Here is a 115,343-nt window from a genome sequence, read left to right on the forward strand (position 1 = left end):
TATTATGCGTAGTCATCATCAGTCCTTCAGGCTTTCACCAGTCAGACGTTCCAGTGCTTCGCGGTATTTGGCTGCAGTTTTTTGCACGACTTCATCTGGCAGGGCTGGTGCTGGTGCTGTCTTTTTCCAGCTGGTGATGGTTTCCAGATAATCACGCACGAACTGTTTGTCAAAAGACGGTGGTGAAATGCCGGTAGCATACGAATCAGCAGGCCAGAAGCGGGAAGAATCAGCCGTCAGCACTTCATCCATCAGGTGCAGGACGCCATTGTCATCAAGGCCAAATTCAAACTTGGTGTCGGCGATGATGATGCCGCGGGTGGCGGCGTATTCTGCGGCTTCGGTATAAAGCTGTATGCTGATGTCGCGGATCTTGGCGGCCAGTTCTGCACCTATGCGTTGTTCAGTTTCTGCATAGCTGATGTTTTCATCATGCTCGCCCATTTCTGCCTTGGCTGCCGGGGTAAAGATAGGTGCTGGCAACTTGGCTGCCTGTGGCAGGCCTGCTGGCAATTGTATGCCGCAGATTGCGCCTGTCTCTTGATAATCTTTCCAGCCCGAGCCGATGATGTAACCACGTACCACGGCTTCTACCATGATGGGTTTCAGGCGCTTGGCGACGACTGCACGGCCTTTGACTTGTGCGACTTCATCTGCGGACACTACGGATTCTGGTGCGACGCCTGTCAGGTGGTTAGGCACGATGTGGCCGAGCTTTTCAAACCAGAAATTTGCCATCTGGTTCAGCACACGGCCTTTGTCTGGAATGGGTTCATTCATGATGACATCGAATGCAGACAGGCGGTCACTGGTGACGATGAGCAGCTTGTCGTCGCCGACAGCGTAATTGTCACGTACCTTGCCACGGCCCAGCAAAGGCAGGGAATGAAGAGTGGAGTTGATTTGCGTAGTCATGAGGGATTTCTTTATTTCGATCTGGATAGGGTTTACACAAAATTGTTGGTGGAAATTTTCATCGTGTAGGTTGGGCCGGGCCTCGCTAGGCTACGGTTTACCAGCCCAACACTGGGCCTCAACAAACGTATACCTTATTTAAACGCCGAGTGTTGGGCCGGGCCTCGCTAGGCTGATGAAGCGTAGCCCAACCTACGAGATTACTACCACCAATTTTGTCTAAACCCTGAACTTCCTCACTCCGGCTCACACCGGAATGAGGAAACAAACTTACTTATCTCTTAATTTACAATCTGCGCCAAAGCGCCCTTCTTGTACTGCTCTGCCACTTTTTCCAATGCCATAGGCTTGATTTTGCCTGCCTGGCCTTCGCAGCCGAAGGACAGATAACGCGCCTTGCAGACCAGTTTCGCTGCTTCACGCGCTGGCTTCAGGTAATCACGTGGATCAAACTTGGATGGGTTTTCAAACATATAGCGGCGGATCGCACCTGTCATTGCCAGGCGGATGTCGGTGTCAATGTTGATCTTGCGCACACCGTTCTGGATGCCGATGACGATTTCTTCCACCGGCACGCCATAGGTTTCTTTCATGTCGCCACCGAACTGGCGGATTTCATCCAGCAGTTCTTGCGGTACGGAAGACGAACCGTGCATCACCAGATGGGTATTTGGAATGCGCTGGTGAATCTCTTTGATACGGTCGATTGCCAGGATATCGCCAGTAGGCTTACGGGAGAATTTGTACGCACCGTGGGAAGTGCCGATGGCAATTGCCAGGGCATCACACTGTGTCTGCTTGACGAAGTCAGCGGCTTGTTGCACGTCGGTCAGCAATTGTTCGCGTGTCATTTTGCCGTCGGCACCGTGACCGTCTTCTTTGTCGCCCATCATGGTTTCGAGAGAACCGAGCACGCCCAGTTCTGCTTCTACCGTGACGCCGATGGAGTGGGCAAACTTGACCACTTCACGTGATACTTCGACATTGTATTCATAGCTGGCAACGCTCTTGCCGTCTTCTTCCAGCGAACCATCCATCATCACGGAGGTGAAGCCGGATTTAATCGCGGCCATGCAGACTGCTGGCGACTGGCCGTGATCCTGGTGCATGACGACGGGGATATGTGGGTAAGCTTCTACCGCGGCTTCGATCAGGTGACGCAAGAATGCTTCGCCAGCATATTTGCGGGCACCGGCAGAGGCTTGCATGATGACAGGTGCGCCAACTTCATCGGCAGCCTGCATGATGGCGGTGACTTGCTCCAGGTTGTTGACGTTGAAAGCTGGCAGACCGTAACCGTTTTCGGCGGCGTGGTCCAGCAATTGACGCATGGATACGAGTGGCATAATTAACTCCAGATTACTTATTAAAAATCAGTTCTCGCCGACCTTGACAATTTTCATTGCATTGGTCCCGCCAACCTGCCCCATGGGTTCACCCCAGGTGACGACGATCATGTCACCATGATGGACGACACCGTTTTTCAGCAGGACGGTTTCTGCCGATTTCAAGACCACATCGCGGTCGGCGGCATACGGCAGGTTAAAGGTTTGCACATTGCGATACAAGGCGGCTTTACGTTGGGTGGCGACACTCGGTGTCAGTGCAAACAAAGGCACATCGACACTGTGGCGGCTCATCCATAAAACAGTGGAACCGGACTCGGTCAGCGCGACGATGGCCTTGACACCCAGGTGGTGGGCGGTAAACAAGGCACCATAGGCGATAGACTGGTCGATGCGGGTAAAGGTCAGGTTGAGGAAATCAGCATCCAGTTTGTTTTCCTGGAATTTTTCTGCTTCCAGGCAAATGGCGGACATCGCTTCCACGGTTTCTATCGGGTATTTGCCAGAGGCCGTTTCGGCCGATGTCATGACGGCGTCTGTGCCATCCAGCACGGCATTGGCGACGTCAGACACTTCCGCACGGGTAGGCACGGCGTTGACGATCATCGATTCCATCATCTGCGTGGCGGTGATGGCCAGCTTGTTCGAAGCGCGCGCCATCTTGATCATGCGTTTTTGCAGGGCTGGCACAGCCGCATTGCCAACTTCTACAGCCAGGTCGCCACGGGCAACCATGATGCCGTCAGAGGCATCAAGAATTTCTTGCAGCAGAGGTATGGCTTCAGCACGTTCGATCTTGGCGATCATCATCGGCTTGTGGTTGTACGGCTCACCAGCGATGTTGGACAACTGTCTTGCCATTTCCATGTCAGTCGCATTTTTGGGGAAAGACACGGCGATGTAATCCGCCTGGAAAGACATCGCAGTCTTGATGTCTTCCATGTCCTTGCCAGTCAGCGCTGGTGCTGTCAGGCCACCGCCCTGGCGGTTGATGCCCTTGTTGTTCGACAGTTCGCCACCGATTTTAGTAATGGTGTGGATTTCATTGCCGATGATTTTTTCAACGACGAGCACGATCAAGCCGTCATTGAGCAGCAATACATCGCCGGGTCTGACATCACGTGGCAGCGCTTTGTAATCGAGGCCAACGCGCTCCTGGTTACCCATGTCGCAGTCTGCATCGAGGATGAACTTGTCGCCGTTTTCTATCTGTATGCGTGAAGTCTCGAATTTGCCGATACGGATTTTGGGGCCCTGCAAATCAGCCATGATGGCGATTTCGCGGCCACATTCTGCTGCTGCCTGACGCACCATGCTGGCGCGGTCAATATGGTCCTGCGCCTTGCCATGCGAAAAATTCAGCCTGACCACATTGACGCCAGCTTCTATCATGCGCTTGAGTGTAGACAAATCGTTGGAAGCGGGGCCTATGGTGGCAACTATCTTGGTGGCACGTGACATCTGGTCTCCTGATGTAAATATTATTTTGCAAGCGCTGCCTAAGCTACTGCGCGACACTAGTTTGAGCCTGCGATGCTCGTCGTACTCAAGTACGACTGCGCTTCCGCAGTTTAAATTCGTCAAACTAGTGCCGCTCGCTACGCTTATGCAGAGCCTGCACATTTGGTTTTATTTAATATCGTCAAAATCTCTACAAGAAACTCAAAAAATTTGCTTTTACAATTCAAATTTTCTCAAAGTCTCTGCGTTGAGATGAATGCATTTATTTCACAGCGCGTTGCAACAAAATTTCTACTGCTGGCAGAGTTTTGCCTTCCAAAAATTCGAGGAAGGCGCCGCCGCCTGTGGAGATATAACCGACCTTGTCAGCGATGTTGTACTTGGCAATCGCTGCCAGAGTGTCGCCACCGCCAGCAATCGAGAAACCTGCTGAATCGGCAATCGCCTGCGCCAGCACCTTGGTACCGTTGCCGAACTGGTCGAATTCAAATACGCCGACCGGGCCGTTCCAGACTATCGTACCGGCTTTTTTGATCTGCTCTGCCAGCAATGCGGATGTTGTCGGGCCGATGTCGAGGATCATGTCATCGTCTTCAACATCTGCCACTGCCTTGACCGTTGCTACGGCGGTTGGCGAGAATTCTTTGGCGCACACCACGTCAGTCGGGATAGGCACAGATGCACCGCGCTTGGCCATCATATCAATGATCGCCCTGGCTTCTTCCACCAGATCAGCTTCGGCCAGCGACTTGCCGATTTTGAGGCCGGATGCCAGCATGAAGGTGTTGGCGATACCGCCGCCGACGATGAGCTTATCGACCTTGTCGGCCAGCGATTTCAAAATGGTGAGTTTGCTTGATACTTTGGAGCCGGCAACAATCGCCACCAATGGGCGCGCAGGTTGACCCAGCGCCTTGCCCAAGGCATCCAACTCGGCGGACAGCAGCGGGCCAGCGCAGGCAACCGGGGCAAATTTGGCGATGCCGTGGGTCGTTGCTTCTGCACGGTGGGCAGTGCCAAAGGCGTCATTGACATAGATATCACACAGGGCAGCCATTTTTTGGGCCAGTGCGTCATCGTTTTTCTTTTCCCCCTTGTTGACACGGCAGTTTTCCAGCAAGACAACCTGGCCTGGTGCAACATCCACACCATCAAGCCAGTTTTGCTTCAGTTCTACCCTCACACCCAGCAATTCAGACAAACGTGCAGCCACTGGTGCCAGGCTGTCTTCAGGCTTGAATTCACCTTCGGTCGGACGCCCCAGATGCGAAGTCACCATGACTGCGGCGCCAGCCTGCAAAGCCTGCTGTATTGCCGGCACCGAGGCACGGATACGGGTATCTTCGGTAATATGGCCGTTGTCGTCTTGCGGCACGTTCAAATCGGCGCGGATGAAAACACGTTTGCCCTGAAGCTGGTTTGCTGCGATCAGGTCACTGAGTCGGTTGAATTGCATCGTGATATGGAATTGGCAAGGTTGAAGGGGGCGATTCTGCCTGCAAGAGTCATAACGCCAGGAATTATTGCAAAAGTCCTCAGCCCGCTATTTTACCAAAGCCCTGTACTGACTAACTGTTTTTGCGAAGGTTTTATACGTTAAATGCAAAAAACGATACCAAATCAACATCAATATTGACCATGATGAACTTTATAAGTTGAGTAAAATCTAATCAGCCTCTTTCCAGCTGGCTTTTGGCTGGAATCCGGCGGCATTCGTGGCATGTACGTAACAGGGGATACTTTTGCGCTCCCCACCTTTAAAGCCAGATTTTGTAGCCATTACGTAAATCAGACAAAATCAGTTAAGCCCCGCCTGCATTCAAAGAACTCAAAGACACCGGCAATATGGAAATACAAATTGATGTACCTACGTTTCATTCGCTTAAGGACGAATTGCGGTTCTTCACCGGGATAAAGGAAATAAGGGCAGTCAGGTCAATTCGCGGGTCAAACCGCTCGATTTTTATTGACCTCGATCTCCGGTGCCTGAGTCGCGACGCAATCCTTGAACTGATTGCCTTATTAACGCGCTATCAAATTAACACGCAACCATTGGCTATCATCGCAGAGCGTGCCAGGTTTACGTGGTTAAAGCATAAAAACTGGTATTGGCACAAGCCTATGTTTGGCAAACCAGGCCGCTAGCATTGTTTCAGTCTGGCGTGCCGGTCATATCGCCTCGCTCACAAACCCAGCCGGATATAAGTAAACACTGCCATACCAAAAAAGATGGTTTGCAGCATATTCTTGCGCACCAGAAAGAACGCGGTTGCCAGCAAACCCGCCAGCAAGCGTGGGTTTTGCAGGCCGACTTCCACCTGGCCATTGGTCAGCAACAAGTCGGGCACGATAATGGCGGCCAGTGCGCAGGCGGGTGCATAGCGCAAGGCTTCCTGCACGCGTTTGGGCAGACTGATGTGATGACCCACCAGCCAGAAACCACTGCGTGCAATAAAGGTGGCTACTGCGAGCAGGACGATGACGAGCCATACTTCAAGATCGCTCATGCGGCCTCCTGATCAGTGCTGGCAGGATTGGTGGTCTTTTTATCAAAAAATTCTTCCAGCAACATGGCCGTGCCCATGCCCAATAATACGGCCAGCAGCAAACCCAGCTTGTAAGGGAAATTAATCGTCAGCAGGGCACAAATGCCGGATACCACGACGCCAACGAATGCGGCACGGTTAATTACCAGTGGCAACATGATGCAAAGTATCGCCAGCGTCCCGGCAAAACCCAGGCCCCAGCTGGCGGGGATCTGGCTACCCAGCAAAATGCCGATGATGGAACCAATCTGCCAGGCCGCCCAGTTAGGGAAAACCAGCGCTTTCAGGTACGACAACTTACCTTTTTCCTCGCCAAATTCAGGGTAACGCTGCATGAACAGGCCAACCGAAATATCACCCGTCAGATAACCCAGCCATGCACGTGTACGCCAGGGCAGATGCGAAAAATGGGGCGCCAGAATGGCAGAAAAGATAACAAATCGTAAATTGACGACCAGTGCGGTGGCAAATATGACCCAGGCCGGGGCATGCGCAGCGATTAAGGGAAGGGATGCCAGTTGCGCAGAACCGGCAAATACCAGCAGTGTCATGCCAAACGCCTGGGGCAAAGTCAAGCCAGCCTTGATCATGGCCACGCCGACTACCAATCCCCATGCGCCTACGCCAAACCAGGTTGGCGCGCCGACTTTCAAGCCTTCCTTGAACGCGGCCTTGTCTGTTTCTGATTGCATGGGAGCGTTGTGATAGCGGAAAAGTCCACCATTTTAACGTTGAATGCAAAAACCTGCCGGTAACAGCGCAGCGCCGACTGTGCGTAAATCACAATAGTGTCACTCGCCAGACGCAGAATCCGTTAAAATCGCGGCTAGGTTTTAGCAATATTCACTTCAGCAAGGTCGCCGCATTTTGCGACTTGTCTCTTTTTTATTGGAGTCACCATGTCAGCACCCGTTACCGCCAGCAACGTCGTCGAATTACAAGCCAAGGATTTGCCTGCCCATTGCCCCAACCCGGCCATGCCGCTGTGGTCATCACACCCGCGCGTGTACCTGGATTTATCGCATGGTGGTTCGGCCACCTGCTCTTATTGCGGCACCCAGTACAAACTGGCGCCAGGCACCGTGCTCAAAGCGCATTAATTACCTGGCCAGCTATCATGCCCTCCAAAAAGCAATTGAATGGCAGTGCTGATGAGGTTGAAGCGGCTTTTTATGACGCCTTAAGCCGCGCTGATCTCGACGGCATGATGGCCTTATGGGCCGAAGATGAAGAAATTGTCTGCATACACCCCGGCGCACCCCGGCTGATTGGTCATGCGGCCATACGCAGTTCATGGGAAACCATCTTTGAACGCGGCAATGTCAACATCCACCCGCTGCAACTGCATGCGACACACAATATGCTGACAGCAGTACACAGCATTATTGAAGAATTCCAGCGTACCGGTGATGGCAAGCAGGATGTACATATACTGGCCACTAATGTGTATGTCAAAACACCGCATGGGTGGCGCATCACCATGCATCACGCGTCGGTTGCCAACGGCAAGGCGCCGATGGATATGTTCAAAGCCAGCGTACTTCACTAGCCAGGCCCGGCAAGCCCCGCCGGGATAGAATCGAGCAAAATGAAATATCAATCCCCACGCTGGTTGCCCGGCGGCCATCTGCAAACCATTTACCCGGCCCTGTGCATCAGCAAACCCGTCTCAGCTTTGCGACGGGAACGCTGGGATACACCGGATGCTGATTTCATCGATGTCGATTTTGTCGATGGCGAAGCTGGCAAACCCTTTGTGGTCTTGTTTCATGGCCTGGAAGGTTCCAGCCACAGCCATTATGCACGGGCGATGACAGCGGCCTTGCGTGAGCGGGGCTGGTCTGGTGCGATACCACATTTTCGTGGTTGCTCAGGCGAATTGAACAAGGCGCCACGCTTTTATCATTCTGGCGATGCACAAGAAATTGGCTGGATCGTCAACCGCCTGCAACAGCATTATCTGGCGCAGAATCCGCAAGGCAAATTCTATGCTGCAGGCGTTTCACTGGGCGGCAATGCCCTGCTGCGCTGGCTGGGAGAATCGCAGCATCAGGCCGAAATTGTGACTGCTGCCTGTGCAGTTTCTGCCCCGCTTGACCTGGCACAGGGCGGTGCTTCTTTATCAAGCGGCTTCAATATGGTCTACACGCGCATGTTTTTAAAAACGCTGAAACCCAAATGTCTGAAAAAACTGGAACAGTTCCCTGGCCTGTTTGACCGCGATGCCATGCTCAATGCCAGGGATCTCTACGAATTCGATAATATCGTCACCGCCCCCCTGCACGGTTACCGCGACACCGATGATTACTGGTACCGCGCCAGCGCCAAACTGATATTGAACGATATCACCTTGCCGACACTGGTATTGAACGCCAGAAATGACCCTTTCCTGCCGGGCATACATTTACCAAGGCAGGCAGCAAACTGTGTCACACTGGAATACCCTGAACATGGTGGCCATGTCGGCTTTGCCGCCGGCAACATGCCTGGCAACCTGGATTGGCTACCGAAAAAGATATTGCATTTTTTTGAGGCAAACAGCTGATGGATGACATCGTCAAGGCAGCCATGGCCAAGTGGCCAAATGTTCCGCATTGCTATGGCTGGCTGGCACTGGATGCGCGCGGCAACTGGCGCATGCGTGATGAACGCTGCCAGGCGTTGAACCTGCCAGGCGACGCGATCCGCAATACGGCCCTGCTGGCCTTCATCGAGCGCAATTATCTATGCACTGAAGACGGCTGCTGGTATTTCCAGAATGGCCCGCAACGCGTCTACGTGGATCTGGAAGCCACACCATATATTGCCTGCACCACCCCTGATGCAAACTTTAGCCTGAAAAACAGTGAACAGCCATTCAAACCTGAACTGGCTTTTCTTGACCCACAAGGCAGGTTGATTCTCAGCAGCGGCAACATCCTGGCCCAGCTTGATGACCGCGACCTGGCAACATGCCTGCCCTGGCTGATGCTGGAAAAACAGCCTGTCAGTGACGAAGTATTATTGCAGTGGCTGGAAACTGCAAACGCGCCAGGCCAGCAAAACTTGCAATTACAATTATGCCCGCCCGGTGCCAATGAATTAAGTCTTGATGTGCAGCGCTGTGAAGAACATCAGTTGATGCGGGAGTTTGGCTATGTGTCAAAGCCGCGGCAGGAACAAGCCACCTGACTTATCCGACGACTGACACAAAACATTCGCGCCTGCTGCGTCAGTTTCGCTGACGCTCCCATCTCACTGGCTCAATGCAGCTTTTTCCATATCTCTTGAATAATGACCATGGAAATTTCATCAGGGTGGCGACTAATGTCCTTGCGCATCGCCATGCACGAATCCGTCAGCGCCACGTTGCCACGCCATAAACCTGTGTCATTGCGTATGCCCATGCCCCAGTACATATGAAACTGGGTCAAGCCTTCATAGCTTGAATCTTTGACACGCTGTTTGCTGGCATCATCGAGCTTGGCCAAAATATCTGTCGCAGCCTGATCACAGCTCGTCGGCCAGGTATCTGCATCTGGATAGCGCTTGCAAGTCTTGTCGTAGCCGTTTTTTCCCGGCGTGGCACAGGTAGCAGTTGCCTGACTGGGGCTGCTTGCATTTGCAGCATTGGCAGCATTGGCTGCCTGTGTCGCCGTATCTTGCGCATAGGCTGGAATGGCATAGGCTGCCACGGCTGTAGTGAAGGCAAAGCAAATGCCGGATAAAGTAAATTTCATTGCCTGCCTGTTCTTTTCTTAATTATCAAACAGGCATCATACATGAAACGCTTGTAACCGCAGCTGATTCAGTAATTATTCCTCCAGCCAGGGGCCGTCATCCCACCAGCTTTGTGCCAGGATGGTGGTGACGTCATAGCTGGAATCAGCTTTTTCCTGATACATAGGCAAACTCAAATGAACGGCCAGCTCCAGATCATAGGATTTAAATGCAGCCTTTATTTCTTGCGGGGTATTTTCAGGATAGACCGCAAAGCAAACCAACTGATCCGCCTCGTCAATCGCCAACAACTGACGCGCTACCACCTTGCCGTAACTATTGCGGGCATACAAGACCTGTTTATTGGCATCCAGCAGACAGGCGACGGTAGAATAGTCACATATTCCACCGACTCCAAGACAACTATCGACATAGGTGCCCATCATGAGAATTTCAAATGGATCATACTCAAACGCCAGGCTCAGATCTCCCCAAGCACTATGCACAGTGCGCTTCAGGCCAGTATGCCAGAAATGACGTTGTACTCTTGGATGCTTCGCATACCATCTGAGATTGAGCGGATGATCAAGAAAATTTAGCGAATTACCCGCGGTGACATTTGATAAAAATCGTCGCAAACCCTTGCGATTCTGTGTAAAGCGCCCATTTAAACTCGCCAGTAAACGTAGTGCATGTCTGGCAGATGCAGAGTGATCATGCAATCGAAATGGTGCATCCACCTCTTTCCAGAACGCAGCTTCCAGCGCCTGCAATCGCAATGACGGCAAGCGCGACAATGCGACTTTACAATGCCTTAATATTTGCAACAACGACAAATCCAACTGCCCGTCAAAGTATTCACGCAAGCGACGTGGCAAAGGACTATCCAATCCGGCTGCGCTACTTAAGGCTAACAGTCTAAGACATGCCGCCTGAGGAGGCATCACATTCCAGTCCATGGAAAACCACTCAGTTTTTATTTGTGTCCTCATAAAAGACTGACGCCTCTCACCAGCCATACTACCAAGCAAGCGCATGGTTTTGAATAACCTGACTGGTGCATGCAGCATTGAATTTCGTAAAAAGAATGGGCTTACGGTATTAAATGCGTAGGTGCCAAAAACAATCAGATTTGCATTATCTTGTCGGCGGCAAGCACGTTCAAAATGCCGCCAAACAAGATTGTCCAGATTCAGAATTTCTTGTCTTTCGTTTTCTGGCCAGGTTTCAACAATATTTACAAAACTGTGTCCATAGTCGATGGTAGATGAAAACGGCGGCAGGCATAATTTGTATATCAGAGGCAAAAAATCTTGTGCCGCCTTTGATAAACTCAGGACATCGTCCCAGCCTTCAACAAAGCGACTCCACATTAAGGCCAGTTTATTTTGTCTTTCTAAAGGTAAAGCTATCAGAGCTTCATGACAAACACAAAATATTTTCAAATAGACTTGCCATTTTTCCTGCAATTGATTTTTATTTTCTTCCCCCATAAAGCTATAGATGATGCTGAGCCATGTGCGAGCAGCCTCTTGATTGAATTGTTCCCATCTGGTTTCATGCAGCAGTCTGGAGAAACCAGGCAAATCTGCGCAATAATTCCATAATGAAACCCAAGAACTGATACCTGCCACATCGCAAGCTTTCGCGATCGCTTCCACTGGCACGTCCTTACAATCCTTGTCGGCTATCAGCACATATCCACGCAATTCGGTTTCACCACTTACTTCAAATAGCAGGCAGCCAGCAAGACTATATTTCACACTCACGTTCTTGGAAAGATTACGCAAGACACTCCGCAAATAAAATTCAAAGCGCTGATCATCCTGTGTCAGCGCATCCAACTGCATGAGCTGTGCATCTGTCATTTTCGACAAGGATAAAGCGCCTTGCATTTCGTTTGCCAACAAGCGCAAGAAAATAGTCAGTCGGCATGCAGGCAACAACAAAGCCAGTTCTATCGCATGTATATGTGTGGCATCGAGCGCGCACAGGCGTGCCAGCAGTTGCAGGTTTTCTGACCGTAACTCCTCTCCTATATGCATGCTGTTGACCTGCCGCCAAAACTGCAACCAGGCCAATTGCAGAACAGCACTACAACCACGCAATCGCCACAAGAAATTGCGTCGAAATGCATCCGGAAAAGCTGGCAAGACTTGCAGGGGTGTTTGCCATGAACTGAAAAACAGACTAGTGCAGCTTGGCTTTGCTGTCACGGGTAAAGATATGGCTTTTCCATCCGCACCCAGCACAGGCAAATTGGTAAAATCATGCCGAGCAAAAAAAGCATCCAGCAAACGCTGGTCAGCCAGCAAGCTACATAAATCCAGTTCAGGTTTTGCCTGCTTTGGGGGTTGGTACCTGGTGCCACGAAAAGCACGAGGGTTAGCAGCAGTTGCAACAGGAGGTTTTATCATTGTGAGCTGGGGCACTGCGCATGTCAGCGTATTTGCAGTGTCCCGTACGGTCATCCAGAACACCCGCCAGAATGCTGGCCAGACGCAGGAAAGTTCACGGGCACCTTGCAGACTATCCCAGTCAGCCTTCAAGCTTCTTGCCTCGGGAAACAAGCCTGTGTCCAGGGTATCCAGACTGACCTCACGAAACCCGTTTTGCAAGACGCCATCAATCTCGTCGCTGAGCAGGGCAATAATTTGCCCAGGCTGGCGCAACAGGCTGATTAAAATCGATTTGACGGCAGCAGGCTGGCCTGCTGCCTTGGTGACAGAGTGGGATTCTTGCATGTGAATAAAATGAAAATCAGAGATGAAAATCAGAAGTGAACAAATATCGTGTAGCACCAACAAAGCATTGCCAAGCTTATATTGGTTAAACACGGTCTTCACTGAGGCTGAGTCTGTTTTAAATGACCAGGCTCGCATTTTCATCTGCGTATCACATGCGATAAATCTTTTGCTCTAATTGTTCGTCGCTTATTATAGCGGCATTCAAGCGTTCAGCGATACGGGTACATATGGCATCGTCAAGCCCAGCTCTCTTAAAAGTATTCTGCCATAACGAGTCGCTATGGCTTTCATACAGACTTTCAAAGTCATCACTTTGAAGAATTTATGTATCCACTCAATCTATTCAAAACGTATGGCGATTAGAGCGTTATTTTAAAAATCAACGCCGCTTTTTCTCATCCGCCAACTGCTCTTTGTGTTTTTCTTTCCATTCGCGTTCACGCGCATCGATGACGGATAATTCAAAATACTGCGCGTCTTTTTCACGGCGGGCTATATCCAGTTGTTGCAGGGCGGCTGCCAGATTGCCCTGTATGCCATAGGCTTCAGCCAGCGCCAGATGCTGGGCGGCCTGCTTGCCCTGCAATTCATACACCTTGGCAAGCAGATTATGCAGATTGGCTTCTTGCCTGTACAAAACGATCTGATCACGTAAAAACACGGCTGCCTGTTCTTCTTTTTTTGCTGCCAGCAGCGCTTCGGCATACTGGAAGGCGACTCCACGTGATAGTGGCAGGTCACGCATGGCTTTTTCTGCTTCTGCGATAGCCGCATCATTCTGTTTGCTAGCCATCAGAATATCGATAGACAGATCAGCAAACATGCTGCTTTGTGTGAGTATTTCACGGTAGGTGGCAGATTGCTCCACCAGTTTGTGTGCCTGGTCAAGCAAGGTTCTGGCTTTGACGAAATCAAGCTTTTTATAGGCGATAAAGGCATTGCCATATTTTGCGGTAATCAGGTCATCGGCCTTACCGGTTTTTGCCAGTGCATCAAAAAAAACAGTTGCATCCATCAAACCTTGTGGGCTACTGTCCTGCAATACCCTTACCCTGGCCTTAGTCAGTAAAAATTCCAGGCTGTCTGCATGCTGACGGTAACGCTCATCCAGCATGCGCGCCTGGATGTCGGCGATGCGCTCACTGGTCAGTGGATGGCTGCGCAAATACGGCGGAATATTATCGCTGTAGTTACGGGTTGAGCTTTGCAGGCGACCAAAAAAACTGACCATGCCAGACGGATCAAAACCGGAATCACGCAAGATCTGGAAACCTACGCGGTCAGCTTCACGTTCGGCATCACGACCAAAATTCAATTGCCTTTGTATGGCCAGACCCTGCCCCCCTGTCATCACGGCCATTGCGGCATCGGGGCTGGCGCGTGCGGCCAGCACTGCCAGTGCCAGCGCAGCCAAAGGGATCAGTGCATCATTTCTCTGACTGCTGAGCATGCGGGCGATGTGGCGCTGCGCCACATGGCCAATTTCATGACCCATGACAGATGCCAGTTCAGATTCGGATTGCGCTGCCAAAATCAGGCCAGAATGAAAACCGATGAAACCTCCGGGAAAAGCAAAGGCATTCAGTATCGGATCGCGGACAGCAAAGAACTCGAAGTTAAAGGACGTTTCACCACGCGCATCAGGACGGGTTTCCAGCATCTTGTTGCCCAGGCGGTTCAGGTACTCAGACACTGGTGCATCGTCCATGTAATCGGGGTCACGTCTGACCACGTTCATGATTTGCTCGCCCAGTTTGCGTTCAGCCAACGGGGACAGGTCTTCTCTCGAGGTATCGCCAAGAGTGGGCAGGTTTTGTGCAAAGGCCGTGTCCGGGGCGGTGCTGACGCTACCCAGCCCAGCCAGCAACAAAGCCGCCACACTGAGCGAAGTACGACGAAAAGGCAGACGCAGAAAATTCACTACAGAATTAAAAGTCGGGTTCACAATGCTATGATACTTGGACACTGAATAGCTTCCTTTTTTCAGATTTTGTCTTCTCTTACCAACTGACTTTTTACACAACAATGAGCACAAATTCAAGCAAGCCAGCACTCAGCCATTTTGACAGCAGTGGCCAGGCTCACATGGTTGACGTTGCCGGCAAGGACGACAGTCACCGCATTGCCATTGCTGCCGGCAAAATACGCATGAAGGCAGAAACCCTGGACATTATCCAGCAAGGCAACGCAAAAAAGGGGGATGTGCTGGGTATTGCCCGTATCGCTGCCATCATGGCGGCCAAACGCACCAGTGATCTCATCCCGCTATGTCACCCATTGGCCTTGACCCGGGTTGCGATTGATTTTAGCATTGATGCTGAGAATGCCACGATTAACTGCCAGGCCCAGGTGGAAACAGTTGGTAAAACCGGTGTCGAAATGGAAGCACTGACCGCAGTACAGGTTGGCTTGCTGACCATTTACGATATGTGCAAAGCTGCCGACCGGGGTATGGTGATGTCTGACATACGCGTGCTGGAAAAACACGGAGGCAAATCAGGCGACTGGGTCAGCCTGATTGATGGCTAAACATCAAAACCATACTCCAGAAATCACCTGTATCAGGGCGCATCCCTTGGCGGCATGCCTGCAAATACCGTGCGATAGCGTTCATCCAGCCCGGCCTTGACCTTCCAGTAATCATAATATTCAGGATAGGAAATCGGATGCAGGCGTTGCAGCGTCAGCATGGCACGGCTGGCTTTTTTGGGCTGACCGTTCAAGACATAGACTTCTGCCAGCTTGTTGATGACATGGACGAAACCGAAACGTGCCCCCCACTTTTCCAGGTAGGCGATTTCTTCTGCTGACATACCTTCGCGCGGCGTGGCCCGCGTCAGTTTGAAATACTCAAAAAATTGCGGATAGAAAGTCAGCGCTGGTTTTTGCATCGGGGCTTGCGGTGCGGCATAACCAGCCTGCTCGGTGCGCAGGGCCTGGAAACCGGCAACCACGCGTTGGTAATCCAGCGTCAACACGGCCATGAAAGCAATGGCAGCGACAATGACTGTCGTTGCCGTGCCCAATAAAAACCTGGAACTGCCTTTGATAGCGGAGTGGGTATCCGCCCCAGGCCAGCGCAGTTGATGCACCATGCCCATCAACACGCCGGTTGGCACGAGAACATAGGCATACCACAGTGGGAATTCAACCATGCTGTGTACCAGCACGGCGATAAAGCACAAACTGGCAAATTGTCGCGGCAAGGTTTTTTGTGGTTTGATGCAGGTTTGATAAAACCACCAGGCCAGCACGCCAAAAAACAGGATGCTGAATGGCCAGCCCAGTTCAGCAGCAAAATTCAGGATCAGGTTATGTGCATGCTCGGAATACGTACCGGAGGCAAAATCGGCAGCAATATGGACTTGTTCCGCACCAAAACCAAACCAGCCCACCCCAAACCACGGGTGGGTGGCTGCCATATGCCAGGCCTGGGTCCATAAAGACATGCGTTCAGAACGACCACTGATATGTTCAACCACAGAGCCGCCAGCAAAGCCCATCATATCGCCAAGATAGGGCAATGCCAGCACCATCAGTGCATAGAGCAGGCAAGCGCCCCAGCTCAATAGCGGACTGATGCGCTTTGCCATCAAGCTGTCAGCGTCGAATTTTTGGCCGCCCAGCAAGGCAAACGCCGGAATAATTACCCAGCCTATGCGTGAATGTGTCAGCGTTAGCCCAAACAACAGTATGACGGTAGCGACCATGCCTGACACTTTGTCGATCTTGTTGCTCTTATATAGATAGATGATAGCAGCCAGCGCCAGGCACAGCAGCAATGCCAGTTGATTAGGTTGCGCCACATTGGCATATGGGCGCATGAAAGGCTGGGCATCTTTGGCGATGTACATCACCAGTGGCCAGGCATTCATGCCCGACAATTGTATACACTGAAAAATCACTGACAGCAGGCCGGCGATCAGATGAGCAACAGCCAGGCCATAGCATAGCAACGCCGCCCCACCCGTTTGCTGACCCCAACTCGCCCCCAAGATGATCGCTGCAATCAGCACAACTATATATAGTATAGACATAAGCAGATCACTGGGGCTGTCGATGCGGTCGAAAAGAAATTGCGTGAATATGCATGTCAGCAAAGCCAGAAAAAGATAGCTGATTGCCGGCAAACGCAGACGCACGGTCTTACCACCGACAAAAACAATAATGGCAAAGCTCAGCCCCAGAACGCAAAGCAGGTCGTGGTAATAGGTGCGGTAAGGATGAATATGAAAAGGATGCAGGTAAGCACAACACATGAAAATGGCAAAAACCAGCACAGCCCAGGCTGTCGCACTAACTGGAAATACGCGTGAAAACATGAATGGGTAGCTTTCTCATATCAATGAAAGACAAATTATCGCATGCGCACTGTTGCATTGCGGCATTTTAGCTTTTCGGCAAAAGCGACAAATTTTGTCAGTAAAATCGCTATCCATGACAAATTTTGACAAATTTTGTGAACGAAAACAAAAATTGGACGAAAAAAACAAGGCAAATCCAAAAAAATATAGCTGGCAAGCAACTTGCTACCCTACAGTTAGCTTCTAAGCTTATTCAAATTCGACCAGTGGTTTTAATTTTCAAAAGCTGGCACGCATCATGCTTAGAAGTAAGTGCTACATTTGACTAGCCTTCTCTATTTCAATTTTAAGGATTTATCATGAAAACTATGCAAAAGGGCTTTACCCTTATCGAATTGATGATCGTTGTCGCGATTATCGGTATTTTGGCTGCTGTTGCAATCCCTGCTTATCAAGATTACACAGTTAAAGCCAAAGTATCTGAAGTTGGTAGCCTGGTAGGACCAGCTCTGCAAAAGATTGGTGTAATGTGCAGCGGTGGCAATTTGGCCTCAGCGACAAGTAACGCCAGTGCAGATATGCCACTTGCTACCTCAATTACTGGTAAATATGTTGCTACCGTTAGTGTTACTGGCGGCACAACTCCACTTGTTACAGCCACATTGAAAGCATCGACTGACCTTGGAACTGCTTCCGGTCAGACAGTAATCTATACTGGTAGCTGTGGTGTAGGTTCCTTGAGTTGGACAGTTGGCGGCACAGTACCACCAAAATACCTGCCTAAAGCATAACTATATTATGTAGCATCATTAGATCTTCGATCTAAAATAGAGCCGTTCAGTTTTAACTGAACGGCTCTTTTCATTATTGAGCGCAAGGCTGGGGTTTTATACGGATATTTGGAATGTTGAATAAACTTAAGCAGTTCTTAATCGGCACTAAGCCTGAAATAGCGATAGAAATCACGAAAGTTGAGTCTGACATTTTGTCACCGGAACAAGTTAATGAAGTGATGACACACAAAAACAAAGGTGATCAATATCTTGGAGAAGGTGATTTTTTAGCCGCAGAACAATGCTATCGGTCTGCGCTTGCAATCAATAACATGCACGCAAAAGCACATTGCAATCTTGGATTTGCGCTTAAAGAGCAAGGGCGTAATGATGAGGCGATTTCATTCTTAAATTCAGCGCTGGCAATTGATCAGTCCAACGCGGATGCTCATTATCTATTAGGTACAATATATTTGCTTCAAGGAAAAGCTCCCTTAGCTAAGGCGTCCCTTAAAAAAGCGATACTGTTAGCACCAGATCTAGAGTTTGCTTACCGTGACCTGGCTCTGCTATTAATTCAAATCGAAGGTATCGTAGCAGCCAAGCAAGTGATTATGTCAGGCATCAATGCCAACCCATCATCTGTTAATTTACATTTTTTCTACGGCGATCTGTTGTTACAGGAAAATGAATTAAACCTGGCGAGTCAAATATTTCAGAAAGTGTTGATGCTTGATGTTCAACACCTTGGTGCGCTACACCGACTTGGGGAAATTCATTTAAGACTAAATGAATTTGATAATGTGGTTGCTTTCATGAAGAAAGCCTTAGAGATTAACCCGAATTTGACAGAAGCTTTCCTATACATGGGAATTGCCTTTCAGCATAAAAACCAAATGCCGGATGCAATAAACAGCCTTCGTCGTGCCATAGAAATCGATATCCAAAATATTGAAGCGCACAAAAACTTGGCCAATATTGCGATAGCTCAGGGAAAGCTTGATAACGCCATCACAATCTGGCAGACAATCCTTGAGATCAATCCGCAATTAGCAGAAATACATAACAACTTGGGTGTCGCCTTTATAGAAAAAGGAGACCTTAATACTGCAATTGAAAATTGTCAGAGCGCAATCAATATCAACCCAACTTTTGCTGAAGCACATTACAACCTCGGGCTTGCTTTTCACAAACTGAAGCAATTTGAAGGGGCTATAAATAGCTACAAAAGAGCACTAGAAATTGATCTTTTTTCAGCAGATGCGCATAATAATTTAGCGATAGTACTTAATGAAATAGGACGATTTGATGAAGCCATGATTCACGCCAGACGGGCCTTGGACATAAACCCTCTGCTAGCAGAAGCTCACTATACTTTAGGCAGCATCATGCTTATTCAAGGCAACTTAAAACAGTCTATTTCAAGCTGCCGCAGAGCATTGGAAATCAAACCAGATTTTGTACAAGTACATAATAACTTGGCATTAGCGCTAAAAGATGAAGGGTATTTAGATGAAGCGTTAGTCTGGCAAAACGAAGCAATTAAATTAAATTCATATTCAGCGAATTATTTATTTAATAAAGGCCTGTTATTACTTACCCAAGGAAACTATACAGAAGCCTGGCCTTACTATGAAAGCCGTTACGATCCTCGTACTGGTTTAAACAGCAGTAAACTCCCAAAATTATCATTTCCACAATGGCAAGGAGAATCTTTGGTGGGTAAGTCCTTAGTCATTTGGACTGAACAAGGTTTTGGTGATTACATACAGTTTATTCGCTACGCTGCATTGCTTAAAGAGAGAGGCGCTATTAAATTGACAGTGTTCTGCCCAGCCCCACTGCAAGCGTTACTAGCAACAGCTAGTGGTGTTGATGTCGTAGTAACAGATCCATTATTGGTATCTAAACATGACTTCTGGGTTCTAGTATTAAGCCTTCCATTTCATCTAAAAACGACGACAGAAAATATCCCGGCCCGCTTCCCCTATCTGCATGCATCCGCAGAAAAGCTTAAGCAGTGGAAACCATTTATTCCAGCAACAGGCTTGAAAGTTGGATTAGTCTGGAAAGGTAGTGAGGCAAATACAAATGACAAGAATCGCTCTTTATCCGGTTTGAGTTCGCTTGCTCCACTTTGGGAGGTATGCGATGTGAGTTTTGTCAGTTTGCAGAAAGGCCAAGGGGAAGTTGAGGCATTGCAAACACCAATCAATCAGCCTATTCTTGCATTAGGCTCAAATATAGAAGATTTTGCCGATACTGCGGCTATTGTTGCACAACTGGATCTGGTCATTTGCGTGGACACTGCTGTCGCGCACGTGGCAGGTGCGCTTGGCAAAGCCTGCTGGATAATGCTTCCGAAAATTGGTGTAGATTGGCGCTGGATGCGCGACAGATCAGATTCACCTTGGTATCCAAATAGCGTGCGGTTATTTCGGCAAATAGAAGTCGGTGACTGGGATACTCCCATACAACAAATTGTGGCTGAATTGAAGACTGTGGCCGAAGCCGTCTGAGCAAAAGTGACGAATTTTGCTATCGTTGTTATATTGCAGTACAGAGTCGGCGGAGATTTCTTCCGCAGCTAGAATGTTAGCCAAGGCTCGATAATGTCCTAACCGATGAGTCTTACGCAACACGAAATTCTAGTGCCCAGGTTGATAGAAGGTCTTTGCTGCGACATTCCAGTGAATTTTGTCTATCTGCTTCCCTTAATTCAAACGCGTTCACAATGACTTAATAGAACTTGATCACGTGCCTCTCTTGAATCAATATAGCTAGCACTTTAGATAAGTATTATTTTTACAACCTCCGATGGGATCGGTGTCTCGAAGCCTTAACAATGATTGGGAGTATTTCCCAAGATCAATTAAACTACGGTAATTGACTACAGCGCTTCTTTCCATCGTTGAAAAAAATTGAATTTCTTAAATGAAAATTGTTCAAGAGTATCGAAACTATTATTTGAACATAAGAATTAATGAGGTTCAGAAATAAGTAATTGAGTCTGCATTTCCAATATGAAATTGGTAAATCAATCTCACAGTACTAGCAGACTTAGAAGCACGCACCAGGATGAATTTACAAACATAGTCCTTGAGCACCCGCGATAGTAGTAAAACTTAATTTTCTTTGCGCAATGATCAAAAATCGCCTACCACTTTTCGCACTACTCATATTTTTACTGATCACATTTCTTGTGTATCAACCTGGCTTGAGCGGTTATTTTTTCTTTGATGATTACGTCAATATTATCGACAATAAAAATTTACGCATTAACGACCTCAGTTGGGCATCGATCAAGATGGCTGCATTTTCTGGCAGCGCTGGCATGCTGGGTCGACCTATTAGCATGCTCAGTTTTGGCATTGATTATCTAGCCGCCGAGTATAGCCCGGGACAGTACAAGCTCAGTAACGTCTTAATTCACTTAATAAATGGTTTGTGTGTTTTTGGGCTTTCTCGCCTGCTTTTCAGGGCGCATCGTGAACGGCATTCTGTTTCGCTAGCTACTACTCAGGCTGATTGGGCCAGCGCCATCATCGCAGCTATCTGGTTACTGCATCCCTTGAACATTTCTTCTGTGCTGTACGTAGTACAAAGAATGAATAGCATTTGCGCCCTGTTCACAATACTGGGGATGATAAGCTATGTCAGCGGTCGGCTAAGTTTAGAGAAAAACCAGAGCCGTGGCTGGATCGGTGTCATTGCTTCATTTGTTATTTTTACTCCACTCGCGATGCTCAGCAAAGAAAATGGAGCTCTACTACCCCTGTATTTATTATTGATAGAGTGTATTTTTTGGCGCTTCGTCAGCGCAACACCTGTCACAACTACCTTGCTCAAAACAGTTTTCATTTTGACTGTAGCCCTCCCCATTTTTGTGATTTCTACTTACACGGCTTTGCACCCAGAATGGCTAGGCAACACCTATAAAATTCGTGAATTCAATTTATCAGAGCGCTTAATGACCGAAGCGCGGGTCGTGTGGCTGTATCTGCGTCTACTTTTTGTTCCTGATAATACTGTGCTAGGCCTGTTTCACGATGACATAGCAATATCAAGAAGCATGCTGAACCCAATCACTACATTACCTGCAACAATCGGTATTGCCGTTCTTAGCCTGATAGGACTTCTTAGCGTTAAACGCTATCCAATTGTCGGTTTCGGTGTTTTGTTCTTCTTGATTGGGCACAGCCTGGAATCAAGCTTCATACCTTTGGAACTTGCTCATGAGCACAGAAATTATTTACCTATTTTCGGTATTATTTTTGCTTTGATATTTTACCTTTTCGTCCCGGGCAAACAGAATGAAAGTGGAAAAATACGCAGTCAGCTTGCGGTTTTGATTATCGTCATGTTGGCTGGGGTGACTTGGTTGCGCGCTACTCAATGGGGCGACGCAGTCGAAATGAAACAAAAAGAAGTTGAGCACCACCCTGAATCAATCAGAGCGAATCTGGATATTGCCGCATATTATGCAGCGCTCCCTGCGACCAACCCTTTCGATGCAGAAGATTTCTACTCATCAGCCTACAAATATTATGTAAAAGCATCGTCGCTGGCACCCTCCGAAACTATAGGCTTGATCGGTCTTATTCGACTGCACTCGGCAAAAAATATCCCGATAGAAAAAGAATGGGTAATGGCACTCGAATCTAGGCTGAAAAAGTACCCTTTGTCAGCCAATGCTAGCAATGCTATAGTTGCCTTGTCAAAGTGCAACGTTTCGCAGAAATGCAAAGATCTCGACACTGACATGGAAAAAATTTTCTTGGCGGCACTCAGCGACCGCAAGGCAAATATTCCAGGAAAAGTGCAACTATTGTTCGCATGGGCAGATTTTTTGCACCAGACTAAACACGATGATGTGGCCGCATTAAATGCCGCCAATGAAGCAGTAAGCTACAACAAGAATGATTTAGATGCCCAAATGAATCTGGCCATCATGCTCATTAATTTCAAACAAATTGATAAGGCGAAAATGCAGATTCTTAAAATACGCGAACTGGATACACTAAAACGTTATACAGAACAGCTGGATCAGCTTGAAAAGCTGATGTCGCCACAATAATTCATCCCCTATTGATCTCATGCCCTTCACTACTTCAGTCATAATACCGTCAAAAAATGAGTCTGCTTCATTGATAAGCCTGCTTCCAAAATTGCGTGAAATTGTAGGTACAGAAGCAGAGATCATTGTAGTAGATGATGGCTCGACTGATAACACTGTTGAAATATGCAAGAACTGTGGTGTCAAAGTCATTTCCCACCCCTACAGTATCGGTAACGGCGGTGCCATCAAGACGGGTGCCAGGGCTGCGAAAGGTGAAATATTGCTATTCATGGACGCTGATGGCCAACACAAACCTGAAGATATTCCCCGTCTGCTGGCCAAGCTGGATGAAAAATACGACATGGTCGTTGGCGCACGTGACCGCGCTTCACAGGCAGGTGCGCACAGGGCGGTTGCCAATGGTTTTTATAACCGCCTGTCGAGCTGGATGGTCGGGCAGAAAATCCATGACCTTACATCCGGTTTCCGTGCCGTCAATGCCAAAAAGTTTCGCAAGTTTTTGTATCTGTTGCCAAATACATTTTCTTATCCGACTACGATCACGATGAGCTTTTTCAGGGCGGGCTATGCCATCGCCTATGTACCGATCGAAGCGCCAAAGCGCATAGGCAAAAGCCATGTACACGTGATCAAGGACGGTTTTCGCTTCATCCTGATCATTATCAAGATCGGCACTTTGTATTCACCGCAAAAACTGTTCTTGCCTATCAGCCTGTCCTTTTTCACCACAGGCCTGGCTTACTATCTGTATACGTATCTCACTACGCATCGTTTCACCAATATGAGTGCGCTGATGTTTATCTCGGCCATTCTGACTTTCCTGATCGGCATCGTGTCGGAACAAGTCTCTGCCTTGCACTACAAGGATAGTGATAATGAGCCTTCAGGTAAATAATAATGCGCTCAATGTCATGCTGGTCAGCACCTCTTACCCAAAGAACGCACAAGACTGGCAAGGGCGATTTATCGCCGACATGCTGCAATCCCTGTCAGAAAAACCAAACCTGAAGCTCAGCCTCTGGGCACCGCCCGGGGAAGTGCCTGCCAATGTCGCCACCTGCCTGGACACGGAGGATGCACGCCAGCTTAACGACATGCTGGCCGGAGGCGGTATCGCGCATATCGTACGCAGCAAGGGCCTGCGTGGTATTTTCCATGTGTTTAGCCTGCTGCGCATGCTGAGGCAAGCTTACCGCAGGCAGGTGAGGCTGGATGTTGCGCATGTTAACTGGCTGCAAAATGCGCTGCCGCTGTGGGGAAGCAAAACGCCCGCCCTGGTCACTGTGCTGGGTACCGATTTTGCCTTACTAAGTCTGCCCGGCATGCAAACCCTGTTGCGTATCGTGTTAAGGCAAAGGTCGTGCATCATCGCGCCCAATGCAGAATGGATGCAGGCAAAATTACAGCAAGCCTTTGGTGATCTCGCCGAAATCAGGGTCATCCCCTTCGGTGTAGAAAAAAAATGGTTTACGGTGCAAAGAAGGGTGCCAGCGAATGCCCCAAAAAAATGGCTCGTCGTCACGCGCATCACGCAAAAAAAACTCGGTCACTTGCTGGACTGGTGTCAGGGCTTGATGAATGAACACCGTGAACTGCACTTGTTTGGTCCCATGCAGGAGCAGATAACACTGCCCGACTGGATACATTATCATGGGCCGACCAATCCAACTGCCTTGTCGACTGAATGGTTTCCACAGGCTGCCGGCCTGCTTACCCTGAGTCAGCATGATGAAGGCCGGCCACAAGTCTTGCTGGAAGCGATGGCAGCCGGTTTGCCGGTGATAGTGTCTGATATCCCCGGGCATAGAAGCCTGGTCAGGGACCAGCAAACCGGCTGGATTTGCGATAGCCCCGACAAGCTCAGACAGGCACTGGACTTTCTGGATATGGCTGAAAACAATACTGCGCTGGGCAAGGCAGCCCAGGACTGGATCAAGACAGAAATCGGCACCTGGGATGACTGTGCCAGTCGCTATGAAACAGCGTATCGCGATTTGATGAGAAAATCATGAAAAACGACGGCATATTGATCATAGGCGGTACTGGTTTTCTTGGTGGCGCACTGGCGCAAAAACTGTACCGCGAACATGCACAGCATGGCCGCCCCATTCATATACTCGCACGTCATGCCGAACAGCAAAGCCAGGACATGCTGTCGGTCAACCGTGGCAGTCTGGATAATACCGAGCTGGTACGCGGCCTGCTGACACAGTGTTCCACCATCATCCATGCAGCCTCTACCACAACGCCTGGTGTCTCCGCCAGACAGCCGACTCTCGAAGCCAGCCAAAATATACTGCCAACCCTTCGTTTTCTTGAATTGTTGAATGATTGCGGGCCAAAACAGCTTATTTTCTTTTCTTCCGGCGGTACCTTCTACGGCACGCCTGAGATATCACCTGTTTCCGAAAACACCCCATTCGCGCCACACTCGTATTACGGTGCAGGCAAAGTCGCCATCGAAGCATTTCTGCATGCTTACCAGATACAGACAGGTAGTCAGGTCGTCATATTGAGACCGTCCAATGTGTATGGTAGCGGCCAGCCCTACCGGCCTGGCTTTGGCATCATCCGTACCATGCTGGAGCATGTGTTGCGCGGTAGCGCGCTGGAAATCTGGGGTGATGGAGAAATCATCCGCGACTTTTTATATATCGATGACCTCGTCGACGCCTGTATTGCGCTGATCAGTCACGATCAGGTCAGCGGCAGCTTCAACCTGGGGTATGGTGAAGGCCATAGCCTGAATACCGTCATCCGTACCATGGAAGCCGTTTGTGCTACCAGCGTCAAGGTCAATTACCTGCCAGCACGCCAGCTTGATGTGGCACGTATCGTCCTGAACACCGACAAGCTCAGACAACACATACCGTGGAATCCAAGAATATCGCTTAGTGAAGGCATAGACCTGACCTGGCGCAGCCTGCAAGGGCAGCCATCACAATGAAACAGGACGTGAATCAAGCGCAGACAGAAACCCGTCCTGCCTGCAGCATCTGCATCGCCAACTACAATGGGATGAAGCTGATTGATGCCTGTTTAAAGTCGGTGTATCAGCAGGATTTTTCAGATGCCATAGAAATCATCATTCATGACGATGCATCGACTGATGGTTCAGCCGATTACATACGCGAAAAATATCCCGATGTACGGCTGATCGCCAGCACCGGCAATGTCGGTTTTTGCATCTCGAACAACCGCATGGTCGACGTTGCCACGGGTGAATACATACTCTTGCTCAACAATGACGCAGAGCTGTTTGATGACGCTGTCGCCACGCTTTACAGTCACGCGCAGAGCTTGAAACAAGCCGCGATACTTGGCCTGCCGCAATATGACGCAGCCAGTGGCAGGCTTATCGACATAGGCAGCAGCTTCGATCTGTTTTTAAATCCTGTTCCCAATCTTGATGTACAGCGCCAGGACGTCGGCATGATTATCGGTGCCTGTCTGTGGTTGCCGCGCAGCCTGTGGAATGAGATAGGCGGCTTCCCAGACTGGTTTGGGTCATTGGCAGAAGACATGTATGTGTGCTGCCTGGCGCGGCTGTATGGCTACCCCGTGCAGGCATTGGCGACATCGGGCTTCCGCCACTGGGTAGGGCAAAGTCTCGGTGGTGGCAAGGTCACGGACAATAAGCTCAGCACCCGGCTGACACGGCGCGTGGCGTCTGAGCGCAACAAGACTTTTGTAATGGTGATGAGCAGCCCGGCGCCTTGGATTTATTTCCTGCTCCCCCTGCACCTGACATTATTATTGCTCGAGGGCCTGGCACTGGCTTTATTGAAAAGGCGCTGGGCCTTGTTCAGCGCTATCTATTGGGGCTGCCTGAAATCGCAGTGGCAGGAGAGGAAACGGCTATCGCTATGGCGCAGCCGCATCCAGCAAAAACGTCGTGTCAGCCAGGCAGACTATCTAGGCGTATTTTCTTTCGTGCCTTATAAATTGCGCATGTTGTTCAGGCACGGCTTGCCGGAGGTTAAATAGCCTCTACCCGAAATTCGACGCATCAAAACCGACCAGGCTGAGATTGTTGATGTTTTTCAGCGTACCCACCAGGATAATTTCATCTGGCGTGATATTGGCGACATCATTCTGGTTGATGACAAACCAGATACTTGCGTCACCGATAATATCTGCCGTAATCAAGACCATCTTGCTGGCAACAGTCGGTGCAGTAAACGCCTTGCCTGCACCAAACAGACTTGCCAGCTTGGTCGGGTCCAGCGCATTGCCCTGCACAGTCAGCACATCGCCATTGGTCCAGGCCTTGGGCACGACGGCGGCGGCATTGACTGCGGCAATCTTGGTGGTGCCGGTCTTGTTAAGGAAAGCGGAGAAATTCAAAACATCCCCACCCTTGCCTATGGCGAAGTTGGTGATGGTATCAGTGCCGTTGTCCTGCGGTGTAATGGCAAAAACAAAGGTATCAATGGCAGCGCCGCCCTTGAGTGTGTCATTGCCCTTGCCGCCTTCAATTATGTTCGGGTAGGCTGAGCCAGTAATAATATTACTGCTGTCATCCCCCCTGATAGTGGTGGTCACGACGGTTTTACCACTACCTGTTGTTGTTGTCGTGGTCGCGGGCGCGATATTGCTCAGGTCAACATTGCTCACCTGCTGAATGCTACCGCTGAGCAGGTCAAGATTTTTCCCGTCCAGCAGTAGCTTGTCGATCGACATATCAACCACCAGAGGGGTCGTCAGCGCGCCTTTGCCGCTGAGCAGATGATTGGTTTCATTGAGTGGTATGTCGATGTAATTGATTTGCAGATCCGACTTCACCGCATTGATGATATTGACGACCTTGCCGCCAGTGAAAGAGGTATTGTCCAGCGTCACAGTGAGGTTGCTGACATTGTTGATACTGGCATTGGCAGTGGCAAAACCGGTCAGCATCAGGGTTGCCGTATTATCCGTAGTCTTGGTCAGGCTGGCGGTCAAACCGGTCGGCACGTTGGTAATCTTGCCCAGACTCGCGCCTACGTTGCCCTTGAAGGTATCGCCGGTTACGGTCAGGGTGATCGTATTGACGATACCGCCGTCGTTTAATTGCTTTTCGTTGAAGGCCGTGGCTGAATAAGTGATACTGCCAAGTACCGGTGCCACTTCCGAGCCTTGTGCCACTTTCAGGACCAGTTGTTCGACATTGCTGGGCGCTATGGCCGCTTCGGCTGCTGTTGGCATGCGGCCGATCAGGGTGGTGTAGACCACGCTGGCATAGACTTTGGTTGCAGCAGTGCTTTGAAACTCGGGTGATTGGGCAAACTGGTTCAGAATTTCACCACGCGGCATGCCCGCTTCCATCTGCTGCACCCAATAATCTCGGCCAGCGGCATCGGCATTGCGCCCGAGTACGTTCTGGTAAATCAGGTCAAGGAATTGCGCATTTGACAGGTCTGCACCGTATTTGCTGACAAATTCCTGCGACTGCGCAAACACCTGCGCGATCTGGTTGGTCGCACCACCGTTTCTGTGCACGCCCATCCAGAACAGAAAACCGTCATAGTCAGGAATACGGTTGAACGCTGCCAGATAGAGCCGTGAAATTTGCTCGGCGACCGTGCTGTAGTCAGGTGCGGTCAGAAAGCTGTATTCCACGCCTGCGCGCGTCAACAGCCCAGAATCCAGGCGCGCAGCATACAAATCTACCGTCGCCTGGTCGGGTTGCCGGTCCCACAAGACCTGAAACAAGCCTGTGACAAATTCTTTATTGGTTTTGGCCATCATTGCACCTGAACGATTTACAGCAAAGGATGAGAAAACGACATAACATTAATGCCACCAGCGAAAACAACACCTTGAGGAACTCACGCACACATAGAACAGTAACGGCAGCATTTGCGATATTTTCAGTACAGCATATACTTGCCAGGCGGCAAAAACCCCATATTTATCAAGTATATGAGATAAATTGACTGCCCGATTCAAACAACAGCGCAGGAAAAACACGGTAATTCGTGCTTGTCAGCTATGTATGGATGATCATCATGGCAATCATGTCCACATGGCAAGGCGTGGCTGATGCCAACAATTCAATGCGATAATCTGTCATTTACATGCCGCACTATACTGAAATGAAGATTACCGTCCTCTTCCCTACCCAGACCGAAGCCAGCTTGTTTAGCCGCGATGATGTCAGCACCATCATTTCCGGCGTGGGCCTGACTGCCACCGCCCATGCTACCACCCGGCTGATTTACCAGCAGCGCCCTGATCTGCTGATCATGGCAGGCATAGCCGGTGCCTACGCACATTCAGGCTTCAAGGTAGGCGATGTATGCCTGGTCAGTACAGAGGTCGAAGGCGATCTGGGTTTCTTTACGCCAAAAGGTTTTGTCCATCTTGCGCATTTGCCCATCGATATGGAATTTGAACGCCGCCATACCCTGGCTTGCCCTCACCTGCCTGCCCAGCCGCTTTTTCCGTTGGCGCGCGGCATGTCGGTCAATGCGGCCATGGCAGCATTTGTTGACACCAGCCAAATCGATCTTGAAAACATGGAAGGTGCCGCCTTCTTCCACACCTGCCTGCAAGAAAAGCAGGCCTTCCTGGAATTGCGTGCCGTTTCGAATTTCGTCGACATTCATCATGACGAATGGGATATGCAAGGCTCAGTGAAAGCCATGACAGCCGGCCTGCACCAGTTGATCGACAGCCTGTTACTGACACCATAAATACCGTGCAAGCAGAGCAAAGCCAGGAACCCTACAACATGCCCCTATCCCGTGACGAGCAATTCAATGCCATCGCAGCTGAGCTCGGTTACAGCTTCGAAGGTGAAATTAAAATCGGCGGCAACTACACGTCCGTATTACGTCATGCCGAATATGTGTACATCAGCGGTCAGGTGCCACGTGTCGGTAGCGACATTGTGGTGCGTGGCAGGGTCGGCGACGAAACCAGTCTGGCACAGGCGCAACTGGCGGCAAAAATATGTGTCATGCGCTGCCTTGTCTTACTGCGTAATTCCCTTGGCTCACTCGACAAGGTGGCTGGCATATTGCGCATGACTGTTTTCACGCAATCAGCGGCTGATTTCACTCAGCAAAGCGAAGTTGGCGATGCCGCCTCTGACATCCTGTATCGCCTGTTTGGCGAAACCGGTGTACACACCAGGACATCCGTGGGTGTCTACCAATTACCAAAAAATGCCAGTGTGGAAATTGATATGATCGCCATCGCCCGTGAAGGTGCTTGTTCTGGTGGTACACGATAAATAAAACGTATCAGGAGATAATCGATGAATGGCCCGGATCCTTCCAGCAAACACCCCATGCAGGGTTTCCCGCAAGTCTGTTTTATCAAAAACACGGTCAATAATCCCAACATCCTCATTGGCGATTACACCTATTATGACGACCCCGAAGATTCTGAAAATTTCGAACGCAATGTGCTTTACCATTTTCCGTTCATCGGGGATAAACTCATCATCGGGAAATTCTGCGCACTGGCGCGTGGCGTCAAATTCATCATGAATGGCGCCAACCACAATATGGCAGGCATTTCGACTTATCCCTTCCAGATCTTTGGCAATGGCTGGGAAAAAACACCACTGGATTTAAACACCTTGCCCAATAAAGGCAATACCATCATCGGCAACGATGTCTGGATAGGTTACGACACCCTGATCATGCCCGGCGTCAACATCGGCAATGGGGCCATCATCTCTTCGCGCTCTGTTGTGGTGACAGATGTGCCTGCATACACCATCGTCGGCGGCAACCCGGCCAAACCCTTGCGTCAGCGGTTTCAAGCTGAGGTGATAGAAACCTTGCAAACCCTGGCCTGGTGGGACTGGCCAATAGAAAAAATCAGCCGCCACCTGGCAGTCATCATGGCTGGCGATATTGGTGCCTTGCAGGCTTGCTCCCTGGTTCCATGACAGTTTGGTTTTTTGTGAAGATGACAGACTGTTGTTAATTTAACGCTCAATTGTTACTTATCAGGTCTTGCTGCCTGTTCTAAAGTAACTCCGTTAACTTACAACAATGACGATAGCATAGACATGAAAATTTCAGCGATTCCCTTTGGCACCACAGACTGGAGCAAGATAGAAAAAACCATTCATCCCGGCATCACTGGCAACGCTTACTGGCGCACCCGCCAGTTCGGCGATATCCGTGTGCGCATGGTGGAATACACCCCCGGTTACCTTGCCGATCACTGGTGCAGCAAAGGACATATCCTGTTTTGCCTCGATGGCGAAATGCGCACAGAACTTGATGACGGCCGCGAATTTTTACTGAGCGCAGGAATGAGTTACCAGGTAGCCGATGGCGCAGAAGCACACCGTTCATCAACCAATATTGGCGCAAAATTGTTTATTGTCGATTGAGGTCAGGGTCAGCATAAAACCTGTAAAATGCGTATAGAAATTGATGTTCACGATGTTTACCGCACTTACTGGATACAGCCTGTTTTGAACCAGCCCAGCCACCTTCAATCCACTACCTGTCTTGACGCCAGTCCTGTCAGTCACCAGATTTTCCCTGCGCATGCCAAACTGAAACATTTACTCATGCATACGCTGGTGGTGAAACTGCATGACTGCGAGGCATCGATACCGGCCACACTGTGTCCGGCCATCATGTTGTTCATACGTGGTGGCGGCACCATCATCAATCCAGGTCAAGACGCCGTGGAGTCGCCGCGTTTTTTTCTGCGCGGGCCCGCCATGCAGCCAATGCAGGTACGTTATCCGGCAGATACCCTGACTATCTCGGTCTGCCTGCGACCTGGCATGCTGTTCCAGGCCACGGGTCTGGCGGTCAGCGACATTGTAGAAAGCTATATCACGATGGATCAGGTGGCCGACAAGACCTGTCTGGAAAAATTCTTGCGCTCACTCGATGACAATGATGACATTCAGCACATTGTCAGCCTGTTCCACAATTTTCTGCTTGATATACTCGATCACCGGCAACGCAGCAGCATCGGTGCGGCTTTCCTGGCGGCGCATAAAAAAATCTTTTTTCCCCTGCTCGACCTGTCCGAGTATTTTGGCATAGGGCAAAGGCAACTTGAACGCCGCGTACGTGATGCCTTTGGCGTGACATTGCGTGATGTCAGGCGCGTAGTGCGTTTTGGTCAATCACTACCCTACCTGATCAAGCCGGATATCGCCTGGGGCGACCTGACCCAGGTTGCACAAGACAGCGGCTATTACGACCAGGCGCATATGCACAGGGAATATACCGAACTGGCCGGTATCACCCCCACCCAGTTACGGCAAAAAATCAATAGCCAGGATCCGGCATACTGGATCTATCGTATCTCCAACGAAGATTTTTACCATCTCTTTTTATCAGTTGAATGACGGGTCAGTACAAATTTGACGGTTTGGTACAAGTAAGCATGAAGCATATTGTTTAGACTGATTTCCATGATTAAACATGGGAAAAATGATGAACAAGACTGAAGAAAAAAACACTGCTGGCAAGTCAGGGAGGTCTTTGCAGGTCAGGCATCTGACCATTGATTTTTCAAAAGGCTTTCCACGTCACTGGCTGGGCAACGATGCATTTCGTTCGCAGTTATTCAATGCCCAGTCTTTCAGTTTCCCTTTGGGTGAACAATACTTCATCGATAGCGTACGTGCCGCCCTGCCCTTGCTGACTGACGAGGCCTTGAAAGCCGATGTCAAAGGTTTCATTGGCCAGGAAGCCTCACACCGCCATATCCACGAGCAATACAACCAGCAGCTGAATGCCCAGGGTTTAAGTTATTTTATCGAACCCTTTGTCGCCTGGCGCATACGCACAGCCGCCGGGCTGGGTGTCAAAAATAATCTGGCCATTACCATGGCGTATGAACATTTCACCGCGATTTTTGCTGACGGGGTACTCAGCGAAGCAAAATGGGTAGACGATGCGACAGAACCCATGAAACAGCTATGGACCTGGCATTCTATTGAAGAAACCGAACACAAATCCGTGGCCTTTGATGTCTATCAGGCGCTAGGCGGTGGTTACTGGCGCCGCGTTGCCTGGCTGGTGTATGTGACGATGCTGTTCAGTCTTGATACGACGGTACAGACCATGCATTGCCTGTATCGTGATGGAGAATTGTTCAAGCTGAAAACCCTGTGGCAAGGCTTGAAGTTTTACTTTGGCCGCCGTGGGCTGTTATGGTTTTCATTGCCGCATTACCTGGCTTATTTCAAACCCGGTTTTCAACCATGGCAACACGATAACCTGGATCTGACCAGACAATGGCTGCAAGACGAAAAACACAGTTACCGGGAAATTGGCAAATCGGTTGAACTTGGTAGTTAAGAGTTGACCCGGGGTTCAAGCATAAAAAAAGCTCGCTGATTGATATCGCGAGCTTTTTCTTTGGTGCCAGATTCAGTCATCAATGCTGTAACAGCACATTCACTTCTGCCAGATCGTCTTCTTTCAGCGTACCGGCAGCAGACTTCAGGCGCAGGCCATTCATGATGGTGTCATAACGGGCTTTGGCCAGTGTCTGACGTGTCGTGTACAACTGCTGCTGCGCATTCAATACGTCGATATTGATACGTACACCAACCTGATAACCAAGCTTGTTGGAATCGAGCGCAGACTGGCTGGAGATTTCAGCTGCTTCATAAGCCTTGACCTGTGCCAGGCCTGAAGTCACACCCAGAAAAGCCTGGCGTGCACCTTGTGCCGCGGCGCGACGGTTGGTGTCAAAATCACTGCGTGCCTTGTCTTCCAGCGCGATGGCTTCTCTTACACGGCTGTCAACCAGGAAGCCCGAGAAAATCGGTATATTCCACTGCACACCAATTTGCGTCGTCTTGGCGACACCGGTCAGATTCGGGTTGGTGGCGCCGGCATTGGATGAGCGGCCAGTACTGGCAAGCAAATCGACAGTCGGATAATGGCCGGCACGGTTTCTCTCAATTTCACGCTTGGCGAATTCTATGCCCACCTGTGAAGCAACTACGCCGAAATTTTGCTTTTCAGCAGAGTCTACCCAGGCGTCAATCACAGCAGGCTGCGGCTCACTGAGTTTGATACCGGCTTTCAGTGTTGCCAGTTCACCGGCTTCCTTGGCGATAATCTGTTGCAGGGCAGCGCGCTTGATCTGCAAATCACTTTGCCCTGCAAATTCCTGCGCAGTCACGAGGTCATAACGTGCCTGGGCTTCATGCGTGTCGGTAATGGTCGAGGTGCCGACTTCAAAATTACGCTTGGCAGAAGCCAGTTGTTCAGAGATCGCGTCTTTTTGCGCACGCAGGGTTTCCAGTGTATCTTGCGCTGCCAGTACGTCAAAATAAGCCTGTGCCACACGAGTAATCAAATCCTGTTTTGCCTGTTCAAACTGTGCCTGGCTGATCAGCAGCGATAATTTGCCTTGTTCATACACCTGCCAGTTACCCCAGTTAAACAATGGCTGAGACAGGCCCAGCGTCCAGGTATTGGTCACGCCGGTAAATGAACGGCTACCGCTGACGATATCATTTTCGGCTTCTGTGCGCGCCTTGCCGTCCGTGCCTTTCAGGGCGATACCTGGCAACAGGCCAGAGCGGCCCTGCACGGGTTTTTCCTGAGCGGCAACCAGCGTGGCACGGGCACTTGCATACTGCGCATCATTGGCCAAAGCATCCTTATAAATTTGTAGCAAATCTGTGGCGTTTGCATTCATTGAAAGGAAGGCACTTGCAAGCAGTGTGGCAAGAATAGGATTACGCATGAAACGCTCCGAAAAAAAAGTAAATTAATAGGTAGGCATGTCTGGGTCAACCTGCTGCGCCCATGCATGTACACCACCGGTAAGATTAATCGTCTGGGTAAAACCCTGACGCTCTAAAAAATTTGCTACCTGCATACTGCGTCCGCCGTGATGGCAGATACAGACGATCACTGCATCAGGTTCCAGTTCCTGAAAACGGCCTGGCACTGCTTGCATAGGCATCAGTTGCACACCAGGGATATGACAAGTCTCGTGTTCCCAAGGTTCCCGCACATCCAGCAAAATCGGTGGATTTCTTGTGCTGTCGTTCAACCATTGCGCCAATTCTGTGGCAGTAATATTTTGCATGCTTACTCTTTCCCGTGCGTCTGACTTTTACAGACTGAAATGCGACAAAGACACAGCACCGGCAGCCGGTGCAACCACGGTTTCAAACAGATTATGCGTAGTGATTGTTGTGGCCGATGTGCGTGTCAGCAATTGTGCTGTCAGCGTCGGCAACTGGCCTACGAAAGCCAGCAGACGACCGCCAACATTCAACTGCTTTTGCAGATGTTCAGGTATTTGCTCAATGCCGCCAGCAATCACGATGGCATCATAAGAACCCGTGTGTTTCGGCGAGAATGCATCAGCCAGCACGACATCGACATTGTTAACATGATTCTTGCTGAGATTGCCCGCTGCCAGTTCGCGTAAAACTGTCAGGGATTCCAGCACCGTCACATGACGTGCCTTGTAGGCCAGCAAAGCGGCCAAATAGCCGGTACCTGCGCCGACCAGCAAGACGGTTTCCGGTTTTTTCAAATGCAGTTCTTGCAGGATGCGTGCTTCCAGCTTTGGCGTCATGGCCTTGCTGCCATCAGGCAAAGGCAATTCGGTATCAAAAAACGCCAGGCTTTTTTGTTCAGCGGGGAAAAAATCTTCGCGTTTGACCACGATCAGCATGTCCAGAACGTCCTGGTCCAATACATTCCAGGTGCGGATTTGTTGTTCTATCATGTTGAAACGGTTTTTTTCGGTGTTCATTTTTTACTCGATTGCAAAATTAATAGGGAAACGGCATTTTATCAAAGCACTTGCTCAATTTGACGATTACCACGCCATTTTTGCGTAATCCATAGCCCCAAGTCGTCCAGATAGGTATAAATCACCGGCACGACGACCAGGGTCAGCAGAGAAGAAGTGATAATCCCCCCGATAACCGCCTGCCCCATCGGTGCGCGCTGCTCGGAACCTTCGGTCAGGGCAAATGCCAGTGGCACCATGCCAAACACCATTGCCAGAGTCGTCATCAGGATGGGGCGCAGGCGTACATGGGCGGCTTCCAGCAGGGCTTCCATACGGTTCATGCCATCTTTTCTTGCCTGATTAGCAAAATCTACCAGCAAGATAGCATTTTTTGTCACTAAACCCATCAACATGATGAAACCAATGATGGAAAACATATTCAGCGTCGAGCGGAAAAACATCAAAGCCAGGAAAACCCCGATCAAAGTCATGGGCAAAGCCGACATGATGGCGATGGGTTGCAGGAAGCTCGCGAATTGCGATGCCAGTATCATGTAGATGAAAATCACTGCCAGCGCCAGTGCTGACAAGGCGTAACCAAAAGATTCAGCCATGTTCTTGCTGGCACCGCCCATCTTGTAGCGGTAACCGGGCTGCCATTGCATGCCTTCCAGCACTTTTTTGACATCGGCACTGGCTTCACCGGCAGAACGGCCTACCACGTTGGCTGATAGTTCCACTTCACGATTGAGGTCGCGGCGGTTGATCTGGTTGGCACCGGTCGATGGCTTGATATCTGCCACCTGGCGCAGGGGTACCATCTTCGGCGAACCATCGGCATTGTTCTGCGAGCTGGTCAGCATCAGGCGCGACAGGTCTTCCGCATTATTCCTGTCAGCCGGCGACAGACGCACGGTGACATCATAATTTTCATCATCCGGCGCGCGCCAAGTGGTCGCAATCTCACCTGCCAGCAAGGGGCGCAATGCGCCACCAATCTGGGCCACGCCAACGCCGAGGTCTGCACCGATATCACGCCTTGGCTGGACTGAAATCGTCGGTTTTTCTGCCTTCAGGCTGGAATCAATATCGACTACGCCAGGTATGTTGCGTAATCTGGCCTGTACCTGCTCAGACAATTTCGCCAGCTCGGTCAGGTCGCTGCCTTGCAGGCTGAAGCGCAGGTTCTTGTTATCCCCACCCACGCCATCCAGCGCACCGATATGCGTGACGGTAATGCCAGCGATTTGCGTCAGGCGGGCACGCATGGGCACTGACATCTGCACGGTGGTTCTGACCCTGTCCTTGCGTGGCACCAGGCGTACGAAAGTGGTCACATAATTCTTGCCCTGCGCCGCACCGGTGTTGACCGTGCTGTAGGTATCGAGCACTTCAGGAAATTCCTTGATCACGGCTTCGACCTGATGCACCTTGGTCTCGGTCAGTTCCAGTGAAGAACCGACTGGGGTGTAAAACGTGACGCCGGTTTCGGAATAATCTGCCTGCGGGACGAATTCAGAACCGATCAGGCCAGTGCCAGGTATTGCCAGCCCCAGAAAGAAAGTCAGGGCAGCAATCAGCAAGGTCTTGATGCGATGCTTGAGCGACCAGCGCAACATCACCTGGTAACCGCGCGAAAACCATTGCACACCACGTTCAAACTGTTCCAGCACACGGCCTATGCTGTTCGCATACCAGCCCTTGCGCACGGGCTTGCCATTGGCATCGACAGTGCCGTGACCATGCACGTCAGGATCAGGCCAGATCGATGACAGCATCGGGTCCAGCGTGAACGACACGAACATGGAAATCAATACGGCAGCCGTGACCGTAATACCAAACTGGTGAAAGAAGCGGCCGATGATGCCGCCCATGAAACCCACCGGCAGGAATACGGCAACGATGGAGAAAGTGGTTGCCAGCACGGCCAGGCCAATTTCTGCCGTGCCTTCCAGTGCCGCCGTATGGTGATCCTTGAACTTGCCATTGACCTTCATGCCCGCATGCCGGACGATGTTTTCACGCACGACAATGGCATCATCGATCAGCAAACCCACGCACAGGGACAAGGCCATCAAGGTGATCATGTTGATGGTAAAACCAAACATATCCATGAACAGGAAAGTACCGATCAGGGCCACCGGCAAGGTCAGACCGGTGATGACGGTAGAACGCCAGGAGTTCAAAAACAGGAAGACAATCAACACTGTCAGCGCCGCACCTTCTATCAGCGTGCGGCGTACGTTTTCAACACCAACACGTATCTGGCGTGAGCCATCCTTGATGACCTGTACTTTCACACCCGGGTATTGCGCCTTCAATTGCGGCTCCAGCGCTTTCAGGGCGTCTTTCAGGCCATCGGCCACCTCGATGGTGTTCTGCCCCTGCGCTTTCAGGATATCCAGCGCCACTGTGCGCTGGCCGTTATACAGGGCCAGGCTTTCCTGCTCTTCCTGGCCGTCGATGACGGTGGCCACCTGCGACAGCAGGACGGGCTGGCCGCCGCGACGCGCCACGATGATGCGGGCGAAATCCTGCGGGTTCTTGATGCGGCCCTGGATCTGCACGACTTTTTCATTGTCCAGCGCACGTATCGCACCGGTAGGCAATTCCTGGTTTTCATTGCGCAGGGCATTGATGACCTGGTCAACACCCAGACCCAGTGATTCCATTTCACCCGGCTTCAGGTAAATCTTGATTTCGCGTTTGACGCCACCAACCAGGGTGACCGAGCCGACACCGCGCACGTTTTCCAGGCGTTTCTTGACGAGCTGATCGCCTATCGTCGTCAGTTCGCGGAAATCCCGCTTCTTGACCTTTTCGTCATTGGTGACCGAGACAGAAAAAATCGGTTTGTCGGAAGGGTCATAACGGGTCACGCGTGGCTCTTTGACTTCCTTGCGAAAACCGGCCTTGATGAGCGCCACTTTTTCACGCACATCCTGCGCGGCCTGCGCCGGATCTATGGTCAGGTCAAATTCGAGGATGACAACAGAAGTACCCTCATATGAACGGGAAGTCAGTGCGCTGATACCATTGATGGTGTTGACGGTTTCTTCAACCTTGCGGGTGATGTCGGATTCTATGGTTTCCGGTGCTGCCCCTGGGTAATCGGTCTGGATGACCACAACCGGGAAAGTAATGTCAGGAAACTGGTCAACCCGCAGCCGCTGATAAGAGAACAGACCCAGCACCACAAAGGCCACCATCATCATGGTTGCCAGCACCGGATTGCCTATACTGATACGTGTGAACCACATGATTACACCTTGCCTGTGGCGGTAATCAGTTTCACATTCAGGCCAGCGCGCAACCTGCCCAGATTACTCTTGACGATGCGGGCACCTGTTGCCAGGCCAGAAGTGATTTCCACTACCGGCAAGCCTTTGCTCATGCCACGCAAACCCGTCTTGACCGGTTTTTGCTGCAAGACATTGTTTTCTATCGCGTACACAAAGGCTTGCTCGCCTTCATATTGCATCGCGGTTTCTGGTACGACCAGCACATCGTTTTTCTTTTCGACCACCAGTTGCGCTTCGCCAAACATGCCGGCGCGTAATACCGTATCAGGATTGGGCACCTGCACATAGGCCATGATGGAGCGTGAGCCGGCTGTGGTGGATGGGTTGATGCGCGCAACCTTGCCTTCGACCAGCGCACTCACGCCTTCTATTTTCAGTTGCACAACCTGGCCTATCCTGACACTGGTGATGTCTTGTGTAGGCACGGGTGCTTCCATTTCCAGTACGCGTAAATCGACCACGTCAAGCAGGCGGTTGTCGGCTGATATTTTTTCACCAGGCTGCACTGAACGGCTGCTGATCATGCCGGTGATAGGCGCACGGATGACGGTGTCTGCCACTGCCTTTTGCGCGACCGACAAGGCACCCTTGGCGCTGTCGACATTGGCGACAGCAATCGCATACTGGTTATTGGTATTGTCGTAGGCGTTTTTTGAAATAAAACTTTTGTCGAGCAAGGCGCGGTTATTGTCGCGCGCCAGCCGGGCGATTTCGAGTTGTCCCTGGGCGGCAGCCAGCGCACCGCGCGCCTGTTCCTGCCTGGCGATATAATCGCTGCTATCCATCTTCAGCAAGACTTGCCCGGCCTGCACGGCCTCGCCTTCACGCACCAGCACTTCACTGACGTCCCCGGCTACTTTGGCTTTGACAGCCGCCTGGTTAAAAGCGCGCAAGGCACCCGACAAGGCCAGCAATTGCTGTACTTCAGCAGCTTTGACTTCCGTGATGTCGTCCGGTAGAAATTCCAGCACTTGAGGTGCAGTTGCAACTGTGCTGCCGGTCGTTGATGACGCCGCAGCATTGGCTGAGGCATTGTTGCCGGCCGATTTTTTCTTTACCACCACAAAACCTGCGGCGAGTAACACCAGCACGGCGATAATCCAGAATGTCCTGCGCTTTAACATGATTGTTTTTCCAAAAAGTGTTTGCTTCAGGACCCAGGCAAATTTTTTGATGTAAATAGTTGATTAATATATATCACGAAGGTATCAAGCGACTTGCCCAAGCCACCAAACCCTCACACTAAAGCCTGACACAAGGTCAGGGTCAAGCCTTCTTCCGTTTTTAATCAGGGCTTAAGCAACACACTGCGCAAAGCAAGCTCTATATAGTGCTCAAGATAGGTATCCAGTTTTTCTGGTTCTACATTGCAGACACCCTGTGAATGCTTCCAGATCATCATCATGATCATGGGCGCAATCAGTATCCTGGCGTCGATTTCCAGATCGACCTGACAAATGTCTCCACGTGCCATACCGCGTCTCAGCATGGTTCTTACCAGGTTTTCACCCCGGTCTATGACTTCTTCCTGATAGAACTTGGCCAGCTCAGGGAAGTTACCTGCCTCTGCCATCATCAGCTTGGGTAAACCAGACAACTTGGTTTTGCCTATGTTTTGCCACCAGGTCTGCATGATCAGGCGGAACAGTTCTTCACTACTGCCTTCAAACAGGTCAATCACGCTCTCGGCTTCACCAATCAGGGGAACAATGCTTTCCCTGACGACCGCCTTGAATAATTCTTCCTTGCTGCTGAAATACAGATACAAGGTGCCTTTGGAGACGCCAGCCGCACGCGCCACATCGTCCAGACGTGTCGCAGCAAAACCGCGCTCTACAAATAAATCGAGGGCAGCAGCGAGCAGTTCTTGGGGGCGGGCATCCTTGCGGCGCTCCCATTTTGGCTTAAAAGGACATGACATTATAGCAATGACTCAAATTAACTTACTTTCGAGTCAGTAATATAGTCTTAGCCCAGATCAGCGTCAAGACAAACGCATTTTGTTTCAGCCCGCATTCTGACAAATATCAAGTAAAGCAGGGCTATAAATGCGACAAACTGCGGGATTGTGGGTGGCAAATGTTAAAAATGAGGCAGGAATGTCAAATATTGCACCTACGATGCCACACTGGCAATACCATTACCTGCGAGCAAATTTGTCGCAAAATGATCTTGATAAAATGAAAAGGACAGCGTTTATTGTGAGACGCTACCCCCTGGTAAGGCATCGGATACCAAATTGATACCAATTGATGGCAATTTATGCGATAGCAGCTTCCAGTGCGGCCGTATCTTCATAGAAATGATATAGCGAGAGTTGCCCCTGTTGCACACAGCAAATCAATGCCCAGTTACTGGGAAAGTCGCGACCGGTCTGGCGGCTGCGATGGCGCAGGTTGCCGTACATGGCGACATGCCCGCCTTCCGAAAAGCTGGCTGTCACGTTGAATTCCCCTGGTTCCAGCAGCTCACCGAATAGCCGGAAGAATTCCCGCGCACCTCCCGGCCCTGTAAAAATCCCGTGTACCGGTACGCGCGGATTGGCAACCGGCCTTGCCGAAATAAACTGTGCATCTGGCGTAACCAGCGTCAGTGCTTCATCCAGGTTGCCGGAGAAAACATGCTTCAGAAATGCTTGTACCGTATCGAGTGAACTCATGGGTATTTCCTTATGGTCATTTTGGTGGGATAAAAATGAAAATGTATTGAGACGTACTTTGTTGCACTTAAAAGCCGGTCAGTGTCAGCTTGCCTATGGTTCTTCCCGACTCAAGCAAGCTGTGTGCGATGCGCAGGTTTTCTGCATTGATCGTGCCAAGGTCGCGGCTTGCCGCAGACTTGATCTGACCAGCCTCAATCAGGCCAGTGATGATGTTAAGTATGTCGCGCTGCCTGCTCATGTCAGCGGTGGCGTACATGGGTCGGGTGGACATGAATTCCCAGACGAAGCTGGCACTCTTGCGCATGAGTAAATTGATATCCGGTGCTGCTTTGAAGGGCACGATGGAGCAGATCGTCCCTTGCGGCGCCAGGACATCGGCAAGCGCCGGGAAATGCCGGTCAGGGTCGTTGAGGAGCAGGATGGCGTCTACCTGCGGCAAGCCCAGGTTTTCCAACTGAGCGCGCATATCTGCAAAATGGTCGATGACAGCATCGGCACCCAATTCACGGCACCATGCCTGCGATTCCAGACGTGAGGCGGTAGCAATCACCCGCACGCCAGGCAAGAGCCGGGCAAGCTGTATGGCCATCGAACCGGCACCGCCAGCGCCACCGACGATAAGCAAAGATTGCTGGCGATTTGCCTGCGTGCGTGAAAACCCGATGCGGTCAAACAGTGCTTCCCATGCGGTCAGCGCGGTCAGGGGTATTGCCGCCGCTTCGGAAACAGAAAGCCTGCCAGGGCGGTGACCGACTATGCGTGAATCAACGACATGAAATTCACTATTGGCACCAGGTCGTGACACATCGCCGGCGTAATACACGGCATCGCCCAATGTGAACCCGCTCGTGACATTGCTGCCCAGCCCGACAACAGTCCCCGCCACATCCCAGCCCAATACGGCGAATTGCCCATCGTCGGTCTTGCGTCCGCGTGCCCGGTAATCTGCGGGGTTGACCGAGATGGCCTCAACGCGCACCAGCAGGTCAAGTGCACCGGTAACCGGCAAGGGAATAAGTCGATCGACCAGGGCTTCGACATGGTCAATTGGCAGTGTCTTATAAACACCAACGGCTTTCATTTGATGGGGATACATGGTGAGCCAAGTGGCGAATTGAAGATGGCAGCCACTTTAAGCCCTGCCATAAAAAGACGGAAGTCGAATAAAATAACAGGATATGTGCAAAAATAAGCGGATGAAAAACCATGCAGTGGGATGATTTACGTTATTTCCTCGCCCTCGCCCGCCATGGCAGCCTGTCAGCAACAGCCAGACAACTGGCGATTGAACATACGACAGTGGCACGCCGTGTATCCAGCCTGGAACAGGCACTGGGCCTGAAGCTATTTGACCGCCTGCCACGTGGCTGGGCACTGACCGCCGAAGGGGAGACCATCTATGAACGCGCCTGCCTGCTGGAAGACGACATGCAGGCCTTGCAGCGCACCGCGCTGGGACAATCTGCGCTTGCTGGCCGCGTACGCCTATCGGCACCGCCACAATTGCTGAATTATTTTGTCTTGCCGCACATGGATGAATTCCGTGTCTCCTGTCCGCAGATCGAACTGGAATTAAGTGCAGAGCGGCGTGGCGTGCATCTGGGGCGTGGCGAAGCAGATATCGCCCTGCGTATCAGTGAACCGCAAGAGCCGGATCTGGTTGCTCGCAAGCTCGGGCATATCAATTATGGTCTTTACGGCACAGCGGCTTGCTGCATCTTGCCCGAGGCTGAACGCAAATTCATCGGTTTCGATGACAGCATGCCTGGCCTGTTACAAAAACTGTGGATGGACACCCATGCAGGCACGCGCCCGTTTGTCTTGCGCGCCAAAGACATGACAACGATGTGCCAGGCCGCAGCCCAGGGCTGGGGGATTGCGCTGTTGCCCAGGTTTCTTGCCACGAAGGATGCGCGGCTTCAATTACTGGACGTGGCTGTGCAGGCACCGTCGCTACCGATTTACCTGGTCATGCATGCAGATGTTCGCCGCGCGCCGCGGGTGCGCAGCACAGCGGATTACCTGGTCGGCCTGTTCGCCACACATGCCGCAGAGCTTTAGGATTTGGAGCTGCCTAACGCAGGCGTCTGGTGGTTTCGCGGGCGATCAGTTCCAGCCCAGGCAAGGCCAGGTCCACTTCTTTGCCTGTGATCAGGCCCAGCAGGGTTCTGGTTGCCAGTAAACCCATGTCATACAGCGGCTGATGTATCGTCGTCAGAGGTGGTGTGGTGTAGGAAGAACTGGGCAGGTCATCGAAGCCTATCAGTGAAATATCTTCCGGTACGCGTATGCCTTTACGGTACAGGCCCAGCCTGACACCATAGGCAGACAAGTCATTGGCAGCAAACACGGCGCTGAATTGTTGCTGGGTTTCCAGCAGGCGGTTAATTGCCAGCAAGCCGCTGGCCTCATGGAAATTGCCTTCAGCAACGAGATTTTCTTCAAAGGCGATATTCGCTTCCTGCAAGGCGCGCTGATAGCCTTCCTGGCGTTCCATTGCATCGGTATTATTGGCAGGCCCGGTAATGAAGGCAATGCGTCGATGGCCCAGTTCTATCAGGTGGCGCGTAGCCAGATAAGCACCGTGCGCATTATCGAGTTTAAAGCCAACCGCAGTCTTGCCCTGCAAGGCGCGGCCAGTGGCGACAATGGGTTTATCCCTGGCAAAATCGAGTACGGTTTTATCAGCGATGCGGCCAGACAGCAGGATAATGCCATCGACCTTGCGCGCCAGTAAAAGCTTGATGCGCGCCGCTTCTTCTGCGGCATTCCAGTGGCCACTGACAATCACCGATGCATAGCCGGTATCTTTCAAGCCATCATCGACGCCATGCAGGGTTTCATCAAAGAAGGGGCTGGCAATATCCTGCACGACGATGCCTATGGTCATCGAACGGCCACTTTTCAAACCCTGCGCCAGTTGATTGGGTTCGAATTTCATTTCAGCGATGGCCGTTTCCACCGCCTTGCGCTTGTCTGGTGAGACCTTGGCTGTGCCGTTGAGGATACGTGAAACCGTGCTGGGCGATACACCCGCTTCACGCGCCACATCCAGCAGGGTTACCGGATCATTTTTTTTTCTGACTTTTTCGACCACGCAATGCCTTCCATCTGGCTGAAGTGATTAATTGTTTGCTGAACTGTTTGCTGAGTTGTTTGCAAAACAGTTCACTGAAAAGCTTTTCATGAATCTAGCATAGCATGCTTTATTGACGATGAGCAGATAGAGCAGCCCGATCTGCCTCCGATGAACCTGGCATATTTAAATTTGTTGTACTTCAGAAGAAGCGCAGCCCCCAAAAATCATCATGTCCAGCAATTTCAGAAGGAATCATGCGCATTCAGGCCCGCTTTGCCATCCCCCGCTCATCCGACTGTCTGCACAGATGCTCCACCAGTTGACGGTGATCGGGCAAGTCTGCCAGGGCGTGTTGCGACATTTGCGCGATCATCTGGAATTCTTTTGCGGCCTCGTCAAAGCGCGGCCAGGCAGCACGGTTGGCGGGTATCTCGGTTTTGAATTCCATACCGTACAAGACGTATTGCCAGCTTGAAGGCGGGTACATTTCCAGGTCTGTGATGAAATCCATACGGTGCGGTGGGCGGCATTGCCACATCGCCAGCCTTTGCTGCAGGCTGTCTGGTATCGAGCTTGCTGCCACATTGTCGCGCCAGAAACTGCTATCGCGGCGCTGCGTCAGGCAATAATGCATTTTGACAAAATCAACGATGCGTTCGTAGCGCTCTTTCATATGGTGATTGAATTGCTTCGCCACCGGTGCCAGTTCACCGTTGAAAGGGAACAGATAGGTCAGTAGGTAAGCCGCCGTTTCTATCAGGCCTATGCCGGATGATTCCAGCGGTTCCAGGAAACCACCTGACAGGCCAATGGCAACACAGTTCTTGACCCACTGGGTTTCGCGGTAGCCGACCTGGAGCTTTAACAGCCTGGCCGACATATCTTCAGATGCCTTGCCGATATACCTGCGCAGTACCTGCTCTGCCTGGTCGTCGCTACTGTGTCCGCTGGAATATACATAACCTATGCCCCGCCTTTGCTGCAAACCAATGTCCCAGGTCCAGCCTGCTTCATGGGCCGTAGAAATCGTATATGACGGGATGGGTGTATCTGCCCTGGCATACGGCACCTGCATGGCGACTGCGCGGTCAACGAACAGTACATCGTTCATGGAACGAAATGGCGAGCCCAAGGCGTCACCAATCAGGCTGGCACGAAAGCCGGTGCAATCGACATACAGGTCAGCGGCAAGCACCTGTCCTTCCCTGGTATGCACGGCGGCAATCGCGCCATCATCGTCCAGCCGCACATGCTCTACGGTTCCGACAAACTGCCGCACACCCAATGATTTGCCTTGCTCGCATAGCAGCGCCGCCAGACGCCCGGCATCAAAATGGTAGGCATAATTCATGGGCCCCAGAAAGTCTTTATCGTCAAATCGCTTCGGGCCGCGTGCAGCATCGGCAATGCGTTTTTGCATGCTGACGGCATCGGCAAATGCCCGTCCCTGACCAGCCGCGCCCTGCAACCAGTAAGGCAATAAATCTGGCCCACCGGGCCTTTGGCTGGGGTGGCTGAAGGGATGGAAGTAATGATTGCCATGATTATTCCCTGGCTTACCAGCGACACCGGCGAGATCAGCCACCCCAGGCGGTCTGACCCAGTCGGTAAATTGTATGCCCTGCTTGAAGGTCGCATTGCATTCACGGACAAAGCGCGCCTCGTCTATGCCTATGGCTGCCAGCGTGCCGCGTATCGACGGGAAGCTGCCCTCACCGACGCCGATGATGCCAATTTCTTTCGACTCGACCAGACTGATGCTGATGCCTTCGCCAGGCGTGCCAGAGGCCAGGTGCCGCGCCAGAAATGCCGCAGTCAGCCAGCCGGCAGTTCCACCACCTACGATCAATACACTTTTCACCGTTTTCATTGAGACACCTCTCGCTTGGAGAAACAAAAGCAAAACCAGAAAGATCAGGAAGATCAGAAACACCAGCCCGCACCTCAAAATCCAAGACAAATTCATGGTGAAGCAACGCAATAGATCTTGGGTCAAGCAGGGTTGGGGCGTCTCATATTACAACATTTTGAAAACGTTACCATTTTATATTTGACACAGAATTCAAATTCTATGTAATATGAAAACGGTTTCAAAGCTGCAAATAATTGAATCTTAAAAAGAAAACGTTTTCAAAGAAGAGCGTAGTGATCTAATAGACCCAACTAATAGATCAAAAAAATAACCTAAACCTGTAACAGGAGACATATGAAAATCCGCAATCTGGCGACCCGGAAGGTCGCAGGCACCCCCATACAACTGGCGATCTTTACCCTGATCACCAGTCTCGGCGCAGCCCAGGCACAAGGCCAGGAGCAAAGCCCAAAGCAGGCTGAATCACCAGCACAATCTGCCGCACAAGCCAAGACAGAAAAAGAAAGTACAACTATTTCCGAAGTCATCGTGACCGGTACCAAACGTGCCACGTCATTGCAACGTACGCCGGTGGCGATCACTGCCATCAATGCCGCGTCGCTCGATGATGCGCATGTGCAAAATGTTCAGGACGTTGTCAACCTGGTGCCAGGTTTCCAGGCCACCAATGAAGGTGATCACGGCGTCATCACCATGACCATGCGCGGCATCGGCAATGACAGCGCCAAAACCGAATATGCTGACCCGGAAGTTGCCCTGTTCATCGATGGCATTTACGCACCACGCCCTGAAGGTGCGACTTCCCTGCTGTTCGACCTGGAAGGCATAGAAGTGTTGCGTGGCCCACAGGGCACTTTATGGGGCCGCAATGCCACCGTTGGTGCCGTCAATATGCAGACTGCCAAGCCGAAGATAGGCGACAGTTCCGGCAGCCTTGAAGGTGGCCTGGGCAGCTATAACCGCTTTGGTGCACGTGGTGCATTCAATGTGCCTGTCAGCGATGCGCTGGCACTGCGTTTTGCTTTCGTTCATGAAAGACATGATGGCTATGTGGATTACCAGACACCGCCTACCCTGTCGCTCGACAGTCAGAAAGCAGCATTTGCCAACTACCTGAAAAACGGCGGCACAGTCGTGCCCTTCCAGCCCATCAACTATGCGCTGTTTGTCCAGGACGGCCCGAAATATGGCGCACAGGATCAAAGTGCAGCCCGTTTCAGCCTGCTGTGGAAACCCAATGCCTCTACTAAAATCGACCTGTCATATGAAAAATTCATAGACCGCGGCACCCCGTCGATGAATCTGCTACAAACACCGCGCCCAGGTCAAAGCCAATGGTCGGCCCTGATCGATACAGCGCCCTTCGTCAAGCGTGATACGGATTCCATACGCGGCCGGATAGAGTATGCCATCGACAAATCGATGCAACTGACTTACATCGGTGGTTATTCCAAGTTCAGCGGCTCCTCCCGTTTCGACCAGGATGGTGGCGCAACACTGCCAACCAGTTTCACTTCCGGTGGCAGCATGCAGGCCAATAATACGGTGTCGTCGAACTATAAAAACTTCAGTCATGAAGTGGAACTGCAATCGACAGGTACACGTGATATCGACTGGCAACTGGGTCTGTATTATGGCTCGGAAACCAATGATATCCGCTTTGACATCCCCATCCTCAACGGGACTTATCAAGGCACCGTCGGCTGGCAAGGTTCTTTCATCCAGCCAAAAGAAACGGTGGAAACTGCCGCAGCCTTTGGCCAGGCCACCTGGAACACCAGCAACGATACGCATATCACTGGCGGCCTGCGTTTCACATCTGACAAGCGCACGAATGTGGGCGGACGCGGCTATGGTTTCTCTGGCAAACCGGAGCTGAGCCAGTCGGCCATTACCCCGAATGTAGACCCTGCCTCACCAACATCAAACTTTGCCGCCTATTCATTCAATGACGGCAGTTACAGTGGCAGCAAGATGACAGGGTTGATACGCGTAGCGCATGACATCGACAAGGACAACATGATCTATGGCAGCATCTCTACCGGCTATAAATCAGGTGGCTTGCAGGATGGTGGCAAGACCTACGGCCCAGAGACGCTGACCAATTTTGAAATCGGCACCAAGAGTACGCTGCTAGGTGGCACCGTCAGGCTGAACAATGCGCTGTACTATGGCAAGTTCAAGGACTTCCAGTTCAGTGCGCCAGTTACGGCACCCGATGGTACGCGCGGCCTGCAAACATCGAATGCGGATGGTGCAACGGTATATGGCTTTGAATCCGAACTGGCGGCCAAACTCAGCAAAGATGACAAGCTGCAAATCACACTGGCATTTGCCAAGGCAACGCTGGGCAATCTGGTGGGTGGCTCAAACGATTATGCACTGCCAGCCTGTAAGATACCCGGCATCAGCAATTGTCTGGATGTGTCTGGCAACACCATGCCGCATACACCGAAGTTTTCAGCGCAGGTGATGTACCAGCACACTTTCCACCTCAGTGACGGCACCTTGACGCCACGCGTGAGCCTGCATTATGAAACGGATACCTGGTTAAGCGTCTTCAACTATGGTGATGGCGACAAGCAGGAAGCCTATGCCCGTGCCGACCTGGGCCTGCGTTATCAGTCATCAGGAAAAACTGCCTGGTACGCCGATTTCTTTGTGCGTAATGTCAGCGACAATAAAATCAAGACCAGTGCCCTGAATGCCAACGGTCCCTGGCAGGCGCAATACCTGCCACCACGCACTTTCGGCGTGAACGTAGGGATTGATTTCTAAGCAAGTCAGCAGAAACCGCTGTATTCAAGTTAGCCCTGCTGTCTGCCCCCATACTGCCGTTCGCGGCAATATGGGGGTTTGTTTTTTATACAAGGAAAGATTCTCTAGCAACACATTTTCACCAAGCAACAATAATTGACATTGCAATGCGCACATTTATCGTTAATATGAAATCGCGAAGCAAGGTGCCATCACATGGCTGAGCCGTTCTTTTGCAATAATTTCAACAACAGGAGACAACAATGCGCCGACTATTCCCCAAGATATTACTTGCCGCCCTGAGTTTTGTTCTGCTCGGTGCAGGGCCGCTTGCGCAGGCAGTAGAAAAAGGGACGCAAGATGAAGCCGTGGCCCTGGTCAAGAAAGCCGCAGCCTACCTGAAGGAGAATGGCAAGGAAAAGGCGTTTGCAGAATTCAGCAACCCCACTGGCCAATTCGTCGTCAAGGATTTGTATGTGTTTGTGTATAACACCAATGGCGACGGCATCAACCGCGCGCACGGTGCGAACCCGAAAATGATAGGCAAGAACCTGCTGGAACTGCGCGATGCTGACGGCATGTTCATCGTCAAGGGCTTCCTGGCAGCGGCCAACAGCAAGGCAGGCCACGGCTGGGTCGACTACAACTGGACCAACCCGACGACCAAGATGATGGAAGCCAAGACTACTTATATTGAAAAATTTGGCGACGTGCTGATAGGTTGCGGCGTATATAAATAAGCCCTATGCGCTCAATACGCCAGGGCCGGCACATGCCAGCCCTGGTTGCCTGATTGTCTGATTGCAGCAAAGACTTACGTTGCCAGATCAGCTTGCAGCTTGTCAGCCTGCCGGAGTGCCAGACAGAATTGACAAAGCCTGAGAAAGCAAAACGTGAAGTCGGCAGGCCTATGCAGCCTTCGCCTGCATTTGCGACCTGACAAAATCCCTGTACCAGTAAGCACTATCCTTCAAGGTGCGCTTCTGCGTTTCATAATCGACATGCACGAGGCCAAAGCGTTTTGCATAGCCGGAATTCCATTCAAAATTATCGAGCAGGCTCCAGTAGAAATACGCCTGCACATCCACGCCGCAGGCCATCGCTTCATGCAGGGCATACAGATGCAGTTGCAGGTAGTTGATACGCTGCAGGTCATTGATTTTTCCATCTTTCATTTCATCAGCGACAGCCATGCCGTTTTCGGTGATGTAGATAGGTGGCAGGTCTGGATATTCACTGCGCAGTTTCAGCAATAAATCTGTCAGGCCAACAGGATAAATTTCCCAGCCCATGTCGCTGAAACCCAGTTTGCCTTCGGGCTGTTTTGGCGGATTTTCTGTGCTGACAAAAGCGCGGAAATAATAGTTCACACCCAGGAAATCCAGTGGCTGATGAATGATTTCCATATCGCTTGCATGTACGTGGAACTGGCGCATGTCCATGCGGTCAAGCGCTTTTTGCGGATAGCGCCCTTTAAAGATCGGATCCATGAACCATTGTACTGAACGCGCATATTCCCATTCAGCCTGGTCGATATCTGCCACACTGTCGGTAGCCGGCATGGCTGGCCACTGGTTGAGTACGATACCCAGCCTGGGCGAGCTGCCATACGTAGCACAGATGGTACGCATGGCCTGCATCGCCAGACCATGCGATAGCAATAGATGATGGGAAACCTGTATCGCCAGCGCGGTATCCGCGACACCCGGCGCAAACTGGGCATTGCCATAACCCAGGTTGGCGGTGCACCAGGGTTCATTGTGCGTAGCGATGCTGGCCACGCGCTTGCCAAACCGGCGCGCCACTTCAGCCGCATAAAGCGCAAAATGCTGTGTCGTGTCGCGGTTGAGCCAGCCGCCATGGTCCTGCAAGCCTTGTGGCAAATCCCAGTGATACAGTGTCACATGGGCAGCAATGCCTTTTTCTGCAAGCCTGTCCAGCAGGCGTGAATAAAAATCAAACCCTGCCTCATTCCAGTCTCCATGGCCCAATGGTTGCACGCGTGACCATGAAATTGAAAACCGGTAAGCTTGCACGCCCAGCGCGGCAATGATATCGACATCTTCCGCATAGCGATGATAGTGATCACAAGCGACATCACCGGTGCTGCCATCGATGATGGTGCCTGGCTTGTGGGTGAAGGTATCCCAGATCGATGGCCCACGGCCATCCGTGGTCGCCGCACCTTCTATCTGGTAAGCGCTGGTGGCAACGCCCCAAATAAAGGAGGGTGAAAATTCTGTCATCGTTGGTGGATTTTTCATGGTCTTAAAGTGTAATTGGTTTTATGTGAGGACTTTGCTGCGCCAGTTCATGAGACTAGTCTTATGTTATTTGAAATCGTTTTCATCTATAGGCAAAAAAATCGCCGCTTAAATACGCTTGAACATTCTCAAATGCGCTTGAACACGACTTGATTTTTACGTATCTTTCCGTATCTATTACGTATCTATTACGTATCTATTACGTATCTGTTTCGCACCTGCTCTGCGTTTACTTGTATCTGCCATACCTATGCCACGCATTATTGCGCTATGCATTTGCAAAAAATAGCTGTCCAGATCATACGGAAAGCCAACAGAACGAAACCAGCTTGCAATTGTTTCATCGTATAACAGGCACATTTAACTGAAATCGTTTTCACAATATGGCGAATTTATCACCCACTTCAGACCCTGTCAATGATTGAGGGCTGACAATTTTGTTTCTTCATTTTGTCGATCCCGGCAAATTTTCCTGAATAAGCTAGCGATGATGTGGAAATTTGTCATTTTCCATTTATTGATGAAATCAATTTCATCAATAAATGTTTTAGCCATAAATTTTAATGCGGATATTGCCCAGGCATGATCCCTGATGAGAATAAACGCGACAATATCCGCAGAACATCCCTGACTCAAAAAAACCGTCTGAAAGCCTTTCCTGTATTGGCTTTGCGTGTTTTCCAAGATAACTCAGCAATGAGTTTGATCGGCTGTTTTCTTATTTTTTCTGTAAAAGCTGCTTTTTATTTTAAAATTCCATGCTATCCTGCGTTTGAAAAGGTTTTCATAAACAGGATATTTAATGGTTTCAGGCTCATCTGATCGGCCTTATTTCAGTATCCGTATATGAAAATTCTTAAAAAATAAAATACAACATTAACGAGACACGTTGTTATTTCTGACAACGCCAGTTTCATCGCCCGTTGCTGGCATGGATCATGGCAAGAAACAGAAGCGCAGCGTTGCCGCCACTTACAAAGCGCGCAAACCATGATGACGGATACTGAAGTGCAGATGCCAGCCCGCACAGGCAAGAAATCACCACTGCTATGGGTGCCCACCGCCTACTTCACGATGGCGCTGACCTATATGACGCTGACTAGCGTCACGGCCATCATGTTCAAGAACATGGGTATGGACAACGGCAAGGCGGCTGAATATGCGAGCTACCTGATACTGGCTTACACCATCAAACCGCTGTTCGCCTCTTTTGTCGAAATGGTGAAGACCAAGAAGTTTTTTGTGCTGTGCGCGCAAATGGCGATTGCCGTTGGTTTTGTCTGCGTTGCATTGGTGATGTCGCTGCCGGATTACATGCTGATACTGATGGCGCTGTTCTGGCTGATTTCATTTCTGGGCGCGGTGCAGGATATTGCTTCTGATGGCGTCTATGTGACTTCGCTCGACAGCAAGGCGCAGTCACTGTATTGCGGCGTGCAAAGCCTGAGCTGGAATATCGGCCCCATCGTTGCGGCTGGTGGCCTGGTCTATCTGAGTGGCAAGCTGCATACTGATTTCTTTCATCATGACCCCAGGGTTTTCGGTGTCGAATGGATGGATTCATGGCGCATCATCTTCCTGATCGTGGCGGCTATCACGATACTAATGGCGGCCTGGCATATGCGCACCATGCCAGACGGTGCGAAGGCTGAAAATACACCGACCAGCACTGCGGCGGCACTGCATATCCTGCGTGATTCTTTCATCACCTTTTTTCAAAAGCGCGATGTCTGGCTGATGATTGCTTTCGCCTTCCTGTTTCGCCTGAGCATAGGTTTTCTGGAAAAAATAGGCTCTTTCTTCATGGTAGATCCGGTTGCCAAAGGCGGCTTGGGCCTGTCGAATGAATTGCTGGGCATTATCTACGGCACCTATGGCCTGGTGGCGGTATTGCTGGGCTCTTTGCTGGGTGGCATCTTTGTCGCCCGCCGTGGTTTGCAGCCTACCCTGTTCATACTGTGCTGTGCCGTCAATATACCCAATGTCAGCTTCTTGCTGATGAGCCTGTTCCAGCCAGACAGCCTGTGGCTGATCACCGCAGGCGTGGCTGTCGAAAAATTCTTTTTCGGCTTCGGCTCTGTTGGTTTCATGATTTACCTGATGCAGCAACTGGCACCCGGCAAATACACCACTACGCACTACGCCTTTGGCACTGGCCTGATGGGGCTGTGCATGATGGTCACCGGTGTCATCAGTGGCCACCTGCAACAATTGCTGGGCTATACCAACTACTTTGTTTTCGTCATGCTAGCCACCATCCCCTCATTTGCGGTATGCTGGTTCGCCCCCTTTCATCAAAAGGAGGAATAGCAAAAAGCTTAAAAAAATTCGAAGAACCGATGAGTAAGCCTAGCGAGCGGTGCTAGTTTGAGTTAAGAAGCGTTTCGTACTTGAGTACGACGAGCATCGCAGACTCAAAATCGCCCCATGCAGTAGCTTCATCAGGGCTTAAAGAAGTTTACAATAAAAGAAGAGCGGCCTGTCCCAACCGGGCACGCTTTAACGTAGCACAGTCCCCTACTTTTTGATGCCGCCTCCGGGCGGCATTTATATTTCCTGCCAGCCTCCACGCCTTTTCCCGTCAACACAAAAATCACTCACGCTGCAAAATTTCCGGCAAAGACTATACTGCTGTGGGGGCAAGAAGCGTTTATTGCCCTCGTGTATTTTTATGGCAGTGATCGTTTATTTTTCGCATAAGCATAGTTGGAAAAATTCCTTAGCGTGGCCAGCCGACCTCGCTAGCATGGCTGCCTCTTAAACAAAAGCGCAACAAGATGCAGTCGGCGTGCTCACAAGGATTCAGGCAGGCAGCGTGTCGATATGCAGACTTGGAGTCAACAAAAAATGACAAATCAAACTAATCCCGCAGTACTTGCGTTGATTGGCAACACACCACTGGTGAAGGTTACCCGCCTTGATACCGGCCCGTGTGAACTGTTTCTGAAACTGGAATCGCAAAACCCTGGTGGTTCAATCAAGGACCGCATAGGCCTGGCCATGATCGCGGCAGCTGAGGCCGATGGCCGCCTGCAAAAGGGCGGCACGGTCATCGAAGCCACGGCTGGCAACACTGGTCTGGGCCTGGCGCTGGTTGCCCGTGCCAAGGGTTATCGCGTGGTGCTGGTGGTGCCTGACAAGATGTCTACAGAAAAAATATTACACCTGAAAGCCATGGGTGCAGAAGTACATATGACACGTTCTGACGTGGGCAAGGGCCACCCTGAGTATTACCAGGATTATGCAGCCCGCCTGGCCAGGGAAATACCAGGTTCATTCTTTGCCGACCAGTTCAATAACCCGGCCAACCCGCTCGCGCATGAAACCACCACCGGCCCTGAAATCTGGTCGCAGACCCATCATGATGTCGATGCCATCGTGGTCGGTGTCGGCTCTGCCGGTACCATCAGCGGGCTGACCCGTTTCTTCCGCCAGGCACAGCCTAAGCTGGAATTTGTACTGGCTGATCCAAAAGGTTCCATCCTGGCAGAGTACATAGAAACCGGTCATGTCAATGAAGTCAGCGGTTCCTGGGCGGTGGAAGGCATAGGCGAAGATTTCATCCCTGCCATTGCTGACCTCAGTGCAGTCAAACATGCCTATACCATTGATGACACTGAAAGCTTTGGCACGGCACGTGAATTATTGCGCGCTGAAGGCATACTGGCCGGTTCATCCACCGGCACCCTGCTGGCCGCGGCCTTGCGCTATTGCCGCGCACAGACGACACCCAAGCGTGTCGTGACCTTTGTCTGTGACACCGGCACACGTTACCTGTCCAAGATTTATAACGATAACTGGATGATAGACCAAGGCCTGCTGAAACGTCAGACCTATGGCGACCTGCGTGACATCATAGGCCGCCGCTTTGATGATGGTGGCGTCATCAGTGTTGATGCCGGTGACACGCTGATGGTGGCCTTCAATCGCATGCGCAGTGCCGAGATATCGCAACTGCCTGTCATTCACGATGGCGAAATTATCGGCATCATTGATGAATCTGATGTGTTGCTGAAGGTGGCGGGCGATGCCAGCCTGTTCCGCAGTGTCGTCAAGGACACCATGACCAGCCAGATTGAAACACTGAGCCCGCAAGCCAGCCTCGATGATTTGCGCGCCATACTGAACCGTGGCCTGGTCGCCATCATTGCGACCAAACAGCCAGAAAAGCACTTCCATGGCCTGATCACCCGCTTTGACCTCCTTAACCATTTACGCAGGACACTTTCATGAGCTATCCAGAGTACAAAAAACCAGCCCAGCCACAAGCCTTTGGCACGCGTGTCATCCATGCCGGGCAATTCCCTGACCCGACGACAGGCGCGATCATGCCGCCGATTTATGCCACGTCGACCTATGTACAGGACAGCCCTGGCGTGCACAAGGGGCTTGATTATGGCCGCTCGCACAATCCCACGCGCTGGGCGCTGGAGCGTGCGGTTGCCGACCTCGAAGGCGGCGCGCAGGCTTTTGCCTTTGCCTCTGGCCTGGCTGCCATTGCCACCGTGCTGGAGATTGCCGACAGCGGCGCCCACATCATCGCCGGTGACGATATGTATGGCGGCAGCTACCGCCTGTTTGAGCGCGTGCGCAGGCGCAGTGCCGGTCTGGAGTTCACCTATGTGGATATGACCAAACCGGAGCAATTGCTGGCCGCCATACGCCCTGATACCAAAATGGTATGGGTGGAAACGCCGACCAACCCCATGCTGAAGCTGGCCGATTTGCGCGCCATTGGCAAGATCTGCCGTGAACGCGGCATCATCGCGATTGCTGACAACACCTTCGCCAGCCCGCGCGTGCAACGCCCGCTGGAGTTGGGTTTTGATATCGTCGTGCATTCGATGACGAAATACCTGAACGGCCATTCTGACATCATCGGCGGCATTGCCATTGTGGGTGGTGAACCGCATCAGGCAGAATGGCGCGAACGCCTGGGCTTTTTACAAAATTCAGTAGGCGCGATTGCCGGACCGTTTGACAGCTTTCTGGCACTGCGTGGCATCAAGACCCTGAATATCCGCGTTGAGCGCCATAATTCAAATGGCCTGGACCTGGCGCACTGGCTGGAACAGCAACCCAAGGTAAAGAAGGTGTATTACCCCGGTCTTGCCAGCCACCCGCAGCATGCACTGGCCAAACAGCAGATGGATGGCTTTGGCGGCATCATTTCCATTGACCTCGATACCGATCTCGCCGGCGCACGCCGCTTCCTTGAACGCTGCGAAGTCTTTGCGCTGGCAGAAAGCCTGGGCGGTGTTGAGAGTCTCATCGAACACCCGGCCATCATGACGCATGCAACGATACCGGCAGAACAAAGAGCCCTGCTCGGCATCACCGATTCTTTCGTGCGCCTGTCAGTCGGCATAGAAGACGTGGAAGACTTGCGCCGCGATCTGCAAAATGCGCTGGATGCGATCTGATATCAGCAATGTGTGCATGAAAATCAGGAATGAAATCAGGAATGAGGCTGGCTGGTGTGCCAAAGAGCTTCGCCTCGTCCCTGAGCGTTTGCGTGCATCCCGCATCCTGCAAGCTCTTGCGTGAACGCATAGCACTGGACTATCAGTCACGCTTTACCTAAGCACAGGATGCAATTTTGAAGTGTGCATTGCAACAACAAAATAATTTGTAAATGATTAACGCGTGAACTATGCTCATTTCTACAATCCATACAAGGGATTGGAACAAATGGGCTAAGGCCGCGTGATATCGGGAGAGACTGCCGCTACACCGCAGGGCAGCGCCGAAGGAGCAACCACCCCGGAAACTCTCAGGCAAAAGGACCGGTATGACATTTGAACTCTGAAGAGCTGCCGGATGTCGTCGCCCGGCACACCGAAGGAGCAAGCATGACACCGCCAACAGCGGTCACATGCGAAATCTCTCAGGTCCAGCACAGAGGGGGTATCCGCTGCGCAATTGCGCACGGACTACCCTTTTGACGCCGGGAGTCTGCATATCATGAAACCCACTGCATTTATCGGTGACACCGTCACCGTGACAGCCCCTGCCTGCGCGCTGGCAGCGTGCAGCAGCTTCGTAGCTGCGCACTCGCGACTGCGGTCTGCGCCAGTTAACCAGTACATATCTCATTTCACTACCAGCCTGCGATGGCAGCGCTGACCTGATCAGATTTCTCTCATCTCCGCTTCACCGCGGGTTCTGAAGTCCGGCATGTAACCCATGCCAGGTGGACTGTGACGACCAGAAAAAGTGAATGACCCGGTTACGGCAGCTATGACGGCGCGTACCCGGAAGACTCTCTGTTTTTAATCGCTACAGCTTTCGCTCGCAATACCCCGATGCCCGCTAGGACTGGTGGGCTTTTATTGTCATTCAACGAAGGAGCAATCAAGCATGAAACCGAACTCCGCATCAAGATTCACAATGAAACTCAACAAGGTGGCTATCGGCGCTGTCATCGTCAGTGCTGGCTATCTCATGGCATGTCCGCCATTACTCGCACAGACCACCGACCTCGCTGCCACATCGGATCAGGCACGTCTTGTCGGCGCGGCAGCGCAGCGAGACTTTGCGCAATTTGTACAATTCAACGTACAGGCACGCGGTGGCACCCTGCCTTCAGAGTTCCCGCTCGAAGTCAGCGATGTACAAGACCTGAAAGACGCCAAAATCAGCTATGGCTTCCCGGTCTACTCCATCCCGCCACAAGACATTCTGGCCGGGCGTGGTGACCTGCGCAGCATGGCCAAGGCCACCGGGGAATGGCGTTTCGTCATCACCCTGCATGACGCGCCTATTGGCATGGCAACACTCAGCCAGACCAATGGCCGCTGGGGCATCACCTCTTATGGCGGGGCAGTGTTGTCCAAAGATGTGGATGCGACGATGGCCGTGCATGGCAATGCAACACGCTCGAACGTACGCTTCATCCGCGTGTACCAGGCCATGTCGGATTTTCTGGAAGTGACTTCAGCGAGCGATGCCCGTACGCGGTTTGCACCCTTGCATTCAGCGCGTCAGGCATTGTTGCTGCAACAGCGCAGTGAAAAAACCGGCACCGCACCGGCCAATAACGGCCTGCTTGAACAAGGCGATTTCATTGACGCATTGCGCCTGTCGGTCAAAAGCAATATGGATGCTTTCCGCTGATTGCGGCAAGACCACCACCTGCTCAAAAAATAAATCAAGGAGATATCATGAAAAAAATTATTACCCGACTCTGCCTCGCCGCCAGCATCCTGCTGGCCCCCAGTGCCTTCGCACAATGGCGTGCACTGAACGTGCCGCTGGTAACGCAGGAACACAGCCAATGGTGCTGGGCCGGCAGCAGCCAGGCCCTGCTGAACTACTATAACCAGACGCCCAGCCAGTGCCAGATCGTCAACTGGGCCTATGGCCTTAACTACGCTTGCGGCAATACCAATTTCAACTGGAACAGCAACGCCAACCAGCCCAACTCCATGTATGGCTCATCAGGCAGTGTGCAAAACATCCTGGCGCATTGGGGCGTATCAAACTATGCCTACAACTATGCGTCGTCATGGAACACCGTCGTCAGCGATATCAATGCAAACCGCCCCTTTGTCATTCGTTATGGCTGGACCAATGGTGGCGGACATATCATGGTCGGCTCCGGTTATGAAGTCTACAACGGTACCAACTACGTCTACATCATGAACCCATGGCCGGGCGAAGGTAAAACCTACCGTACCTACAGCTCTGCCGTCTCCGACTATGACCATCAGTGGACGCATACGCAGCGCATGAATATCAGCGGTACATAAGCGACACTAAAAATGCTGGCTGAAGGTAATGTACCTGCCACCTTCAGCCAGCTAAATCAATTCACTACAGGACTGAATTATTTGATTGCGACCGGATGATATCAGCGGAAAAAAATAAAGGATAAAGTTATTTTATTTGCAAACATATATACCAATGCGCTGATAAAATAAACCTGCCTTAAATTTAATCACCGATATGGATAAATCTGTATAATTGCGCGCTGGAAACAATTCCACAAGACAACATACAGCATGCATCAAGCCTTGAATGCATTTTTCTACTGCCCTTCCGCCCATAAAAAGAAAATCTATGATCGCTCTGTTCAAACACCTTTCAGTAGGTAAGCGCCTTGGTGCAGGTTTTGCATTGATACTCGTCCTGTTTTTCATCACGACCTTCATCGCCATTCTGAAGCTCAATGCCGTTGCCGCTGCAACTGAAAACCTGCTGAAAGACCCGCTGGCGACAGAGCGCATGGTCAGTGACTGGTATCGCAATATCCATACCGGCGTGCGGCGCACGACGGCCATTGCGAAAAGTAGTGACCCCTCGCTTGCCAGCTATTTTGCCGAAGAACAGGCAGAATCAACCAGGACATCCGGGCTTTTGCAAAAAGGCATTTCCGAGCATATGAACAGTGCCGAAGAAATTGCATTGTTCAAGGAAATTGGTATACAGCGCCAAGCCTATCTTGACGCCAGAAACAAAATTGTCGAGCTGAAAAAAGAAGGCAAAGTCGATGAAGCCAGCGCTGCGCTGGACAAAGAATTTATCCCCGCCTCTGGGAAGTACGTCAAAAAAATCGAAGAAATGCTGGCCATGCAACGCAAGCAGATTGATGATACTGCCGCAGACATACAACAAACCTACCAGACCAGCCGTTTGCTGCTGATCGCCCTGTCGGTCATTGCGGCCCTGTTATCGGCAGTCTGCGCATGGATGATGACGACATCGATTACCAGACCTCTGGCCAGAGCAACCGCTGTCGCACAAAACATGGCTCAGGGTGATCTGAGTGAAACCATACAGATACACCTGAACGATGAAATCGGCCAGATGATGCATGCGATCAATGGCATCAACACCGGCTTGAGCGGTGTTATCGGTGAAGTGCGTCATGGCACCGAAACCATCAATGTCGCCGCTTCTGAAATCGCCAATGGCAATGCTGATCTGTCGTCACGTACAGAATCGCAGGCAAGCTCGCTACAACAAACTGCATCGTCGATGGAAGAACTGACCTCTACCGTCAAACAGAATGCCGACAATGCACGGCAGGCTAACCAACTAGTGATCTCTGCTTCTGGCGTTGCCGTCAAGGGTGGCGAAGTGGTCGGCCAGGTGGTTGCCACCATGGGATCAATCAAGGAAAGTTCAGGCAAAATCGTCGACATCATTTCCGTCATCGATGGCATTGCATTTCAAACCAATATCCTGGCACTGAATGCGGCCGTCGAAGCAGCCCGCGCTGGCGAACAGGGCCGCGGTTTTGCCGTGGTCGCTTCTGAAGTACGTAACCTGGCACAGCGCAGTGCCTCTGCCGCCAAGGAAATCAAGCATCTGATCGACGATTCCGTCGGCAAGGTCGAACATGGCAGCAAGCTGGTGGATACTGCCGGCAAGACCATGCAGGAAATTGTCACCAGCGTCCAGCATGTGGCCGACATCATGAGTGAAATCACCGCTGCCAGTCAGGAGCAAAGCGCCGGTATCGAACAAGTGAACCTGGCCGTGACCCAGATGGATGAAATGACACAGCAAAACGCCGCCCTGGTCGAAGAAGCCGCTGCCGCTGCAGAAAGCATGCAGGAGCAATCAGCCAGGCTGACTGAACTGGTGGCCAGGTTCAGCATCATCCCGCAGCAATATGAAGCTCCGGCCCTCGCCATCAAAACACAGGCCAGCCGGCCAGCACCTGCGCTGGCAAGAGCCGCCCGCACCGTGGCGAAACCGGCAAAACTCGCACTAAGACAGGCACGAGCAAAAAAAGTGAGCTCCGCCAAAGCCGACAATGACTGGGAAGAGTTTTAAATTTTACGCCATCAGCAATTGACGAAAACACCCTGCCACCTGCACGGTGTTTTTATTTCTGGAAGTCTTTAAGCCTGCAACATCGCGACATCCGATAAAATACGGGTATGAGCACCAAACTGACCTGCCGCCCCTTATGTGCCGCCTGCTGCATTGCGCCATCCATCACCAGCCCCATACCCGGCATGCCGAATGGGAAACCCGCTGGTGTACCCTGCGTGCAATTGATGGATGATTTGCGCTGTGCAATTTTTGGCAAACCTGAACGGCCCGCCTGCTGCTCTGGCTTGCAGGCTTCAGATGAAATGTGCGGCACAGACAGATTGCAGGCAATACACTGGCTTGACGATCTCGAGCGTGCAACTGCACCTTAGCATCTTCGCGAACCTGAATCACCCCATCCTAAATCTTGATCCGCATCGAATCCCCGCTCAAAAAGAACAGGGAAATACCGTCATCATTCTGACTGATGCGGATGACCGACTGTTCCAGGCTGGCGGCGTATAGCTTGCTGCCGTCGGGGCGGAAGATGCCGAACCACATGCGGTGGGTACTGGTGCGCGAGTTGGCCGCCAGCAAAAGGTAATCGCGACCAGCTATCTGTATGCGCGTGGCTTGCAGGTCGCCCATATAAAAGGCGGCGGGTATGCGTTCGAGCAAGACGCGTATGCCATCATGGTGTACCTGTATCAGCAAACCATTGTCGGTACCGGAACGGACGAAATTGAATTCAAATGACGCCATCCTAGTGGGCGTATTGCGGGTGATGTGCACATGCTCGGCAAAGTCGGCAAAATAATTGTTGCGGTTGCTACGCTGCCTGGCTGGCACTACTTCCTTGATGATCTCGGTCTGCACGTGCTTCTCCTTAAATTCCTGGTAATTCCAGGCTTCTTCCCTGACTGCATCAGAATCGCGCGCTGCGCCTGCAATGCCGCCACCCACCATCGGCAAGGGCACAAAGCAGGCACTTAAGCCCGTGCACAAACCAATACTTAAACCTGCCCTGATGCCCCGCGCAATACGCTTTGCGAAGCATTTGACTGCACTCATCTTCTTTCCACAACCAGGGGATGCAAGACCAGGCGTTGACCCGCGCCACGCGTATCAACCATGGAAAACCCGTCTGCATGCTCGATAAATTGCCAGTTGCCATGTGGCAGACCAGCGCGATAAACGGTACTGCCGTCAGCACCAAACACGGCCAGCCACAAAGGCCGGTGCATGAAACTGTTAGCCAGGGCCAGCAGATAGATGTCTCTGCCGACGCTTAACCTGGCCACTTCAAGGCGGCGGTAACTTTGCCTGCCCGTAAAACCTTGCGGTATCGCCTCGCTCAGTACAAACTGGCCATTGCTGCTGATTTGCAGTTCATCGGATTGCTGTACGGTCATGGTTGACATGCCCGGGTTACCCAGATGGTTGGCCGTTTTATAGGTCACAACAAATTCCTGCAGGCGCGAAGGCACGCTGTCATCGACCAGAATATGTTGTGAAAACTGGGCGAAATGCTGGTTGGCATCTGGCATGCGCCAGATGAATTGCTGATTGATTGTTAATACCTCAACCTGGGGTGAACGGTATTCAGGCAGGTCGGCATTGCCTGCATCAGCCCTGTCAGCATGGCCAGGCATGCTGGAACAGGCGGTCAGTCCCAGCACCAGGCCCGCAGCCAAGCTGCACTTGATGATGTTGCTGAGGCTGTTAGTGGACATCTGCATGAGTGGGCTGAAGCGAAAACCTGAAAACATTGAAGTCAGAAGTATCGCCAGCCACTTGCATCATCACAACGCAATTTAAGAAAGTACCGTAATACGATACCTGACGTGCAGATTGCTGCTATTTTGCAATTGCCTGGGCAGGCTTGCTGCCGTCATGGCCAATGTCAGCTGAAAACGGCTTGCCTCTACCTAAAATTCTCGCAGGCCAGGGGTGCGGCATGCTAAGCTTCGTGCCGGTCAAAACTTAATTTTTTAGCGCGCTATGGACTTCTTGCTTGCCGTCAAAATCATCATCATGGGTATCGTCGAAGGTCTGACGGAATTTTTACCAATTTCTTCTACTGGTCACCTGATCCTGACCGGCAGCCTGTTGAATTTCACGACAGAAACAGCCAAGGTATTTGAAATTGTGATACAGGCAGGTGCGATATTTGCAGTGTGCTGGGAATATAGACAAAAAATTATCTCTGTGGTGAGGGGCCTGGCCAGTGACGCCAGGGCGCGCAAATTTGCCATCAACCTGGTGGTAGCGTTTTTGCCAGCGGCCATCCTGGGCGTGCTGTTCATCAAGAAAATCAAGGCCCTGCTGTTTGCCCCCGTGCCTGTGGCAATGGCCTTCATCATCGGCGGCATCATCATCCTGATCGTGGAACGCAAGCAAAAACAGCTTGATGCAGAAGATGTCAATCATGCCCGCATACAATCGGTGGATGACATGAGCATCATGGATGCACTCAAAATCGGTCTGGCGCAGTCACTGGGCCTGATACCCGGCACCAGCCGTTCGGGTGCCACCATCATCGGCGGCATGCTGTTTGGCCTGTCGCGCAAGGCGGCCACCGAGTTTTCTTTCTTCCTAGCGATCCCTACCTTGCTGGGTGCCACTGTGTATTCGCTGTACAAGGCACGTGAAGAATTATCGATGTCCGACCTGCCCATGTTCAGCCTGGGTACCGTGGCGGCATTTATTTCTGCCTTCTTTTGCGTACGCTGGCTGCTGCGTTATATCAGCTCACACAATTTCAATGTGTTTGCGTGGTATCGCATCGCCTTTGGTATCATGATCCTGATAACCGCCTATACCGGCGCGATTACCTGGGCTGACTAATCAGTGATATCGGTGATACCAGCAGTGACAGAAGTAAGTAATATCCATACAACGGGCAATACCGTCGATCAGGCCCTGCATTTATTGCAGACCATTTTCGGCTATCCGGCATTTCGTTCGCAGCAGGGGCAAATCGTTGAGCATGTCGTCAATGGTGGTGATGCCCTGGTGCTGATGCCCACTGGCGGCGGCAAATCCCTGTGCTACCAGATACCGGCCCTGCTGCGTGATGGCGTCGGCATCGTTGTCTCGCCCCTCATCGCGCTGATGCAGGATCAGGTCGATGCGTTGGCTGAAGTAGGCGTGCGTGCGGCATTTTTGAATTCCACCCAAAGCTTTGATGAAATACTGGCGGTGGAAAAGAAAATGCGCGAAGGTGAAATCGATCTTGTCTATATCGCGCCTGAACGCCTGCTGACACAACGCTGCCTGGAACTGCTGCAAGTCGTCAATATCGCCCTGTTTGCGATTGATGAGGCCCATTGCGTATCGCAATGGGGGCATGATTTCCGCCCTGAATATATCAAGCTGTCGGCGCTGCATGAGCGCTTCCCGCATGTACCGCGCATTGCACTGACAGCCACGGCTGACCAGCAAACCCGTGATGAAATCATCCATCGCCTGCAACTGGAAAACGCCTTGCAGTTTGTGTCGTCCTTCGACCGCCCCAACATCCGTTACCAGATCGTTGAAAAAGCCAATGGCCGCAAGCAATTGCTCGATTTCATCAATGCCCAGCATAGTGGTGACGCGGGCATCGTGTATTGCCTGTCGCGCAAAAAGGTCGAAGAAACTGCCGAATTTTTAAATGAAAACGGTATCACCTCCCTGCCCTATCATGCGGGCATGGAACTCAGTGATCGCAGCCGCAACCAGGCACGTTTTTTACGTGAAGACGGCATCGTCATGTGTGCCACCATCGCCTTTGGCATGGGCATAGACAAACCTGATGTACGCTTTGTTGCGCATCTCGATTTGCCAAAAAGCATAGAAGGCTATTACCAGGAAACAGGCCGTGCAGGCCGTGATGGTGCCAGCGCCAATGCCTGGATGGCTTATGGCTTGCAGGACGTCGTGCAGCAACGCCGCATGATCGATGAATCAGAAGCCAACGAAACCTATAAACGGGTGCAAAGCGTCAAGCTTGAAGCCATGTTGTCGCTGTGCGAAACCCTGAATTGCCGCCGCGTTCACATCCTTGATTATTTTGGCCAGCAAGCGACGCCTTGCGGCAATTGCGATACCTGCCTGAGCCCGCCCAGTTCTTTCGATGGCAGCGTGGCTGCGCAAAAAATATTGTCGACCATCTACCGCGCTGACCAGCGCTTTGCCGCTGGCCATGTCATCGACATCCTGCGCGGCATTGATACAGAACGTGTGCAGCAATGGCGGCATGACAAGCTGTCGACCTTTGGCATAGGCTCGGACAAGAGCGAGGCTGAATGGCGCGCCCTGTTGCGCCAGTTGATCGCACTGGGTATGGTATCTGTGGATTATGAAAACTATAGTTCGCTGAAACTGACAGAATCTTCGCGTGCGGTCTTGCGCGGCGAAATCAAGGTACAGCTGCGCCAGTACAAGAAAGCAGAAAAAGCCGTCAAGCACAAACGCCAGTCGGCCAAGGATTATGCCGAAGCCGATCTCTCCGGCAGCTCGCAAACCCTGTTCGACAAACTGCGCTGGTGGCGTGTGGAAACTGCACGCACGCATAATGTGCCCGCCTATGTCATCTTCCCGGATGCCACGCTGCGCGAAATCGCCCGTCAGCAACCCGCCAGCCTGACCGCCCTGCGCGCCATCTCTGGCGTGGGCGATAAAAAGCTGGAGAGTTATGGCGGCGAAATTATCAGCCTGATTGCGGGATTGCAGGCTTAGGGTTTATCGATTGTTACCGGAAACTGCCCTGCTTCAGTCACACGACCTCTCAGCCGCTATATAACGCTGCAACAGCGCTATCGCTGTCACCGCAGCGTAGTCCGTCGGCATGACCTCTGGCGCGGCACTGGCGAGCTGGAAAGCGCCTTCCATATATGCCAGCAAGCCAGCCGCCAGTTGTGGCACATTGTCGGGCGATTTACCCATGTCCCGCAGGCAGGCCGATAGTAGATCTTGCAGCAGCGCCAATTCCGCACTGACCGCCTCTTGATACACCGCCCTCACCTCGTGCTGGCGCACGGCTTCTGCACCGATCACTACCCAGGCAGCCACGGCATGCGGATCGCTGCCTTCGCCTTTGGCGAGCCGTGCGTTGATATAAGCATGCAGCTTTTCTTCAGGGCTGCTGGCGTTGGCAGCAAATTCGTCATAGCGCTGGCGCGACAAGGCAGCCAGGACCTTGACCAGTTCGAGCAAGATATCGGCCTTGGTCTTGAAGTGATAATGCAACAAGCCTGGCGTGAGGCCAGCTTTTTGCGCGATCAGTTGTATGGTGGCTTTTTCATACCCATGTTCTGCCATGGTCGCAAGCAGGGCCTGGACGATTTCAGAGCGACGCTGTTCGGTATTTGGTCTTCTGGACATGATAGATCTTCAGAATAACGCTGACTTAATTTGGTTAATTGACCAAATTATACTTGCATTTCCATGGCTTCATCACTAAGCTGACAATATTGGTCAAACAACCAAATAATCAGTAATAAGCTGATTATCAGGATAAACTATAAGATTCCTTATTTTCTTTTATGCACGTCAGGATCACATCATGAAAAAAATCGCCTTTTCAGGAACACTGGACCCCATCACCAATGGCCATATGTGGGTGATACAGGAGGCGCGTGCCATGGCCAGTGAAGTGGTGATCTTCATTTCAGAAAACCCAGGCAAGAAACCGCAATTCCCCGCTGAAAAGCGCAAGGCCATTATTGAGCAAAGCTTGGCACTGCAAGGCTGGGATGATGTCAGCGTGATGCTGATCAAGGGTGATTACACGGCGCGCGCTGCAAAGCGCCTGGGCATTGATTACCTGATACGCGGCATACGCAATACTTCTGATTTCGATTATGAAAACCTGATACAGCAAACCAATGTCGATGTCCTGCATGGTGCAAAGACCATCTTCATCATGCCACCACGTGACCTTGGGTCCGTCAGTTCCAGCTTTGTACGTGCTTTGCAGGGGCCGGTGGGCTGGCACTGGAGCGTCAAGCAATTCTTGCCAAAACCGGCCTATACCGCCTGGCTGATTGACTGGCTGCAGCAGGACTGGGCCAGCTTATGGCAACTGGAAAATGCAGATATCCAGGCCAGAGCAGCATTGTGGTTTGAACGCCTGACTGGTGAAACTGCCTATGGCTCAGCTGCCAGGCATTATCATAATCTTGATCACCTGGTGCATGGTCTGAGCGAGATTACTGCCTGGGGCCGCAACATCAATGCCTGCGCAGACGATGTGGCAACGCTTAAAAAAGCCTTCTGGTTTCATGATGTGGTGTATGACGTACCGCATGGTGACTTATCGAATGAAGAAGCCAGCGCCAGATTGTGGCTGGAAAGTAGCCTGCCAAAAACAGCTGGCGAGGCAGAAGATGTCGCCAGCCTGATCCGCGCTACCGATCATTTACAGGAAAATGCCATCACCCACAAACTGAAACAAGTCATGCTCAGCGTGGACTTGGCGATACTGGGTCAGACTGCGCATGTCTATAATGATTATGCCGTGGCGATCAGGGCTGAATATGCCATAGTAGAAGAAAGCATGTACAAAATCAGGCGCAAGCAGATACTTGAATATTTCTTGCAACAGGCTACGGCTGGCACGCTTTTGCCGGATGCGTATTTTTCCAGTCTGTATGGCCAAAGTGCTGTGGAAAACCTGGGCAGGGAAATTGCCGACCTCACTGGCGCAGTCTGACCAGTTCCTGGCACTGATGAGCAAATGTGCTAATCAGTGTTTGCAAGGCGCTCTACACAGTACACAGCGCACTGCAAATAAATACCTGACTAAACCGGCATCACAAGACTTCTGCAAGAATGGCGTCTATCTTCATTTTGGCATCACGCAGGGCGGCAAGCTTGGCTTCAATCTCACCACGGGCTTTAAACGGCCCGCCAAACTGCTGATCAATTTCTAGCCCCATCGCGCCATCTTTTTGCACTTCGCTACTGGCAGACCAGCTACCATCAAGACGCGGAAAAGCCAGGATAAAAATATCGTAACCTTTGTAATGCATGGTCGGTACACGGCTGTTAACAGGGTGAACAGGGGGATTTTGAATGGTGTTCATGCAATGTCCTTTATAAAAAATCCATAAAAGCCCATAAAATTCCATATCACAGATATGGAGTGTCATTGCAGGTCATGGCCCATCACAGTAGCTTATGAAGCGTAATGATCTGCATGAATGGCCTGCATCAAGGGTCTACATCAGCAAAACAATATTGATTCAATACTGTCTTACCAACAAGACCTTGACGCCGCGATGTCCACCATTACGCAGGCGTAAAGCAGACTTGTCGCTCATGCGATATTCAAGCCAGATGCGGTCAACTGCCGGAGAGCAGGCCTGGCCAAAAGCAGAACTGATGGTTGGATTGGGTTTTTCATCGTAACCAGGCACCGCATTGCTGCCTTGCCTGGGTGTGTCCTTGGAGGCCCTGGCGAGCATATCCTGCCCTTTGGTGTTGATGTTGTTGATTGCACTGCCATTTGCGCTACCGAGGTTGGCCGCAGATGCTGATTGCTCAAACCTGGCGTCAACATTATCTTGCGTAGTGGCCTTTAAAACATCATATGACAAATCTTTTTGCGTTGGCCCCTGAGGCTGTGTATTGATCAACTCTGCGCCAAAGGCAGTATTGATGGCAGCGACAGAAAGAAGCGACGAGCATACCAGTACGCGCACGAATTGCCTTGCAGGTACATATGTAGTTGTAATGGTATCCATGATCGTTCCCCTCAACACCTGTCGCAAAGTCAGGCAAAAATATGTGGCATATGTAAAAGTAAAATTAAAAAAGTAAAAATCATTTTCAGAATTGAAGCTTGCATACTTGACGGTCTGGTGTCAGTGCATGGATTTCTTGCCTGTTTGTCTGCAAAAAAAACTTGCGAACAAATCGTGATTTCTTGATTTGTAGTGTAGTTCGCAGACCAGCATAAGGGAATCAGATACGGACGATAGTACTGTAAGACTAAGCCGACGCTGTTACTTTGTAGCCACACTTAATGTAAAGCAATGTCATAAAAATAGAGGTCGCCTGGATGTGCCTTATACCAGCTTGCAGTTTCGGTTTGGCGAGCCGGGCTATAAATACACCGAAGCGTGGTAACCCCTGGTGATAAAGTCATCATTGCAGGTAAAATCATGATTTTTTATCATATAAATTCTGACTGTAAAATCAAGTTAAAGCCTGCGCTGCGACTGGATTTTGATGGAAGTTTTTATCGCATTTTTTTAAGGGCAAGCTGCATGTCACGCACTGAACGTCTGCTGCAACTGATGCAAATTTTGCGTCGCCACCGCTACCCGGTCAGCGGGGCAGCCCTGGCAAAAGAACTCGACATCAGCTTGCGCAGCCTGTATCGCGATATCGCGACCCTGCAAAACCAGGGCGCCAAAATTGCTGGTGAAGCTGGGCTGGGCTATGTATTGCAACCCGGCTTTACGCTGCCACCATTAATGTTTTCGGAAGAAGAAATCGCTGCCATTGCCCTGGGTTCGCGCTGGGTGGCGGAACAGGCCGATCACAAGCTGGCATTGGCTGCACGTGACGCGCTGGCAAAAATCGCGGCAGTATTACCCGCAGAAGCGCGGCGCGAGCTTGAAACCAGCGGCTTGCTCATCGGCCCCAGCAGCAAGAATGGGGGCAACGATGAACAGTTACGACAGATACGGCAAGCCATTCGCCAACAGCATAAATTGATTTTCAGCTATCAGGATGAAAACCGCAGCACCAGTCAGCGCATTATCTGGCCGTGCGCCCTGGCTTTCTTTGACAGCCTGCGCGTCGTCGTCGCCTGGTGCGAACTGCGCGCCGATTTCCGCCATTTTCGTACTGACCGCATTCAGGGTCTGCAAGTCAGCGATGATACTTATCCACGTTCACGGCAAGCCCTGCTGAAGGAATGGCGCGAACAGCAGGGGATAAGGGCCGAGCGTTAGCATAGTTTCCGCCTGCGCTGCATTCGGTTTTATAATTGGGCGCGCGCATTCACTGCTCTATTCATTCATATTCAAAACACCACGATGACAATCAAGTCGCCCACCCTGCCTGCTAAGAGCAAATCTGCCAGCAAAGAACAAAGACGCTTGCAGATGGCCGACATTGCCAGGCTGGCGGGGGTATCGACATCGACCGTATCACGTGCTCTTAGCGGCAGTACCCTGGTCAATGATGAGACCCGTCAGCGTATTGCCGAACTCGCCCGTTCACTGAAATATTCAATCAACATCGATGCGCGCAACCTGCGTCTGAAGCAAACCCGTACCGTCGCCGTTGTCGTTCCCTACGATAATGAAACCCGTCAACATTTATCGGACCCTTTCTTCCTGGGCATATTGGGCAGTCTGGCCGATGCCCTGACTGACCGTGGTTTTGACATGCTGTTGTCACGCATTGATGCAGAACACCTGGACAATGCCGCACAGATTTTTGATACTGGCCGCGTGCTGGGCGTTATACTGATAGGCCAGTGGCGCCATCATGACCAGTTGAATTTGCTGGCCGCACGCCATGTCCCCATCGTGGTCTGGGGTGCGCAATTGCCGCAGCAATTGTACGTGACCGTAGGTAGCGACAATGTCAGTGGCGGCCTGAAAGCTACCGAACATCTGATACAGTGCGGCCGCAAGCGCATTGCCTTTTTTGGCGATATACAGTTACCCGAAGTCGCACAGCGGTATGAAGGCTATTGCCAGGCGCTGACAAAGTACGGCATAACGCTGGACAAAGACCTGGTGGTGGCAGCCTCTTTTATTGAAGAAGGCGGCAAGCTGGCAGTGACAGAACTATGCCGTCGCGAAGTGACTTTTGACGCCTTGTTTGCCTGTAGCGATTTGCTGGCCATGACCAGCATCAACAGCCTGCGTGAAAACAATTTTCGTGTGCCAGATGATGTGGCTGTCGTGGGCTATGATGACATTGAGCTGGCCCGCTATTTTCATCCCCCACTGACTACCATACGTCAACCCATGGCGCAGGCGGGGCAAGCTTTGGTGCAAGCCCTGTTGAAGCTGATTGATGATGGCACCAGCCACGCGCAGCTACTACCAACTGAATTGATTTTACGGGCCAGCAGCGCCTGATAACACCGTGCTTCCATCAAAAATGCAGCATCTGTTTAAGCAGGAACATGCCGCCTGAGCTGCGGTGGCATGCGGTTTTTGCAAAAATGCAACCGATTGCATAAAAAATACAATAGCGGCATCAAACAGAATAAAAAATCTTTCTTTAGACCCGATAATCCTATTCTGCATCGCAGCATTTTGAATTGAATCGAGAAGCTTTGTTGCTTCAAAATCACACTATATCATCACCAAAATCTATCTTTTCAAGTCTATCAAGACGCTTGGTTACAGAAGTACGTTTCATAGCAGGCAATCCTTTGCCTGACCGTATTTTCAAAAATCATCTCAAAACCAATGAAGTTACTCTTAAAAAACATTGCCTGAGTATGTTGCATTGCATCTTTGCAATCGATTGCAATAAAATCTGCTTTACCTGATAATCCTTTCCACCTGCACGACAAAAGATCTTCAACAACGTTTGCCTTGGCAAACCAGGGATCGCAATAACAGCGCCATAGAGTACGACAGCACGCAAAGCGTGACCGAACGTCCAGAGAGCGCGGCGAAAATTGTTGGAGGTCTTTTGCAAAGGTCAGCGCGCGTTGATAAGACAGCCGCATCACTGGCCGGGCAAGTCAGGAAAACCAGATACAGCCAGCGCAGGAAAACCTGTGCGGCTTCACAAAAATGATGACAGCGGAGACAGCAATGAAATCATCACATATCAAAATGACGCGTATGGCCAGCGTCATTTCCCTGGCGGTGTTGCAAATGGGGCCAGCATGGGCGCAAGACAATACGGCAGCCCAGGACAAGGAAAAAAATTCCCTGAATTTAAATTCAGTCATCGTTACCGGTACAGCCATCGGCACATCGAAGATGAAGGCCAGCGTATCCATCAGTACCCTTGATGCTGACCAGATTGCCCAATCAGCGCCCACCAATGCCGCTGAGATTTTGCGCGCCATTCCCGGTGTCCGCTCTGAATCTTCTGGCGGCGAAGGTAATGCCAACCTGACCGTGCGTGGTGTGCCTATTTCTGCTGGCGGCGCGCGTTATGTACAATTCCAGGAAGACGGCCTGCCACTGCTGCAATTTGGCGATATTGCCTTTGTCACGCCAGATATGTATCTGCGCGCCGATGGCAGCCTCAGCCATCTGGAAGTCGTGCGCGGTGGCACGGCATCTACCATGGCCACCAATTCACCGGGCGGCATCATCAACTTCATCAGCAAGAATGGCTCGGAAAAAGGCGGTAGCATAGGGATCAGCAAGGGCGTGGATTTTAGCCAGACCCGCTATGATTTTGACTACGGTACTGCAGTCTCTGACAAGACCCGCGTGTTCATCGCTGGCTTCTATCGCAACGGCGACAGCGCTCGTCCGGCTGGCGTCACAGCCGAAGATGGTGGCCAGTTGCGTGCCAATATCACGCATGAACTCGACAATGGCTATCTGCGTTTAAGCATCAAGCATCTTGACGACAAATCCCCCATGAATATGCCGGTACCCGTCAGGACAGTGAGTGGCAATATTTCTGAATTGCCCGGCATAGACCCGCGCACGGCCAGTTTTTATTCGCCTTACTGGACGCGTGACATCGTCCTTGACCGCAACAACAACCGCGTCTCCACCAATGTCAATGATGGCCTGCATGTGCTTAACAATGCGTTTGGCGCAGAGGCATCGCTGAAAGTAGGCGATGGCTGGACACTGGATGAAAAATTCCGCAAGTCCACCAACACAGGCCGATTCATTTCCATCTTCCCGGCGGATGCTGGTGTCAGCGGTGCAGCGGCAACCAATATGACTTATGCCACCGGCCCCAATGCAGGCAGAGCCTATGCGGGCGCGGCATTTACGGCAACGGTATTCAATACCTCGATTGATGATCTGGGCAGCACAGTCAACGACATCAAACTGTCGAAAATTTTTGACACCGGCAGCGGTAAATTTACCAGCACCCTGGGGTTGTATTCATCCTTGCAAAATCTGGGGGTAACCTGGAATTTCAACCAGTACCTGATGCAGGCCAGCGGTGACAAACCTGCCCTGCTCAACTCGAACGGCACAATCGCCGGCTCACCCGGCCTGCTGGCACAGGGCACGGATGTGTTTGGTGGCTGCTGTAACCGCAATATCGATGCGCAATACAAAACCAATGCGGTGTATGCCAACCTTGGCTGGGAAAGCGGCAACTGGAATATAGATGGCAGCCTGCGCTACGACAAACAGGATGCCAGTGGCACTTTCAACCAGGCAGTCAACCAGAGCTATCGTGCGGCGAACACCAAATTCATCGATTATGGCGTCAATCACACTTCCTATTCTTTCGGCGCCAATTACCGCGTGACCAAGGATATTGCTGTGTTTGGCCGTGTCAGCGAAGGTATCGCTTTCAACGCTGACCGCATCATGTTTGGCAACCCGCTGGACGGATCGACACCGATCAGTACCAATATCGTCAAGCAGACTGAAGCCGGGGTGAAATGGAAAGCAGGTAATTTCAGCAGCTTTGTCACGCTGTTCCAGGCCAAGACGGCAGAATCGAATTTTGAAGCAACGACCCAGAAATTCACTGCCAATAATTATGATGCCAAGGGCGTTGAAGTTGAAGCCAGCTATAAAATGGATGCCTTCCGCGTTACCGGCGGCATGACTTATACCAATGCCAGTATCACGGCTGCCAATGACAAGAGCGTCGTTGGCAAGACACCACGCCGCCAGGCCAGTTACACCTATCAGGTGTCACCCACCTATACCTTCGGCAATGCTGTCATCGGTGCCAGCCTGATAGGCACCAGCAAGTCTTACGGTGATGATGCCAATACCCTGATCCTGCCGGCTTTTAACGTTTTGAACGTCTTTGCCAACTACAACATCAATGAGCAGATACAGCTGTCCCTGAGCATCAATAACCTGGGCAACAATATTGGCTACACCGAAGTGGAAGGCGATGGCCATGCAGCAAGATCGATCAATGGTCGCAGTATCCGTGCAGCGGTTAAATATAGTTTTTAACAGGCTTTGAAAAAATCAGCGGGCTTTGTTGTCGTTATTTTCGCTGATTAACACAGCCTTAAGGAATTTCTGATCAAGAGTGGCACGGCACTAGTTTGGCGCATTGATAACCCACAAACGTAGTCGTACCGCTATACGGCGAGCATCACAGCCCCAAATAGCGCCGCGCTTAACTTAACAAGATCTTCTTAACAGTTTTGTCCCTGGTAGTACTTCGGCTCCCATTGCAACCCCAACTTGTAGCGGGAGCCATTTTTCTCCTCAGTTTTCTAAGGTTCAACCTGCATCATGCCTGCATCATCGAACACAGACCAGCTTCTGCAACTTGTACTGGCGGCGCTGCCACCAGACAGGCACGCAGGCGTCAGGCTCAGGTTTGACTTACATTTTCCCGCTCTTTGCGAGAACCTGCAAAAACTGTATCGCGATCAGTTCCCCGGCGAAGCCGACTATGCGGGTTTCCTGGCACAACTGATGCAAACCCTCGCACTGGCAATTGTGCAGCGCCCTGCCGCCTTGCAGGCGCTGGACGACAGCCGCAGCCAGCAAGCAGACTGGTTCACGCAGAATAATATGCTGGGTTATTGCTGCTACGCCGACCGTTTCGCAGGAGATTTACGCGGCGTAGAGCGGCGCATTCCCCATCTGAAGGAACTGGGCGTTATTTATCTGCATTTGCTGCCTTTCCTGAAGGCCAGGGCGGGTGATAACGATGGTGGTTTCGCGGTGGCAGATTTCGATGCGGTAGAAGAAAGGCTGGGCAATATGGCTGATCTGGAACAGCTGGCAGCTGCCCTGCGCCAGAACCATATCAGCCTGTGTTCTGACTTCATATTAAACCATGTCGCCGATGACCACCCCTGGGCACTGGCAGCAAAAAATGGGGATGCGGCTTACCGTGACTATTTCCATCATTACCCGGACCGCAGTGAGCCGGATTTGTTTGAAACCCGGCTAGGCCAGGTTTTCCCGCAAGTTGCCCCCGGCAACTTCACTTACAGCAATGACATGCAGGCCTGGGTATGGACGACGTTTTATCCGTATCAATGGGATTTGAATTATCGTAACCCCCAGGTATTTGCCAGCATGGCGGCTGCCCTGTTGCAGCTGGCAAACCGTGGCGTAGAAGTATTTCGTCTTGATTCCACTGCGTTTTTATGGAAAAGGGCGGGCAGCAATTGCATGAACCAGCCGGAAGCCCACTGGATATTGCAGGCCCTGCGCAGCCTGACCGACATCGCTGCCCCCGGTATCTTGCTGAAGGCAGAAGCCATCGTGCAGACTGCCCAATTGCCCGCTTATCTGGGCAGCAGTTCCCCGGTCATCAGCGAATGCCATCTGGCCTATCACAGCAGCCTGATGGCAGCGTCCTGGGCAGCCGTGGCAGAACAGGACACCAGTCTGTTGCGCCACGTGTTTGCCGGCACACCTGCGCTGCCAGCACAGACCAGTTGGCTGACGTATGTGCGCTGCCACGATGACATAGGCTGGAACGTCTTGCGCCCTGAAGCCAGGATCGATGCCTCAGATGAAGAACAGGTACAGCAAAGACTGGCAAAAATAGCACAGTTTTTTAGCGGTGAAGGGAACAGTTATGCCAGGGGGGCAAGCTTTCAATCCAGTGACCCGGCGGCAGTACATGGCACCGTAGGCATGACGTCGGCCTTGTGCGGTTTTGCCAGCGCAAGACATGAACATGAACATCAACACGCCAGGCAACGGCTATTGCTGTTATACGGTCTGAGCTTTTGCTTTGGCGGCATGCCCCAGATTTATATGGGCGATGAGTTTGCACAAGCCAATGATGCCAACTATCAGCAAGTTGCGGCGCAAGCCGCAGACAGCCGCTGGTTGCACAGGCCGCACTGGGATCAGGAACTGTATTCTTCACGTTATGCATTTCAAAGCAATGCAGGTGCCGTATTTAATGATCTGTGCCTGATGCTGCAGGCAAGGCGGCAATTGCCACAACTTGCCGCACAGGCAGAACGCCGCCTGCTGAACAGTTCGCATCCGGCCATACTGGCATTTGAACGCGGCACAGCAGAACAGCCTTTACTGTTTATCGCCAATTTTTCTGCGCATGCCATCACACTTGATCTGGCAGAATTACGGCATGATCAATCCGGCCATCAGGCTTGGGTCAATCAACTCGACCAGCAAACCCTGAGCGGCAACATCGAACTACCAGCCTGGTCACAACGATGGCTGACGAAAGACTTATCATGAAAATTTCTGGCACAGCCATCGTCATTGTTGGTGAAACCCTCATCGATGCATTCCCTGATGAACAGGTCATTGGTGGCGCCCCCTTCAACGTGGCACGTACGCTGGCTTATTTTGATTGCGCCCCGCTGATGATTTCTCGCATCGGTAATGATGCTGCCAGTGCGCTCATCAGCGCAGACATGCAGCGTTTCAAATTAGGCATGCAGGGAATGCAAACTGACAGCCAGCACGCTACCGGCAAGGTCGCGGTCAAACTGGATGATAGTGGCGACAAGAGCAGTCACACATTTGAGATTTTGCCTGAACAAGCCTATGACTATATCGATGCCGGGCTTGCCCTGCAGGCCAGGGCAGATACCTGCCCGCAGCACGACCAGGGCATCCTCTATTTTGGCACACTGGCACAGCGCCATACCTGCTCACGTCAGGCTGTGCATGCCTTGCTGACGCAAACCCGCGCGCTGAAATATCTGGATCTGAATCTGCGCGCCATGCAATACAGTCTGGCAACGATAGAATTATCCTTGCAGTTTGCCGATGTCTTGAAAGTCAATGAAGAAGAATTGCAGGTACTGGCAGAGATCTATCTGAACCATGAAAACCGCAACACTGCGCTGGATGCCACAACAATTCAACATACGGCAGCCGCCCTGATCAGGCTGTTCCATTTGCAAGCCGTCATCACGACACTGGGTGCACGCGGCTATGCCTATGTGGATGCAGCAGGACAGTATCTGGACAGCAGCACACAACCGATACAGACTGAGGTAGTTGATACCGTGGGTGGTGGTGATGCTTTTTCAGCGATTTTTTTGCTCGGTCTGCAAAGACAATGGCCACTGAATATCAGCCTGCAACGTGCGCACGAGTTTGCGGCGGCCATCTGTGGTGTGCGCGGCGCGGTAGCCCGTGATCTGCATTTTTACCGCTTGTGGCAAGATCGCTGGGATACGGCAAGGATAACGCCGCTGACAGGAGCAGGCACATGAATTCAGTCACTTCCAGCAAATTGCCTGGTGTTCGCAAGCCGCGCCTGTCGTTCTGGCAAATCATCAATATGAACGTTGGCTTCTTTGGCATACAGTTCAGTTTCGGGCTGCAACAAAGCAGCATGAGCCCACTCTATAAATATCTGGGTGCAGATGAAGCCAGCCTGCCCTATCTGTGGCTGGCCGGGCCTGTCACCGGCTTGCTGGTGCAACCGCTGATCGGTGCGCTGAGCGACCGCACCACCAGCCGCTGGGGGCGGCGCACGCCCTATTTTTTGATCGGTGCCATCCTGTGCAGTATTGGCCTGTTACTGATGCCATTCAGCCCTGCGCTATGGATGGCGGCCAGCCTGTTATGGATACTGGATGCCGCCAATAATGTGACGATGGAACCGTACCGTGCTTTTGTCAGCGACAAACTGGACGCCAGCCAGCATTCTGTCGGCTTTCTGACGCAAAGTGCCTTCACCGGCCTGGGGCAGACCCTGGCCTATCTGACACCATCCATTCTGGTCTTGCTGGGGATGAGCAGCAATAGTGTCAATAGTCATCAGATCCCCTACATTGTCATTACCGCCTTTATCATCGGTGCGGTGTTTTCGCTGGCATCGATACTATGGACTTTGAAAACTTCGCCAGAAATTGCCTTGACGCCAGATCAACTGGCGCAGATTAAAAAACAGCCCGTGGGCTGGCGCGCCACATTGGCCGAGATCGTCATGGCCATCAGGGAAATGCCGCCGACCATGCGCCAACTGGCACTGGTGAAGCTGTTTCAATGGTATGCAATGTTTTGTTATTGGCAGTACATCATGCTGTCACTGGGCCGCACGCTATTTTCAACCAGTGATCCCGGATCAGCAGGTTTTCGGGAAGCAGCGTTATTGAATGGCCAGATCGGCGCATTTTATAATTTCATTGCCTTCATCGCCGCCTTTGCACTAGTCCCTTTTACGCGCCGCTTTGGCCCCAAGATCAGCCATGCAAGCTGCCTGACGGTGGCGGGTCTGTGCATGATCAGCATCCCCAATATTCACCAGCCTGCATTACTATTTATCCCCATGGCAGGCATTGGCCTCGCATGGGCGAGCATCATGGGCAACCCCTACATCATGCTGGCAGGCAGCATACCGGCTGAACGCACCGGGGTGTACATGGGTATTTTCAATATGTTCATCGTCATCCCCATGATCATCCAGATTTTCACACTACCGCTTTACTATCAGGCATGGCTGGGTGCTAACCCTGAAAACGTCATACGGCTGGCAGGCGCGTTGCTGATTTGCGCGGCGGCTGCGGTGGGTTTGGTGAAGTTGGGCAAACAGTAAGGCGGGACTTGTCACGGTGAATATGAAAAGTCAACGCCAGCAACCTGAAAATCTCGCCTGCGAGCAGATATAACTGAGCTTGATCTGGGCTTCATGATCACCTTGTTGCGCCGCCTTTGCATACCATTTACTTGCCTCGTTCAAGTCAACAGGGAAACTGGCTAAGCCATGTTCATAGATATGGCCGAGCAATCTTTGGCCCTGGACATTTTTCTGACTTGCACTACGGTACAACCAGTACGCAGCCTTCTGTTCATTTTTTTCCATGCCATTGCTGCCTAGCAGATAGAAAGAGCCCAATCTGGCCTCCGCTTCAGGGTTCTTGCTGTCAGCTGCGGCCTGAATAAGACTGGCGATTTTTTCCGGATCTTTTTTAATACCCTGGCCCTGCTCATACATCGTAGCCAGTTTCAGCTGTGCCTGAACATCACCATTGGTGGCGGCCATTTCATAAAAATAGGCGGCTCTTGAAAAATCTTTCTCATTCTTCGAACCCGCATAATAATTTCCCATAAGGATTTGCGATTTCGGGTCACCCTGTTCTGCTGCCTTCTCATACCATTTATTGGCCGCGTCGATGTCTTTATGTACACCTTTGCCTATGTCATACATGGACGCCAGTTGATAAGACGCTTCGGCACTTCCTTTTTCCGATGCACGTGTCCAGTAACGCATCGCTTCTGTAAAACTTTGTTGCAGGTAACCCTTCCCGAAGAAATAATCGTTACCCAGGCGTTCCAGATCATTTGCACCAAGTTTTTCGTCAATGGGCCTGAGGGCTTTAACACCCGTATTTTCATCAACAGGCGTGGAAATTTTTTCCGTTCCCTGTTCCGTCAAAAAGACAGGGGTGGGGGTGGGCGAGGTCTTTTCCCTTCCCATCAGTCCACCTATGATGGAAAGCACCAGGAAGATACCAAAAAGACCCAGCCACATTTTGGTCTTGAAATAAGGCTTTTCGGCAAGGGGCACATACGCCTCTTCCACTTCCTGGCTGCGGGAATATTTGGCAAACCATTCTTCTATGTTTGCCTTGTTCGATACCATCGTGACCCAATAAGGACACATATCGATGACTTGATTCATCGCTGCAATATTTACACGCAGATAATCCTTATCGGGATAAGGATCAATACGTGCCCTGCGCAACATTTCCCATTGTTGCTGCTGCAAGTTTGCAGGCTGGGTATGGAAAATATTCAGTTCAATCAGCGCGCGGTCTATCGCGTAACCGGCGCTGCCCATACTCAACAAACGCCGTCTGTCTTTTTTCCAGGCAAATTGTCTGACAGCGGCATCGAATAACTCTCCGTTACCATGCCGCCAGCCTTGCGCAAGATAGCGGGCAATCAAGAGTTCAAATGCGAGTCTTGTTTCCATATGGATCAGGCGCGCATCATCCAATGCCTGCAACAGGCAATTTTCCGCAGGATCTTCAAGCTGGCCTGGCTTACGCAAGCCCGCCCATAATTCATCCAAAAGCTGTTCAGCGATCGCCGTCACATCAATATCGCTGGCACGATGACTGGAAGCCGATTGCTGTTCGGCAGACCGGCCTGGCTCGTCGACAGGGCTTTCATCATCACTTGCTGCTTGTGGTTTGACAGGGTCGCTCACAGTCGCATTGCTGCGCGATTGCAACCATTCCAGCGCCTCTTCATACGACTCACGCAGTGCCTGGAAACCGGCCAGGTCATTCTCCTGGTCTATCTGTTTCAGGCTTTTGGCATAAGCGCGTTTAATCGCCCGCTCGTCAGCTTCGGCGGTCAGTTCATGCTGTACAAGAAAAATGGGTAAATCAGTCATTCACTCTATGTAGTTGAATTTTTATGGCTGCCTGGTTTGACAATTTGCATGCAGGGATGACAGGCATTGGACGATGCCTGAGTGAATATAATGAGCAAGCTTGCATCATACTGGCAAGCTGCATACTAGCTGAACGCCTCCGGCGGGTGTACAGGTATTTTCAATATATCTATCGTCATACCCGCGATTATTCAGGTTTTTCCCGCACATACGCTTTCCCACAAAGTAACTATAGGATTACCACTTTTTGAATATTTGACGCAGGTGAAACAGAGGGCGTCGGCCGGGTCTTCTGATAAGTTTTTCCGGCGATAAACACCACAATAAGCAAGAACAGAATAGTTGCGATTGCTCCAAGGCGATCTTTAATCTCATGAGAAGTATTTATCTTGTGTTTTTCCTGTAAGTATTCTGCGGCGGCTTCTTTATGCTTTGAATTGACAATGACATACCATTGCGACAAATTCTTGCGGTTGGTGACCATGTATATCCACATAGGATAGGATTGAACCATACGCACCAACAAGTCGAAATTTGCTTTCAGAAATTTACTGTCAGGATTTCCATCTTCGCGCACTTTCTGTAAAATCATCCATAGCTTCTCGCGATTTTTTTGATCTTTAGATAAAAAAGATTCCCGTTCCATCAAAGCTTTGTTTAGCACCTCTCCAACCGGGCCAAAATTATTCAGGTCTTGTTTTCTTTTATCCCAAGCAAAACATTTTATTGCAGCATCCAACAGATCTCCATCACCGATATGCCAGCCTTCTGTCACATATGTGGCAATCCTATATTCAAACTCATGGCGTACCCAAATAGAGATTGGCCGACCATCATCCATTATTCTTAGCAGGCATTCCTCTGCATTGCCTGATACATTGGTCTGTTTTTTCAACTCCTGTAAGAGCTCATCAAAAAGGCGTTGCGCAATTTTTTCTGAGTCTGCGGTTGGGAGCGAACCTTTCATCCATGAAAACGCCAAGTCTGCCTGTTTTTCGGCGGATTGCGGACTCTTTGCTTTATGCTTCGTGTCAGTGCCGGGTATCGTCACCGATTCATTTTTTTGCTCACGCTTGAATTCATTCAGAATATCCTCCTCAGCGAGAGCAGGACTTATCAGTATTTTTTCTTTTCCTGGTATCAGTACACGTGCTGGTTCAGATTTTTCTTGCGCTAAAAAATCCATCGATTTGCGGTTCAGACGCGTCCATTCCAGCGCCTCTTCATACGACTCACGCAGTGCCTGGAAACCTGCCAGGTCATTCTCCTGGTCTATTTGTTTCAGGCTTTTGGCATAGGCGCGTTTAATCGCCCGCTCGTCGGCTGCGGTGGTCAGTTCATGCTGTACTAGAAAAATGGGTAAATCAGTCATTCACTCTATGGGTTTGAATTTTTATGGCTGCCTGTCGAGATTATTTACAGGCTGGAGAAATAGATTTACTGCAAAGTGCTTTTAAAAGACGGGTAGCCTCCGGGTCACCTTGTGCCACGGCTTTGGCGTACCACTGAGCAGCCAGTACAGGATCATGTGCATAGCCGCCGCGCCCCTCTTCATGCATCAGGCCCAGCATTCTTTGCCCCGCATAATTATTCTGTTTTGCACTGCGCTCAAACCAATACGCGGCTTTTAATTCATCTTTCTTTTGATCATAGGTTCCGTACAGGTATATCGTCCCTAAATTGCTTTCAGCAGTGGGATTGCCATTTTCAGCAGCCAGCGTAAGCCATTTCACGATTTGCTTCGTATCGCGCATCACGCCTTTTTGCTGGTCGTACAGGACAGCCATTTTCAGTTGCGCGATGTTTGAACCCTGCTCAGCTGCTTTCAGATACCATTTATTCGCCACCGTATTATCCTGCGGTACCTGATTACCCACATCATAGATCCAGCCCAGTTGATAAGAAGCCTTGGCCTCGCCAGCTTCTGAAGCCAGTACCCAATAGCGTATGGCTTCATTGATGTTTATTCTTTCACCGCCGTGACCGGCGAAAAAATTCTCACCCTTTTCAAGCAGTTGTGCGGCTGTCAAATTTCTGTCGGCAGCATCTTGCCTAGTGCTGTCTGGCCGGTTGATGCCGCTATTGCGCTTGATGGCGTCTTCCAGTATCTGCTGGGTTTCATTCAGTTTCCGTTGCTCAAATTTAGGTGCCGGTGGTGGTACAGGATATGGCGTATCCTTGTTATGGTCACTGAATATCCCGACCAGCAATAAAAGCACAATAAAACCAACCCACAGCATGATGTTCAATTTCAGCTTGTCAGACATGCCTGTTTTTTCTGTAGCTATTTCTTGAGGTGCAGGTTTCGCGAAATCGGTTTCCGGCATTGCGGCGGCCGTGGTATACCACTGCTCTATATTCTGTTTACTCGATACCAGCACTACCCAGGTCGGATACATATCCACCAGCCTGGACATCAGGGGGAAATGCAACTTCAAATAATCCCTGCCCGGATATTGCTCGGCACGGGCTTTACGCAGCATGGCCCATTGCCCTTCGCGCAAAATCTGCGGTTTGCTATTGAAAACAATCAGCTCGGCCAGGGCACGGTCTATCAGGTAACCCGCCTTGCCCAGATCGAACAAACGCCTTCTGTCTTTTTTCCAGCCGAAGCAATCCATGGCAACATCAAACAATTCACCGTTACCGCTCTGCCAGCCTTGCGCGAGATAATTGGCGATCAGTTGTTCAAAGGCCAGGCGTGTTTCCATGTGTATGAGCCGCATATCATCCAGCGCCTGTTGCAGACGCGACCCGGCATAGCCATCCTGTTCAAAATACAGGCGTAAGTCTTGCAGCATGTCATCAAGGATTTGCTGGGCAATCGCCGTCGCATTGATGCCTGCGAGCTGCGCGTGTGCGTCCAAAACGGGCTGGCTTGCCGCAGCATCGGCGTCATCCAGGGGGTGAACCGAAATACTGTCTTCCACTGTTTCATTACTATGCCACTGCAACCACTGAAGCGCTTCTTCATACGATTCACGCAGCGCCTGAAAACCAGCCAGGTCGTTTTCCTGGTCTATCTGTTTCAGGTTTTTTGCATACGCGCGTTTGATTGCACGCTCGTCGGCGTCAGCAGCGAGTTCATGCTGCTGAAAAAATAAAGGCAGGTTCAGCATGCGTCAATTTGGCTGGGGGTCAAAATCAGAATGCAGATGGCTATCGCGTTCGACCGAATTAAGCATGTCGGAAAACTTGCTCTTTGCCGGGTTGATGAGGCGCGGGTTCTGGCTTTCCAGCACGCCTTCAAATTCAGCGATCTGGTGGCCTAGCCAGTTGCGCAAATCACCTCGCACCTGCTGATAAATGCGGTCGGCCCTGGCCAGCAGGGTGCGCATTTCCAGGGTATCGCGCGGATGCATCTTGATTTTTCCCAGTTCGTTGAAACGCTGGGCAATTTCTGCGTCGCTGAGCATGCCGGGGTTACCTTGTATGACCAGGGTATGGCTTTCTTTGCTGCCTTCCAGTGACGCACGTACTTCGAGCAAGCCGTTGACATCATAGGTGAAGCGTACATCGACGCCCTTGTTTTCAGTTTCATTGGCAGGCAAGGGAACTTCCAGTCTGCCCAGCAGGATATTGTCTTTGACCAGACGAGATTCCCCCTGATAGACACGCAAATCGACCTTGGTTTGCCGCATGTCCATAGGAAAATAGCGCTTGACGCGACTGACCGGCACCGCAGTGTTGCGTTCTATCACAGGTGAAAAATGACCATCTGCATTATTGCCATCAGCCAGCCGCATGCTGATTTCCACACCCAGCGAATACGGCGACACATCGGTCATGACGACTTCGTCAAGCGCGGCATCTTTCATCTTCAGCCCGGCCTGCACTGCCGCACCCAGTGCAACCACTTCATCAGGATTGATGTCACTGGTAGGGAAGCGGCCAAACATCAGCGTCACCAGGCGCTTGATGACGGGCATGCGGGTGGCGCCACCAGCGAGCACGATGCTGTTAAGTTCATTGCTGCGGATGTTGGTGTCGCGCAGTGCGCGTTCTACCGGCTCGCGCATGCGCTTGAGCAAGGGGGCGCATAACTTGTCGAGTTCTTCTTCATCCAGATCCATCTGTATGTCTTTGCCGTCAAGATGGATTTGTACACTGGCGGCCTGCCCTGCCGACAGACTGCGCTTGGCTGCTTCAGCCGACGCACCCAGCCTTTGCACGAACATGGGGTTGTTGCGCAGGCTGCTATTGAGATTATTACGCTGGAAGAACAGATCAACGATGGCATTGGTGATGTCTTCACCACCCAGGTAATTGTCGCCGGCAGAAGCACGCACTTCCATGACGCCTTCAAACAGTTCGAGTATCGACACGTCAAAGGTACCGCCGCCCAGATCAAACACCAGGAAACGACTTTCGCTACCCATCTGGTGCATGCCATACGCCAGTGCCGCAGCACTCGGTTCATTGAGCAGGCGTTCTACCGTCAAGCCCGCCAGCAAACCCGCAGTGCGCGTGGCTTTACGCTGGGCATCAGAAAAATAGGCAGGTACGGTGATGACCGCTTCGGTCACGGTTTCACCCAAAAAAGCTTCTGCATCGGCCTTCAGTGATTTCAGGACAAAGGCTGACAGTTCTTCTGCACGGAATTCACGCGTCTCGAGCCTGACTTTCTTGTCGCTGCCCATATAGCGTTTGAAAACCGATGCGGTACGCTCAGGATGGGTTTGCAGCCTTTCCCTGGCGGCTTTGCCAACCAGCACGGAACCATCTTCATCCAGGCTCACACAGGAGGGCGTCAGCATGTCGCCGAGGCTGTTAGGCACAAGCTGCGCCTTGCCATCTTTCCAGACGGCGACGAGGCTGTTGGTGGTTCCCAAATCAATACCGATGATCATGCTCAGACTGCTCCCCTGCGATGTTAGGCTTGTACGACACAATTAAAGTGTCATAACATAATCTAAATCTGCATGATTTTTGCGCTTTGCAGCAAAAATATTTTCAGGGGCAGCGATGTTACATTGTCATGGCGACAATGCAACAAAAATAACAAGCATATTGACTGGGCCGAGAAGCCTGCCTGTTTTAGCCCAGCATGCCAGGGTTGCCGGTAACGCCAATCAGGCGCGGCGTATTGAGCTTGCGCGGGGTGATACGCTTGTGGGTACGCAGCCACTGTGCAACGACATCCCATACCGGTTCGCCTTTTGCACCTTCGGCAACCGGTGCCCAGCCAGCCACCTTGTAGACTTTGGTGTCACTAAGCGCCTGCCCGTTCAGGCGCATGTCCTGGATGCGGCTGCCCATGCGGGCTGCGGGGTCGATGGCATAGGTCATGCCGCCAACACGTACCATGTCACCGCCTTGCTGATAATACGGGTCGGGGTTGAACAGGTTGTCGGCAACGTCTTCAAGCACGGTTTTGATGGCGGCACCTGTCATGTCAGTGACAGTGGTATAAGAATAAGTGGTGGCAGTCTGGTCCATCAGGTGTTCCATGGTGATGGTGCTATTGGGTAATAGCGACGTCCCCCAGCGAAAACCTGGCGAGAAGGCAATCTCGGCCCCTTTGACATCCATCAGGGCATCGACGATCAACTGGTCGAAGCTGCCATTGAAATTGCCGCGCCGGTACAGGCTGCCCTCGGTCATTGCCAGTTTTTCTGAGAGTTTATCGACATACGGCGCACGCACTTTTTGTATGAGCGCCTGCATTTCAGTATCCGCTGGCAGGAAATTGGCAAAGACAGGCAACAGGCGATAATTAAAGCCCTGTATGCGCCCATCTTTCACATCAAAATCGAGTACGCCAAGGAATTTGCTATTGCTGCCCGCATTGGTCACCAGGGTCTTGCCACCGGGGTTATCGACAATCACCGGCGCGGGCATGCCGTCATGTGTGTGCCCACCAAGGATGGCATCAATGCCACGCACGCGGGACGCCATCTTCAAATCCACATCCATGCCATTGTGCGACAGCACGACCACGACTTTCACCCCTTTGGCACGGGCGGCATCAACGGTCTTTTGCATGTTTTCTTCCTGTATGCCAAAGCTCCATTCAGGCACCAGGTAACGAGGATTGGCAATCGGCGTATAAGGGAAAGCCTGGCCGATGATGGCAACCGGCACACCATTCATTTCTTTCATGACGAAGGCATCAAACACGGGGTCGCCAAAATCAGTGGTCTGGATATTTTGCGCGACGAAATCGAGCTTACCCTTGAAATCGTTATCCACAATCTGCCTGACACGTTTGTCGCCCAGCGTCATTTCCCAATGCGCTGTCATGACGTTGACACCCATCTTCAGGCAGGCATCGACCATGTCCTGCCCTTGCGTCCACAAGGCCGTTGCCGAGCCTTGCCAGGTATCACCCCCATCAAGCAGCAAGGCACCCGGGCGGTTACCCTTGATGCGCTTGATCAGCGTCGTCAAATGGGCAAAACCACCGACCTTGCCATAGGTAGCGGCTGCCTGTTCAAAATTCAGGCAGCTAAAAGCATGGGCTTCTGGCGTATTGGGTTTGATGCCGAATTGCTTCAACAAATGCTCGCCCACCAGATGCGGGCTCTTGCCAAACGCCGCGCCGATACCCAGATTGACACTGGGCTCACGGAAATACAAAGGCAGCAGTTGTGCATGGCAATCAGTAAAGTGCAGCAGATGCACATTGCCATAGGCTGGCAAGTCATACAATTTATCAGCTCCAGGATTCGCCAGCGCCGCCTGCGCATCTATCTGCATGCCACCTGCGGCGGCAATCGCCATTACTTGTAGAAAATCGCGTCGGTTCATGCCCATGGTGCGTTTGCTTTCTGTGGTTTTTGCTGTTGCTTTTGAATTGCTGTTGCTTTTGAATTGCAGTTGACTTTGAAGTTGCCGTTGTTTTTAGATTTTGATGTTGTCTTTGATCTACCCCCGCTTGGGCCCCTATATCCCTAAAGGGAAGGAACATCGCCTTGCAGGGCGATGTCGTTACGCAGGCGGATTGCATGCAATCCTCATTCCCTGCTACACCGATGCAATTTGTGCTTCACAGAAAATGGATAAGAAAGTTTTGTTGTCTGAGCCGAAGGCGAGTTTCGAAACTTTCCCATTTTTTGTGATGCACAAATTGTGCTGAAGCGTAGCGTAAGCACCCGAAGGGCAAGTCTGCGGTCGCCTTTCTTTGATTCCTTTCTTTGGCGAAGCAAAGAAAGGAATTCGGCCGCCGGGCCGAGACCCGGCCTGGCTCCACGAAGGGCAATCAAATAAAAGCTATCTCCATGTGTTCCCGATCTCGCCAATGCCTTCAATTGATAAATACGTTATTTCAATGCCCAGTGTTGGGCTGATGAAGCGTAGCCCAACCTACTATGTTGGCACCTTTGACCTCCCCCCTCAGCTTGGGACGTTGCAAATTGTGCTGAAGCGCAGCGCAAGCACCCGAAGGGCAAGTCTGCGGTCGCCTTTCTTTGATTCCTTTCTTTGGCGAAGCAAAGAAAGGAATTCGGCCGCCGGGCCGAGACCCGGCCTGGCTCTACGAAGGGCGATCGATTAAATCAACGGTCAATTCATTTCGATATTTCGTGGCATGCAACGAACGCCACTGGATTCCAGCCTGCGCTGGAATGACGTTAATATGAATGCCGTTCATCAACCGAATGCTATCCTCTGCCCTACCTCTCCTTGTAGACGGAGAAGCCCAACCTGTCACATTACCAGGTACCGGCTATGCAAAAAAACGCCTGTCACCCCTACTTGTTCACCGGCGACTCCCCATCCATCAGCAAAGCCATGATGTCCTTCAACTGCGCCTCACTCAAGACGCCGTTATGCCCGAAACGCGGCATCTTCGAACAGGCCGTAAAGGCTTGCGAGTTATAGAGCTTGCCCCAGGTATATTTCAGGATTTCAGGACTGCTGCCGCGCAATTTTCCGTATTGATACAGTGAAGGGCCGATGTTGCCGAAAGAAATTTCTGTCTTGCTCATCTGATGGCAGGCATAACAGTTACCGCCATTGACAGAACCCATGGCATCAGACGACTGCATGCCGCGGCCATTCTGGGCGATTTTTTCGCCATTCTTCCAGTCGCCCATGTATTGCCCGTCTGCCGGGTATTTGATGGTGCTTAGCTGGGATTGTTCGAGCTTTTGCGCCAGCTTGGGTTTCAGCCCTTGCGGATTGGCACTGCATTGCGCCTGCGCTTCATCCTGCTGCACCATGCGCTCCATCGTGGCCGGGCCTTTGGCCTTGAAATCGGCCTTCATCATGTCCAGCGCGGCCTTGGCATAATCAGGGCCTGCTGCCAAGGCTGTAGCACTCACAAGGCTGGCAAGCATATATGTGCTGAAACACAGGTGTAAACGTAATTTCTTCATCTGTATCCCCTTAGCGTTTCAAGGCAGGTGCGTTCATGACTGCGCCATCGGCTGATTTCGCCAGGAACATGGTCAGGGCGGTAATGGTGTCAGAAGCATAGTCAGGCACAGGGAAGCGTTGCTGGCGGAAGCAATCATTCAGGCGATGCTGCATGCTCCTGACTTCGCCTTGCGACACGCGATAGGCAGGCCAGCTTGCATACGCAGCCTGGGCATTGGCCTTGTTGGTCAGGTTAGGCAAGTCTTGCAGGCGTATGCGTTGTCCGTCAACAGAATGACAGGTTGCGCAGGCAAAATCATGCGAACCGGCGCGGTAATAGAATATCTTCTTGCCAATTTCGTAGGCCTGTTTTTCTGCCGGGTGTCTGGTGCTGATGGCCAGTGTCATGCCGCGCGATTCTGCTGTCAGAAAAGCCACCAGTGCTTCGATATCGGAAGGGTTGCCAGCCGAACCAAACGGTGTCTTGCTGGCCTGTTCTCGCGTCAAACCTTGCAGCGTGATGCGGCAATGCATGAGGCGCTGTTCAAGATCCATGACCTTGTCGGTATCCTTGAAGTGACGCGGCAATTCTGCATACGCACCCTTGGTAATACCTGGGCCTTTGCCCAGATCACATTGCTCCAGCGATTGCTGGCTGGGGCCTGCTTTTTTCTTCCATAATTCCTGGCCGCGCATTTCCCATAATTCTGCCGGATTGCCATCGGCCAGCATTTGCCGGTATTTGGCAATTTCATCAGTAGATGAAGTCGATGCTGCGCTTTGTGCCTGGGCCGACAAGGCTGCTGCCAGCAGCGGCGCCATCAACAAAATGTTTAAGACCGGACGTGACATGGAATCCTCTTCAGGCTATGGCCGCTTCGTCAGTACGCTGGTCACCCTTGCTGTCTATCCAGGTAACCGACACTTTATCGCCCTTGACACCGCCTTTGAACTTGAACGACAGGAATGGGTCTTTTGATACCGAGGGGCCAAACTGTGCATCCAGCACCAGCTTGTCTTTCCATTTTGCCTGCAAGGTCTTGATGAAATGCGCAGGCACGACCTTGCCTTCGAGGTCTTTACGCTGCCCGGTTTCCATATCGTGACGCATCAATACTTTTACTTCAACGACGTCGCCTGCCGCCGTCGCCCGAATACGCATAGGATCGCCCATGATGTCTCCCTTTTTTTGCCAACTATACTTGATTTGAAATAAATGTCTAAGACTGGAAAGCTCACCACATAAACACGGAGAAGCTGAGGCACAGAAAAAGGCAAGAGAAAAACTGGTGAAGAAATGCGACTTGATTTTGCGCCCTGTCACCCACTTGCCTGGTGCCCCTCTATATCTCTGTACAACAGTCTTTAAAGGTCTTCAAACTTAACCGCCGCAGCCACCCAATGTAACCTTGATCTCTTTCGAAGCCACCAGCCATTTGCCGTCGGCCTTCACCAGCGCATGCACATTCGAAGTTTCACCAACCTTCACACGGGTGGTGATCGACGGTTCTGTGCCTTCAGGGATGGTAAACGCCGCAGACATGGCGTTAGGATTTTTTTCTATCAGGATGGCGATGTAATCGGTATTGGCTGCCTTGCTGCTGACACTGACTGGTACGACGGCGCCGTTTTCTGCGATATCGGGTGCAGTGATCACGATGTCAGCACTGACTGCGGGGCTGCCAGCGCCAAGAGCGGCAAAAGCGTCTTGCAGGCTCTTGGCATCAAAGGCCTTGCCATTCCATTCGGCAGCAAAAACATCCGCGGGTTTGAGTAAACCGGCGGCAAAAGCCAGGCCGAATACGGTAGAAATCCGTAAAAAATCACGGCGCTGCTGGGGGCTGCCTGCTGCTTGAACTGCTTGCTTCATCTCTGTCTCCTGAAATGGCGAAAAACTGTACTGCAAATTAGCTTGCTGATGCTCTCTTGGTGCGGGTTCCGGCAAAATGGTTCCGTCGTTTTTTTACGGCCTCCGAATTATCTTCCTGGCACTCCTGGCCAGTTAAGGACATCACCGGGTTTACGGTGTCTGACGCAGTATATAAGTGATCATCGTCGCCAATTCAGCATCTTTGATGGTGGTTTGTGGTGGCATGGGTATATCGCCCCAGGCGCCACTGCTGCCTGCACGGATTTTTTTTGTCAATTTTTCCTCTGCGCCCGCGTCATCCTTGTATTTTGCCGCAATCTGGCTGAAACCAGGGCCAACAACTTTATCTTTCATGCCATGACAGGCCACACAGGCATATTGTTTCAGCAGCTTCAGGCCTTCATCAACGGCTGGCTCGCTGACCTTGACCACAGCAGCCTTGTTCAGATCCACACCGCGTACCGCACCCACGGTGCGATTTTGTTCTACCGGATTGCCATTGGCGCTGCGTGCGGCTACTGGCAAGACGGAAGTAATTTTCACCTCGGTCGGGCAATCTTTCATGCAGGCGATATTTTTCACATCGGGCTTGCCATTGGTTTCCCACAACCCATGCTTGCTTGTCATGCCCAGACGGTTGGGCATGCGCTTTTGTACATCGGCAATGTTTTCATCGCTCATGACAAAGTCGTCAGCAACCACGCCACCAAGGTTCAGTATATAGGCGGTGACTGCATACACTTCATCCGTGGTCAAGGTCTTGGGGGCATTCCAGGGCATGGCACGGTTGATGTAATCCCACAGCGTCGAAACAGTTGCTACCTTCATCAGTGTCGTGCGTTGTGGCTGGCTGTTGTTGGATAGCGCTGCGACGCGGCCATTCTTGACATCATCTTTCGTGGTGCCACCAACGATAGGAGTGAATACCTGGTTCGATTCACCAAAGCTGCCATGGCAGGAAGCACATTTGCCGTCCCAGACTGTCTGGCCCTGATCGACGCCGCCGCGCCCTTTAGGCAAACCCTTGAAATCTGGGCGTACATCAATATCCCAGGCGGCTACTTCCCTGGGGGTCGCGGCACGGCCTATGTTGCTATAGTCTGCCGCACTGGCAGCGAAACTGAAACCAATTAGTGCAAGGAAAAGGGCAGATAAAGACCTGCGTAGTTCAAGCGACCTGTACATTGCTGACCTCGCCATCTTCATTGATTTTCCAGGATTGAATGGCATTGTTGTGATAAATCGATTTCGTGCCGCGCACTTCGCGTAGTTGATTGATCTTGGGTTGCACATAGCCAGTTTCATCTATTGCGCGCGATTGCAAAATCGCCGGTCCGCCATCCCAGTTCCAGTCTATGTTGAAACGGGTCAGGCATTTACCCAGTACCGGGCCTTCCAGCCTGGCGGTGCGCCAGTTGCGGCCACCATCGGCAGACACATCGACGCGCTTGATCTTGCCACGGCCCGACCACGCCAGGCCGGTGATATTGTGAAACCCTTTTTCCAGCAACATCTGCCCACCAGAAGGTGTGGTGATGACGGACTTGCATTCCTGCACAGACGTATATTGCCGGTGCAAGCCACTGGGTTGCAGGTCTATGTAGTGAATGGCTTCATCCTTGGTGGCCCAGGGCTGGTCACCGACTTCTATGCGACGCAGCCATTTGACCCAGGATACGCCTTGCACGCCAGGCACGACCAGGCGCAATGGGTAACCATTTTCTGGCCGCAGCATTTCGCCATTCATGCCATAGGCAACGATGACGTCATCCATGGCGCGGGCGATATCGATGGTGCGCGTCATAGCAGAACCATCGCCGCCTTCGGCAAGGACAAATTTGGCTTTCTTGCGGTCGATGCCACAGTCGTCGAGCAGGACGGACAAGGGCACGCCTGTGTATTCGCAGCAACTCAGCATGCCATGCGTGTATTGCACCGTAGGCACGGCGACATTGCCCCACTCGGTCGCGCTGTTAGCCCCGCATTCGATGAAGTGCATGCGCGACACCGAAGGCAGGCGCATCAAGTCATCCATGGTATAGACCTTGGCTTCGCGCACGAGCCCATTGATCATGAAGCGATGCTGTGCCGGATCTACATCTATCCAGCCCTGATGATGGCGTTCAAAATGCAGGCCATTGGGAGTGATGATGCCAAAAAAACCCTGCAAGGGTGCAAAGGAGACAGAAGCCTGCGGCACCCGCGTCAAACCGGGAGATTGGCGGCGCTGCAAATTGGCTTCAAATTTCGATGGCTGGCCATAGCCTTGCATGACAACCGGGTTACCCAGGGTCTTGGCCTGATCCTGCAAATTCAGGATCAGTGGGTCGCCATCACCTTCGGGCACTGTACCGGGCCTGGCCAATGCCGCACCCGATGCCAGCGCAGCTGTCGCCGCGGCAAAGCTCTTGCGTAAAAAACCACGCCGTTCATCGTTCAAGCCTTGTTCAGTAATCTCCTGGCGCAAGGGCGCATCCAGAAAATTCTCGGGCGCGCGGCGCAACTGGCCTGATTTTTTGACTTGGATGGACATAAGACGAAGGCACTCCAAAGATATTGTTCGGTCAGCCGGCACAATCGCGCTCATTCCGTGAGCGCTTTTTGCTGCGATGACCATTGAATTACATACTAATTGCACCCTGCCCGCAAATAAATACAGATCTATCGGGCATAATTTTGCGAGGCAGATATTGATCAGGCGCAAATAATACTATTTGCGCACATAATCAAATAACGAAAGAGAAAAGGCAAACACTTTCTTTTGTGCGACGCACAAATGGTGGCATGCCGATGAAATAAAGTGGGGCAAGAACCCGTTGCCCCTTGTTTTCATGTCATGACAACATCAAAAAGACGATTTTCATATCATGCTATCCGTTTCAGGCTGACCGATATAGTCTGGCCACAGTGCTTGCAAGCAAGTATAAAATTACTTTATGAAATCTCGTTTACCTCGACCAGTTACGCCAAGTATTGTTGCGCTGATTCTCATAGGCTGGATCATCGTTGCCATCAAACTGGATCAGTCAATTTTCGCGCCCCATAAATCCCTGCTATTGCCACAATTCGGCGCGGCCACCGGCGATGTGCTGGTAACACATGAATGGTGGCGTTTGCTGGTGTCGCAGTTTTTGCATGTGCATTTCCTGCATATGCTGTTCAATGCCGCATGCATAGGCGTGACCGGCAATGCAATAGAAAAAGCGTATGGCTGGCGTGTCTTGATCGCTGTTTATCTGATTGGTGGCCTGACGGGGCAAATTGCCAGCGTATGGCATTACCCCCATCTGGTGACCGATGGCGCTTCACAGGCCCTGATGGCGCTATGTGGCGCATCGCTGGTACTGCGATTGAACACTCGCTTGAAATTATTCGCCGGCGTCATTATCGTCATCCAGGCAGCACTGGATCTGCATGCTGCCTCAACGATCAAGGCTGGCCATGGCTATGGCTTTGCAGCGGGATTGCTGATTGGCTTGGGGGTAATTATGGCTACGCGCAAGAGAGCGGATTCTTTTCGCATTGAGCAAACCAGGTGAAGAACCATGTGTCAAAAATTATGCGACAGCGTCAGCCTGACCGAACGCGGCTCCACCGGGTGAAAATGGATATCATTGACACCATCCATGCTTTCACGCGACAGGCGTGACTGGTAATAATAGTCAATGTCGCTGGCCTGCTTGTTGAACAGGTTGAACACATCCACCGTCAGTTTGGTCCTGGCATTGATCCTGTAACCCATGCGCGCATAGGCCAGTGTGGTTGATGAAGAGCGCACGCTATTGTCTTCGATCAGTGGACGAGGGCCAAAATAGCGCAATTCAAAACCGCCATACCAGCGCCCCATGTCAGTCACCGTGACACCAAATGAGGCCACCTTGTCGATGGAGCCGGGGATGTAATTGCCGACGATATCATTCTGGGTATAACGCGCACGCGATGCTGCCAGATCAAGGTCAAACAAGAGCCAGGGTGCGGCGATGTAATGGTTATTCCATTCTATGCCGGTGCGGCGGCTGGCACGGCTGGGTTCGGTTTCACCGGCATCGCCGACAAACACCAGTTCAGATGCAATATCGAGCCGCCACAAGGCCAGCGAGCTTTGCAGGCCGGGGATGATTTCTGTGCGCATGCCCAGTTCTGCGCCCCTGGTTTTTACCAGCGGGGTGACGGGCGTGGAAGCACCGCCATCTGGCAAACGTGTCTGCGTCGTGCCGCGCGCATCATTGCTATGAAAGCCGCTGCCATAGTTGACGAAATACTCGGTCTTGTTCCAGGGGCCAAAGATCAGCGACAGCTTGGGTGAGACGATATGGTCGCTGACCTTGCCACTGTCACCCGCTATGCTGCTGTTGACATCGAAACGATAGGCATCGTAACGCAGCCCCGCGATGCTGCGAAATTTGGGTAACCACTGTATGGAATTTTCTGCATAAAAACCGGCGCTGGCTTCCTTGACGCTGTCTTCACGTATCGTCGATAGGCGTTGCTGGGCGATGGTGTTATAGATGCCAACGGGCGACAGTTTGTCATACCGCAATTGCACGCCTATCTTGTTATGCATTTCAAGATCAGCGACAGTCAGCGGCCAGGTCTGGCTGATGTTCATGCCCAGCATCTGGCGTTTTTCACTTTGATTGAACTGATCACCCGTGTCAGGGTTGGTGAGAAAATAAGTGAAGTTGCTGAACAGGTCAAGACTGGATTGCACGGCATAGGCATCCATTTCAAAGACACCATCCTGGCTACGTTTCTTCATCGCATACGACAGGCTGTAACGTGAACTTTGCCCACCATCGGTAGGATCAATCGCGCCAAACCTGTTCAACTGCCCTGATTGAACTGCCCGCAAGGGTATCTGGTCTGTGGAATTCCAGCTATTCTTGTATGCCATGGCCGTCAGGCTGTAGCCATCATCATGGCTACCCTGGCTATAGCGCAGGACGGCGCTGTATTTGCGCACATTCTCAGGATTTACCCAGGGGCCATCATTGCGATTCACCTCCAGCCCATACAGCAGGTTGCCATTCGCCATCGCCACAGAATTTGCCACTACGGCGCGCTGATAACCATATGGCCCCAGCGACAGGCTGGCAATGCCAGCCGCCAGTTTGTCGGTCAAACGCAGGTGCGCTGCACCGGCAGACGCAAAATCACCTTCATCGGCAAAATAAGTGCCTTTCTTGTAATCAATGCGCTGCACCAGTTCAGGCATCAGAAAATTCAGGTCAGAATAGCCTTGTCCATGCGCATGTGAGCGCATATTGACGGGCATGCCATCAACGAAGGTCGCAAAATCGGTACCATGGTCCAGATTAAAGCCGCGCAGGAAATACTGGTTGGCCTTGCCGTCCCCGCTATGCTGGGTGACGATCATGCCGGGCACAAATTCCAGTAGCTCACCGGTGCGCAAGGCAGGCCGGTTGCTCACCAGGTTAGAGGTGACCGACCCCTGGCTGGCTGCATTGCTGGTACCGACGGCATTATCGTAATTACCCAAAACCTGCACCGTGGCGATTTTTTCTGATTTTTCTGGCCCATCAGTTTGCTCTGCCTGCTGAGCTTGTGCCGTCTGAACCATATGCGTTAGCAGCAAACCAATACAGGCAAGCAGCGCATGGTTCATTATGGTTTTTTGCATTATTGCTCCGTTAGCATCTTTCTTGATTTGACATAGCCGCAAAAAAACAGATCGGCATTTATGTATTTATTACGCAAGAAATAGGAAATCAGATTCAGACTTTTTGAATATATTTACACGCTGTCTACGAGTGATCCAGTGGGGGCTTGCCCCACTTTTCACTTATGGAAGCTTTGATTGGAGAATGTCAGGGATAATCTCAGACTGGAAGCTGTCTGCGTTCTTAATGACGGGTATAAGCTGTCGAGACAACGGATAGGTGTCACTGCAGGTTTGGTGGCCAGTTGTGTGCTTCTTTCTGGCAACGCAGGCACCAGGCATAGAGTGCGTCATACATGACCATGCCATGTCTGAGCATGTCATGATCATCGCTGAAGTTTTGCGACAGCCCCAGCGACAGGGCAAACAGGCCTGCCGACTGCGGCGTTAAATCAAGTCTGGCAGTATCGGCACCACGTACAATGACGGCAAGTTGTTGCAACGCCGGATCAGTAAGCTGATATTTGTCAAGAAAGGCATCAAAACTGCACAGTTCGCCCACATGCGTCAATTCCACACCGGGAATATCATAGGCAATTGCGCCAGTCTTCGCTGCCGTGCCGATGACGTCACTGGCGCTTACATATAGAAATTCAGGCGTCTTATCAATGAAACGCGCGATCAGCCAGGGACAGGCGATGCGATCAATCTTCGGACGTTCCCTGGTAATCCATTGCATGTCAACTCTCCTTGGCCTGTAAAGGCAAGCCCGCTTCGCGCCAGGCTTCTATGCCCCCTTCCAAAAAGCAGGCATCAAAGCCACGTGCACGCAGTGACAGGGCAGTCGATCTGCCGATATCGAGCCCATGCACGCAATAAATCAATACTGGCTGCGCTTGATTGAGGTCCTTACTCCAGTCACCTACCTGGGATGGGTCGCGCCATTGAGCACCTGGCAGCATATCTTTGCCTTCGGCAAAAAATTGCGCTCGCCTCACATCAATGATCTGTGTCTCAGGCTTCACCTGCTCGCTTGCGGCAACATTCACTGCCCACATAGCCGCATCCGCAGCAACTGCCGCCCCATAACGACGATAGATACGATCCCAGTGCAAATTCTGCATGAAGGTCTCTACATAGGCAGCTGCTTTGGCACCAAAGTCCATGTGATAAGCATGCTCATACATATCAAGTGCCAGTATGGGCGTCGCCCCGGCCAGTAATTGCGTGTGGTCGCCAGCCCAGTGATTGATCAAACGGCCTTCGCGTGCCGACCAGGACAGCAGCGCCCAGCCAGAACCGCCACCCATGGCTTTGGCCAAGGCGGTAAATTCAGTTTGCCATTGGGTGACTGAACCAAAATCACGCTCCAGCGCGCTCGATAATCCACATGACGGTAGTACCCCATCACCACCCAATGCATCGAAATACAGTTCATGCAACCAGGCGGAATTGGCAGCAATGAGTTCTTCACGCTTTAAGCCATTAACCGTAAAGACCGGTGTGCAGCCCCAGTCCAGACTGTGCAATTGCTGGCGCAGGGCATTGAGTCGTTTTACCGCACCAGTGTAATTATTTTCGTGATGGCTAAGGATGAGCTTACTGCTCAGCCCCTTGAGCTGAGCCAGATCGAGCGCAAGCGGGCGTAAAGTCATTTCCATATTGCCACCTTTAAGTATGAGAAAGAAGCGGGTAAATCAACAGACCCAGCAAGGCTGCCACCGCGACAATAACGGGTTCCTGCAATTTCTTGAATTTCCATAACAGTCCTATGGTGACCAGGGCAATCACGGCAGTCGGTATATCGATGATGGAGCGTTTGGCAATCACGATGACAGAACCAGCAATCGCACCGATGGCTGCGGCCGTAATGCCATCGACGAAGGCCAGTACACCAGGAAGCCTGCCGTATTTTTTGAAATAAGGTGCGGGGATCACGGTGAACAGGTAGCAAGGTAAAAATGTCGCCAGTGCGGCCACGCTTGCACCCGGCAAACCCGCTACCAGATAACCGATGAAGCCAACGGTAATGACAACCGGGCCAGGGGTAATCATGGCAACAGCCACGGCATCGACAAATTGTTTGTCTGTCAGCCAGTGATGTTCGGTGACCACACCGCCATACAAGAACGGCACAATCGCCAGGCCAGAGCCAAATACAAATGCGCCCGCCTTGGCAAAGAACACGCCTATCTGGGTCAGCAGCGGCAAATCCACAGTGTCAAACAGGCCAGCCATCACTGGCAGGGATACCCCGACAGAGTTCAAGGTGTTATGGTTCAAGAATTTCGGTGGTGCGCGCAAAAACCAGACCAGCATGCCGGCAGCAATAAACAACCAGGCAATTTCTGATTCTGTAATGACAGTGACGGCAGCCAGCAGCAGGAAGATGGCCCATAGCAGTTTGTCCTTGCCCACGCTTTTTTGCGTCAATTTCTTCGTACTCATGACGATGATGCCGATGACAGCAGCGCCCACGCCATAGAACACGGATTGCATCCACGACAGTCCACCAAAATGGACATAGGCCCAGCCCAGTGCCACAACCATGAAGAAAGATGGCAACACAAAGGCAATGCCCACCAAAGTGGCACCGAGGATGCGGTAATGCACATACCCCAGGTAGATAGCCAGTTGCGCTGCCAGCGGGCCGGGGGCGAGTTGCGCCAGTGCCAGCCCTTCCTTGTAATCCGCTTCACTGATCCACACACGTTCGCCAACAAGATCGCGGTGCATGTAGCCCACCAATGCCACCGGCCCGCCAAAGCCCAGCGCCCCCAGGCGCAGGAAATACAGGATGAGTTGCCAGCGCGTATAGCTCTTTGTTTGGCTTTCAGTCACGGTACTCTCCTGTCAAGATGTGGTTTTCTGGAAAGAAGCAAGCAAACCGTCAAACACGGCACTGGCGGCCAGCAAGAGTTGATCGTCATCCGCAATGGCGGCGCGCATACCGGCCAGCACACTTTCTATGCCTACTGATTCAGGTGGTTGTACGCCGCCTACGTCTAGGTAATGTACCAATGCACCCAACTGCTTCAGTGCTGGTGTTTCCAGCGCAAAGCTTTCCATCAGCACTTCAAAACTGACACGGTTGCCAACATGGCTGAAACTGGCACCATCGAAGTCGAACCCTAGCGCATCTGCCGGGCAATCGTCGGGGCTGGCCAGCCATAAAATCGTGGCAGCGGGATCAATAAATCGACGTATCAGCCAGGCGCAGGCCAACCTGTCTACCCAGGGGCGGCAACGGGTCGCCCAAGTACGCCCCTGATATGCAGCAACGGAAAGTTGCCTGATTTGCGCGTGCACCGCATGCGGCTCATCCGGTGCCAGTACGCGGGCAATCTTCAGTTCCAGTTCCTGCAGGGCAGCATCAGCCTGACGCTGGGCTTCACCTGGGAAGAAATCAATCTCCGCTATACCTGCGAATGTCTTGCGCAGCTTGCGGGCTTGCTTGATGCCCTCGGCCAAATTGTCGATGGACAAAGTCTGGGTGGCCTGGGCAACTTCTGTCAGCAAGTTTGCATAATCTTCGTTGCGATCAAACAAACTGACAAAATTGGCCTGATCCGGCTCTTCCACCCGCAAGAGCAGGGAGGTACCACCTGCAGACAGGACATCGGCGGCAATGGACTCCATGCTGGTGCGGCATGAGCCACTTTCTGGCATGAGGTAGACACCATCGCGCAAGACCACGGCACCAGAGGCTTTCAAAGCCCGCCACGCACGCATCCTGACGGTAGCGTTCTCTGTGGGCAGGCTGATAATCAGTAATATCCATTTCATAAAGTAGATTATTCTACATATTAGTAAATTACGCTACATATTTTTCTTAGTTCCCTTCGACGTAATAGTAAATATACTGCTGGCACAACAAACATCGACAGCAACGGCGCGGTAATCATGCCACCCACCATGGGTGCAGCGATACGCTTCATGACTTCCGATCCGGTTCCAGTACCGAACATGATGGGAATCAGACCTGCAATGATGACCGCAACTGTCATCGCCTTTGGTCGCACCCGCAGTACCGCCCCTTCTCGAATGGCATCAAGTAAATCTAGCTCGTTGACTGCTCCATTGGTGATACGCTCTTCCCACGCCTGCTTCAGGTACAAAAGCATGATCACGCCAAATTCAGCCGAAACACCAGCCAATGCGATAAAACCGACACCGCTTGCCACCGAAAGATTGTGTCTCAGCCCCCATAGCAGCCAGATCCCACCAGCCAGAGCAAATGGTAAAGTCGCCATGATCAGTGCTGCTTCATCGACACGTCTGAATGTCAGGTACAGCAATACAAAGATGATCAGCAAAGTTGCTGGCACGACGATTTTCAATTTGGCGGCAGCGCGTTCCAGATATTCAAACTGGCCAGACCAGACGATTGAATACCCTGCCGGCAGCTTGACTTCTCTGGCAACGACTTCCTGCATTTCATGAACCGCCGAGCTGAGATCCCGATCACGGATATCGACATAGACCCAGCCTGACAAGCGCGCATTCTCGCTCTTTAGCATGGGGGGCCCGTCATTAATGTGAATTTCTGCCACGTCACCCAAGCGGATTTGCGCTCCGCGCCCGGTCAGCACAGGTAGCTGGCGCAGTTTTTCGACTGAGTCGCGCAGCTCTCGCGGATAACGCACATTGATAGGGAAACGTTGCAAACCCTCGACGGTTTCGCCAATGTTGTCACCACCAATCGCTGCGGAGACGATGCTCTGCACATCCGCAATATTCAGACCGTATCGTGACGCAGTATCGCGGTTGATGTCGACATCGATATAGCGTCCGCCGTTGAGTCTTTCTGCCAGAGCAGAAGACACGCCCGGAAGGTTTTTGATGACGCGCTCAATATCGCCAGTAATCCGGTCTATTTCTTTCAGGCTGGCACCCGCCACTTTTACGCCCACTGGGCTCTTTATACCGGTTGCCAGCATGTCGATGCGATTCCGGATCGGTGGCACCCAGATATTGGATAATCCAGGGACTTTGACTATGCGATCCAGTTCATCGATCAGTTTATCGGTCGTCATGCCAGAGCGCCATTGATCTTGCGGCTTGAATTGTATGGTCGTCTCAAACATTTCCAGCGGCGCAGGGTCTGTCGCACTTTCGGCACGACCAGCCTTGCCGAATACTGTTTTGACTTCCGGCACGGTCTTGATCAATCGATCTGTCTGCTGAAGCAATTCTGAAGCCTTGCCCGCAGAGATGCCCGGAAGTGCAGACGGCATATACAGCAAATCACCTTCGTCAAGTGGTGGCATGAACTCACCGCCCAGGTGAGCCAGTGGCCAGACTGTCAAGAGGGCCAGCATTGCGGCAAACACCAGAGTAATTTTGGGAAAGCGCAACACCACATCCAGCAAGGGCCGGTAACAGGCAATCAGGAAGCGATTCAGCGGGTTTTTTTGTTCATCTGGAATCTTGCCACGGATCAGGTAACCCATTAATACCGGTATCAAGCTCACTGCCAAGCATGCTGCCGCTGCCATGGCATAGGTTTTGGTAAAAGCCAGCGGCGAGAATAAACGCCCCTCCTGTTCCTCAAGGGTAAAAATCGGAATAAAGGATAAGACAATGATGAGCAATGAAAAAAACAATGCAGGACCTACTTCAGCCGCAGCATTGGCGATCACCCGCCAATGCATTTCACCCTGAAGTTTTTCATCAGGATGTGCATGGTTCCAAGCTTCGATATGTCTGTGAGCATTCTCTATCATCACAACTGCGGCATCAACCATCGCGCCGACGGCAATGGCGATTCCACTCAGAGACATGATATTGGCATTCACACCCTGGTAATACATGACGATGAAAGCAATCAGGATACCTACTGGCAAAGTGACGATGGCCACTACGGCTGAGCGTAAATGAAACAGAAAAATGGCGCACACGATGGCTACTACAATGAATTCTTCTATCAATTTCTCTTGCAGGTTCCTGATAGCGCGATTGATAAGACTGGAGCGGTCATAAGTGGTGACAACTTCCACGCCAGCAGGCAGGCTGGCTTTGAGCTTTTCCAGTTTGGTTTTGATCGCATCAATCACTTCCAATGCGTTCTTGCCAGACCGCATGACGATCACGCCACCAGCGACTTCGCCTTCACCGTTCAAGTCAGCGATGCCGCGCCGCATTTCTGGCCCGATCTGAATGCGGGCCACATCACCCAAGCGCACGGACACGCCGGCATCTGTCACCATCAAAGGTATTTTACGAAAATCATCCAGTGACTTCAGGTAACCCGATGCACGTACCATATATTCGGCTTCGCCCAGTTCCAGTACCGAGCCACCGTTTTCCTGATTGGCCTTCTGCACAGCTTCAATGATTTTTCCATGTGCAATGTTGTAGGCGCGCATCTTGTCTGGATCGAGCTGAATCTGGTACTGGCGCACCATGCCGCCTATGCTCGCAACCTCTGACACATTCGGAACTGACTTCAATTCATATTTCAAAAACCAGTCTTGTATGGCCCTCAATTGCGATAAATCCGTCTTGCCACTGCGATCCACCAAGGCATATTCATATACCCAGCCGACACCAGTCGCATCCGGGCCAAGCGACGCTTTGGCTTGAGGAGGTAAGCGTGACTGCACCTGGTTCAGGTATTCCAGTACGCGCGAACGCGCCCAGTACATATCAGTACCATCTTCAAACAATACATAGACAAAGGAATCACCAAAAAAAGAATAGCCGCGCACAGTCTTGGCACCAGGCACCGACAGCATCGTGGTAGTCAAGGGATAGGTGATTTGGTTCTCGACGATCTGGGGTGCCTGGCCGGGGTAGTTAGTACGGATAATGACTTGTATATCCGACAGATCAGGAATCGCGTCCAGCGGCGTGCGCGCCAAAGACCAGATACCCCAGGCCGTGATCATCAGCGTAGCAAGCAAAACCAGCAAGCGGTTGGCGATGGACCAACGTATCAATTTAGCGATCATTTCCTTACCCCCACCACAGGTGAAATGGTGACAATCTGGTACACGCCTTCTTTAAAGGGGCGTATATCAAAAATAACCATATCGCCAACTTCCACGTTGCGTGGCAAGCCGCTGGCCGGCAACTGGAAGCCCGTGGTCATTGCCCCCAACTGCAAGGATGGGATGGGGTCGTGCGATAAGGTGATTTGATTTTTATCTATTTTCTCGATTTTTCCAGTACCTTGATGCGTTACGCCAGATACTTTATCAGTCACAGTTTTCTGGGTATCGCCCATGCGGTTCCCTGTCGCTTTAAGACTGGCTTCGGAATCGATCAGGAACTGACCTGAAACCACGACCCTTTGTCCAGCTTGCAAACCCTTACGAATTTCAGTGAGTCCGTTCGCTTCGTTCCCGGTCTCTACTTCCACCGGCACAAATCTTCCCTCATTCCGGGCAAGCATGACCACGCTGCGGGTTCCGGTGGTGATGACCGCTTCGCTAGGCACTTGCAAAATATCGTTTTGTGTTTGTGAACCAAAATGCAGATTGGCGAACATGCCTGGCACCAATCGGCCTTCAGGATTGTTCAATTCGATGCGAACTTTCAGGGTGTGGGTAGTCTGGTCGATCTGAGGAAGTATGGCGCTGACCTTGCCATGAAAAACCGTGCCAGGCAGCGCAGGTATGCTTGCCTGGACAGCATTACCCTGACGTACTTGAGCAGACAGGTTTTCAGGGATATCGGCAATCACCCATATCGTCGCGATGCCATTAATACGCAATAATGGCGCACCTGCCATGACTGTCATGCCATCACGTATAGCCAGTTCCGAGACGACACCACTGAACGGTGCAGTTAATGTGATGCGTGGATACAGCTTACCGCTGGCCACCACCTTGCCAATCTGTTCATCGCTCATGCCGACAAGACGCATGCGCTGTCTGGCGGCCTCCTGCAAGCCTTGCATGCCAGCGGCCTCCATCCGTCGTGCCGTCAGATATTCCTCCTGCGCGGCGACCCAGTCTGGTACATACAGCTCGGCCAGGGCTTGCCCCTTCCTGACTACATCCAGAGGCGCACGCACGTAAAGTTTTTCCACAAAGCCATTGCTACGCGCCTGTACCATAGCAACATCACGTTCGTTATAGGCTACAGTACCGACTGCTGATATGTCCGCTGTCAGTTTGCCATTGGCGACCTCGGCAAAACGTATACCCAGATTCTGTTGCACGCCTGGACTGATTCTGACGCTGTCTTCTCCGGCTGCATCTGCAATATCGGCATAGACCGGCACCAGTTGCATGTCCATGAAAGGTGATTTTCCCGGTTTATCAAATTTTTGTGCAGGAACCATGGGGTCATGCCAGTACAGTACCTTCCTGTCACTTGTTACCGAAGTGGATGTCGAAGCGCCTGTAACCAGCCTGCCGACTTCTTTCATCCCCTGATGAAGCCCCAGGTGATAAAACCCATATCCACTTCCAGTCAACGCGCCAACGGCGGCCAGGGCAACGATGATTTTTTTATTGTTCATGGCATATCCCTGATCGTGGATTTGGCTGAATTCATGCCATCTACATCAGCAGGAAACAGAAAATTGAGCTGCGCCCAAAGACGGGCAGTATCCGCCTGCAATTGCAACGCTTGTAGTCGCACATCAATCTCATTACGACGCGCAAGCAATACATCAGCCAGATTGGACTTTCCACCACGATAGGCACTCAGCGTGGCTTGAGTACGTTCTTTAGCCAGTGGTATCAATTCACGTTCATAGCGAGTATTGCGCTCCAGGTCATTTTTCCATTTGTCTATTATCGTTGTGGTTTCAGCAACATGGGCGCGCAAGCTTTCGTCGCGCTCGGCGCGGGCCTGTTCGACTATTGCCAGCTTGGACGATAATTCCCGGTCTTGGCGATTCTTTTGGTCCCACTGGAAAGGAACGGATATGCCAATCGATACCATATTGGAATAAGCCGGGCCACGCTGCTGAAAGGCAAGTTCGACCGTCCAGTCTGGTTTCTTATTGGCTTCGGCAAGTTTTGCGTCCGTTTCAGCGATTTCCGTTTGCCTGTTCAATACTGTAATCTGGGGATGATGGGCCAGGGACTTGGCCAGCGCTGATAAATCCAGACGGATATTGTCAAGACTAGGTTCACCTGCCAATGGGAGTTCGGCAACACCGGTCCAGCGGCTTAACATCGTCCTGGCGTAACGGACTTTGCGCTGGATTTCGCTGACACAGTCTTCTGCCATACCAAGAGCACTACGCGCCGCAAAGATATCCGCCTGACTGCCACGACCAGCGCGGTAACTGCTTTCTGCTGCCTCGATTTCCAATCTGGCTTGACTTACCTGTTCTGCGACCAAAGCAGCCATGCGTTCTGCATAGTAGCTGTCAAGCCAGGCAATGGCAGTGTCACGCTGAATCGCCGCAATGGCACTGGCCTTCTCTGCCAGAAATTTATCCGCGGCATGGGCATACCGGTCGGCGCGTAACTGGCGTTTGTCGCTACCGGTCAGCTCTTGCATGACACCGATGCGACGCATGGTCATGAAATCACTGGTGAAGCTGCCGCGATCGGGGCTAGTGACTGGCAGATTGTCAACACCAAGCTTTAAAACGGGATCAGCTAACTGACCGGCAGCGACTGCCATATCGCGTGATGCCCTGACCGCAAGGTCTTGGGCATGCAACTGACTTGAACGCGCCACAGCCAGTTGTTGTGCCTGCCCCAAAGTGAGTGGAATATCTGTAGCCAATACGGCAGGCGAGGATAAGGCGAGCAAATTCGCAAGGAGGATCACGCCGACAAGACGCGACCACAAGCCATGCCGGGCAGGCATGGACAGGAAATGGAAAAATAACATGACAACTCCAGACAGCAACACATAAGGAAATGACAAAGCACACGCTGGTCAGCGTGACAATGAAAAAGTGACTATCGGGGAGCTTAAATGCGGAAACAGCAGTGGCGTATAGCGATGGGCGGCGCTGTCGTATGACTTAATAATTTGGAAGCGGGTTTTGCATGTATTTTGGCGGCAACCAGATCGACATTTTGTATCACCAGCACGACACCAATGGGCATAAAGGCCTGTACATCGGGTAATGAAGGTTTATCCAGAGACTGCTTGCTCCACTCATTCTGCGCATGCGCATGACAAAGTCCAGGCTGATCGACATCCATACCTTCGCAATTAGACATGGTTGCGTTGTCAACAAACATGGCGACTTGAGTCTGTGCATTTCCCTGATTATCACCCTTTGTCATACCCGGGCAGGTATAAGCAGCCAGGGCAAACTGCATGAACAGCATGCTAAAGAGCACGATGAAGGCAGCTAACAGGCGAGATCGTTGGGATAATTTCATGAACAAGCTGGTGATTTTTCTAAAAGCATCATAGTTAGTAAGATGGCCAAGGTCAAGATCAGTCTGTCCCGACAAACATTGGTCGTTGCGAAACCAAAAAACTGACAGATCGCACTACAAACCTCTACAAACATTCGCCACAGCGGTCAAAGCTGACTATACGACCAAGTTGTTTAAGGTCATGGCAAGGTGCTTTTATACCCATTACCGAATCAAAATCAAAATTTTCTACCGACACGGCAAGTTTGACTACCTTGGGCAATTTGAAGGTATTTTGCGTATAATCATGCCCATGGAAAAGATTTTGAAACGCATGAAGCTGCATGTCTGGCTCGCCTGTCTGGCGATACTGTTCAATGCACTTGCGCCTTCCCTTTCTCATGCTCTGGCAATGGCTGACAACAAATCCGGCTGGCAGGAAATCTGTTCTACCACCGGGTCGAAATTTGTTGCGACTGATCAGGGCAAGCTCATCAGCAAGACCACGAAAACACCGGCAGACAAAGTTACGCATCACCTGCAACATTGCCCTTACTGCAGCAGTCATGCTGCATCATTCATCCTGCCTGCCACCGATAGCATGCGCTTTGCCATTGCTGGCGGGCAGGCAGTATACCCATCGCTGTTCTACCAATCACCCTCCCCTTTGTTCTCATGGTCACGCGCCAATCCGCGCGCGCCACCACAGTTTTCCTGATCACCTTTAAACATCCCTGATTTTTTCCCTTGAGGGAATTCAGGCATTTACACGTGCATACACAGGAGGGCTCATGTCAGCCTATCTATCATTGACACGCACTTCGGCGGTGTCATTGTCATACTCAACACCGGCGAAGGATTGAACATGCAACGCCGATCTTTTATACGCGCCCTGACACCTCTGATACTTGGCGCAGGGTTAGTCACGCTTGCGGGCTGCCAGCGCAGGGCAGAGAAATTTACTGCCATCGATATCACGGGTGCCCCTTATGGGCAGGCATTGCAATTGCAGGGTTCTGACGGGCGCGCGCACAGCCTGGCTGACTTCAAGGGGCAATATGTGATGCTATTTTTTGGTTTCACGCAATGCCCGGATATTTGTCCCACGGCGCTGACACGCGCTGTCAATATCCGCAAGCAGTTGGGCGCAGACGGCAAGCGCGTACAGGTCTTGTTTGTCACCATAGACCCGGAACGCGATACCCAGGAACTGCTGGCAGAATACATGCGTGCTTTCGACCCGAGTTTTCTCGGTCTGCGGGGTAGCCTGGCAGAAACTGCGCAGGTCGCAAAAGACTTCAAGGTGTTTTACGAGAAGATACCTAACGGCAGTTCTTACACCATGGATCACACCGCCATCACCTATGTGTTTGATGCCGCCGGGCGCATACGCCTGGCCTTTAAACATGAACAGACTGCGGCTCAGTGTGCACAAGACCTGCGCACCCTGATGCAGTCTGCATCGACTTTACTTTAAGGAACTTTCATGAAAATCAAATTCAAAACCGGTGTATCTGCATTGACACCACTCGTATTATTGCTAAGCTGCCTGGGCACGGCACAGGCGCAAGTCAAAGTCAATGATGCGTGGGTAAGGGCAACGGTGGCGCAGCAAAAAACCACGGGTGCATTCATGCAAATCACGGCTGCGCAAGACAGCCGCCTGGTCGAAGTACGTTCACCGGCGGCCGCCACGGTCGAACTGCATCAGATGGAAATGAAAGACCAGGTCATGAAAATGCGTGCCGTCGGCAGCCTGGATCTGCCTGCTGGCAAGCTGATTGAATTAAAGCCCGGCGGCTATCATGTGATGCTGATCGACCTGAAAGCCCAGGTCAAAGATGGCGACATGATACCCATCACCCTTGTCATCGAAAACAAAAACAGGAAGCGCGAAACCCTTGAAATCAAGGCACTGGCAAAGCCCTTGAATCAAAGCAGCAGCAGCGCCATGCAGCACTAAAAACTTCAGGAAATCTCATGCGCACAACAATCAACACTGCGTCCCTGCTGGTCAGGGTATTTCGTAGCTTCAATGTGGCAGCCATTTGCGCCCTGGGCGTATGGCATGCCTATGTTTTTTACCTGAACCAGCATGTTCAAACGCGACAAACCAGGCCTGCATCACCCCGCATAGAATTCCAGCGCATCGATGAACCAGGCAAGACAAACACCTCTACTCTACAGGTCTGATATGAAAAACTACGCACTCTTTATTCTGGCTGCCTGCTTCGCCCAGCATGCCAGCGCCCACATCACTTTGGAACAAACCAGCGCCAATGCAGGTGCTTACCAGAAGCTGACATTCAAGGTCGGCCATGGCTGCGAAGGCAGCGGTACGAATAACATTACCGTCCACCTTCCAGATGGCGTCATGGGCGCGAAACCCATGCCCAAGCCAGGCTGGAAAATCAATATCGTCACAGAAGCCCTGGCCAAAGCTTATCAGTCGCACGGCAAAACCATCAGCAAGGACGTGACCGAAATAAGCTGGAATGAAGGCTTGTTGCCCGATGCGTATTACGATGAATTTTCCATCCACGTCAAGCTGCCCGACACGCCGGGAAAACTGTATTTCAAAGTCACGCAGCTTTGCGAAAAAGGCCGTCTGGACTGGATAGAAATACCCAAAGACGGCCAGAGCGGGCAAGACCTGAAGGCACCTGCGCCCATGCTGGAAGTGACGACCAAAGCACCAGTCAACGGCACTCACCAGCACTAAGACTTGTTGCAAGCTGAAAGACATTGAAGCTTGAGCAGAAGCCGAGTTCACAACCGGCTTCGCATCCAAGGATGACAGCACATGCAACATATAATTTGCGGCGGCGCCCCTGATATTGAGGACAACAGTGGCGCTGCCTATTTTTTCTTCGTCCCCGCCGACCGTGTCAGACCAAAACGTTGAAGCATGAAGTCGATAAAGGTTAATAGCTTGGGCGTTGGCTGGCGGTCACGCGGATACAGCAAATGCATGGGGCGCGGTGCGGGCACATAGTCATCCAGCAAAGGTACCAGGCGGCCGGCGGCAACTTCGCTGGCAAGCAGTATTTCTGACTGCATGACAATCCCAAAACCAGCTACGGCAGCGCACTTCAGTGCCTGGCCGTTATTCGAGCGCAGGCGGCTGACGGGGATGCTCGATGCATCTTCTGTCAGGCGCCATCGCACATGCTTGTTCCAGTGCAGAAAATCCAGGCATTGATGTTGCACCAGATCAGCCGGGGTCTGTGGTATGCCTTTGCGCGCCAGGTAGGCAGGTGCCGCGCAGATCATCATCCTGTAAGGCTGCAACGCCCTAGCGATGAGGGTGGAATCTTCCAGCGTGCCTATGCGTATGGTTGCGTCGAAACCATCGTCAACAACATCCACCAGGCGGTCATTGAGGTGCAGGTCGGCCTGCATTTCCGGGTATTGGGCCAGGTAATCCACCATGGCAGGGGCCAGCAATTCACTGCCGAAAGTGACGGGCGAACTGATCTTCAGCAAACCCCGCGCACCGCCACGCAACCTGGCCGCACCTGATTCGGCATCCCTGATCTGCGCCAGAATGGCCTTGCACTGGTCGGCATATTGCATGCCCAGTTCTGTCAGGCTCTGGCGACGCGTGGTGCGTGTCAGCAGGCGTGCACCCAGCAGGCTTTCGAGAAAACCGATGTGCTTGCCCACCATCACCGGAGAAATATCGCATAGGGCTGCCGCAGCCGTAAAACTGCCTGCATCGACAACGGCGACAAACACTTCCATGCTGCGTAATTTATCCATTTTTCTCTGTATGACGGTTTATTACTAACCATCGCTTAGCAATTTATAAAATTCTAACGCATTTATCTGTATTTCAAAATGCCTGATACTTCATCCCATGCAGTAAAACAGAATTCAACAAGACACCTGGCTTTTATCGCCACCTCGTACTCAAAACAAGCTCAAGGACATGAAATGAAAATCATCATCATCGGTGCGCATGGCACCATAGGTAAAGCCGTTGCCAGTGAACTGGCAGCACGACATGAGATCATCCGCGTTGGCCGCAGTGCTGGCGATTTTCAGGCAGACATCAGTGACACGACCCAGATCCGCCAGTTGTTTGAAAAAACCGGCAAGGTCGATGCGGTGGTGGTTGCAGCCGGGCATGTACATTTTGGCCCTCTGGCAACGATGCAGGAAGAGCATTTTCACATCGGTCTCAATGACAAGTTGATGGGCCAGGTCAATGTCGCGCAGATTGCCCGTGACTACCTCAACGATGGCGGCTCCATCACCCTGACCAGCGGTGTTGTCGGTGACGAACCCATACGCAATGGTGCCAGTGCCGCGATGGTGAATGCTGCACTGGAAGGCTTTGTGCGTGGTGCAGCGATCGAATTGCCGCGTGGCTTGCGCATCAATGTCATCAGTCCTGGCTTGCTGGAAGATTCTGTCGCCGTATTTGGTGAGTATTTCCGTGGTTTTGAAACAGTGTCATCGCTACGTGTAGGGCAGGCGTATAGCCGCAGTGTCGAAGGTGCGCAAACTGGCCAGGTATACCGGGTGCGCTAGGTCAGGCGTGAAAGCCGGGCGCAAACGCATTTGCGCCCGTAATGCCGGCCAGGTCCTTCCGGCGTCGCTCTAGAACTCATTTCATAAATAGGGATGAGATGCGTTTGCCTCATAGCGTGGGCTGGCAAGGCGGACGAGGCCGTCAATAGTGGTGCTATTGACAACGAGTCCTACACAGTCGAGCCCCCGCTATGAGGCAAACCCTTCGGGAACTGACGATTTGGGCGCATTGCTGCGTTGCGCCGCTTGCAAAGGCGGACGCCTTAGCTGCGCGTCACGCCTTGCACTGCATCCCAAATCGCCTTGTTCGCATTCACCCCTATTTATGAAATGAGTTCTAGTTAACTGGTTTGCCAGCCCCATACGTGGAACCTATCATGCGCTGGGCTATGGGGTTGCCCTGCGCCGCTGCCAGCCTGAATAGATTATGCGCTTCGACCTTGTCCTGTTTAACACCACGGCCATATTCATACATCAGACCCAGATAAGCCTGGCCGTTGGTATTGCCCTGGGCGGCTGACAGGCGATACCATTTCAGGGCTTCGGCGTAATCCTGTGGCACACCCTGGCCTTTTTCATACATGAAGCCCAGAGAAGCTTGTGCAAATGCATCATCCTGTGCCACAGCCAGCCGGTACCATTTCAGGGCTTCGGCATAGTCTTTTTTGACGGTCTGGCCAACAGCGTACATGACACCCAGATTGCCCTGTGCGATGGCATAACCCTGGTTTGCCGACAGACGATAATACTTAAGCGCGGCAGCCGGATCACGTGTGCAACCCTGGCCTTTTTCCAGCATGACGCCGAGGTTATTTTGTGCAACGGCATTGTCCTGCGCGGCGGCCAGTTTGTACCATTTGACAGCTTCGGTATAGTCCTGCGGCACACCGCGCCCGCGTTCACTCATAAACCCAAGACTGGCTTGCGCCATGGCACTGCCGTTGGCAGCGGCCAACCTGTACCATTTTAAGGCCACATCATAATCCTGTACCACGCCATGGCCTTTTTCATATACCTTGCCCAGATTGGCCTGGCCGTTGGCATTATTCTGGTCTGCGGCCATGCGGTAATACTTCAAAGCCTGCGTATAACTTTGTGCAGTTGCCAGGCCACGTTCATACATGACACCCAGATTGCTTTGTGCTGCTGCGTCCCCTTGGGCTGCCGCGATCTGGTAGAGCCTCAATGCTTCAGGATAATCCTGCTTCATCCCTTCTGCATAAAACAGGGCAACAGCCAGATTGAACTGACCTACGACATAGCCGCTATCTGCAGCCAGGCGAAACCATTTGCCCGCTTCAACCAGATCACGTGGTACCCCGGTGCCGTTTTTATACAAGACGCCCAGGTTGTTTTGCGCCAGTGCATCCCCCTGGCTTGCTGCCTGTTTGTATAATTTGATGGCTTCAGCATGATCCTGTTGCACACCACGCCCAAATTCATACATCAGGGCCATGCAACTCTTTGCCAGCGCACTGCCATTGTCGGCTGCCAGCCGGTACCACTTCAAAGCCGCCGTATGGTCCCGCGTGACACCCTGGCCTTTTTCATACATATTGCCAAGGCCGACTTGTGCCGTGACAAAGCCCTGCTCTGCACTGAGCTTAAACCACTTCAAGGCTTCTACCTCATCCCTGGCGACGCCGCGCCCCTTCAAATATTGGTTGGCAAGATTGTATTGTGCCTGTGCATCCTTGCTGGCAGCCAGCAGATACCATGTATGCGCAGCCACATCATCTTGCGGCACACCCTGGCCACGCGCATAACTCACGCCCAGATTATTCTGGGCAATCGTGTAACCCTGCTCTGCGGCCATGCGGTAATAGTTGACGGCTTCAACAGGATTTTTTTCCATGCCGAGGCCACTTTCGAGCATCACGCCCAGGTTGTTCTGAGCGCCTGCATGTTTCTGTTCTACCGCGAGACGAAACCATTTTTGCGCTTCGGCATAGTCTTGCGCAGTGCTGTCGCCGCGCAGGTACAGCAAACCCAGATTATTTTGTGCTTGAGGGTTGCCCAGCTCTGCAGCCTGCCGGTACCACTTGATGGCCTCTGCTTCATCTTTTTCTACGCCCTGGCCCCTGGCATACATGGCACCCAGATTATTTTGCGCATCACTGTATCCCTGCGTGGCTGCCAGTTTGTACAGTCTGACGGCCTGTACATAATCCTGCGAAACGCCTTTACCCAAAAAATACATATAGCCGAGGCTGGACTGACCGGCAGCATAAGCTTGCGCTGACGATAAACCATACAAGCGCACAGCTTCTGCATCATCCTGGCGCACACCCTGCCCCAGCTCATGCCGCAAACCCAGCTGGTACTGCGCCCGGGCATCACCAGCTGCGGCCCTCACCTGTACCTCTTTCAACAGTTTGGCTTTTTTCTCCGTCTCGATATTGGCATTGCTGTTTTCTATGGGCACGGCCAGCGCGTCAGGTGGGGTGAGCCCAGATATGAACAGGGAAGTGAGCAGGGCTGCCAATAAAATTGGTTTCATATTTTTAAAATCCGGGACATATCAATTGACGACAGTGCCAGCACAATCGCACAGGCACTCCCTACTTTACAGGCAATTTTCAAATTTCTGTTTTTTGCACTGTATGGTTTTTGCTTCTGCTTTGCTGATCTGGTCCGGTGTCATTTTTCCCGCCAGGCTGTCGCGTTTTTTTTGCGCACCCGTATTGGCAGCAAGCGCGCTGAGGCTGTACCACATATACGCCAGGACCGGGTCTGGTGTGACCTCCAGCCCTTTTTCATAGATTTCACCCAGGCTGCTTTGCGCAACAGGGTCACCCTGCACAGCAGCCAGACGATATAACTTCAGGGCTTGCACATCATCTTTTTCCACCCCCTGCCCCTTGCTGTAGTGAAACGCCAGATTGACCTGCGCGGTAGCGTTGCCTTTGTCGGCGCTGAGCCGGAACCATTTGACGGCTTCGACATAATCCAGCTTGACACCGCGACCACTTGCCAGTTGCACACCCAGATTGTTTTGCGCAATGATATTGCCCTGCTCAGCCGCCAGTCGATACCATTCTGAGGCAGTCGCACTATTTTGCATGACACCTTCACCTCTTTCATACCTGACGCCCAAGTTGTTTTGCGCCGTAGCATTGCCTTGCGCTGCGGCCAGGCGATACCAGGTCACGGCTTCGGCAAAACTTTGCTCTACCCCGTTACCTTTGATATATTGTTCGGCCAGATTATTTTGCGCCGCGGCCAAACCTCGCTCTGCGGCCATTTTGTACCACTTGGCAGCTTCAGCAAAATCCTGATCCACACCTTGCCCACGTGCATACATCAAGCCTATGTTGTTTTGCGCGATCAGGCTATTTTTTACCGCTGCCAGCCGATACCATTTCATGGCCACCGCATAGTCTTGCTCAACGCCGTTACCGTTCAAATACATGGCACCCAGGTTTGCCTGGGCGGTCGTATAGTTCTGTTCAGCCGACAGGCGGTACCATTTCAGTGCTTCGAGATTATCCTGCTTCACACCTTGGCCCCGCGCATATTGCACACCCAGGTTGTTTTGTGCCATGGCATTGCCTTGCGCTGCCGCCAGGCGGTAAAGCCGGACGGCTTCAACAGCATCCTGTTTTACCCCTTTGCCATTGGCATACAAAAGACCAAGACTGGCTTGTGCTTCAGCAAAACTCTGGGCAACAGCCAGCCGGTACCATCTGATTGCTTCGTCGATATCCTGTTTGACACCGCGGCCATACTCGAACATTTCGCCATAGCGATGCTGTGCCAGCGCTTCCCCTTTTTCGGCGCGCTCTGACAGATCTTTCATGTTCACAACCGCTGTGATGGTAGGGGCAAGTAATTTTTCTTTCGCCTGCTTCAGCTCATCGGCTTGCCTGGCATATGCCGGTACAGGGTGCAGCAAAACCTGTGCACAAACCAGCAAGACGGTACCCAAGCTCAACGCGCCAGAAAAATTTACCATTGGTTGACGCGCTGTTTTGTGTGCTGTTTTGTGAGCTGTTTTGTTTGCCGTTTTTCTGATGGATTTGCG

At 51.7% G+C, this 115,343-nt stretch carries 98 protein-coding genes and 2 riboswitches (1 of these 100 only partly in view); of the genes, 46 read left to right on the forward strand and 52 right to left on the reverse strand.

What is annotated here, in order from left to right; genetic code table 11:
* The 7 genes from purE to ACO0LH_RS00285 form a co-directional block, all read right to left on the reverse strand.
* Nucleotides 1–16, reverse strand: partial view of a 5-(carboxyamino)imidazole ribonucleotide mutase gene (gene purE, locus ACO0LH_RS00255; RefSeq protein ID WP_422939028.1) — the 5' end (the start) only. Its footprint begins 482 nt before the window's first position; the window shows 16 of its 498 coding nt (coding positions 1–16); it begins with the start codon at nt 14–16; the stop codon falls past the left edge of the window.
* Between the two features lie 2 nt (nt 17–18).
* Nucleotides 19–915, reverse strand: a complete 897-nt coding sequence (locus ACO0LH_RS00260) for a phosphoribosylaminoimidazolesuccinocarboxamide synthase (RefSeq protein ID WP_110256739.1) — start codon at nt 913–915, stop codon at nt 19–21.
* Nucleotides 916–1,196: 281 nt separating this feature from the next.
* The gene (fba, locus tag ACO0LH_RS00265) at nt 1,197–2,261 is read right to left on the reverse strand and encodes a class II fructose-bisphosphate aldolase (RefSeq protein WP_110256738.1); all 1,065 of its coding nucleotides are present in this window, start codon (nt 2,259–2,261) and stop codon (nt 1,197–1,199) included.
* 27 nt (nt 2,262–2,288) lie between these two features.
* Nucleotides 2,289–3,722, reverse strand: coding sequence for a pyruvate kinase (gene pyk / locus ACO0LH_RS00270; protein ID WP_422939029.1), 1,434 nt, complete (start codon nt 3,720–3,722; stop codon nt 2,289–2,291).
* Between the two features lie 262 nt (nt 3,723–3,984).
* Entirely contained in the window at nt 3,985–5,178 is a 1,194-nt protein-coding gene (locus ACO0LH_RS00275; protein ID WP_422939030.1) for a phosphoglycerate kinase, read from the reverse strand.
* Between the two features lie 727 nt (nt 5,179–5,905).
* Nucleotides 5,906–6,229, reverse strand: a complete 324-nt coding sequence (locus ACO0LH_RS00280) for an AzlD domain-containing protein (protein WP_422939031.1) — start codon at nt 6,227–6,229, stop codon at nt 5,906–5,908.
* Entirely contained in the window at nt 6,226–6,960 is a 735-nt protein-coding gene (locus ACO0LH_RS00285) for an AzlC family ABC transporter permease (RefSeq protein WP_422939032.1), read from the reverse strand. The genes ACO0LH_RS00280 and ACO0LH_RS00285 overlap by 4 nt, the downstream gene beginning before the upstream one ends.
* A gap of 207 nt (nt 6,961–7,167) precedes the next feature.
* On the opposite strand from ACO0LH_RS00285, the gene ACO0LH_RS00290 reads away from it, so the two are divergent.
* Genes ACO0LH_RS00290 through ACO0LH_RS00305 form a run of 4 tightly spaced genes read left to right on the forward strand, consistent with a single transcriptional unit; the run spans nt 7,168 to nt 9,439 of the window.
* Nucleotides 7,168–7,368 (forward strand): zinc-finger domain-containing protein, encoded by a 201-nt coding sequence (locus ACO0LH_RS00290; RefSeq protein ID WP_422939033.1) that lies wholly within the window; start codon nt 7,168–7,170, stop codon nt 7,366–7,368.
* A gap of 17 nt (nt 7,369–7,385) precedes the next feature.
* Nucleotides 7,386–7,817, forward strand: a complete 432-nt coding sequence (locus ACO0LH_RS00295) for a YybH family protein (protein ID WP_422939034.1) — start codon at nt 7,386–7,388, stop codon at nt 7,815–7,817.
* 39 nt (nt 7,818–7,856) lie between these two features.
* Nucleotides 7,857–8,813 carry a YheT family hydrolase gene (locus tag ACO0LH_RS00300; RefSeq protein WP_422939035.1) on the forward strand — a complete coding sequence of 319 codons (957 nt, stop codon included), beginning with the start codon at nt 7,857–7,859 and terminating at the stop codon, nt 8,811–8,813.
* Complete coding sequence (locus ACO0LH_RS00305; protein ID WP_422939036.1) at nt 8,813–9,439, forward strand: DUF2946 family protein; 627 nt, start codon at nt 8,813–8,815, stop codon at nt 9,437–9,439. Before ACO0LH_RS00300 ends, ACO0LH_RS00305 begins: the two co-directional genes overlap by 1 nt.
* A gap of 71 nt (nt 9,440–9,510) precedes the next feature.
* Here ACO0LH_RS00305 and ACO0LH_RS00310 read toward each other — a convergent pair whose 3' ends face one another.
* Together ACO0LH_RS00310 and ACO0LH_RS00315 are read right to left on the reverse strand one after the other, a co-directional pair.
* Nucleotides 9,511–9,987, reverse strand: coding sequence for a DUF6794 domain-containing protein (locus tag ACO0LH_RS00310; protein ID WP_422939037.1), 477 nt, complete (start codon nt 9,985–9,987; stop codon nt 9,511–9,513).
* A 75-nt stretch (nt 9,988–10,062) separates the two neighbouring features.
* The gene (locus tag ACO0LH_RS00315) at nt 10,063–11,757 is read right to left on the reverse strand and encodes a hypothetical protein (protein WP_422939038.1); all 1,695 of its coding nucleotides are present in this window, start codon (nt 11,755–11,757) and stop codon (nt 10,063–10,065) included.
* A gap of 732 nt (nt 11,758–12,489) precedes the next feature.
* Between ACO0LH_RS00315 and ACO0LH_RS00320 the strand changes: the two genes are divergently transcribed.
* Nucleotides 12,490–12,651 (forward strand): hypothetical protein, encoded by a 162-nt coding sequence (locus ACO0LH_RS00320; RefSeq protein WP_422939039.1) that lies wholly within the window; start codon nt 12,490–12,492, stop codon nt 12,649–12,651.
* A gap of 442 nt (nt 12,652–13,093) precedes the next feature.
* Here ACO0LH_RS00320 and ACO0LH_RS00325 read toward each other — a convergent pair whose 3' ends face one another.
* Complete coding sequence (locus ACO0LH_RS00325; RefSeq protein ID WP_422939040.1) at nt 13,094–14,680, reverse strand: M48 family metalloprotease; 1,587 nt, start codon at nt 14,678–14,680, stop codon at nt 13,094–13,096.
* A gap of 59 nt (nt 14,681–14,739) precedes the next feature.
* Between ACO0LH_RS00325 and moaC the strand changes: the two genes are divergently transcribed.
* Nucleotides 14,740–15,243, forward strand: a complete 504-nt coding sequence (moaC, locus tag ACO0LH_RS00330) for a cyclic pyranopterin monophosphate synthase MoaC (RefSeq protein ID WP_422939041.1) — start codon at nt 14,740–14,742, stop codon at nt 15,241–15,243.
* A gap of 32 nt (nt 15,244–15,275) precedes the next feature.
* Here the strand turns inward: moaC and ACO0LH_RS00335 are convergent, their stop codons facing one another.
* Nucleotides 15,276–17,036 carry a Wzy polymerase domain-containing protein gene (locus ACO0LH_RS00335; RefSeq protein WP_422939042.1) on the reverse strand — a complete coding sequence of 587 codons (1,761 nt, stop codon included), beginning with the start codon at nt 17,034–17,036 and terminating at the stop codon, nt 15,276–15,278.
* A 341-nt stretch (nt 17,037–17,377) separates the two neighbouring features.
* Here ACO0LH_RS00335 and ACO0LH_RS00340 point away from each other — a divergent pair, with 341 nt between their 5' ends.
* The 7 genes from ACO0LH_RS00340 (at nt 17,378) to ACO0LH_RS00370 (ending at nt 26,858) form a co-directional block, all read left to right on the forward strand.
* Entirely contained in the window at nt 17,378–17,809 is a 432-nt protein-coding gene (locus ACO0LH_RS00340; protein ID WP_422939043.1) for a pilin, read from the forward strand.
* A gap of 113 nt (nt 17,810–17,922) precedes the next feature.
* Complete coding sequence (locus ACO0LH_RS00345) at nt 17,923–20,310, forward strand: tetratricopeptide repeat protein (RefSeq protein WP_422939044.1); 2,388 nt, start codon at nt 17,923–17,925, stop codon at nt 20,308–20,310.
* Between the two features lie 623 nt (nt 20,311–20,933).
* Complete coding sequence (locus ACO0LH_RS00350; RefSeq protein ID WP_422939045.1) at nt 20,934–22,868, forward strand: tetratricopeptide repeat protein; 1,935 nt, start codon at nt 20,934–20,936, stop codon at nt 22,866–22,868.
* Between the two features lie 19 nt (nt 22,869–22,887).
* Complete coding sequence (locus tag ACO0LH_RS00355) at nt 22,888–23,766, forward strand: glycosyltransferase family 2 protein (protein WP_422939046.1); 879 nt, start codon at nt 22,888–22,890, stop codon at nt 23,764–23,766.
* A complete protein-coding gene (locus ACO0LH_RS00360) occupies nt 23,747–24,883 on the forward strand; it encodes a glycosyltransferase family 4 protein (RefSeq protein ID WP_422939047.1) in 1,137 nt (378 codons plus the stop codon). The genes ACO0LH_RS00355 and ACO0LH_RS00360 overlap by 20 nt, the downstream gene beginning before the upstream one ends.
* Complete coding sequence (locus tag ACO0LH_RS00365; protein ID WP_422939048.1) at nt 24,880–25,818, forward strand: NAD-dependent epimerase/dehydratase family protein; 939 nt, start codon at nt 24,880–24,882, stop codon at nt 25,816–25,818. Before ACO0LH_RS00360 ends, ACO0LH_RS00365 begins: the two co-directional genes overlap by 4 nt.
* Before the next feature lie 8 nt (nt 25,819–25,826).
* Nucleotides 25,827–26,858 (forward strand): glycosyltransferase family 2 protein, encoded by a 1,032-nt coding sequence (locus tag ACO0LH_RS00370; RefSeq protein WP_422939049.1) that lies wholly within the window; start codon nt 25,827–25,829, stop codon nt 26,856–26,858.
* 3 nt (nt 26,859–26,861) lie between these two features.
* Here ACO0LH_RS00370 and ACO0LH_RS00375 read toward each other — a convergent pair whose 3' ends face one another.
* The gene (locus ACO0LH_RS00375) at nt 26,862–28,598 is read right to left on the reverse strand and encodes a DUF4214 domain-containing protein (protein WP_422939050.1); all 1,737 of its coding nucleotides are present in this window, start codon (nt 28,596–28,598) and stop codon (nt 26,862–26,864) included.
* A gap of 332 nt (nt 28,599–28,930) precedes the next feature.
* Here ACO0LH_RS00375 and ACO0LH_RS00380 point away from each other — a divergent pair, with 332 nt between their 5' ends.
* The 6 genes from ACO0LH_RS00380 (at nt 28,931) to ACO0LH_RS00405 (ending at nt 33,148) form a co-directional block, all read left to right on the forward strand.
* Entirely contained in the window at nt 28,931–29,548 is a 618-nt protein-coding gene (locus tag ACO0LH_RS00380) for a hypothetical protein (protein ID WP_422939051.1), read from the forward strand.
* 38 nt (nt 29,549–29,586) lie between these two features.
* Nucleotides 29,587–30,090, forward strand: a complete 504-nt coding sequence (locus tag ACO0LH_RS00385) for a RidA family protein (RefSeq protein WP_422939052.1) — start codon at nt 29,587–29,589, stop codon at nt 30,088–30,090.
* A gap of 24 nt (nt 30,091–30,114) precedes the next feature.
* Nucleotides 30,115–30,756 carry a Vat family streptogramin A O-acetyltransferase gene (locus ACO0LH_RS00390; protein ID WP_422939053.1) on the forward strand — a complete coding sequence of 214 codons (642 nt, stop codon included), beginning with the start codon at nt 30,115–30,117 and terminating at the stop codon, nt 30,754–30,756.
* 123 nt (nt 30,757–30,879) lie between these two features.
* Nucleotides 30,880–31,209, forward strand: a complete 330-nt coding sequence (locus ACO0LH_RS00395; protein WP_422939054.1) for a DHCW motif cupin fold protein — start codon at nt 30,880–30,882, stop codon at nt 31,207–31,209.
* 27 nt (nt 31,210–31,236) lie between these two features.
* Complete coding sequence (locus ACO0LH_RS00400) at nt 31,237–32,190, forward strand: helix-turn-helix domain-containing protein (RefSeq protein ID WP_422939055.1); 954 nt, start codon at nt 31,237–31,239, stop codon at nt 32,188–32,190.
* Between the two features lie 88 nt (nt 32,191–32,278).
* Nucleotides 32,279–33,148: a metal-dependent hydrolase gene (locus tag ACO0LH_RS00405; protein WP_422939056.1), complete on the forward strand. Its 870-nt coding sequence runs from the start codon at nt 32,279–32,281 to the stop codon at nt 33,146–33,148.
* 79 nt (nt 33,149–33,227) lie between these two features.
* On the opposite strand, the gene ACO0LH_RS00410 is transcribed toward ACO0LH_RS00405, so the two are convergent.
* From ACO0LH_RS00410 to ACO0LH_RS00445, 8 genes are all read right to left on the reverse strand, one after another.
* Nucleotides 33,228–34,553, reverse strand: coding sequence for a TolC family outer membrane protein (locus tag ACO0LH_RS00410; protein ID WP_422939057.1), 1,326 nt, complete (start codon nt 34,551–34,553; stop codon nt 33,228–33,230).
* A 24-nt stretch (nt 34,554–34,577) separates the two neighbouring features.
* Complete coding sequence (locus ACO0LH_RS00415; protein WP_422939058.1) at nt 34,578–34,901, reverse strand: rhodanese-like domain-containing protein; 324 nt, start codon at nt 34,899–34,901, stop codon at nt 34,578–34,580.
* A gap of 27 nt (nt 34,902–34,928) precedes the next feature.
* Nucleotides 34,929–35,579 (reverse strand): protein-L-isoaspartate O-methyltransferase family protein, encoded by a 651-nt coding sequence (locus tag ACO0LH_RS00420; RefSeq protein WP_422939059.1) that lies wholly within the window; start codon nt 35,577–35,579, stop codon nt 34,929–34,931.
* A gap of 41 nt (nt 35,580–35,620) precedes the next feature.
* The gene (locus ACO0LH_RS00425; protein ID WP_422939060.1) at nt 35,621–38,821 is read right to left on the reverse strand and encodes an efflux RND transporter permease subunit; all 3,201 of its coding nucleotides are present in this window, start codon (nt 38,819–38,821) and stop codon (nt 35,621–35,623) included.
* Nucleotides 38,822–38,823: 2 nt separating this feature from the next.
* Nucleotides 38,824–39,987 (reverse strand): efflux RND transporter periplasmic adaptor subunit, encoded by a 1,164-nt coding sequence (locus ACO0LH_RS00430; protein WP_422939061.1) that lies wholly within the window; start codon nt 39,985–39,987, stop codon nt 38,824–38,826.
* Between the two features lie 164 nt (nt 39,988–40,151).
* Nucleotides 40,152–40,784, reverse strand: a complete 633-nt coding sequence (locus ACO0LH_RS00435) for a TetR/AcrR family transcriptional regulator (RefSeq protein WP_422939062.1) — start codon at nt 40,782–40,784, stop codon at nt 40,152–40,154.
* A gap of 339 nt (nt 40,785–41,123) precedes the next feature.
* Entirely contained in the window at nt 41,124–41,522 is a 399-nt protein-coding gene (locus ACO0LH_RS00440) for a nuclear transport factor 2 family protein (protein ID WP_422939063.1), read from the reverse strand.
* A gap of 67 nt (nt 41,523–41,589) precedes the next feature.
* On the reverse strand, nt 41,590–42,606 hold the full coding sequence (locus ACO0LH_RS00445; protein WP_422940547.1) for a zinc-binding alcohol dehydrogenase family protein: 1,017 nt from the start codon (nt 42,604–42,606) through the stop codon (nt 41,590–41,592).
* Nucleotides 42,607–42,731: 125 nt separating this feature from the next.
* Between ACO0LH_RS00445 and ACO0LH_RS00450 the strand changes: the two genes are divergently transcribed.
* Nucleotides 42,732–43,586 carry a LysR family transcriptional regulator gene (locus ACO0LH_RS00450; protein ID WP_422939064.1) on the forward strand — a complete coding sequence of 285 codons (855 nt, stop codon included), beginning with the start codon at nt 42,732–42,734 and terminating at the stop codon, nt 43,584–43,586.
* Nucleotides 43,587–43,599: 13 nt separating this feature from the next.
* Here the strand turns inward: ACO0LH_RS00450 and ACO0LH_RS00455 are convergent, their stop codons facing one another.
* Entirely contained in the window at nt 43,600–44,622 is a 1,023-nt protein-coding gene (locus ACO0LH_RS00455) for a LacI family DNA-binding transcriptional regulator (protein ID WP_422939065.1), read from the reverse strand.
* A gap of 244 nt (nt 44,623–44,866) precedes the next feature.
* Nucleotides 44,867–46,474 carry a tryptophan halogenase family protein gene (locus ACO0LH_RS00460; RefSeq protein ID WP_422939066.1) on the reverse strand — a complete coding sequence of 536 codons (1,608 nt, stop codon included), beginning with the start codon at nt 46,472–46,474 and terminating at the stop codon, nt 44,867–44,869.
* 336 nt (nt 46,475–46,810) lie between these two features.
* Here ACO0LH_RS00460 and ACO0LH_RS00465 point away from each other — a divergent pair, with 336 nt between their 5' ends.
* Nucleotides 46,811–49,255: a TonB-dependent receptor gene (locus ACO0LH_RS00465; protein ID WP_422939067.1), complete on the forward strand. Its 2,445-nt coding sequence runs from the start codon at nt 46,811–46,813 to the stop codon at nt 49,253–49,255.
* Between the two features lie 242 nt (nt 49,256–49,497).
* Entirely contained in the window at nt 49,498–49,974 is a 477-nt protein-coding gene (locus tag ACO0LH_RS00470; protein WP_422939068.1) for a cache domain-containing protein, read from the forward strand.
* Nucleotides 49,975–50,142: 168 nt separating this feature from the next.
* On the opposite strand, the gene ACO0LH_RS00475 is transcribed toward ACO0LH_RS00470, so the two are convergent.
* Both ACO0LH_RS00475 and ACO0LH_RS00480 read right to left on the reverse strand, forming a co-directional pair.
* On the reverse strand, nt 50,143–51,498 hold the full coding sequence (locus ACO0LH_RS00475; RefSeq protein WP_422939069.1) for a GH1 family beta-glucosidase: 1,356 nt from the start codon (nt 51,496–51,498) through the stop codon (nt 50,143–50,145).
* Between the two features lie 414 nt (nt 51,499–51,912).
* Nucleotides 51,913–52,182, reverse strand: coding sequence for a hypothetical protein (locus ACO0LH_RS00480; RefSeq protein WP_422939070.1), 270 nt, complete (start codon nt 52,180–52,182; stop codon nt 51,913–51,915).
* Nucleotides 52,183–52,488: 306 nt separating this feature from the next.
* Here ACO0LH_RS00480 and ACO0LH_RS00485 point away from each other — a divergent pair, with 306 nt between their 5' ends.
* The 8 genes from ACO0LH_RS00485 (at nt 52,489) to ACO0LH_RS00520 (ending at nt 61,655) form a co-directional block, all read left to right on the forward strand.
* Nucleotides 52,489–53,808: an MFS transporter gene (locus ACO0LH_RS00485; protein ID WP_422939071.1), complete on the forward strand. Its 1,320-nt coding sequence runs from the start codon at nt 52,489–52,491 to the stop codon at nt 53,806–53,808.
* Nucleotides 53,809–54,345: 537 nt separating this feature from the next.
* Nucleotides 54,346–55,731: a pyridoxal-phosphate dependent enzyme gene (locus tag ACO0LH_RS00490; RefSeq protein WP_422939072.1), complete on the forward strand. Its 1,386-nt coding sequence runs from the start codon at nt 54,346–54,348 to the stop codon at nt 55,729–55,731.
* A complete protein-coding gene (locus ACO0LH_RS00495; RefSeq protein WP_422939073.1) occupies nt 55,728–56,921 on the forward strand; it encodes a trans-sulfuration enzyme family protein in 1,194 nt (397 codons plus the stop codon). The genes ACO0LH_RS00490 and ACO0LH_RS00495 overlap by 4 nt, the downstream gene beginning before the upstream one ends.
* Nucleotides 56,922–56,950: 29 nt before the next feature.
* Nucleotides 56,951–57,082, forward strand: a complete 132-nt coding sequence (locus ACO0LH_RS00500; RefSeq protein WP_422939074.1) for a hypothetical protein — start codon at nt 56,951–56,953, stop codon at nt 57,080–57,082.
* Nucleotides 57,083–57,201: 119 nt separating this feature from the next.
* A riboswitch (glycine riboswitch) is annotated at nt 57,202–57,297 on the forward strand.
* Nucleotides 57,298–57,410: riboswitch (glycine riboswitch) on the forward strand.
* A gap of 478 nt (nt 57,411–57,888) precedes the next feature.
* On the forward strand, nt 57,889–58,614 hold the full coding sequence (locus tag ACO0LH_RS00505) for a hypothetical protein (RefSeq protein WP_422939075.1): 726 nt from the start codon (nt 57,889–57,891) through the stop codon (nt 58,612–58,614).
* Nucleotides 58,615–58,661: 47 nt separating this feature from the next.
* Complete coding sequence (locus tag ACO0LH_RS00510; protein ID WP_422939076.1) at nt 58,662–59,249, forward strand: C39 family peptidase; 588 nt, start codon at nt 58,662–58,664, stop codon at nt 59,247–59,249.
* A 310-nt stretch (nt 59,250–59,559) separates the two neighbouring features.
* Entirely contained in the window at nt 59,560–61,281 is a 1,722-nt protein-coding gene (locus ACO0LH_RS00515; RefSeq protein ID WP_422939077.1) for a methyl-accepting chemotaxis protein, read from the forward strand.
* 107 nt (nt 61,282–61,388) lie between these two features.
* Complete coding sequence (locus ACO0LH_RS00520; protein ID WP_422939078.1) at nt 61,389–61,655, forward strand: YkgJ family cysteine cluster protein; 267 nt, start codon at nt 61,389–61,391, stop codon at nt 61,653–61,655.
* A 28-nt stretch (nt 61,656–61,683) separates the two neighbouring features.
* On the opposite strand, the gene ACO0LH_RS00525 is transcribed toward ACO0LH_RS00520, so the two are convergent.
* Complete coding sequence (locus tag ACO0LH_RS00525) at nt 61,684–62,334, reverse strand: hypothetical protein (RefSeq protein WP_422939079.1); 651 nt, start codon at nt 62,332–62,334, stop codon at nt 61,684–61,686.
* Nucleotides 62,331–62,996 (reverse strand): hypothetical protein, encoded by a 666-nt coding sequence (locus ACO0LH_RS00530; protein ID WP_422939080.1) that lies wholly within the window; start codon nt 62,994–62,996, stop codon nt 62,331–62,333. The genes ACO0LH_RS00525 and ACO0LH_RS00530 overlap by 4 nt, the downstream gene beginning before the upstream one ends.
* Nucleotides 62,997–63,264: 268 nt before the next feature.
* Here ACO0LH_RS00530 and ACO0LH_RS00535 point away from each other — a divergent pair, with 268 nt between their 5' ends.
* Together ACO0LH_RS00535 and recQ are read left to right on the forward strand one after the other, a co-directional pair.
* On the forward strand, nt 63,265–64,110 hold the full coding sequence (locus ACO0LH_RS00535; protein WP_422939081.1) for an undecaprenyl-diphosphate phosphatase: 846 nt from the start codon (nt 63,265–63,267) through the stop codon (nt 64,108–64,110).
* Between the two features lie 24 nt (nt 64,111–64,134).
* Nucleotides 64,135–65,985 carry a DNA helicase RecQ gene (gene recQ / locus ACO0LH_RS00540; RefSeq protein WP_422939082.1) on the forward strand — a complete coding sequence of 617 codons (1,851 nt, stop codon included), beginning with the start codon at nt 64,135–64,137 and terminating at the stop codon, nt 65,983–65,985.
* 33 nt (nt 65,986–66,018) lie between these two features.
* Here recQ and ACO0LH_RS00545 read toward each other — a convergent pair whose 3' ends face one another.
* Nucleotides 66,019–66,630 (reverse strand): TetR/AcrR family transcriptional regulator, encoded by a 612-nt coding sequence (locus tag ACO0LH_RS00545; RefSeq protein WP_422939083.1) that lies wholly within the window; start codon nt 66,628–66,630, stop codon nt 66,019–66,021.
* 181 nt (nt 66,631–66,811) lie between these two features.
* Between ACO0LH_RS00545 and coaD the strand changes: the two genes are divergently transcribed.
* The gene (gene coaD / locus ACO0LH_RS00550) at nt 66,812–67,960 is read left to right on the forward strand and encodes a pantetheine-phosphate adenylyltransferase (RefSeq protein WP_422939084.1); all 1,149 of its coding nucleotides are present in this window, start codon (nt 66,812–66,814) and stop codon (nt 67,958–67,960) included.
* 100 nt (nt 67,961–68,060) lie between these two features.
* Here the strand turns inward: coaD and ACO0LH_RS00555 are convergent, their stop codons facing one another.
* Together ACO0LH_RS00555 and ACO0LH_RS00560 are read right to left on the reverse strand one after the other, a co-directional pair.
* The gene (locus ACO0LH_RS00555) at nt 68,061–68,333 is read right to left on the reverse strand and encodes a hypothetical protein (protein ID WP_422939085.1); all 273 of its coding nucleotides are present in this window, start codon (nt 68,331–68,333) and stop codon (nt 68,061–68,063) included.
* Between the two features lie 159 nt (nt 68,334–68,492).
* A complete protein-coding gene (locus ACO0LH_RS00560; protein ID WP_422939086.1) occupies nt 68,493–68,993 on the reverse strand; it encodes a hypothetical protein in 501 nt (166 codons plus the stop codon).
* Between the two features lie 525 nt (nt 68,994–69,518).
* On the opposite strand from ACO0LH_RS00560, the gene ACO0LH_RS00565 reads away from it, so the two are divergent.
* The 6 genes from ACO0LH_RS00565 to ACO0LH_RS00590 all read left to right on the forward strand — a co-directional run bounded on the left by ACO0LH_RS00565 (nt 69,519) and on the right by ACO0LH_RS00590 (nt 78,903).
* Entirely contained in the window at nt 69,519–70,211 is a 693-nt protein-coding gene (locus ACO0LH_RS00565) for a helix-turn-helix transcriptional regulator (RefSeq protein WP_422939087.1), read from the forward strand.
* 84 nt (nt 70,212–70,295) lie between these two features.
* On the forward strand, nt 70,296–71,354 hold the full coding sequence (locus ACO0LH_RS00570; protein ID WP_422939088.1) for a LacI family DNA-binding transcriptional regulator: 1,059 nt from the start codon (nt 70,296–70,298) through the stop codon (nt 71,352–71,354).
* 690 nt (nt 71,355–72,044) lie between these two features.
* The gene (locus ACO0LH_RS00575; protein WP_422939089.1) at nt 72,045–74,357 is read left to right on the forward strand and encodes a TonB-dependent receptor; all 2,313 of its coding nucleotides are present in this window, start codon (nt 72,045–72,047) and stop codon (nt 74,355–74,357) included.
* A gap of 288 nt (nt 74,358–74,645) precedes the next feature.
* Complete coding sequence (locus ACO0LH_RS00580; RefSeq protein ID WP_422939090.1) at nt 74,646–76,586, forward strand: alpha-amylase family glycosyl hydrolase; 1,941 nt, start codon at nt 74,646–74,648, stop codon at nt 76,584–76,586.
* Entirely contained in the window at nt 76,583–77,575 is a 993-nt protein-coding gene (locus tag ACO0LH_RS00585; protein ID WP_422939091.1) for a PfkB family carbohydrate kinase, read from the forward strand. The genes ACO0LH_RS00580 and ACO0LH_RS00585 overlap by 4 nt, the downstream gene beginning before the upstream one ends.
* On the forward strand, nt 77,572–78,903 hold the full coding sequence (locus tag ACO0LH_RS00590) for an MFS transporter (RefSeq protein ID WP_422939092.1): 1,332 nt from the start codon (nt 77,572–77,574) through the stop codon (nt 78,901–78,903). Before ACO0LH_RS00585 ends, ACO0LH_RS00590 begins: the two co-directional genes overlap by 4 nt.
* 30 nt (nt 78,904–78,933) lie before the next feature.
* Here the strand turns inward: ACO0LH_RS00590 and ACO0LH_RS00595 are convergent, their stop codons facing one another.
* The 11 genes from ACO0LH_RS00595 to soxC form a co-directional block, all read right to left on the reverse strand.
* A complete protein-coding gene (locus tag ACO0LH_RS00595; protein ID WP_422939093.1) occupies nt 78,934–80,709 on the reverse strand; it encodes a tetratricopeptide repeat protein in 1,776 nt (591 codons plus the stop codon).
* Between the two features lie 229 nt (nt 80,710–80,938).
* A complete protein-coding gene (locus ACO0LH_RS00600; RefSeq protein ID WP_422939094.1) occupies nt 80,939–82,081 on the reverse strand; it encodes a hypothetical protein in 1,143 nt (380 codons plus the stop codon).
* 40 nt (nt 82,082–82,121) lie between these two features.
* Nucleotides 82,122–83,828, reverse strand: coding sequence for a tetratricopeptide repeat protein (locus ACO0LH_RS00605; protein WP_422939095.1), 1,707 nt, complete (start codon nt 83,826–83,828; stop codon nt 82,122–82,124).
* A gap of 3 nt (nt 83,829–83,831) precedes the next feature.
* Nucleotides 83,832–85,559: a molecular chaperone HscC gene (locus ACO0LH_RS00610; RefSeq protein WP_422939096.1), complete on the reverse strand. Its 1,728-nt coding sequence runs from the start codon at nt 85,557–85,559 to the stop codon at nt 83,832–83,834.
* 187 nt (nt 85,560–85,746) lie between these two features.
* Nucleotides 85,747–87,459 (reverse strand): thiosulfohydrolase SoxB, encoded by a 1,713-nt coding sequence (soxB, locus tag ACO0LH_RS00615; RefSeq protein ID WP_422940548.1) that lies wholly within the window; start codon nt 87,457–87,459, stop codon nt 85,747–85,749.
* Between the two features lie 941 nt (nt 87,460–88,400).
* Nucleotides 88,401–89,027, reverse strand: coding sequence for a sulfur oxidation c-type cytochrome SoxX (soxX, locus tag ACO0LH_RS00620; RefSeq protein WP_422939097.1), 627 nt, complete (start codon nt 89,025–89,027; stop codon nt 88,401–88,403).
* A gap of 10 nt (nt 89,028–89,037) precedes the next feature.
* Complete coding sequence (soxA, locus tag ACO0LH_RS00625; RefSeq protein ID WP_422939098.1) at nt 89,038–89,859, reverse strand: sulfur oxidation c-type cytochrome SoxA; 822 nt, start codon at nt 89,857–89,859, stop codon at nt 89,038–89,040.
* Nucleotides 89,860–89,869: 10 nt separating this feature from the next.
* Nucleotides 89,870–90,181 carry a thiosulfate oxidation carrier complex protein SoxZ gene (gene soxZ, locus ACO0LH_RS00630; RefSeq protein ID WP_422939099.1) on the reverse strand — a complete coding sequence of 104 codons (312 nt, stop codon included), beginning with the start codon at nt 90,179–90,181 and terminating at the stop codon, nt 89,870–89,872.
* 207 nt (nt 90,182–90,388) lie between these two features.
* Nucleotides 90,389–90,877 carry a thiosulfate oxidation carrier protein SoxY gene (gene soxY / locus ACO0LH_RS00635; protein ID WP_422939100.1) on the reverse strand — a complete coding sequence of 163 codons (489 nt, stop codon included), beginning with the start codon at nt 90,875–90,877 and terminating at the stop codon, nt 90,389–90,391.
* 150 nt (nt 90,878–91,027) lie between these two features.
* The gene (locus ACO0LH_RS00640) at nt 91,028–92,062 is read right to left on the reverse strand and encodes a c-type cytochrome (protein ID WP_422939101.1); all 1,035 of its coding nucleotides are present in this window, start codon (nt 92,060–92,062) and stop codon (nt 91,028–91,030) included.
* Nucleotides 92,046–93,410, reverse strand: a complete 1,365-nt coding sequence (soxC, locus tag ACO0LH_RS00645) for a sulfite dehydrogenase (RefSeq protein WP_422939102.1) — start codon at nt 93,408–93,410, stop codon at nt 92,046–92,048. The genes ACO0LH_RS00640 and soxC overlap by 17 nt, the downstream gene beginning before the upstream one ends.
* 403 nt (nt 93,411–93,813) lie before the next feature.
* Here soxC and ACO0LH_RS00650 point away from each other — a divergent pair, with 403 nt between their 5' ends.
* Nucleotides 93,814–94,416, forward strand: coding sequence for a rhomboid family intramembrane serine protease (locus ACO0LH_RS00650; RefSeq protein WP_422939103.1), 603 nt, complete (start codon nt 93,814–93,816; stop codon nt 94,414–94,416).
* An 11-nt stretch (nt 94,417–94,427) separates the two neighbouring features.
* Here ACO0LH_RS00650 and ACO0LH_RS00655 read toward each other — a convergent pair whose 3' ends face one another.
* From ACO0LH_RS00655 to ACO0LH_RS00695, 9 genes are all read right to left on the reverse strand, one after another.
* Nucleotides 94,428–96,518 carry a TonB-dependent receptor gene (locus tag ACO0LH_RS00655; RefSeq protein ID WP_422939104.1) on the reverse strand — a complete coding sequence of 697 codons (2,091 nt, stop codon included), beginning with the start codon at nt 96,516–96,518 and terminating at the stop codon, nt 94,428–94,430.
* A gap of 262 nt (nt 96,519–96,780) precedes the next feature.
* Nucleotides 96,781–97,236, reverse strand: a complete 456-nt coding sequence (locus tag ACO0LH_RS00660; protein WP_422939105.1) for a chromate resistance protein ChrB domain-containing protein — start codon at nt 97,234–97,236, stop codon at nt 96,781–96,783.
* A gap of 1 nt (nt 97,237) precedes the next feature.
* Nucleotides 97,238–98,158 (reverse strand): Fe-Mn family superoxide dismutase, encoded by a 921-nt coding sequence (locus ACO0LH_RS00665; RefSeq protein ID WP_422939106.1) that lies wholly within the window; start codon nt 98,156–98,158, stop codon nt 97,238–97,240.
* 10 nt (nt 98,159–98,168) lie between these two features.
* On the reverse strand, nt 98,169–99,338 hold the full coding sequence (locus tag ACO0LH_RS00670; protein WP_422939107.1) for a chromate transporter: 1,170 nt from the start codon (nt 99,336–99,338) through the stop codon (nt 98,169–98,171).
* Between the two features lie 12 nt (nt 99,339–99,350).
* On the reverse strand, nt 99,351–100,283 hold the full coding sequence (locus ACO0LH_RS00675) for a chromate resistance protein ChrB domain-containing protein (protein WP_422939108.1): 933 nt from the start codon (nt 100,281–100,283) through the stop codon (nt 99,351–99,353).
* Between the two features lie 20 nt (nt 100,284–100,303).
* A complete protein-coding gene (locus tag ACO0LH_RS00680) occupies nt 100,304–103,450 on the reverse strand; it encodes an efflux RND transporter permease subunit (RefSeq protein ID WP_422939109.1) in 3,147 nt (1,048 codons plus the stop codon).
* The gene (locus ACO0LH_RS00685) at nt 103,447–104,967 is read right to left on the reverse strand and encodes an efflux RND transporter periplasmic adaptor subunit (protein ID WP_422939110.1); all 1,521 of its coding nucleotides are present in this window, start codon (nt 104,965–104,967) and stop codon (nt 103,447–103,449) included. Before ACO0LH_RS00685 ends, ACO0LH_RS00680 begins: the two co-directional genes overlap by 4 nt.
* Entirely contained in the window at nt 104,964–106,301 is a 1,338-nt protein-coding gene (locus tag ACO0LH_RS00690) for a TolC family protein (protein WP_422939111.1), read from the reverse strand. Before ACO0LH_RS00690 ends, ACO0LH_RS00685 begins: the two co-directional genes overlap by 4 nt.
* 83 nt (nt 106,302–106,384) lie before the next feature.
* Entirely contained in the window at nt 106,385–106,804 is a 420-nt protein-coding gene (locus tag ACO0LH_RS00695; protein ID WP_422939112.1) for a hypothetical protein, read from the reverse strand.
* 292 nt (nt 106,805–107,096) lie between these two features.
* Here ACO0LH_RS00695 and ACO0LH_RS00700 point away from each other — a divergent pair, with 292 nt between their 5' ends.
* The 5 genes from ACO0LH_RS00700 to ACO0LH_RS00720 all read left to right on the forward strand — a co-directional run bounded on the left by ACO0LH_RS00700 (nt 107,097) and on the right by ACO0LH_RS00720 (nt 109,505).
* A complete protein-coding gene (locus ACO0LH_RS00700) occupies nt 107,097–107,501 on the forward strand; it encodes a DUF2946 domain-containing protein (protein WP_422939113.1) in 405 nt (134 codons plus the stop codon).
* 147 nt (nt 107,502–107,648) lie between these two features.
* The gene (locus tag ACO0LH_RS00705; protein WP_422939114.1) at nt 107,649–108,260 is read left to right on the forward strand and encodes an SCO family protein; all 612 of its coding nucleotides are present in this window, start codon (nt 107,649–107,651) and stop codon (nt 108,258–108,260) included.
* 9 nt (nt 108,261–108,269) lie between these two features.
* Nucleotides 108,270–108,746: a copper chaperone PCu(A)C gene (locus tag ACO0LH_RS00710; protein ID WP_422939115.1), complete on the forward strand. Its 477-nt coding sequence runs from the start codon at nt 108,270–108,272 to the stop codon at nt 108,744–108,746.
* A gap of 17 nt (nt 108,747–108,763) precedes the next feature.
* Nucleotides 108,764–108,976 carry a hypothetical protein gene (locus ACO0LH_RS00715; RefSeq protein WP_422939116.1) on the forward strand — a complete coding sequence of 71 codons (213 nt, stop codon included), beginning with the start codon at nt 108,764–108,766 and terminating at the stop codon, nt 108,974–108,976.
* Between the two features lies 1 nt (nt 108,977).
* Nucleotides 108,978–109,505 carry a YcnI family protein gene (locus tag ACO0LH_RS00720; protein WP_422939117.1) on the forward strand — a complete coding sequence of 176 codons (528 nt, stop codon included), beginning with the start codon at nt 108,978–108,980 and terminating at the stop codon, nt 109,503–109,505.
* A gap of 137 nt (nt 109,506–109,642) precedes the next feature.
* On the opposite strand, the gene ACO0LH_RS00725 is transcribed toward ACO0LH_RS00720, so the two are convergent.
* Nucleotides 109,643–110,545: a LysR family transcriptional regulator gene (locus ACO0LH_RS00725; RefSeq protein ID WP_422939118.1), complete on the reverse strand. Its 903-nt coding sequence runs from the start codon at nt 110,543–110,545 to the stop codon at nt 109,643–109,645.
* 78 nt (nt 110,546–110,623) lie between these two features.
* Here ACO0LH_RS00725 and ACO0LH_RS00730 point away from each other — a divergent pair, with 78 nt between their 5' ends.
* Nucleotides 110,624–111,319, forward strand: coding sequence for a short chain dehydrogenase (locus ACO0LH_RS00730; protein ID WP_422939119.1), 696 nt, complete (start codon nt 110,624–110,626; stop codon nt 111,317–111,319).
* Nucleotides 111,320–111,656: 337 nt separating this feature from the next.
* On the opposite strand, the gene ACO0LH_RS00735 is transcribed toward ACO0LH_RS00730, so the two are convergent.
* The gene (locus ACO0LH_RS00735) at nt 111,657–113,819 is read right to left on the reverse strand and encodes a tetratricopeptide repeat protein (RefSeq protein ID WP_422939120.1); all 2,163 of its coding nucleotides are present in this window, start codon (nt 113,817–113,819) and stop codon (nt 111,657–111,659) included.
* Nucleotides 113,820–113,885: 66 nt separating this feature from the next.
* Nucleotides 113,886–115,274, reverse strand: a complete 1,389-nt coding sequence (locus tag ACO0LH_RS00740) for a tetratricopeptide repeat protein (RefSeq protein WP_422939121.1) — start codon at nt 115,272–115,274, stop codon at nt 113,886–113,888.
* Between the last annotated feature and the right edge of the window lie 69 nt (nt 115,275–115,343).

Source organism: Undibacterium sp. TJN19 (assembly GCF_049339485.1).
Taxonomy (GTDB): domain Bacteria; phylum Pseudomonadota; class Gammaproteobacteria; order Burkholderiales; family Burkholderiaceae_D; genus Undibacterium.

Excerpts from the sequence above, each read along its gene's own strand:
- ACO0LH_RS00490 (WP_422939072.1), top strand. The coding sequence starts at position 54,346 with ATGACAAATCAAACTAATCCCGCAGTACTTGCGTTGATTGGCAACACA.
- ACO0LH_RS00575 (WP_422939089.1), top strand. The coding sequence starts at position 72,045 with ATGAAATCATCACATATCAAAATGACGCGTATGGCCAGCGTCATTTCC.
- ACO0LH_RS00275 (WP_422939030.1), bottom strand. The coding sequence starts at position 5,178 with ATGCAATTCAACCGACTCAGTGACCTGATCGCAGCAAACCAGCTTCAG.
- ACO0LH_RS00595 (WP_422939093.1), bottom strand. The coding sequence starts at position 80,709 with ATGACTGATTTACCCATTTTTCTTGTACAGCATGAACTGACCGCCGAA.
- ACO0LH_RS00355 (WP_422939046.1), top strand. The coding sequence starts at position 22,888 with ATGCCCTTCACTACTTCAGTCATAATACCGTCAAAAAATGAGTCTGCT.
- ACO0LH_RS00570 (WP_422939088.1), top strand. The coding sequence starts at position 70,296 with ATGACAATCAAGTCGCCCACCCTGCCTGCTAAGAGCAAATCTGCCAGC.
- ACO0LH_RS00715 (WP_422939116.1), top strand. The coding sequence starts at position 108,764 with ATGCGCACAACAATCAACACTGCGTCCCTGCTGGTCAGGGTATTTCGT.
- ACO0LH_RS00530 (WP_422939080.1), bottom strand. The coding sequence starts at position 62,996 with ATGTCCACTAACAGCCTCAGCAACATCATCAAGTGCAGCTTGGCTGCG.
- ACO0LH_RS00400 (WP_422939055.1), top strand. The coding sequence starts at position 31,237 with ATGCGTATAGAAATTGATGTTCACGATGTTTACCGCACTTACTGGATA.
- ACO0LH_RS00415 (WP_422939058.1), bottom strand. The coding sequence starts at position 34,901 with ATGCAAAATATTACTGCCACAGAATTGGCGCAATGGTTGAACGACAGC.
- moaC (WP_422939041.1), top strand. The coding sequence starts at position 14,740 with ATGAGCACAAATTCAAGCAAGCCAGCACTCAGCCATTTTGACAGCAGT.
- ACO0LH_RS00410 (WP_422939057.1), bottom strand. The coding sequence starts at position 34,553 with ATGCGTAATCCTATTCTTGCCACACTGCTTGCAAGTGCCTTCCTTTCA.
- ACO0LH_RS00560 (WP_422939086.1), bottom strand. The coding sequence starts at position 68,993 with ATGGATACCATTACAACTACATATGTACCTGCAAGGCAATTCGTGCGC.
- ACO0LH_RS00690 (WP_422939111.1), bottom strand. The coding sequence starts at position 106,301 with ATGTTATTTTTCCATTTCCTGTCCATGCCTGCCCGGCATGGCTTGTGG.
- ACO0LH_RS00680 (WP_422939109.1), bottom strand. The coding sequence starts at position 103,450 with ATGATCGCTAAATTGATACGTTGGTCCATCGCCAACCGCTTGCTGGTT.
- ACO0LH_RS00395 (WP_422939054.1), top strand. The coding sequence starts at position 30,880 with ATGAAAATTTCAGCGATTCCCTTTGGCACCACAGACTGGAGCAAGATA.
- ACO0LH_RS00345 (WP_422939044.1), top strand. The coding sequence starts at position 17,923 with ATGTTGAATAAACTTAAGCAGTTCTTAATCGGCACTAAGCCTGAAATA.
- ACO0LH_RS00725 (WP_422939118.1), bottom strand. The coding sequence starts at position 110,545 with ATGGATAAATTACGCAGCATGGAAGTGTTTGTCGCCGTTGTCGATGCA.
- ACO0LH_RS00430 (WP_422939061.1), bottom strand. The coding sequence starts at position 39,987 with ATGTTAAAGCGCAGGACATTCTGGATTATCGCCGTGCTGGTGTTACTC.
- ACO0LH_RS00340 (WP_422939043.1), top strand. The coding sequence starts at position 17,378 with ATGAAAACTATGCAAAAGGGCTTTACCCTTATCGAATTGATGATCGTT.
- ACO0LH_RS00295 (WP_422939034.1), top strand. The coding sequence starts at position 7,386 with ATGCCCTCCAAAAAGCAATTGAATGGCAGTGCTGATGAGGTTGAAGCG.
- ACO0LH_RS00695 (WP_422939112.1), bottom strand. The coding sequence starts at position 106,804 with ATGAAATTATCCCAACGATCTCGCCTGTTAGCTGCCTTCATCGTGCTC.
- ACO0LH_RS00720 (WP_422939117.1), top strand. The coding sequence starts at position 108,978 with ATGAAAAACTACGCACTCTTTATTCTGGCTGCCTGCTTCGCCCAGCAT.
- ACO0LH_RS00495 (WP_422939073.1), top strand. The coding sequence starts at position 55,728 with ATGAGCTATCCAGAGTACAAAAAACCAGCCCAGCCACAAGCCTTTGGC.
- ACO0LH_RS00525 (WP_422939079.1), bottom strand. The coding sequence starts at position 62,334 with ATGAGTGCAGTCAAATGCTTCGCAAAGCGTATTGCGCGGGGCATCAGG.
- ACO0LH_RS00565 (WP_422939087.1), top strand. The coding sequence starts at position 69,519 with ATGTCACGCACTGAACGTCTGCTGCAACTGATGCAAATTTTGCGTCGC.
- ACO0LH_RS00705 (WP_422939114.1), top strand. The coding sequence starts at position 107,649 with ATGCAACGCCGATCTTTTATACGCGCCCTGACACCTCTGATACTTGGC.
- ACO0LH_RS00505 (WP_422939075.1), top strand. The coding sequence starts at position 57,889 with ATGAAACTCAACAAGGTGGCTATCGGCGCTGTCATCGTCAGTGCTGGC.
- ACO0LH_RS00600 (WP_422939094.1), bottom strand. The coding sequence starts at position 82,081 with ATGACTGATTTACCCATTTTTCTAGTACAGCATGAACTGACCACCGCA.
- ACO0LH_RS00300 (WP_422939035.1), top strand. The coding sequence starts at position 7,857 with ATGAAATATCAATCCCCACGCTGGTTGCCCGGCGGCCATCTGCAAACC.
- ACO0LH_RS00685 (WP_422939110.1), bottom strand. The coding sequence starts at position 104,967 with ATGAACAATAAAAAAATCATCGTTGCCCTGGCCGCCGTTGGCGCGTTG.
- ACO0LH_RS00375 (WP_422939050.1), bottom strand. The coding sequence starts at position 28,598 with ATGGCCAAAACCAATAAAGAATTTGTCACAGGCTTGTTTCAGGTCTTG.
- ACO0LH_RS00350 (WP_422939045.1), top strand. The coding sequence starts at position 20,934 with ATGATCAAAAATCGCCTACCACTTTTCGCACTACTCATATTTTTACTG.
- ACO0LH_RS00420 (WP_422939059.1), bottom strand. The coding sequence starts at position 35,579 with ATGAACACCGAAAAAAACCGTTTCAACATGATAGAACAACAAATCCGC.
- ACO0LH_RS00545 (WP_422939083.1), bottom strand. The coding sequence starts at position 66,630 with ATGTCCAGAAGACCAAATACCGAACAGCGTCGCTCTGAAATCGTCCAG.
- ACO0LH_RS00390 (WP_422939053.1), top strand. The coding sequence starts at position 30,115 with ATGAATGGCCCGGATCCTTCCAGCAAACACCCCATGCAGGGTTTCCCG.
- ACO0LH_RS00460 (WP_422939066.1), bottom strand. The coding sequence starts at position 46,474 with ATGAAAACGGTGAAAAGTGTATTGATCGTAGGTGGTGGAACTGCCGGC.
- ACO0LH_RS00740 (WP_422939121.1), bottom strand. The coding sequence starts at position 115,274 with ATGGTAAATTTTTCTGGCGCGTTGAGCTTGGGTACCGTCTTGCTGGTT.
- ACO0LH_RS00555 (WP_422939085.1), bottom strand. The coding sequence starts at position 68,333 with ATGAACACCATTCAAAATCCCCCTGTTCACCCTGTTAACAGCCGTGTA.
- soxA (WP_422939098.1), bottom strand. The coding sequence starts at position 89,859 with ATGTCACGTCCGGTCTTAAACATTTTGTTGATGGCGCCGCTGCTGGCA.
- ACO0LH_RS00475 (WP_422939069.1), bottom strand. The coding sequence starts at position 51,498 with ATGAAAAATCCACCAACGATGACAGAATTTTCACCCTCCTTTATTTGG.
- ACO0LH_RS00675 (WP_422939108.1), bottom strand. The coding sequence starts at position 100,283 with ATGAAATGGATATTACTGATTATCAGCCTGCCCACAGAGAACGCTACC.
- soxX (WP_422939097.1), bottom strand. The coding sequence starts at position 89,027 with ATGAAGAAATTACGTTTACACCTGTGTTTCAGCACATATATGCTTGCC.
- ACO0LH_RS00360 (WP_422939047.1), top strand. The coding sequence starts at position 23,747 with ATGAGCCTTCAGGTAAATAATAATGCGCTCAATGTCATGCTGGTCAGC.
- ACO0LH_RS00515 (WP_422939077.1), top strand. The coding sequence starts at position 59,560 with ATGATCGCTCTGTTCAAACACCTTTCAGTAGGTAAGCGCCTTGGTGCA.
- ACO0LH_RS00380 (WP_422939051.1), top strand. The coding sequence starts at position 28,931 with ATGCCGCACTATACTGAAATGAAGATTACCGTCCTCTTCCCTACCCAG.
- ACO0LH_RS00610 (WP_422939096.1), bottom strand. The coding sequence starts at position 85,559 with ATGATCATCGGTATTGATTTGGGAACCACCAACAGCCTCGTCGCCGTC.
- ACO0LH_RS00435 (WP_422939062.1), bottom strand. The coding sequence starts at position 40,784 with ATGTCATGTCCTTTTAAGCCAAAATGGGAGCGCCGCAAGGATGCCCGC.
- ACO0LH_RS00730 (WP_422939119.1), top strand. The coding sequence starts at position 110,624 with ATGCCTGATACTTCATCCCATGCAGTAAAACAGAATTCAACAAGACAC.
- ACO0LH_RS00590 (WP_422939092.1), top strand. The coding sequence starts at position 77,572 with ATGAATTCAGTCACTTCCAGCAAATTGCCTGGTGTTCGCAAGCCGCGC.
- pyk (WP_422939029.1), bottom strand. The coding sequence starts at position 3,722 with ATGTCACGTGCCACCAAGATAGTTGCCACCATAGGCCCCGCTTCCAAC.
- ACO0LH_RS00510 (WP_422939076.1), top strand. The coding sequence starts at position 58,662 with ATGAAAAAAATTATTACCCGACTCTGCCTCGCCGCCAGCATCCTGCTG.
- ACO0LH_RS00470 (WP_422939068.1), top strand. The coding sequence starts at position 49,498 with ATGCGCCGACTATTCCCCAAGATATTACTTGCCGCCCTGAGTTTTGTT.
- fba (WP_110256738.1), bottom strand. The coding sequence starts at position 2,261 with ATGCCACTCGTATCCATGCGTCAATTGCTGGACCACGCCGCCGAAAAC.
- ACO0LH_RS00710 (WP_422939115.1), top strand. The coding sequence starts at position 108,270 with ATGAAAATCAAATTCAAAACCGGTGTATCTGCATTGACACCACTCGTA.
- ACO0LH_RS00285 (WP_422939032.1), bottom strand. The coding sequence starts at position 6,960 with ATGCAATCAGAAACAGACAAGGCCGCGTTCAAGGAAGGCTTGAAAGTC.
- ACO0LH_RS00385 (WP_422939052.1), top strand. The coding sequence starts at position 29,587 with ATGCCCCTATCCCGTGACGAGCAATTCAATGCCATCGCAGCTGAGCTC.
- ACO0LH_RS00700 (WP_422939113.1), top strand. The coding sequence starts at position 107,097 with ATGGAAAAGATTTTGAAACGCATGAAGCTGCATGTCTGGCTCGCCTGT.
- ACO0LH_RS00735 (WP_422939120.1), bottom strand. The coding sequence starts at position 113,819 with ATGAAACCAATTTTATTGGCAGCCCTGCTCACTTCCCTGTTCATATCT.
- ACO0LH_RS00425 (WP_422939060.1), bottom strand. The coding sequence starts at position 38,821 with ATGTGGTTCACACGTATCAGTATAGGCAATCCGGTGCTGGCAACCATG.
- ACO0LH_RS00665 (WP_422939106.1), bottom strand. The coding sequence starts at position 98,158 with ATGGAAATGACTTTACGCCCGCTTGCGCTCGATCTGGCTCAGCTCAAG.
- ACO0LH_RS00260 (WP_110256739.1), bottom strand. The coding sequence starts at position 915 with ATGACTACGCAAATCAACTCCACTCTTCATTCCCTGCCTTTGCTGGGC.
- ACO0LH_RS00290 (WP_422939033.1), top strand. The coding sequence starts at position 7,168 with ATGTCAGCACCCGTTACCGCCAGCAACGTCGTCGAATTACAAGCCAAG.
- ACO0LH_RS00520 (WP_422939078.1), top strand. The coding sequence starts at position 61,389 with ATGAGCACCAAACTGACCTGCCGCCCCTTATGTGCCGCCTGCTGCATT.
- ACO0LH_RS00650 (WP_422939103.1), top strand. The coding sequence starts at position 93,814 with ATGAAATCTCGTTTACCTCGACCAGTTACGCCAAGTATTGTTGCGCTG.
- ACO0LH_RS00445 (WP_422940547.1), bottom strand. The coding sequence starts at position 42,606 with ATGAAAGCCGTTGGTGTTTATAAGACACTGCCAATTGACCATGTCGAA.
- ACO0LH_RS00640 (WP_422939101.1), bottom strand. The coding sequence starts at position 92,062 with ATGTACAGGTCGCTTGAACTACGCAGGTCTTTATCTGCCCTTTTCCTT.
- ACO0LH_RS00580 (WP_422939090.1), top strand. The coding sequence starts at position 74,646 with ATGCCTGCATCATCGAACACAGACCAGCTTCTGCAACTTGTACTGGCG.
- ACO0LH_RS00605 (WP_422939095.1), bottom strand. The coding sequence starts at position 83,828 with ATGCTGAACCTGCCTTTATTTTTTCAGCAGCATGAACTCGCTGCTGAC.
- ACO0LH_RS00585 (WP_422939091.1), top strand. The coding sequence starts at position 76,583 with ATGAAAATTTCTGGCACAGCCATCGTCATTGTTGGTGAAACCCTCATC.
- soxC (WP_422939102.1), bottom strand. The coding sequence starts at position 93,410 with ATGTCCATCCAAGTCAAAAAATCAGGCCAGTTGCGCCGCGCGCCCGAG.
- soxY (WP_422939100.1), bottom strand. The coding sequence starts at position 90,877 with ATGAAGCAAGCAGTTCAAGCAGCAGGCAGCCCCCAGCAGCGCCGTGAT.
- ACO0LH_RS00450 (WP_422939064.1), top strand. The coding sequence starts at position 42,732 with ATGCAGTGGGATGATTTACGTTATTTCCTCGCCCTCGCCCGCCATGGC.
- ACO0LH_RS00535 (WP_422939081.1), top strand. The coding sequence starts at position 63,265 with ATGGACTTCTTGCTTGCCGTCAAAATCATCATCATGGGTATCGTCGAA.
- ACO0LH_RS00310 (WP_422939037.1), bottom strand. The coding sequence starts at position 9,987 with ATGAAATTTACTTTATCCGGCATTTGCTTTGCCTTCACTACAGCCGTG.
- ACO0LH_RS00465 (WP_422939067.1), top strand. The coding sequence starts at position 46,811 with ATGAAAATCCGCAATCTGGCGACCCGGAAGGTCGCAGGCACCCCCATA.
- ACO0LH_RS00405 (WP_422939056.1), top strand. The coding sequence starts at position 32,279 with ATGAACAAGACTGAAGAAAAAAACACTGCTGGCAAGTCAGGGAGGTCT.
- ACO0LH_RS00365 (WP_422939048.1), top strand. The coding sequence starts at position 24,880 with ATGAAAAACGACGGCATATTGATCATAGGCGGTACTGGTTTTCTTGGT.
- ACO0LH_RS00335 (WP_422939042.1), bottom strand. The coding sequence starts at position 17,036 with ATGTTTTCACGCGTATTTCCAGTTAGTGCGACAGCCTGGGCTGTGCTG.
- ACO0LH_RS00440 (WP_422939063.1), bottom strand. The coding sequence starts at position 41,522 with ATGAGTTCACTCGATACGGTACAAGCATTTCTGAAGCATGTTTTCTCC.
- ACO0LH_RS00485 (WP_422939071.1), top strand. The coding sequence starts at position 52,489 with ATGATGACGGATACTGAAGTGCAGATGCCAGCCCGCACAGGCAAGAAA.
- ACO0LH_RS00655 (WP_422939104.1), bottom strand. The coding sequence starts at position 96,518 with ATGCAAAAAACCATAATGAACCATGCGCTGCTTGCCTGTATTGGTTTG.
- ACO0LH_RS00305 (WP_422939036.1), top strand. The coding sequence starts at position 8,813 with ATGGATGACATCGTCAAGGCAGCCATGGCCAAGTGGCCAAATGTTCCG.
- soxZ (WP_422939099.1), bottom strand. The coding sequence starts at position 90,181 with ATGGGCGATCCTATGCGTATTCGGGCGACGGCGGCAGGCGACGTCGTT.
- ACO0LH_RS00500 (WP_422939074.1), top strand. The coding sequence starts at position 56,951 with ATGAAATCAGGAATGAGGCTGGCTGGTGTGCCAAAGAGCTTCGCCTCG.
- coaD (WP_422939084.1), top strand. The coding sequence starts at position 66,812 with ATGAAAAAAATCGCCTTTTCAGGAACACTGGACCCCATCACCAATGGC.
- ACO0LH_RS00660 (WP_422939105.1), bottom strand. The coding sequence starts at position 97,236 with ATGCAATGGATTACCAGGGAACGTCCGAAGATTGATCGCATCGCCTGT.
- ACO0LH_RS00280 (WP_422939031.1), bottom strand. The coding sequence starts at position 6,229 with ATGAGCGATCTTGAAGTATGGCTCGTCATCGTCCTGCTCGCAGTAGCC.
- soxB (WP_422940548.1), bottom strand. The coding sequence starts at position 87,459 with ATGAACCGACGCGATTTTCTACAAGTAATGGCGATTGCCGCCGCAGGT.